The sequence below is a fragment of the Rhizobium ecuadorense genome (assembly GCF_001187535.1).
GTDB lineage: Bacteria > Pseudomonadota > Alphaproteobacteria > Rhizobiales > Rhizobiaceae > Rhizobium > Rhizobium ecuadorense.
Genome location: NZ_LFIO01001304.1, coordinates 55,729 through 169,643, shown reverse-complemented (window position 1 = coordinate 169,643; position 113,915 = coordinate 55,729). Strand labels below are relative to the sequence as shown.

Below are 113,915 nucleotides of genomic sequence, written 5' to 3'. Positions count from 1 at the left end.
GTGACGACCTCCTGTCCCACAAGTTTCGGGCCGTCCGAACTCAGCCAGTCGGTGATGGAATCCTTGGCGGCCGCACGCAGCGACGAGCCGAGGACGGATTCGCCGCTGTCGTCGAAGAAGGGGGCGCGGGAATAGGCCGGGCCGATCACCATCTTCTCGATATTCTTTGCGACGTGCTCGCGCTCTTCCTCCTGGCCGCACCACCAGGTGGCGATCGAAGGCAGTTGCAAATCCTGCCCCAGCAGGCGGCGACAGATGGTCGGCATGAAGGCCAGAAGCGCCCGTGTCTCGAGAACGCCGGTGCCGAGCGCATTGACGATGGTGACGCTTTCGGCGCGCAGCGCTTCGACGAGGCCGGGCGTGCCGATATGCGAATTCTGGTTCAGCTCCAGCGGGTCGGCGAAGGCCGAATCAAGCCGGCGCCAGAGCACGCCGATCGGCTTCAGGCCGGCGACGGTGCGCACCATGACGCGGCCCTTGACGACGGTGAGATCCTCGCCCTCAAGCAGCATCAAGCCGAGATAGCGGGCGATGTAGGCGTGCTCGTAATAGGTTTCGTTGGCAGGGCCTGGCGTCAGCACGGCGATGCGGTCGTCGCCTGAATGTTTCATGCCCTGCAGCGCGTCGCGGAAGGCGCCGAAGAAGGAGGCGAGGCGGTGGACGGGGGTTTCGGCGTAAATATCCGAGAAGGCCCGGGTCGTCGCCACGCGGCTTTCCAGCGCGAAACCGGCGCCCGACGGCGCCTGTGTCCTATCAGCCAGCACCCACCAGTTGCCATCCGGTCCGCGGCCGATCTCGAAGGCGCAGAAATGCAGATAATGGCCGGAGGCCGGCCGGATGCCGGCGAGCGGGCGCTGGAATTCGGGATTGGCGGCCATCAGCGCCGGCGGCAGGACACCTTCTTCCACCAGCCGGTTGTCGCCGTAGATATCGGCGACGATCGCCTCCAGCAGGTCGGCGCGCTGGACGAGGCCGGCCGACAGCGTCTGCCATTCGCGTTCGTCGATCAGCACCGGGATATGCGAGATCGGCCAGGCGCGTTCGCCGGTGCCCTTGCTGCCATAGGCACGGTAGAAAACGCCGGCATCCCGGAGATAGCGGTCGGCGCGGGCGAAACGCTCGGCAAGATCCTTTTCCGGCATGGCGCTCAGATGCGAGAGGAAATGCTGCCAGACCGGGCGGACCCTGCCCTTGTTGTCAACCATCTCGTCGGCGGTGCCGGGAAGCGGCGCATAGTCGAAGGCCGCACGTTTGCCGGTGCGGTCCACGGTCTCTTCCCTGCGCTCTACTGCCGGCCTCTTACCCATCAAAACCCAAGCTACCCCTCATGCCCGGCCTCAAACTCCAGCAGGCCGCCTCAAATCCAGCGTCAGCGGGAATTCAAGAGAACCCGTCTCGGTGCGGGGGATATAGCCGCCCGCCGTATGTCCCCACGGCTCGAAGCGGGCGAGCCGCCTTGCTTCCGCCTCGTTGCCGTTGACCGGGAAGGTGTCATAGGTCCGGCCGCCCGGATGGGCAACATGATAGATGCAGCCGCCGATCGAACGCTTCGACCATGTATCATAAATGTCAAAAGTCAAAGGTGTGTTGATCGGCAGCACAGGATGCAGGCCGGACGCCGGTTGCCAGGCCTTGTAACGGACGCCGGCCACCGACACGCCCGCCGTGCCGGTCGGCGTCAGCGGCAGGGTGCGGCCGTTGCAGGTGACGGTGTAGCGCGCCGTATTGCTGGTTTCGAGCCGCACCTGAAGGCGCTCGACGGAACTGTCGACGTAGCGCACGGTGCCGCCCGGCGCACCTTCTTCGCCCATGACGTGCCAAGGCTCCAGCGCCTGGCGCAGTTCCAGCTTCGAGCCCTCGTATTCGACTTCGCCGCAGAAGGGGAAGCGGAATTCGAGCTGAGCCTTGAACCATTCCGGACTGACGTCGAAGCCGTTTTCGCGAAGGTCGGCAAGCACGTCGAGGAAATCGGCCCAGACGAAATGCGGCAGCATGAAGCGGTCGTGCAGCGTCGTGCCCCAGCGGACGAACTTGCCGTCGACCGGATTGACCCAGAAGCGGGCGATCAGCGCGCGCACCAGCAATTGCTGGGCGAGCGACATGCGCGCGTTCGGTGGCATCTCGAAGCCGCGGAACTCGATGAGGCCGAGCCTGCCGGTCGGGCCGTCGGGCGAAAAAAGCTTGTCGATGCAGATCTCGGCGCGGTGGGTGTTGCCGGTGACGTCAGTCAAAAGGTGGCGGAACAGCCGGTCGACGAGCCAGGGTAACGGCTGTTGGCCGCGGCCGGGGGCAGCGATCTGCGCCATGGCGATTTCCAGCTCGTAGAGGCTATCGTGACGAGCCTCGTCGATGCGCGGCGCCTGGCTGGTCGGGCCGATGAACATGCCGGAGAAGAGGTAGGAGAGCGAGGGGTGGCGCTGCCAGTGGAGGACGACGCTCTTCAAGAGATCGGGACGGCGCAGGAAGGGGCTGTTGTTCGGATTGGCGCTGCCGACGACGACATGGTTGCCGCCGCCGGTGCCCGTATGACGGCCGTCGATCATGAACTTGTCGGCGCCGAGCCGGGTGGCCCGCGCCTCTTCGTAGACCGCCGTGGTGATGTCGACGCATTCCTTCCAGTTCGAGGCCGGATGAATGTTGACCTCGATGACACCCGGATCCGGGGCGACGCGGATGACGTTGATGCGCTCGTCCTGCGGCGGCGGGTAGCCTTCGATATGGACGGGAAGCTTGAGCTCGGCGGCGGCGTTTTCGGCCGCGGCGATCAGCTCGAGATAATCCTCGATGCGCTCGACCGGCGGCATGAAGACGCAGAGCCTGCCGTCGCGCGGCTCGACCGACATGGCGGTGCGCACGGCGCCGCCGATCTCACCGAGCGTCTGTTCGATCCGGCTGCGATTGCTCTCGCCGGCGTGGAAGGAGGCTTCCGGCATGGCGCGGCCGGCCGGCACGAAGACATCGGGCAGCGGTTCGCGCGGGATCGTCGGATCGGCGGGGTGGATGTAGGGATAACGCGCCGGGGAGACATAGGGAAGGGTGCCGAGCGGCAGGCGGTAGCCGATCGGGCTGTCGCCCGGGACAAGGAAGATCCGGCCACGGCGGGTGCGCCATTTCTCGCTGACCCAGACCCGGCTTTCGGCCGCCTTGGCGTTCCATGCCTGCACCGGAAGTATGTAGCCTGTGGGGACGGTGAGGCCACGATCGAAGACCCGGGCGATGCGGTTGCGCTCCTCGGGATCCTTCAGCTTCGAATTCGCCGGATCGACATTGTCGGGAAGATTGCCTTCCTTGATGATCCAGTCGGCCGGATCCTCATAGGCCGGCTGCACCATGCCGGGCTTGATCGCCAGTTCTTTTGCGATCGCCGTCAAGAGCTTTTCGGCATCCTCTGAGGTGACACCGGTATCCTTGCCCTCGGCGGCGACCAGATCGAGGTTCTGCCAGACCGGCTTGCCGTCGCGGCGCCAGTAGAGCGAGAAGGTCCAGCGCGGCAGGCTTTCGCCCGGATACCATTTGCCCTGGCCGTAGTGCAGGAAGCCGCCGGGGGCGAAGCGTTCCTGCAGCCGGCGGATCAGGCTGTCGGCTTTTTCACGCTTGGTCGGGCCGACGGCGGCGGTGTTCCACTCCTCGGACTGGAAATCGTCGATCGACACGAAGGTCGGCTCGCCGCCCATCGTCAAATGCACGTCTTCGGCCTCCAGGACACGGTCGACCTTCTCGCCAAGTTCGTTGAGTTCCTCCCAGCTTTCGTCGGAGAAGGGCTTGGTGATGCGCGGATGTTCGGCGACGCGCGAGACCTTCATGTCGAAGGCAAATTCGGTTTCGGCCTCGCCGAAATAACCGCCCGAGATCGGGGCGGCGTTGCGGTAATGCGGCGTGGCGGCAAGCGGGATATGGCTTTCGCCGGTCAAGAGGCCGGAGGTCGGATCGAGGCCGACCCAGCCGGCGCCGGGCAGATAGACCTCGGCCCAGGCATGCAGGTCGGTGAAATCGACTTCGGTGCCGGAGGGGCCGTCGAGCGCCTTCAGATCAGGCGTCAGCTGGATGAGGTAGCCCGAGACGAATCGGGCGGCAAGGCCGAGATGGCGAAGGATCTGGACGAGCAGCCAGCTGGTGTCGCGGCAGGAGCCCTTGGCGCTTTCGAGCGTCTCCTCCGGCGTCTGCACGCCGGTTTCCATGCGGATGACGTAGCCGATCTGCCGCTGCAGGCGGGCATTCAACCCGACGATCATATCGACCGTCGCCTGGCCGGGCGACCAGTCGAGCGTCGGCAGCAGCGCCTTCAGCCGCGGACCGGCCGGTTCCGGCGTCATATAGATCGACAGATCCTCCTGGATCGTTTCCGGATAGCCGAAGGGCCACTTGGTCGCCTCCTCCTCGACGAAGAAGTCGAAGGGATTATAGACTGTCATGTCGGCAACGAGATCGACCTCGATCTTGAATTCGGTCACCGGATCCGGGAAGACGTAGCGGGCGAGGTAATTGCCGTAAGGGTCCTGCTGCAGGTTGACGAAGTGGTTTGAAGGCGTGACCTTCAGCGAGTGGCTGAGCACCCTTGTCTTCGAATGCGAGGCAGGTTTCAGCCGGATGATCTGGGGGCCGAGGTGGACCGGCTTGTCATAAGTGTAATGCGTCAGATGATAGATGCTGGCTTTGATCGACATATTGCTCTTTTTATCCGGCGCGCATCGTCGTGCGGCTTGCTGTTCCCGACATCAGTGTGTGCAATGCAGCGAAAGAAAGCAAGGAGGGCCAATGGCTTTTACGCCGCCTTGGCGAAAGTGACGGCCGCCTTCAGGCCCTTGCCGTCCCGTCCTGGCTCCAGTGTCAGGTCGGCGTTGAAAAGATTGGCGATTTCTTCGACGATCGGCAGGCCGAGGCCGGTGCCTTGCGCACCTGTCTGATTGCCGCGCGAAAAACGCCCGCGCACTGCCTCCAGTTTGTTGCGGGGAATGCCGGGGCCGTTGTCCTCGACTTCGAGGCGGATCGTCTCCGCTGACGCGATGACGCGGACGGTGACCTCCGCCCCTTTCCCGGCATAGGCGATGGCATTTCCGGCAAGGTTGCGCAGCATTTCACCGATCAGCAACGGCTCGGCGCGGATCATCGCCGGGCTCTCGCCCTCGAAGCCGAGATCGATGCCGGCGCTGGCCGCCGTCGGGATCTGTTCGCCGGTGATGTCCTGGGCGATGGCGGCAAGATCGATGGCGGAGGCGGTCAGCGCCTCCTTGGCGGTGGCGGCGTCGATTTTTGCCATCAGCAGAAGCTGGGCAAGGATGCGCTCGGCATGCGCCACGGCCTGATCGCCCTTCAAAGCTGCCGCCTGCGCTTCTTCAAGCGAGCCGGCGCGGGCGGAAAGCGCAAGCTGGGTGCGGATGATCGCCAGCGGCGTGCGCAGCTGGTGGCTGGCATTGCCGGTGAAATGGCGCAGCGCATCGAGCGCCGACTGCAGGCGGACCATGAAGCTGTTCACCGTATCGACCAGCGGCTCGACTTCGCTCGGCACCGTCTGCTCGATCGGATGCAGGTCATCGGGGCTGCGTTCGCCGATGGCATCGCCGAGCTTGTAGAGCGGGCGCAGCGCCACCGTGACCGAGATCCAGACGATGACGGCGGCACCCGCGATCATGAAGGCGAGGCGCAGTGCCGAGCGCACGAGGATCGCTTGCGCCAGCCGCCTGCGGGCGATCGTGGTTTCGGCGACCGTCACCACGAAGGGCACGGAGCGGATGCCTGTCGAGGCGGAGCGTTCGAGTGTGGCGACGCGGATCGGCTCGCCGCGGAAGGTGTCGTCGGCGAAGGCGGCAGCATTGGCGGGCGTCTTCTGCAGGACCGGCAGCGACTGGTAGCCGGTGATGAATTTGCCCGGCGGACCGTCGACGCGGTAGAAGACTCGGTCCTGCGCGGCCGAGGTCAGCATTTCAAGCGCGACATAGGGGATGTCGACCTGCAGCGTGCCGTCCTCGGCGACGACGACGCGTTCGGCGATCGCCAGTGCCGAGCCGGCGAGCACGCGGTCGGAGACGATGTTCGAGGTCTGCACAGCCTCGCGATAGGTATCGGCGAGCGCCAGCGTGCCGATGACGGCTGTGGAGACGAGCAGCCAGAAGAGCAGCCGGCGCCTGAGGGAATAGGCGGCTTTCATGAGGCCTCGGGGAGCTTGTCGAGATAATAGCCGATGCCGCGGGCGGTCTTGACCGTCAGGCCGTGCGGCGAGAGGCGTTTCCTCAGGCGGCTGACATATTGCTCGATGGCATTTGAAGAAATGTCGTCGTCGAAGGCCGTCAGCGACTGGATGATTGCCTCCTTGGCGACGACCTTGCCGGCCCGCATGAAAAGAATTTCGAGCAGCCCAAGTTCGCGGGCGGGAATATCGAGCGGCGTGGCGCCTGATGAAAAGGCGCGGGAATTGAGATCGAAGGAGATGCTGCCAAAACTGACGGTCGCCGAGCGCAGGCCGGCCTGGCGGCGCAGCAGCACGCGCACGCGGGCTTCGAATTCTGATATGTCGAAGGGTTTGATCAGATAATCGTCGGCGCCTAGGTCCAGGCCCTTCACCCGTTCTTCCGGCGTGCCGCGCGCGGTCAGGATGAGGACGGCTGCCTGGTTCTGCCGGGCGCGCATGGCGCGCAGCACGTCGAGCCCGTCCATCTCGGGCAGGTTGAGGTCGAGGATCACCAGATCGAAATTTTCCGCGGCGATGACCGCATTGGCGGATGCGCCGTCATGCACGACATCGACGGCATGGCCCGTGCCGCGCAAGATCGCCGACAGGCCGTCAGCCAGCGCGATATTGTCTTCGGTGAGCAGGATGCGCACGGATCTCCCCCTATTTCTCAGAGGAGATTATAGAGGTGGGGGAGTGATGTCACAGCGATTTTGGAGCTTACAGCGCCGCGCCTCCTTCAGACGCGCAAAGGACGCTGTAACATTTTCAATCCTCGCATCGTGCTTTCCGAAAATCGATTCCGAATTTGGCGGGAAAGCCGGCGTCAGCTCCCGGTCCTTTCGACCCGTTCGCGCTGCATCATCGCGGCGTCCAGCAGCCTTCGGAAGCGGGGATCGTCGCGGATGTTGTCGAGATCGGAATCATTGTTGAACCATTTGATATGGTAGACGGAGCTGTGCGGCAGTAACTTCTCAAGGAGATCGATAGCCTGGTCGACGTCGCCGAGGACGGAATAGACGCAGGCCAGATTATACTGCGCGACGATGTCATCAGGATCGATGGCGATCGCCCGCGCCGCCCAGTCGCGTGCCCTCATGGCGTCGCCCATATGAGCAAGCGCCAGCGCGCCGCGATGGGCCGGGCCAGAATTTTCCGGATTGAGGTTCAGCGCGCGTTCGGCGCGCAACAGGCCGAGGCGCGCCCAGTTTTCCGTATCCGACACACGGCCGAGCGAGCGGTAGGCAGACATCAGATGGATCGGCGAGACGTAGTCATCAGGGCGGATCGAAGCGGCGCGGGTGAAATATTGAACCGATTCGGCGAAGTTGCCGCGCATGAAGAAGAACCGGGCATAATGGAAATTCGCCTCGAAGAGGTTTGGGTCGAGCGCCAATGCTCGTTCGAAGGCCGCGGCCGCCCTCTCGTCAAAGCCGCTCTGATGCAGGGCCAGACCGTGAGAGGCGTGGGCCTCGGGAAGGTCGGGATCAAGCGCAAGCGCGCGGGCGCTCATCTCAAGGATGCGCCGCAGCGGCACGTCATCAGCTGCCCAATCGCGGATCGCCGCGTCGCAATCGGCGATGCCTGCATAGGCGCGGGCATAATCCGGGTCGAGTTCGACCGCCTTGCAGAACATCCGCCTTGCAAGCTGGAGATAGGATTTGGTCCAGGTGTGGGAGAGCTGGCGACCCCTGAGATAATAGGTATAGGCCTCGACATTGGCGGTCGGCTCGTTGGCGATCGCCTTCTTCTCCTCCGGCAGCAGACGCACCTTCAACTGGCCGACGATCGCGTGGGTGATCTCGTCCTGGATGGCGAAGATGTCGGTCAGATCGCGGTCATAACGTTCGGCCCAGAGATGATCGCCATTGGCGGTGTCGATCAACTGGCCGGAAATGCGCACACGATTGCCGAAGATGCGCACACTGCCCTCGAGCACGTAGCGCACGCCGAGTTCCTGGGCGAGCCGCTTCACCTTCACCGATATGCCCTTGTAGGTGAAAATGGTATTGCGCGGCACCACGTGCAGGCTGGAGATCTTGGAGAGATCGGTGATGATGTCTTCGGTGATGCCGTCAGAGAAATAGTCCTGGTCGGCATCGCCGCTCATATTGGTGAAGGGCAGCACGGCGATGAAGCAGGTATTGCGGTTCTGCGCGACCAATTTCGCCGAGGAGGGCGGCGCCAGGGTGACGGTATAGACCTGAACCGGCTGCCGGATATTCTTCAGCACATGCTCGCCGATGAATTCGAAGCCGAGATTGAGGCGCGAGCCGACCTGGTCGCGCACCGAGGCCGACACGGCGATGCCGCCCGGCGCCGCGATGCCCTCAAGCCTGGCGGCAAGATTGACGCCGTCTCCGAAGATATCGCCGTTCTCGACCACGACGTCGCCGAGATTGATACCGATACGGAATTCGACGCGCTCGTCCTTCGGCACTTTCTCGTTGCGGGCGGCCATGCTGCGCTGGATTTCGGCGGCGCAGGCAACGGCGTTCACCACGCTCTGGAATTCGGCAAGGATGCCGTCGCCGGTGAGTTTGACGATCCGGCCCTTGTAGTCTGAAATCCGGATATCGACCAGTTCGCAGCGGTGGCGGTTCAGCGCCTGCAGCGTGCCGGCCTCATCAATGCCCATCAGTCGGCTATAGCCAACGACATCCGCAGCGAGAATAGCGCTCAGTCGTCGTTCCATGACCCCTCCCATGGATCTTCCCAGTTTAGTCCAGCTTTTTATAGAGTTTTTGTCGTGGAGAGTCGCCTCCTGAATAGAAATTCGGGCGGATTCGACGTTTTGACACGGCAGCGCGACCATATAGCGTCGCCGATCTTCATCAATACTCTGAATGGGTGAAGGATGGTGTTCAGCGATAATCCTTTGTGATGAAATCCGTTTCTAATCGGAGAAGCAGGAAATGATGTGCTTCCGTCGATGCTTCGCGATCGGCGATATAAAAAAGTAGTCGCCGATCGGTTTGGGGCGGAATATTGCCAGCGGTATCCAACACCGTAGGGAATGTGATTCGGGTTGCTGCGAGACCGATGCCGGTTATTGTGGCGGCGTTTCGTGCGCGACGGAGATTTTGGATGACAGGTTCGGCCCGGGATTTTCTGGCGTTTCATGATATTCCGGAGGCCGGACTTCGGTCGATTATCGCTCGCGCCCGGGAGCTTGCCATAGCTTGGGATGAGCGCTCCATGCCGCAGAGCCTGACGGGCAAACGAGTCGCGCTGATTGCCGACGACGGTGGCTGGCGCAATACGACTGCCTTCGATCTCGGCGTCCAGGCGATGGGCGGTATCTGCGTGCATGTGCCGATCGGCTTCAATGCGCGGGAGGAGTCCGGCGATCTTGCGGGTTATCTCGGCAACTGGTTCGACATGCTGGTGATCCGCACGAAGGAGCTCAATACGCTGAAGGCGGTGGCGGCAGCCGCGCCGGTGCCTGTCATCAATGCACGCACACGCTCCAACCATCCTTGCGAGACGCTCGGCGATCTTGCCTATATCGAGAGCCGGCGCGGCTCGATCGACGGGTTGAAGGTCGTTGGCGTGGCGGCGGACGCAAATATCCTCCGCTCCTGGGTCGAGGCGTCGATCGTGTTGCCGATCGAGGTGGTGCAGGTCTATCCCGAACGCTGGCATATAAATGACGCCGCACTGCTCAACGAGCGCTTTCGCGCGAGCACCGATATGGGCGAGCTATCGGATGCCGACGTCGTCATCACCGATTCATTGCCGGGTGACGTCGCCTCGGAGGCGCTTGCCGGCTACAGGATCGGGACCGAAATTCTCGATCGTTTGCCAGAAGATGCGATCTTCCTGCCCTGCCCGCCGGTGACGCGCGGCCAGGAGGTGACGGCCAAGGCGATGGCGCATTCGCTTTGCCAAAGCCGCGCCGCCAAGGCCTTTCTGTTGCACGCGCAAAATGCGCTGATGGAGTGGGTCATCGCCTAGATTCGGCGCACTTGCTCCCCCCGGCGCGCTCAGGCATTGTTGCTGCATGAGGAGAGTTTTCATCTTGCTGCTGGCGTTCTGGCCCGGCTTTGCGCTGGCCGATCAGGCCTTCTATGCGGCGAAATCGGGCAATTCGGATGCGCCGGTGCTGACGGTCTATTCCTCGCTCGACGAGCCGTTGGCGCAGCCGATGATCCGGGGTTTCCAGGAAGCCAATCCCGACGTTGCGGTCAAATACGAGGATATGCTGACCGGCGATATCTACGACCGGATCGTCAGGGAGACGGATGCCGGCAAGAAGACCGCGGATTTCGCCTTTTCCTCGGCGATGGACCTGCAGGTCAAACTCTCCAACGACGGATATGCGCAGGTCAGCAACCTGCCGATGAGTGCGGCATGGCCGAAATGGGCGAACTGGCGCAACACCGCCTATGCGCTGACCTTCGAGCCGGCGGTGTTCGTCTATCACAAGCCGAGCTTTGTGCATGAGCCGGTGCCGAGCTCGCGGGCGGAATTCGTCGATTACCTGACCCGCAAGGGCAACGGGGTCTATGGGCGGATCGGCACCTACGATATCGAACGCTCCGGCGTCGGTTTTCTGTTCATGGCGCGCGACCAGGAGCAGTTCGGCGATATCTGGTCGGTGATCGGAGCGATGGGGGCTGCCGGCGTCAAGCTCTATTCGACGAGTTCGGCGATCCTGGAGCGTGTTGCCGACGGGCGCTTCGTGCTCGGTTACAATATTCTCGGCTCCTATGCGGCCGACTGGGCGTCGCGATATCCGGATGTCGGCATCGTGCTGCCGAAAGACTATACCGTGGTGATGTCGCGGATCGGGCTGGTGCCGCAGGCGGCCGCCGAGCCGGAGCTCGGCCGGCGTTATCTGACCTTCTTCATGTCGAGGGAAGGGCAGACGATCATGGCGCGCGAGCTGCAGATCCCGGCGGTCAGCCCCGAGGTGGCGGGAGAAAATACCGCCAATACGCTGCAGGAACTGCTCGGCGCCCAGCTTCGACCGGTGCCGGTCAGCCCCGGGTTGATGGTCTATCTCGACCAGGTGAAACGGGCGCGGCTGATCGCGCACTGGAACGAGGTTCTGCGGGCGCAGTGAAGCGTTTCGTGGTTCGGCCGGTCCACACATAGGACTTCGGTTTAGACCGGCGCCTGGCAATTGCGGCAAAAAAGTGGCCTCCTCTCCTGGATATCTCGCCGATGTCAGCTAAATGACAGCTTGTTGTGGTGGCTTTGGCTACTTCTTCTCCGTGGAGGCGGAGAGCTGAAGCCTTGGGAGGTATTCTGCTCGTCATCAGGACAATCGTGTCCGCTGTCGGTCGTTCCTCCCGATTCCCAGAGAATAACAGGCGGTTCGCTCAGCCGCCCACGGAGGACACATCGTGAAGCATAGTTTCATCGCAACTCTTCTTGCAGCGACCATCGCGCTGCCGGCCTATGCGGCCGACTACACCATCATCGCGCCGGCCGCTCCCGGCGGCGGCTGGGACCAGACGGCCCGTTCGCTGCAGACCGCGCTGCAGCAGGAGAAGATCTCCGGCAACGTGCAGGTCCAGAACGTGCCTGGCGCCGGCGGCACCATCGGCCTGGCGCAGTTCAGCAGCCAGGCTGCCGGCAATCCGAACTCGCTGATCGTCGGCGGCTATGTCATGGTCGGCGCGATCCTGACCAACAAGTCGCCGGTAACACTCAAGGACGTCACGCCGATCGCCCGTCTGACCGGTGAATATGAAGCCGTCGTCGTTCCGGCCTCTTCCGAGATCAAGACCATGGCCGATCTGGTTGCGGCGCTGAAGAAGGATCCGGGCGCAGTTTCCTGGGGCGGCGGTTCGGCCGGCGGTACCGACCACATCACGGTCGGCCTGATCGCCAAGGCCTCCGGCGTCGACCCGACGAAGATCAACTATGTCGCCTTCTCCGGCGGCGGTGAAGCGCTCGCCGCCATTCTCGGCGGCCAGGTCACGGCCGGCGTCTCGAGCTACAGCGAGTTCGAATCGCAGGTGAAATCCGGCACACTCCGTCTTCTCGCCGTCTCCAGCGACAAGCGCATCGACGGCGTCGATGCCCCGACGCTGAAGGAAGCCGGCACCGACGTCACCATCCAGAACTGGCGCATGGTTGCCGCAGCCCCGGGCCTGTCGCCAGAACAGGTGGCAGGCGTCACCGCCGATTTCGAGAAGCTGCACAGCTCCGCCACCTGGCAGGAAACGCTGAAGACCAAGGGCTGGGCCGACACCTATCTGTCCGGCGACGCCTTCAAGGCGCAGCTCGAGAAGGATGTCTCCGCTACCGAAGGCATTCTCAAAGATATCGGACTTGTTCAATGAGCGAGGATAACACCTCCTCGGCAACGACACGCCGCCCTGATTGGGCGGCGTTCATCATTGCCGTTTTCCTCTTCGTCATCGCCGGCGTGATGGCCTGGGATGCCTCGCATCTGAAAACGATCGCGCAATACGACCGCATCGGCCCGGCGACAGTGCCTCAAGTGGTGGCGTTCGGCCTCTTCTGTCTCGGGATCTGGACAGTCGCCGAAGCCTGGCGCGGCGAGTTTCCGGAGCGCGATCAGCAGGAAGTGGCGCCGGTCATCTGGATCGTTGCCGGTCTTGCCGGCCAAATGCTGCTGCTGCGCGTTGCCGGCTTCTCGATCGCCACCGGCATCCTCTTCGCGCTGACGGCACGCGGCTTCGGCAAACGCAAGCTCTGGTTCTCGCTGCCGCTCGGCATCGTTCTCAGCTTCGTCGTCTGGTCGATCTTCTCGCAGCTGCTGCAGTTGACGCTGCCGGCCGGCCCGCTCGAACGTCTGTTCTTCTGACCGCGCGGACGCGCTGTCAGCTCTTTTGATTTTACGCGGCGCCTGACCTCGAAATCGCATGGTCGGGAACGCTGCTTGGGACACCAAGATGAGCACATTCGAATTCCTATGGCAGGGTATCCTGGTTGCGATGCAGCCGATGAACCTGGTTTATGCGCTGGTCGGCGTGACGCTCGGCACCGCCGTCGGCGTGCTGCCCGGCATCGGCCCGGCGCTCACCGTGGCGCTGCTGTTGCCCGTCACCTACAAGCTCGATCCCGGCGGCTCGCTGATCATGTTCGCCGGCATCTATTACGGCGGCATGTATGGCGGTTCGACGACCTCGATCCTGCTCAACACGCCGGGTGAAAGCGCCTCGATCGTCACCGCGCTCGAGGGCAACAAGATGGCGCGCGCCGGGCGCGGCGGACCGGCGCTGGCGACCGCGGCGATCGGCTCCTTCGCCGCCGGCCTGATCGCCACCCTCGGGCTTGCCTTCATCGCGCCCTATATCGTCAAGCTGGCGCTGGTCTTCGGGCCGCGCGAATATTTCGCGCTGATGGTGCTGGCCTTCGTCACCGTCTCCTCGGCCTTCGGCGATTCAGCCCTCAGGGGCCTGACCTCGCTGTTCATCGGCTTCGCACTCGCCATGGTCGGCATCGACCAGCAAACGGGGCAGGCGCGGCTTTCCTTCGGCATTCCCGACCTGCTCGACGGTGTCGAAGTGACGACGCTTGCGGTGGCGATGTTTGCGATCGGCGAGACGCTTTACATCGCCGCGCAGGGCAACCGGATCGCCGAGAAGGTCGAGGCGGTCAAGGGTTCGCTGTGGATGACGGCGCAGGACTGGTCGCGTTCGTGGAAGCCCTGGCTGCGCGGCACGCTGATCGGCTTTCCGATCGGCGCCATGCCGGCGGGCGGCGCCGAAATCGGCACTTTCCTCTCCTACGCCACCGAAAAGCGGCTGGCGAAGAACCCCGAGGAGTTCGGCCATGGCGCGATCGAAGGCGTGGCCGGTCCGGAGGCTGCCAATAACGCCTCGGCCGCCGGCACGCTGGTGCCGCTTCTGACGCTCGGCCTGCCGACGACGGCGACGGCGGCAATCATGCTTGCCGGCTTCCAGCAATACGGCTTGCAGCCGGGGCCGCTGCTGTTTGCCACCAACCCGCAGCTCGTCTGGGGGCTGATCGCCAGCCTGCTCATCGCCAATGCGATGCTGCTGGTCTTGAACTTGCCGATGATCGGGCTCTGGGTAAAGCTGCTGACGATCCCGAAGCCGTGGCTCTATGCGGGCATTCTGCTGTTTGCGACGCTCGGGACGATCGGCGCCAACCCGTCGGTGTTCGAGCTCGGCATGTTGCTCGCCTTCGGCCTGCTCGGTTACGTGATGCGGCTCTTCGGCTATCCGATTGCGCCGACCGTCGTCGGCCTGATCCTCGGGCCGCTTGCCGAGCAGCAGCTCCGCCGTGCGCTGGCGATCAGCCAGGGCGACGTCACGACGCTGGTGATGTCGCCGATTGCGGCAGGCCTGCTGATCGTTGCCGCAGCGGCCTTTCTCATCCCGCTGATCCTGCGGATTCGCGGCCGCGGCCAGGTGCTGTCGCAGCTCGCGGCAAACGAAGACTAAAAAGACGACATTACCCCTGCCTCAAGGCCGGCCATGGAAACATGCGTCGGCCTTCTGTTTTTGCATGGCTGCGGTGATTTTCTGAGCATTGTGGTGGTGCCTGCGCGATACCATCTACAAGCGGTCAATCAAAACAAGAGGAAATGGACAATGTCCGCCATCCGCAGTTCAGTTCGCACGGGTTTCTTTGGTCGCGCATTTGCCGTGCTTGGCGCCGCAAATGCCGTCAGCGCCGCCGTTGAAGCCGGTCGCCGACCGCGTGCCCGCGATCTGAGGGAACTTGGCATCGACCCGGCCGCCTTCGGTCAGGCTTCCCGCTAACAGCTTCAAGCCATGCATGAATGAATTAGCCCGCAACCCCCGTGAACTGCCCCGAAGGTTGTCGTCCAACTTTCGGGGGCAGTTCACTAGTGGTCGCGGGCTTTGTTTTGTCCGAAAGAGAGTGCCGCGACGCCAAGCGCTGCGGCCTTAGTCTTTGTTTATGCATGTCGCCCGGAACCGCGGCGCAGTTCCGGGCGACATGCATTGTCATCGTCAGGCGTGAAGCTCTTCCTGCCGGGCGGCGTGATCTTCCATCCGCTCGCGCTTGTTGTGGCGGATCGACGACCAGAGCGACAGGCCGATCAGGGTCGCGCCGCCGAGACCGGTGATCACTTCGGGGATGTGCACCAGGGTCTGCGCATACATGATCACCGAGAGGATCAGGATGGCGTAGAAGGCGCCGTGCTCGAGATAGCGGTATTCGGCAAGCGTTCCCTTTTCCACCAGCATGATCGTCATCGAGCGCACATACATGGCGCCGATGCCGAGGCCGATCGCGATGACGAAGAGGTTCTGCGTCAAGGCGAAGGCGCCGATGACGCCGTCGAAGGAGAAGCTGGCATCCAGCACCTCGAGATAGATGAAGGCGCCGAGGCCGCCCTTGGCGGCAGCGCTCATTGTCTGCTGCGAGGCATCGAGCAGTTCACCCACCACCTCGACCGCGAGGAAGGTGAGCAGCCCGTATATGGCGCAATGAACGAAGATGCTGGCTTCCTCGCCGCCGATCAGCCAGGAGAAAACAAGCATCAGCGCCAGCACGAAAGCGATCTCGATGCCCCTGATGGTGGCCGAGCGCGCCATCACCTTTTCCAGGCCGCGGAACCAATGGACTTTCTTCTCGTGGTCGAAGAAATAGCTGAGGCCGACCATCATCAGGAAGGTGCCGCCGAAGGCTGCGATCGGCAGATGCGCGTCATTCATGATGCGGGCATATTCTTCCGGCTCACGGGCGGCAAGCACAAGCGCATCCCAGGGGCCGATCCGCGCCGCGATCGCAACGATCGCCAGCGGAAAGACGATGCGCATGCCGAAGACGGCGATGATGATGCCCCAGGTGAGGAAGCGCTTCTGCCAGACCGGCGTCATCTCCTTCAGCTTGTTGGCGTTGACGATGGCATTGTCGAAGGAGAGCGAGATCTCCAGCACCGCAAGCACTGTGCAGATGAAGAAGACGGTCGCCATGCCGCCGATCGTGCCTGTCGTTTGCCAGCCGAGCACGGCGCCAAGAACGAGGCCGAGGGCCGTGACGATGAAGGCCCAGCGGAAATAGCTGAGCGAGGAGTGGTGGGTCGCGGGCTGGCTCATGGCCGCACCTCGCGGCCGCAAATCATGGTGGAGAGGGGGAAATGCGGCATGCCACGACGGGCATGCGGATAAGGCATGTTGAGCTTGTTCATCGATGAAAAATCCGCCGGCTATGCTGCAGGCGGTACCGACATCACGAGAGCGCCGTAAAACTCTCGCCAGAGGGGCCCGGCACCAAATTACCCGTAGCCGATGTCTGGAAGGCTGCGGGACAGGCCTTAGGTAATCAACTTCCCCGGTCAGTCAAGTCCGGCGGCGGCACGGAAATGAAGTGTTTTTTTGGAACCATCCCGGCACCTGCTCGTTAGACCCTGGTTGAGCTTAAAAAGGAGGCCGATGATGCACACTTCGACCCATGTTCCCGACAAACGCACGGAGGCGTCCGACCGCATGAAGCGGGCGAAGCCGAACCGCATGCAGAAGGCGCAGGTGCTGCCGCCGCATCATGTCGACCTGACGCTGACGCCGGGTGTCTATCACGACATTCACGTGCCGGCCCATGTTACCGGTGCCGACCTTTCCAAGGGTGGTCCCGACATCAAGGACCCCGACCTGAAAGGCAAGGCAGAGACCAAGAAATAACCGGCATTCCGCAAGCCTTTTTGGCGCCCCGACAGCAATTCGAACAAGTGAGAAACATATGACGATCAACTTTGTGCCCCGCGAGATCCTTATCCGGCACGAAAATGAATGGCAGGCTGCACGCGAGGCGGCGGATGAGCGCATCGATATCGGCAAAAGCCAAGAGCCGCTTGCCCCGTCCATCGGCGCCCCGTCCTTCGGCGCAAAGGCATCGGTTGGAAAAAACAATCCTTCGGCCGCACGCTCGGAATGAGCAGACCGGCCATCACGCTGATACGGACGTCCGGCATATGCCGGGCGTCCGTTTTTTATTGGTCGTCATCCCGATCGGCACGCCGTGCGGAATTGTAGCCGAACCGTTGTTCGAGCTTGCCGAAGGCGAAGAGCACGCAGATGGCGGCCAGTGTCGTGAAGAAGGCTATCGGCCAGTAACCGAAGCCCATGGCAAGGCCGATCGCGCCGGAGAGCCACATGCCGGCGCCCGTCGTCAGCCCGTGCACCCGACCTCTGGCAAAGACGATCATGCCGGCGGCAAGAAAAGCGACGCCGGCGGTCACCGCTTCGATGACGCGCAGCGGATCGATCCGCACCTGCGCGTCATCGGCAAAACCCGGCATGTGCACAGCCTCGATCGAAATGATGGCGAAGAGGGCCGCGGCAAGACTGATCAGAATATGGGTGCGGAAGCCTGCCGGGCGGTCGCGTGCCTCACGCTCGAAGCCGATCAGCCCGCCGAAGACGATGGCGCCGAGCAGGCGGGCGAAGATGACGGGATAGTGGATACGCGACGCCGGTATCATGTCGGCGATGATCAGATCCATGGATTCTTCCTACAGCATATGAAATTTTCGCTGGCTAACGTGTGAGCGCTAGATTTGTTCGGCTTTTTTCACTCGTGCGTCTGGATTCCCCACGGGCATTCTCCCATGCCGGCCGCTGCCGGCATGCCGTTCGAGGCACAGATCGGTGAACCCTGCATCATCCTGTCGCCGCGCCAACCTTTCAGAAAGGATTGGGCGGCGATAATTGCGGCCTCACGGGAATCGGACAGATGGCCAAGACAGCGACACGCGGCCGCCGCAAGGCGCCGGCGAGAGGAAAGAGCAAAGCGCGCAGCAGCGGTGGCGGATTGCTGCCCTGGGCGGTGATCGGCATTGCCGCGATCGGCGGTATCGTCGCCCACGACCATTGGAAGAGCATTGAGCCGATGCTTGCGCGGCAATCGGCGCCGGTCGCGCGGGAAGCGGCGGAGCAGCGACCTGTCGCCAGCAAGGACGTGCCGCCGAAGCAGGTGGCGCTTGCCACACCCACGCCAAAAGCCGCGCCGCCGGTGAAGCAATCGCAGTTGCTGCCGCCGGCGACGATCCCGACGCCGGCGATCCAGCCGGTCAAGGCGGTGCCGTCCCCGCTTACCCCTGCCAATCCGGAAACAGGCACGGTCGCCTTCGGCTATTGCGGCCAGGGCGCCCATATCAACTGTGTCGGCGATGGCGGCGTCTTCTGGTACAAGGGCGAGAAGATCGTGATCGCCGACATGGCAAGCCCCGTCGTCGATCAGGCGCGCTGTGACGGCGAACGCAGGGTGGCCTTTGCCGCCAAGTCGCGGCTGCTGGGGCTGCTGAACGCCGGTCCCTTCACCATGAACGCCGCGGGCAAGACGGAGGCCTCAGGCGCGCCGCGCGTCGTCTCGCGCGACGGGCGCTCTTTCGGCGCGCAGCTGATCAATGAGGGGCTGGCGCGCAAGCCAGGGGCTGCCGGCGGCGCGTGGTGCGCCTGACGGCATCCGGCTTTTTCAGCGAAGCATAGCCGCAAAGCTCTCGCGCAGTTTGCCGGAGCTGTTTTTGTTATTTGCCCTTTTTCACCAGCTTGCCGCCGGTGCGGAAGCTGCCGGCGAAGGAGGAATCCTTGCTTTCGGCCGTGCATTCGATCGCAATCGGCTTGCCGGCATAGGGATTGCCGAAAGTGCAGAAGCCGGCGACCTTGACCTGGCCCGTCATCTTGTTGCCGACACCCGTGGTGACGAGGCTGAGCGGCAGGCGGGCATTGCCGTTGGAGGCGGGCTTGATGCCGCTGCCGTCGCCCTGAAAGCCGAGCGCCTTGCCGTCCGAGGTGAAGATGAAGGTCACCACGCCATTGACCAGCGTGACGCTGGCAAGCTCGTTCTTGCAGCCCTTGGTGGCGTCGAACTTGGCAACAACAAGCTTGGCACATTTGCCGGAAAGGGTGATGACACCGGGCGCGCCTGGAAAGGTCTCGGGGGGAGACGCCGGCGCGGCAAAGGCCGGCAAGGCGAAGGCGGTGGAAAAAATTGCGGCGGCAATAGGCGCGGAAAGTCTCATTCTCTGTCTCAACCCCATCTGTCTGCAGCGGCGAATCGCCCGTGCGTCAATAGCCATACGTTGGATAGCTAGGCATTGGCACTGTTCTGTGACTTATTTTGGTCTTTACCGGCCGGCGCCCGGCGTCGAACAATGTCAAAGCATGTTGCCCGGAAGTGTGCAGCGGCTTCGAGATAACGACATGCATAAAAGCGCGCCGCATGAATCGTGATAGGGCGCGCCTTAGGGATTTTTGAAATCATCCCAGAGGATCGCTGCACCAGCCGCGAATAGGGTGATCGGATCAGCCACAGCTTGATGCTGATGGGTTCGACGACATGAAGCTGCATATAACCGAAACCGACGAGGCCGACCCAATCAGGGTAAGGCCGAGGACTATGGATATCGCCTTGCGTGTCCTCTGCGTCGTCCGTCCCCCATTTCTCCATCTGCGGGGCTCCCGCAGCGTATTGAAAATCCGCGTGCCGATGACCGGAGCCGGAAAATCCCCAAGACGGGGATCTATCAACGATGTCAGGGAGATCGGATGGTGGGCGTGACAGGGATTGAACCTGTGACCCCTACGATGTCAACGTAGTGCTCTCCCGCTGAGCTACACGCCCATCCGATGGCGGCGCATAGATCACAAAACCTTCGGAGCCGTCAATAGGCTTTTTTCAGTTTTGTGACGCGCCGCCCGGCAAGCCTTATGCGGCAAGCATTTTGTTGACCTCGTCGACGAGATCGCGCAGGTGGAAAGGCTTGGAAAGCACCTTGGCATCCTTCGGCGCCTTCGAATCAGGGTTCAGCGCCACGGCCGCAAAACCGGTGATGAACATCACCTTCAGGTCGGGGTCGAGCTCGGTGGCGCGGCGCGCCAGCTCGATGCCATCCATCTCGGGCATGACGATATCGGTCAGCAGCAGGGAAAACGGCTCCTCGCGCAGCCGGTCATAGGCGCTGGCGCCATTGTCATAGGAAAGGACCTTGTAACCGGCCTTTTCGAGCGCTTTCACCAGGAAGCGGCGCATGTCGTTGTCGTCTTCTGCGAGAAGTATCTTCTGAGTCATCAATCCAGACCGCTGATCAATAAGTTTTTGGTGGGTGCCCGGGGTTTACACTAGTCTTTACCCGGTAAACAACCGGTGAATTGCCTGTGCGCGACCGCATCCCTCCTACATAGTATGGACTTGGGGCCGGGCAACTGGCAACATGGGCAAAGCAGCCAGTTCATGACATGGTAAAGAGGGCCGAAAGTGCCGGAGATACGCGAATACGAGCTTTTTGAGGTTCATGAGCCCGTGTCGCAGACCATTCCCTTCGTCTACAACTCCCCTCATAGCGGCCGTATTTATCCACCGGAATTTATCGCCCAGTCCAGGCTCGAGGGCATCGCCATACGCCGTTCCGAGGATCATTATGTCGACGAGCTGTTCGGTTCGGCCGTGGTACTCGGCGCACCGCTCCTGGCCGCCAACTTTCCGCGCGCCTATCTCGACGTCAATCGCGAGCCCTATGAGCTTGATCCCAGGATGTTCGACGGGCTGCTGCCGCCCTATGCCAATATCAACTCGCTCCGGGTCGCCGGCGGGCTCGGCACTATTCCGCGCATCGTCGCCGAGAACATGGAGATCTATGCGCGGCGGCTGCCGGTGCAGGAGGGGCTCGACCGGGTCGAAGCGGTCTACAAACCCTATCATGCGACGCTCCGGCGGCTGATCGCGCGAACGCATGTACAGTTCGGTTTCGGCGTGCTGATCGACTGCCATTCGATGCCCGGCAATGTGCGCGTCGCCGGCAGCACCGCGCGGCCTGATTTCATCATCGGCGATCGTTACGGCACCAGCGCTTCGGCCGAACTTTCGCGCGCCGCCATCGCCATCCTCGAGGAAATGGGCTTTGCGGCGATCCGCAACAAGCCCTATGCTGGCGGCTTCATCACCGAACATTACGGCCGGCCCTCGCGCGGCCTGCATGCGCTGCAGATCGAAGTGAACCGGGCGATCTATGTCGACGAGGTTACGCTGGAGAAACGCGCCGACTTCGCCGCGGTGGCTGAGGCGGTCACGGGTTTCATGCAGCAGATGGCGGATTATGTCGAGAAATTCGCCGGCGACCGGGCGCTGGCCGCCGAATAGCCTGCGTCGATTTCACCGATATTATCCGGCCATGTCTGCGGGCCAAAAATCTCCCGGCCAAAAAAAACCGCGCTTGTAAGCGCGGCTAAGTCTAGGGAGGAAACACCCAAGGAGGGTATTTACAGTCAGAAGACTGTACCAAGGACGCTACTATTGCATTGCACAAATGTCAAGCAATATATTGCGCTGCGACATCTTTGGGCAGTGGGCGCGCAATGGAAGCGATTGGAGGGTTCACCCACGTCCCGATCGAACTGCCTGCTGTGTTTGCATTCCCGCTGCTTTTCGTTATGAAAGCGTCACGCCCGCCAGCCAAACGGATCCCTCATGCTTCCTGACCGCTCGTTCTTCAACCGTCTGGCGGAGGCCGCCAAGGCCGAGACGCTGCCGCGCTTCCGCTCCGGCCTCGATATCACCAACAAGCTTTCTTCCGGTTTCGATCCGGTGACGGAGGGCGATCGGGCGGCCGAACTCGCCATCCGGGCGCTGATCGAGGAGAATTTCCCCGACCACGGCATTCTCGGCGAGGAGCACGGCAATGTCGGGCTCGATCGCGACTATGTCTGGGTGATCGATCCGATCGATGGCACGCGCGCCTTCATCTCCGGCCTGCCGGTGTGGGGAACGCTGATCGGCCTGCAGAAGGAAGGGCGGGCGATCATGGGCATGATCGAACAGCCCTTTACCGGCGAGCGTTATTTCGCCGACCAGAACGGCTCGCTCTATAGCGGCCCCGAGGGCGAGCGGCGGCTGGCGACGCGCCAATGCGAGGCGCTTTCGAACGCCATCCTGTTCACCACCTCACCGCATCTCTTCGCCGGCGAGGAGATGGAGAAATACCGCGAGATCGAGAGCCAGGTCCGGCTCTTCCGCTACGGCTGCGACTGCTACGCCTATGCGCTGCTTGCCGCCGGCCATATCGATCTCGTCGTCGAAAACAGCCTGAAGCCCTATGACGTCGGCGGCATCATCCCGGTCATCGAGGGGGCGGGCGGCATCATCACCACCTGGGACGGCGGACGGCCTGAGAACGGCGGCTCGATCATCGCCGCCGGCAGCCGGGCGGTCTACGATCAGGCGATCGCCATCCTGCAGCGCTAATCCCGGGTTGGCTTGCCAATCCCTGGGTTGGCTTGCCAGTCCCCCGGGGTTGGCTCTGCTGATCCCCCCGTCGGCTCTGCCGATCCGGCTCACGTGCCGAGGGCGGCGACGTCCTGGTTTTCTTCGGCGTCGCTGCCGGGAATGAAGGCGTGGAAGGCGGCAAGGGCGGCGGCGCGATAGGTATCCCGTTCCTGGAAGATTTCGTGGCGGGCGCCGTTGATCGGCACCAGTTGGCCGGCGCGGAAATAACGCGAGAGCCGCTCCTGCGCCGTGTAGGGAACGACGCCATCTCGCGTCGGGGCGATGACGATGGTCGGGATGGTGATCGAGAAGAGATGGTTGGGCGAGGTGACCCGGTCCATCGTGCGAAAAGCCTCGGTCAGCCAGCGGGCCGTCGGCGGCCCGAGCGTCAGCTCCGGATGGGCTTTCATCATCGCGACATTGCGCTCGAAGCGGGTTTCGTCCGAGGTCAGCGGGTTGTCGCGGAAATCCGGCTCCTTCAGTTTCGAGGTCAGCGGCAGGAAGCCGAGGCCGAGTGCCGTCAGTGTGCCGGCAAGCGTTCGGATGACGCGGGGCGAGGCCGACTGGCCGGTCAGGCCGATAAAGGGTGCCGACAGCACCATGCGATCGATACGGGTGGTAAGATAAGGCGCGGCCGAGAGCGCGATCAGCCCGCCTGTGGAATGGGCGAGCAGGTAGAAGGGCAGGCGGGTATCCGGCAACACCACCTTTTCGAGGAAGGTGTCGAGGTCACGTTCGTAATCGACGAAGCGGCGGATGTGGCCGTGGTTGCGGCGCTTCAGAAGCCGCTCCGAACCGCCCTGGCCGCGCATATCGAAGGTGGCGACCCAGAGACCCTTGGCCGTCAGGTCGCGGATCGTCTCGAAATATTTCTCGATATATTCGTTGCGGCCGTGCAGGATGACCACCGTGCCCCTGGCGACCTGAGCACTGGCGCGGAAGACGGCGTAACGCAGCCGGTGGCCGTCATGGGTTTCGAAGAACCCTTCCGTGCGGTTTTCCGGGGCGGGATTGTCCGGCGTCGAATAGAGAATCTGATCCATGACTTTGCAATGCGCCGCTGCTGACTGCTTCGCATCAGGGATAGCGCATGGCATCCGGCTTGGAAAGCGGCGACCCCGTAGGGCGGGAAAGCGCGAAAAGGGCCGGCAGGAGCATGAGGGTGCTCACAGCCGGCCGAGTTTGAGGCTGAAGAAGAAGGGACGATGCACTTCAGCCATCGGGACCAGATTCACCCGACGCTGCGATTTCTAGGCGGATGCGTGTGAACGCGCTCCGAACCGGCCGTTCATGCGGGGTTCACGGCGCCGGTCGGGCGATTTCGGGAGGGTCTTGAACTCGCCAAATCCCATCACCATCTCCTTCCTGCGGGTGCCGAAGAGGGCCCGCGCAACCGTCCCGAGGCCGCCAAAGATGGGGTTTCAGGGGCATTTTATCGCAACACGTCGCTTCCACAGGAGGACATCATGCGTCACGTAGACTTCTCTCCCCTTTATCGCTCGACCGTCGGTTTCGACCGGCTCTTCACCATGCTCGACAGCCTCGCCCAGCCGGAGCAGGCCCAGACCTATCCGCCCTATAATATCGAGCGCACCGGTGAAAACACCTATCGGATCACCATGGCGGTCGCCGGTTTCGACGAGACCGAACTTTCGATCGAAGCCCATGCACATGTCCTGTCCGTCAAGGGCGAAAAGGCCGATGAACCTGCCGAAAGCGGCGAATTCCTCTACCGTGGCATTGCCAAGCGCGCCTTCGAGCGCCGCTTCCAGCTTGCCGACCATGTCGAGGTGACCGCCGCTTCGCTGAAGAACGGCCTGCTGCACATCGACCTTCTGCGCAACATTCCGGAGGCCATGAAGCCCCGCAAGATTGCGATTGCCGCAGAGCCGGTCGAGGCTCCGAAGGCCATCGAGGCGCAGGTCATCAACGGCTAATCACATCCCTTAAGAAAAAAACGGCGCTCCGATCGGGGCGCCGTTTTTTATTGCGGCAATAGGTTCAGGCCGGGCTGGCGGCTTCGTCTATTTCCTTTTCGGTTGCGCGGCGGGCCGCGGCGGCGGCGTATTTCTGGGCGATGACGGCGCAGACCATCAGCTGGATCTGGTGGAACAGCATCAGTGGCAGCACGATTGCGCCGATCGACTGGCCTGAGAAAATGACGTTTGCCATCGGCACGCCGCTTGCGAGGCTCTTCTTCGAGCCGCAGAAAGTGATGGTGATCTCGTCGGCCTTGCCGAAGCCGAGCCAGCGGCTGCCGAACATCGTCAGCACCAGCACTAGCCCCAGAAGAACCATATCGGCGACGATGACGACGGCGATATCGGCGATCGAGAAGGTGTGCCACAGGCCCTCGACGACGGCCGTCGAGAAGGCGAGGTAGACCACCATCAGAATCGAGCCGCGATCGACAGGCATCAGGATCTTCTTCTTGGCGCGGATCCAGTCGCCGATCCAGGGCTGCAGGATCTGGCCGACGATGAAGGGGGCAAGCAGTTGCAGCAGGATCTGCCGAAGCGCGTCGAAGGAGAAGCCGCCATGGCCGCCGACAGAAAACAGCAGGCCGACCAGCAGCGGCGTCAGGAACATCCCGAAGATATTGGAGGCCGAGGCCGAGCAGATGGCGGCAGGCACGTTGCCGCCGGCCATCGAGGTGAAGGCGATTGACGACTGCACCGTCGACGGCAGCACGCAGAGGAAGAGAATGCCGAGATACAGCGGCTGCGGCAGGATCGTGTCGGGGATCCATCCGAGCGCCAGGCCGAGCAGCGGGAAGATGCCGAAGGTCGTCAGCAGGATGGCGAGATGCAGGCGCCAGTGCAGCAGGCCCGCGATAACGACGTCGCGCGAAAGGCGGGCGCCATGCAGGAAGAACAGCAGCGCGATGGCAAGATCGGTGGCGATGCCGAAATAAGCTGCGAATGTGCCGCTCGCCGGCAGCAGCGAGGCGAGAATGACGGTGCAGACCAGCAGGATCGTGAAAGTATCGGGCAGAAAGCGGCGCATGGCGGTCTCGCGACTTTGATAGGTAGTCATTGTTTTGTCGACCATTGTGATCCACGATGCAAGGAATAACAGTTATCAAGGAACTGGATCATGCTGGACCTTTCGCAACTGCGCAGTTTTGTCGCCGTCGAGCAGATGGGCAGTTTTACGCTCGCCGCAGAAAGGCTCGGCCTTGGTCAGTCGACTGTCAGCCAGCATATCCAGCGGCTGGAGGCGGCCCTAGGGCGCAAACTCCTGGCGCGGGACACGCATAAGGTCATACTGACCGGCGATGGCGAGGCGCTGCTGTCGCATGCGCGCAGCATGCTTTCGATCGAGGGACAGGTGCAGTCGCTGTTTCGCAGCAACAGCCTGCGCGGCAGCCTGCGTCTCGGCGTATCGGAAGATTTCGTCACCAGCCAGTTGCCGGCGGTGCTGGAGGATTTCGTTCGGTCTCATCCCTCTGTCGACCTCGAACTGACGGTGGCACTCTCGGGCGTCCTCTACGAGATGCAGGACAATGGCGAAATCGATCTGGTGCTCGCCAAGCGCCGGCTCGGCGATGCCCGCGGAAAGCTGGTCTATCGCGAACCGCTCGTCTGGCTGGCGCGCGATCCGGAGCGTGTGCTGGCCGCCGGCCCTTTGCCGCTGATCGCCTTTCCGCCGCCGAGCGTCACACGGGTGATCGCGCTGGAGGCGCTGGCGCGAAACGGCGTGGCGTGGCGGATTGTCTGCACCTGCGGCAGCCTCAGCGGATTGACGGCGGCCGCACGGGCCGGCATGGGCGTGCTGGTGCAGCCGCGCAGTATGGCGCCCTCAGGGCTGAAGGAGGTCGCCGCGGGAAACCTTCCGCTGCTGGAGGATGTGGAATTCGTGCTGGTGCCACGCAAGGGGGCGGACCAGGCGCTGGTCGCCGCACTGTCGGACGATATCCTGCAGAAGGTGAGGCGGCTGAAGTCGGCGTGAGTGATTGCCGCGGTCAGGCGGCCAGGCACTTCAGGAAACCATCCACATCCGCTTCCGTCGTCGCGAAGCTGGTGACGAGGCGGATCAGGGTTTCATTCTCGGAAACCAGTTCAGGCGTTGTCGCCGGCACCGGCCATTCGTAGAATTTTGCGCCCTTTTCCTCGGCGTTTTTTGCCGCATGTTTGCCAACCACGGCAAAGACTTCGTTGGAAGCGGTCGGCCAGGCGAGGCGGGCGGCGCTGCTGGCGCCGATACCGGCGCGCAGGCGGCCGGCCATGCCGTTCGAATGGCGGGCAAGATCGAGCCAGAGGCCGTTTTCGAAATAGGCATCGAACTGGGCGGCAATGAAACGCGACTTGGAGAAAAGCTGGGCGGCGCGCTTGCGGATGAAGGGCATTTCGCGCGCCCGATCCGGATCGAAGAAGACGATCGCTTCCGCACACCAGCAGCCGTTCTTGGTGCCGCCGAAGGACAGCATATCGACGCCGCGTTTCCAGGTCATTTCGGCCGGGGTGGCGCCGAGTGCAATCAGCGCATTGGCGAAGCGGGCGCCGTCCATGTGAAGCGGCAGGTTGCGCTTTCTTGCGATGGTGGCGATCTCGCCGATCTCGGGCAGGGAATAGACCGTGCCGATCTCGGTTGCCTGGGTGATGGTCACTGCGCTGGCGCGTCCGTGGCGGAGGGCGTCTTCCGGAAAACCTGCAATTTTTGCGGAAAGCTTGGCCGGATCGATCTTGCCGGCTTCGCCGTCGACGGCGACGAGGCGGGCGGAGCCGGAGAAAAACTCCGGAGCGCCGCATTCATCCTCGATCACATGCGCCTCTGAATGGCAGAAGGTGATGCCGCCGGGGCGCTGGACGCTTGCCAGCGACAGGGAGTTGGCGGCCGTGCCGGTGGCGACGAAGAAAACCGAAACCTCACACTCGAAGATTTCGCAAAAGCGAGCCTCGACCTTCTTGTCGAGATCGCCGGCACCATAGGCGGCGGCAAAACCGGCCGATTCCGCCAGCAGACGTTCGGCAATGGATCTATGGGCGCCGGCCCAGTTATCGGAAGCAAAGAACATGTGGGGAACCGTTGGAAGGGAGAGTTTGGCAGGGCCGAGGCGGAGATTACGCCAAAGCTTCACAGGATCAAGGCTGCTGCCCATGACACATCACAAAAATTGAACTACGCAATCAACAAACAAAATAGCAGAATATTTCGTAATTTTATTTCGCATCGGCGACCGATTCGGTAATCTTCCGTCGCAAATTGATGTTTTTTCGGGATGCGCTCTTGCGGACCCGAATGCTTTCTGGCATAGAACAGATGAATTAGGACAGTGTTGCTGTCCTATTTTGGCCCGAGTGGCCGAAGAAGCGCCGAAAACCCTGGAACGGACGGGCTTTCACGCTATAGTTCTTCCGAGCGTCAAGCCTTAAGGGCGGTGCGCGGAGGGCGAATGGCAGGCGCGGAACGCGACGGTTTGCTTTCCTCATAAGCAGATGTCTGCGGCCGATCTTCACCATGCAACAGCGCTGTCATGCGCCGAACCTATTTTGGTTGCGGCCCAGGACGAAAAGCCGCCCGCGGCCCCGCGGGCTTCGACAGGAGGAAAGATGATGACGAAGACGCCATCCATGGAATTTGACCGGTTCGCTGCTGCAGAGGTGCGCGCGACGGCCAATATGTCCAAATCCGCCTCCGGCCTGCCGAAGAAACAAGGCCTCTACGACCCGCGCAACGAACATGATGCCTGCGGCGTCGGCTTCGTCGCGCATATGAAGGGCCAGAAGTCGCACCAGATCGTCAAGGACGGCCTCTTCATTCTCGAGAACCTGACGCATCGCGGCGCCGTCGGCGCCGATCCGCTGATGGGCGACGGCGCCGGCATCCTGGTGCAGATCCCCGACCGGTTCTTCCGCGAGGAGATGGCCGCGCAGGGCATCACCCTGCCGCCGGCCGGCGAATATGGCGTCGGCCATATCTTCATGCCGCGCGATGAAAAGCAGATCGAGCACTTCAAGAAGGTGATCAAGGATGTCGTCACCGAGGAAGGTCAGGTCCTCATCGGCTTTCGCGACGTGCCTGTCGATAATTCCTCGCTCTCCAAGGCGCCGGCGATTGCCGCAACAGAGCCGCATCATGTGCAGGTCTTCATCGGCGCCGGTGAGGATGCCGAAAACAATGACGAGTTCGAGCGTCGGCTGTTCACGCTGCGCAAGGTGATCTCCAACCGCATCTATGACGAGTTCGACGGCGAGGAGAGCAATTTCTATCCCGTGTCGCTGTCGTCGGCGACGGTGGTCTACAAGGGCATGTTCCTGGCCTATCAGGTCGGCGTCTATTACAAGGACCTGACCGACCCGCGTTTCGAAAGCGCGGTCGCCCTGGTGCACCAGCGCTTCTCGACCAACACCTTCCCGTCGTGGAAGCTCGCGCATCCCTACCGCATGGTCGCCCATAACGGCGAAATCAACACGCTGCGCGGCAACGTCAACTGGATGGCGGCGCGCCAGGCCTCGGTTTCCTCGCCGCTGTTCGGCGAGGACATCTCCAAGCTCTGGCCGATTTCCTACGAGGGGCAGTCGGACACGGCCTGTTTCGACAATGCGCTCGAATTCCTGGTGCGCGGCGGCTATTCGATGGCGCATGCCGTGATGATGCTGATCCCGGAAGCCTGGGCCGGCAATCAGTCGATGGCTCCAGAACGCAAGGCCTTCTACGAATATCACGCCGCCCTGATGGAGCCCTGGGACGGACCGGCTGCCGTGGCCTTCACCGACGGCAAGCAGATCGGCGCGACGCTCGACCGCAACGGCCTGCGGCCGGCGCGCTACCTCGTCACCGATGATGACCGTGTCATCATGGCGTCCGAAGCCGGCGTGCTGCCGGTTCCGGAGGAGAAGATCATCCAGAAGTGGCGCCTGCAGCCGGGCAAGATGCTGCTGATCGATATGGAAGAAGGCCGGATCATCTCCGACGACGAGGTGAAGTCGAAGCTGGCGACGGCGCATCCCTATCGCAACTGGCTCGGCCGCACCCAGCTGATTCTCGAAGAACTGAAGCCGGTGGAGCCGCGGGCGCTGCGCCGCGACGTGTCGCTGCTCGACCGCCAGCAGGCCTTCGGCTATACGATTGAGGATACCCGCATCCTGATGTCGCCGATGGCGACGACGGGCCAGGAGGCGATCGGCTCGATGGGGACGGATACGCCGATCTCGGCGATGTCGGAAAAGCCGAAGCTGCTCTACACCTATTTCAAGCAGAATTTCGCACAGGTGACCAACCCGCCGATCGATCCGATCCGCGAAGAGCTGGTCATGAGCCTCGTCTCCTTCATCGGCCCACGCCCGAACATTCTCGACCACGAAGGCATGGCGAATGCCAAGCGGCTCGAAGTGCGTCAGCCGATCCTGACCAACGGCGATCTCGAAAAGATCCGCTCGATCGGTCATACGGAGGACCGTTTCGACACCAAGACGCTCGATTTCACCTATGATATCGAGCGGGGTGCTGCCGGCATGCCCGAAATGCTCGACCGGCTCTGCGAGCGTGCGGAAGCGGCCGTCAAGGGCGGCTACAACATCATCGTGCTCTCCGACCGCCAGATCGGGCCTGATCGAATCGCCATTCCGGCCCTGCTGGCAACGGCTGCCGTACACCATCACCTGATCCGCAAGGGGCTTCGCACCTCTGTCGGTCTCGTCGTCGAGACCGGCGAACCGCGCGAGGTCCATCATTTCTGCCTGCTCGCCGGCTACGGCGCCGAGGCGATCAACCCTTACCTTGCCTTCGACACGCTGCTCGACATGCATGCCAAGGGCGACTTCCCCAAGGAAGTCGATGCGTCCGAAATCGTCTACCGCTACATCAAGGCGGTCGGCAAAGGCATCCTCAAGGTGATGTCGAAGATGGGCATCTCGACCTACCAGTCCTATTGCGGCGCGCAGATCTTCGATGCGATCGGCCTGTCGTCGGAACTGGTCGACAAGTATTTCTTCGGCACCGCGACGATGATCGAAGGCATCGGCCTCGAGGCGATCGCCGCCGAGACCGTCGACCGCCATAACGCGGCCTTCGGCGCGGATCCGCTGCTGGCGACGACGCTCGATATCGGCGGCGAATATGCCTATCGCATGCGCGGCGAAAGCCATGCCTGGACGCCGGATGCGGTTGCAGCCCTTCAGCATGCCGTGCGCGGCAATGCCGAGGATCGCTACCGCGAATTTTCCGAGATGGTGAACAATTCGGCGCTGCGGATGAACACGATCCGCGGGCTGTTCAACATCAAGAGCGCCGAGGCGCTCGGCCGCAAGCCGGTGTCGATCGACGAGGTCGAGCCGGCCGCCGATATCGTCAGGCGTTTCTCGACCGGGGCGATGTCGTTCGGCTCGATCTCCAGAGAGGCGCATACGACGCTGGCGATCGCCATGAACCGGATCGGCGGCAAGTCGAACACCGGCGAGGGCGGTGAGGAATCCGACCGCTACATGCCGCTCTCGGATGGTTCTATGAACCCGGAACGGTCGGCGATCAAGCAGATCGCCTCGGGCCGCTTTGGCGTCACGACCGAATATCTGGTCAATGCCGACGTACTGCAGATCAAGGTGGCGCAGGGCGCCAAGCCCGGCGAAGGCGGCCAGCTGCCGGGTCACAAGGTCGATGCGACCGTTGCCAAGACCCGCCACTCGACACCGGGTGTCGGCCTGATCTCGCCGCCGCCGCACCACGACATCTATTCGATCGAGGATCTGGCGCAGCTGATCTACGATCTGAAGAACGTCAACCCGACCTCGGATGTCTCGGTCAAGCTCGTCTCCGAAGTCGGCGTCGGCACGGTTGCCGCCGGCGTCGCCAAGGCGCGCGCCGACCATATCACCGTCGCCGGCTTCGACGGCGGCACCGGTGCGTCGCCGCTGACCTCGCTGAAACATGCCGGCAGCCCCTGGGAGATCGGTCTTGCCGAGACCCAGCAGACGCTGGTGCTGAACGGCTTGCGCTCGCGCGTCGCGCTGCAGGTGGACGGCGGTCTGAAGACCGGCCGCGACGTCATCATCGGGGCGCTGCTCGGCGCCGATGAGTTCGGCTTCGCCACCGCGCCGCTGATTGCGGCCGGCTGCATCATGATGCGCAAGTGCCATCTCAACACCTGTCCGGTGGGGGTGGCGACCCAGGATCCGGTGCTGCGCAAGCGCTTCAAGGGCACGCCTGAGCATGTCATCAACTACTTCTTCTTCGTTGCCAACGAAGTGCGCGAAATCCTCGCCTCGCTCGGCTTCACCCGGCTCGACGAGATTATCGGCGCCTCGGAACTGCTGGAGAAGGACGAGATGCTGGCGCATTGGAAGGCCAAGGGTCTCGACTTCAGCCGTATCTTCCACAAGGTCGATGCCGCCAAGGAAGAGACTTTCTGGACGAGCCGGCAGCAGCACCCGATCGACGATATTCTCGACCGCGCGCTGATCGCGCAGGCTCAGCCGGCGCTGACCGACAAGACGCCCGTCGCCTTCGAGGTCGGCATCAAGAACGTCGACCGTTCGGCGGGCGCGATGCTGTCCGGCGAGGTCGCCAAGCGTTATCGCCACCGCGGGCTGAAGGAAGACACGATCAATGTGACGCTGCGCGGCACGGCAGGTCAGAGCTTCGGCGCCTTCCTGGCGCGCGGCGTCACCTTCAACCTGATCGGCGACGGCAACGACTATGTCGGCAAGGGCCTTTCAGGCGGCAAGATCATCATCCGGCCGCCGGAAAATTCCAGGATCGTCGCCGAGAACTCGATCATCGTCGGCAACACCGTGCTTTACGGCGCGACCGAGGGCGAATGCTACTTCCGCGGCGTGGCGGGCGAACGTTTCGCCGTCCGCAACTCGGGTGCGATCGCTATCGTCGAAGGCGTCGGCGACCATGGCTGCGAATACATGACCGGCGGCGTCGTCGTCGTGCTCGGCGCCACGGGCCGCAACTTCGCGGCCGGCATGTCCGGCGGCGTTGCCTACGTGCTCGATGAAACCGGCGATTTCGCCAGCCGCTGCAACATGGCGATGGTCGAGCTCGAGCCGGTGCCCGAGGAGGACGACATGCTGGAGAAGCTGCATCATCACGGCGGCGATCTCATGCACAAGGGACGCGTCGACGTCTCCGGCGACATGACGCGCCATGACGAGGAGCGCCTTTACCAGCTGATCTCCAACCATCTGCATTATACGGGCTCCACCCGCGCCAAGCAGATCCTCGACAGCTGGGCCGATTACCGTCCGAAGTTCCGCAAGGTCATGCCTGTGGAATACCGTCGTGCGCTCGAGGAAATGGAGCGCAGCCGGATGGGCATTGCCGCGGAATGATGTGCAATGGGACAATCGTCATCCGCTGACCCGATGCGGCGGATGACGGAGACATCCCGATGACCCCGTGACGATCATGCCGGCGGCGGAAAGCCGTCCAGATCGCGCGGATGTTTCAGAGGACATGCTCCAATGACGGTCAAGAGAAGCAACTTGCCCCGGGTACCGGGACTGACGATAGACAGATTGGCTGCGGTGAGGCGGTCATGAGGGTAAGGGACGAAGATATGGGTAAGGTAACAGGGTTTCTGGAAATCGACCGGCAGGTGGCGAAGTACCAGCCGGCGTCGGATCGTATCCGTCATTTCCGTGAGTTCACGATCCCGATGTCGGACCCGGAAGTGCAGAAACAGGCCGCGCGCTGCATGGACTGTGGCATTCCCTATTGTCATGGCCCCACGGGCTGCCCTGTGCACAACCAGATCCCCGACTGGAACGACCTCGTCTACAACAACAATTGGGAAGCAGCGATCCAGAACCTGCATTCGACCAACAACTTCCCGGAGTTCACCGGCCGCGTCTGCCCCGCGCCTTGCGAGGAAGCCTGTACGTTGAATCTCGAAGATGCGCCGGTCGCCATCAAGACGGTCGAGCAGGCGATTGCCGACAAGGCGTATGAACTCGGCTTCATCCGGCCGCAGCCGGCCACCGTCCATACCGGCAAGAAGGTCGCCGTCATCGGTTCGGGTCCCGCCGGCATGGCGGCCGCTCAGCAGCTCGGCCGCGCCGGCCACGAGGTGCATGTCTATGAGCGCGAGACCAAGCCGGGCGGCCTGCTGCGCTACGGCATTCCCGACTTCAAGATGGAGAAGAACTTCATCGACCGCCGCGTCGAGCAGATGAAGGGCGAGGGCGTCACCTTCCATTGCGGCGTCAATGTCGGCGTCGATGTCAAGGTCGAGCAACTGCTCGCCGATCATGATGCCGTCCTCTATTGCGGCGGCTCCGAGACGCCGCGTGAGGCGGGCATTCCCGGCACGGACCTTGCCGGCGTGCATGACGCCATGCCCTATCTGGTGCAGCAGAACCGCCGCGTCGGGCGCGAGAATATCGACAGCGTCGGCTGGCCGTCGGACCCGATCCTTGCCGGGGCCAAACATATCGTCGTCGTCGGCGGCGGCGACACGGCTTCGGACTGCGTCGGCACGGCGTTCCGCCAGGGAGCCGTCAAGGTCACCCAGCTCGACATCCGGCCGCAGCCGCCGGAGAAGGAAGACAAGCTTGCCGTCTGGCCCTTCTGGGCGACGAAGATGCGCACTTCCTCCTCGCAGGCGGAAGGCGCCGTGCGCGAGTTCCAGGTGGCGACGCTCGAATTCGTCGGTGAAGACGGCGTGCTGACCGGGGTCAAGTGCTGCGAGGTCGACGAGCGCCGGCGGCCTGTTCCGGGCACGGAATTCGTCATCCGCGCCGATCTCGCCTTCATCGCCATCGGTTTCCGCGGCCCGTTCACGACGAGCGTCCTGAAGGAACTCGAGGGCAAGCTGACGCTCAATACCGACAAGCGCGGCTCGACCAATGTCGTCGCCAACGACCGCGACTACAAGACGTCGGTCGACAAGTTCTGGACGGCGGGCGATGTGCGCCGCGGCCAATCGCTGGTGGTCTGGGCAATCCGCGAAGGCCGCCAGGCGGCGCGCGCCATCGACGAGGCATTGATGGGGTCGAGCGTTCTGCCGAACTGACCGCAGCCCGCATAGAACTCCCGAGACAAAACTCCGCCTTTCCGGCGGAGTTTTTTGTTGGGGGCATGCGCTGGTGCGACCGCTGCTGGTGCGACCGCTTGACGCGGAGGCATCCGCCGCAAGCCTCAAGCAATGCCGGGACGCGAGATTGTCCAGCGGACGCCGAGCTCAGGAGGAGCCGGCCGCGACCGAAGCCGCACAGGCATTTCACCAGGATTTTTCACATGGTTTCCGCAGTTGACAGCACAAGGCTGGTTTCGGCCCAATATGCGCTGAAAAACCTTCGCAGCTCCGACGACGACAGTTCGCAGGATACGCAGAATTCGTCGGCCGCCAGTATCCTGAGCAGCTACGGGCTCGATTCGAGCTCCGCCTCGCTGCTTTCCAATCAGGCTTTGTCCGGGCTGCTCGACACGCTTTCATCCCAAAGCGATACTTCAGATGAGGCCGACGCGACGGATGACGGCGCCGACGTGACCAGCGCCTCCTTCATGTCGATGCTGAAGCAGCAGCTGCAGGATGCGGCTGCGGCCGAAGGCGAGAGCGGCAAGGCCCATGACATGCTGGCCGCGCTGGAAGCCGGCACGCTGACCATCACCGATCCGACGCAGGGCGTATCGATTGCCGCCTGGGACGTCGACGATCCCGACGAGGCTGATACCGAAAGCAAGGCCGGCAAGCAGGTCGATGTCAGCGGCTGGAGCGATTTCCTCGACGCGCATCTGGAGCGCGGCGCCGATGGCGCTTTCGTCAAGGAAAACGGCAGCTATGTCGATCAGACGAACGACAGCAACGCCTTCTTCGGCCTGATCGGCGCGGATTATTATTATCTGAGCTGGCCGCAGGCGGGGGCGGTGTAAACGGAACGAAAAGGAAGGCTGCCGCGCGGAGTTTTCATTTGACCGAGACTTCGGCCGGCGTCTTTGCCGCAGGCAGGCGGTAATCATCGACGCGGCCGGGCGGCGCGGGCGTCATTTCGCCCTGCTCGACCAGGAGGTCGCGGGGCGATCGTGTCAAAGCCATTGGCGGGGGCCTGGCGCCGAGAAGTTCGGCGCCGCCGTCGAGATTGGGATCGGAGAGGCTGATCGGCACGGTATGTTCGACCGGATTGGCGGGAAGGCCGAGCCCGGGCAGATTGCTTTCGTCCAGGCGGATCAGATCCGGGCTTGCCTGGGTGCCGAGAATGCGGCGGGCGGGCTTTTCCACATAGAAGGCGAGCTTGCGCCGGCCGGCCTGTGTCAGGTTGATGCCATCGGAGGTGCGCAGGCGCACCTGCTGGCCGTTCACATCAGAGCCGGTGACGATGAAGTTGCTGTTTTCATCGACGAAACCATCCCAGATGTCGACGAATTCGCCGCCGATGCTTTCGACCTGGTTGCGGTAAAGCTGGTTCATCTGGACGGCATCGGCCGTCATCTGATCGGATTCGAAGGCGGGAAGGCCGACCCAGAGCAGCGGGATCTTGCGGTCGGTAACCTCTTTGCCGAAGGAGAGGACGCGGCGGCGGTATTCTGTAAACCAGCCGTCGGTGCGGAATTTCTCCTTGGCGGTATCGGTCACCATCTGCTGGCGGTCGTTGGCGCCGAGCATGACGACGACCATTGCCGGCTTCAGCTCGTCGATCATCTTCGGCAGCTGTTCCGGCCAGTCGTAATAGTCGTCGCGGACGAGGCCCGATGAGACATTGCCGCGGGCTTCGACGACCACCCCGGGCGAAGTCTCGAAGGCGGCGGTGAGGCCATCGCCGAGGCCGCTGGCCAGGAAATCGCCGACGATCAGGATCTTCTTGGCATCGCCGAGTTTCTGCACCGCCGGCTCCTCTTGCACAGGTGCGCGGAGCGGCGGCGCGGTGCGGGTGTTGACGACGGCTTTCTGCGACGGTGGACGCTTGCGCTGCTGCTGGCGCTTCGGCTGCGGGACGTCGGGCGCCTGCGGCCCGTCGTCGAGATAGCGCCGGCCGAGAAAGAAATCGAGGATCGAACGGCGCTGGTAGCGCTGCTCCTGGGCTTCCGCCACATGCATCGGCGCAAGTGCGCCGAGGCATAGCGAAACCGCCGCCAGGGCGAGCACGAGCCAACGGATGGGGGGGCGGTCAATTTTCTTCGTCATGGGCAGTTCCGCATCTGCCGGCATCTTGCACGCAGGGCAGGCCAGCGTCCACTCCCGCTATTATCTAGGTCACGATTCCGCCGCTTCTAGCGACGCAGTGCGTTCAGAAGCGGCAATGAAGGTTCGCCATCCGGCTGCATGCCGATGCGCTCCTGCACGGCCGATATCGCCGCTTTCGAACCCGAGCCGAAATTGCCGTCGACTTCGCCGTTGTAATAGCCGAGCGTCTTCAGACGGGTCTGCAGCTCGAATTTCTCGGTGATGTCGAGGGCGCCGTCCGGCCGCGGCCAGCGCTGCTGCATGCCGCCGTAGCCGGCGATCTGGTCGGCGAGCAGGCCGACGGCAAGCGCGTAGCTGTCCGAGGCATTGTAATTCTTGATGGTGAAGAAGTTGGCGGTCATCAGGAAACCTGGGCCACTGGACCCGGCCGGCATTTTCAACATGGCTTTGGTGGCGCTCTCGCGGAAGGCCTTGCCGTTCGGGCGGGTCAGGCCGAGGGCCGCCCATTGGGCGAGCGTATGGGTCTTGCCGGCCTGTTTGGCGGCTGCGGCGGGAACGACAACCTCGTAGCCCCAGGTCTTGCCGGTATCCCAGCCGTTCTTCATCAGCAGATTGGCCGAGGTCGCCAGCGCATCGGGCACGGAGTTCCAGATATCACGATGGCCGTTGCCATCGGCATCGACGGCATAAAGCAGGTAGCTTGTCGGAATGAACTGGGTATGGCCCATGGCACCAGCCCAGGAGCCGGTCATCTCGCGGGCCGGCACGTCGCCGTTCTGCAGGATCTTCAGCGCGGCGACCAGTTGCTTCTTGGCGAACTTGGCACGGCTCGGATCGGCATAGGCAAGCGTTGCCAGCGCGCGCGGCACGTAATGCAGCCGGTCGTCCTTGTCGAGGATCGCGCCATAATTCGATTCCATCGACCAGATGGCGAGCAGAATGGTTTTGTCGACGCCGAATCGCTGTTCGATCGCAGCCAGCGTTCTTGCGTGCTTGGCGGCCATCTCGCGGCCGATCTTGACCGTATAGGGATTGACGCGGGAGTCGACGTAGTCCCAAATCTTCGAAGTGAATTCAGGCTGGTAGGCCGCCTTTTCCAGCACGGTCGGGTCGGGCTCGCTCACCCCGGAAAAGGCCTTTTGATAAGTTGCCTTACTGATGCCACTCTGAGCGGCTGTTTGGTAAAAATCCGCGATCCATTTCTGGAACCGGGAATCGGCTTTCGCGTTGTCGGGGACCAGTCCCACATGGGCGGCGACAATGAGGGCGAGAGCAAGACCACGAAGGGAGTATTTGTGATTCTGGGTCATCGACAGTGTTATCCGTCATCTTCAGTTTCTGGCGCAGCGGGGCATCATGTCCGCCCAGACCCGAGACTACAGGAACGGAGTCAACAAATTCTTTACCATGGCGATCCGCTGCGGTCACCATTTGCAAAACAGTAGCAATTCTATACTAGTTAAAGCTAAAAAGCTCCATTTCCAAAGCGATATGAATCGAAGCAGGAGGCCGGGTGTGGCTCAACACAACAAAGTTCGTAAAGCAGTATTTCCGGTTGCCGGGTTGGGAACGCGATTCCTCCCCGCAACCAAGGCTGTTCCGAAGGAAATGTTGACCGTCGTCGACAAGCCGATCATTCAATATGTCGTCGACGAGGCGATCGAGGCCGGGATCGAACATCTGGTCTTCGTCACCGGACGCAACAAGCACGTCATCGAAGATTATTTCGACATCCATTTCGAGCTGGAGCAGACGCTCAAGGAACGCGCCAAGAAGGCTGAGATCACCCTTCTCGCCCAGCAATTGCCGAAGGCCGGTACGGTGAGCTTCACCCGCCAGCAGGAGCCGCTCGGCCTCGGCCACGCGGTCTGGTGCGCCCGCGAGATCGTCGGTGACGAGCCCTTCGCCCTGCTGCTGCCCGATATGATCATGAAGGGCGACAAGGGCTGCATGAAGGGCATGATCGACCTTTACGGCCAGAGCGGCGGCAATATCATCGCCGTCGAGGAATGTGCGCCTGATCAGGCGCATAAATACGGCATCGTCGGTGTCGGCGAGGCGATCGGCGAGGGCTTCCGCATCACCGGCATGGTGGAAAAGCCCGCCAAGGGAACCGCGCCTTCCAACTTCTTCATCAACGGCCGCTACATCCTGCAGCCGGAAATCTTCAAGATCCTCGAAACCCAGGAGCGCGGCGCCGGCAACGAGATCCAGCTCACCGACGGCATGCTGAAGCTCTTGAAGGAACAGGATTTTGCCGGTTACCACTTCCGCGGCACGACCTATGACTGCGGCGCCAAGGACGGCTTCATCCTGGCGAACGTCGCCTACGCCCTCGAACGTGCTGACATCCGTCCGTCCGTCGAAGGCGGCTTCAAGGAATTGCTTGCGAGCCTGAGATAGGGCTTCGCCCAGCGTATCAAGTAAAAGAGCCGCGCGCATCCAGACCGGATGCGCGCGGCTTTAGAATTCGGTCAGTTCGGCCGACTGATCTCGTCCAGATACCAGTTGATATAGCGCAGTTCGTTCTGCTCCATCGGCGCGATCGGTCCCGGCACAAAATAGTGCGAGAGAACGCCGCGCGACGTGTGCTCTATGATGGCCTTGTCCTCGTCGGTCGTCACCGTCCAGAGCCACACGAGCTTGGCGAGATCATAGTCTCTGCCCTCCTCGGCTTCACTGTTGACGAGCCAGATCAGTTCCATCTCGCAAGCTGTCGGGCCCTTCGGAATGAAGCGATAGATCATGCCGTGGTCGGGATAGCAGACGAGAAATGAGGTGCCGCCGAGATGGACTGAGGTGACGCCGCCATCAAATTCGGTAAATCGGCCCATCAGCATGCTGAGCGGCGAGCCGTCCTGGCTGCCGGTCTTAACACCGTCATAAAGCGCATAGCGGAACGCGTGGATGGCTTCTCTGTTCGCCGCGGATGTCTGCCAGTGATCGCCGGAACCGACCGCGATGCCGAGGGCGCATGTGCGTTCCTCCATCGCGGCGTTCAGCGTCTCGATCATGTGCAGCGGCTGTTCCAGCGCATGAGTCTGCGAATATTCGGGGTGCGCCGGGCCGCAATGGTAGCATTCCACATAGTTTTCCACCGCCAGCTTCCAGTTGGCGTCGACAGGAAAGGTCTGCCGATGCGCCACCTTAGCCTGCCGCCAGCCATATTGGCCGCAGGTCGCATAGAGCAGATTTTCGACCTCGGAGAAATCGAGCGGGTCGTCTGCGAAGGAAATGAAGATCAAGCCTTCGACCACACGGACATGCAGCGTCTTCAGTCCGTAATCCTCCCGCTTGAAATCTTTTGGCATCAGCCTTGCTGCCTTCAGGCTTCCATCATTGCCATAGGTCCAGGCATGGTAGGGACAGACGAAGACACGGGCATTGCCCTTATCCCGGGTGCAGACCTCGGCGCCGCGATGGCGGCACACATTGAGCAGCGCATGAATTGTTCCATCGGCATGTCGCGTGACGATCACCTGCTCCGAGGCCATGCGAAACACTTCGAAGTCATTCGGATTTGGAACAACGCTCTCATGCGCGAGGCAATGCCAATGGCGGCGGAACACGCGCTCCAGATCACGCTCATAAATGTCCGGATCTATGTAGAATGGCCGGGCAAGACCGTGGCCCGGCTTATGAGCCGCAATGAGCTGATCGATGCGGTCGACCGATGGCGCAGCCGGTGTTTTGGTTTCAGGTGCTAGCATGGGAATGTCTCCGGAAATACCGATAGGTCCGTCATCACATCCGGACCCTCGCGGCATTCGGATCATACATCGGCGCAAGTGATGGCTCGGCTCTCACCCTCGTTCCCGCAATCTCGATCTCGTAAAATGAGCCAAGCACTTTCGCCACGCTCTCACCCTCACAGGGCACGTAACCCAACCCAATTGCACCGCCGAGGAAATGGCCGTAATTACCGGAGGTTATCGTGCCGACGATCTCTCCGTCGCGGATGATTGCCTCGTTGTGAAAGAGCAACGGTTCAGGATCTGTGAGCTTGAATTGCACCAGCCGGCGATCAAGGCCCGTTTCCTGCTTGCGCAAGACGGCATCGCGGCCGATGAACTCGCCTTTGCCCGTCTTGACGGCGAAGCCGAGGCCTGCTTCCAGCACATGATCCTCATCGGTAATGTCATGGCCAAAATGGCGGAACGCCTTTTCGATGCGGCAGCTATCGAGCGTGTGGATGCCGCAAAGCTTCAGACCGAGGTCCAGGCCTGCCAGTTCCAGCGCCTCAAAAACGTGGGCGGCTTGATCGGTGGAGACATACAGCTCCCAGCCGAGCTCGCCGACATAGGTGACGCGGTGAGCGCGAGCCAGTCCCATGCCGATCTCGATTTCCCGCGCGGTGCCAAAGGGATGGGCATCGTTGGAGAAATCGTCAGGGCTGATCCTCTGCACCAGCTGACGCGACTTCGGACCCATCACGCAGAGCACGCTTTCGGCCGCCGTCATATCGGTAAGCACGACATTTTCATCGGCCACGTGCCTGCGCAGCCAGGCAAGATCACGCTGCAGTGTCGCACCTGGAACAATGAGCAGGAAGGCGGTTTCGGTCAGCCGGGTTGCGGTGAGGTCACTTTCGATGCCGCCACGACGGTTCAGCATCTGCGTGTAGACGATACGGCCGGCGGGCACGTCTATCTGGTTCGCGCAGAGCCGTTGCAGGAAGCGACAGGCGTCTCGCCCTTCGACCCGGATTTTGCCAAAGGAGGTCATGTCGAAGAGACCGACGCCGGTCCTGATTGCCAGATGTTCCTCGCGCTGGTTTTCAAACCAGTTCTGCCGCCGCCAGCTATACTCGTATTTCCGCTCTTGCCCTTCCCTGGCGAACCAGTTGGCACGCTCCCAGCCGGCCACTTCGCCGAACACGGCGCCACGCGCCGCAAGGTGCTCATGGATCGGCGAGCGACGTATGCCGCGCGCGGTCGCCATCTGCCGATAGGGGAAATGGTCCGCGTAAAGCAGGCCGAGCGTCTCCGTGACGCGCTCCTTCAGGTAGAACCGGTTCTTCTGGAAGGGCTGGGCGCGCCGGATGTCTACATCCCAGAGATCGAAGGGCGGTTCGCCGTCGTTCATCCATTGGGCAAGCGCCATGCCGGCGCCACCGGAAGATACGATGCCGATCGAATTGTATCCGGCCGCCACCCAATAGCCTTTCACTTCCGGCGCCTCGCCCAGATAATAGCGATCGTCGGGTGTAAAGCTCTCCGGTCCATTGAAGAAGGTGTGAATGCCGGCAGTTTCCAGCATCGGCATCCGGTTGATCGCCATTTCGAGGATCGGCTGGAAGTGGTCGAAATCCTCCGGCAATTGGTCAAAGCAGAAGTCCTCGCGGATCGCCTCGCCCGCCGGCGGCCAAGGCTTGGCGACCGGCTCAAAGGCGCCGATGAGCATCTTGCCGGCATCTTCTTTGTAATAGGTACACTCGTCCGGGACACGCAGCACAGGCAGAGACTTCAGCCCTTCAACCGGCTCGGTGACGATATAGAAATGCTCGCAGGCATGCAGCGGCAGGGTGACGCCGGATTGCCGAGCGAGATCTCTGCCCCACATGCCGGCGGCGTTGACGACATTTTCCGTCTCGATCGTGAAACGCTCGCCGGCCTGCTCGCAGACGACACCGACGACTCGACCATCTCTGGCAAGCACCTCGATGACTTTTACGCCTTCGATGATGGTTGCACCGTGCTGCCGCGCTCCCTTGGCGAGCGCCATGGCGATGTTTGCCGGGTCGCATTGTCCGTCGAGCGGCAGGTGAACCGCTGCCTTGACGTCGCCGATGTTGAGATGGGGGTAAAGCGCCTTCGCCTCTTCCGGCGAAATCTCGCGAACGTCGATTTTGAACGCCCGGGCCAACGAGGCCTGACGGTAGATCTCTTCCTTACGCTCTTCGGTCAGGGCAACCGTGATCGAGCCATTTTGGCGCATGCCGGTGGCGATGCCGGTTTCGGCCTCCAGCCTGACGTAGAGATCGGCGGAATATTTGGCAAGGCGCGTCATGTTTTGCGAGGCCCGGAGCTGACCGATGAGGCCGGCCGCGTGCCATGTGGTGCCTGAGGTGAGCTGTTTGCGTTCGAGCAGCACGACATCGGTCCAGCCAAGCTTGGCCAGGTGGTAGGCGATGGAACAGCCTGAGACGCCGCCGCCGATGATCACGGCGCGTGCCTTTTGGGGGATGGGTTTCGTCACGCTCGCAGCCTCTCGTTCTCGGGATCCCATAACGGCCGGTCGGGCTGGACGACGGCCTTGAACCGGTCGCCGAAGATTTCAACCTCCAGCTCCGTGCCCGGCACCGCCAGATCCGACCGCAGCATGCCGAGCGCCACGGACCTGCCGACGCGGTAGCCCCAGTTGCCCGACGTTGTCTCTCCGACCAACTGACCGTCGCACCAGAGCGTCGACATATAGGGGGCGTCACATTCGCCGGCATCGACGACCAGTGTGACGAAGCGCTTCGTCACACCTTGCTGCTTCTCGCGCCCGAGCGCCGCCTTGCCCTTGAAATCGGGTTTTGCCCAGTCGACGAAACGCTCCAGCCCGCCCTGCAGTATGGTGTAATCGGTCGAAAGGTCGCCCTTCCAGGCGCGGTAGCCCTTCTCGATACGCAGGCTGTCGAGTGCTTCCATGCCGAAGGGCTTCAGACCATGCTTCCCGCCCGCGGCCCAGACCGCGTCGAAGACCGTGGCCGTGTCGTCCACCTTCGTGTGAAGCTCCCAGCCAAGCTCGCCGACGAAGGAGACGCGCACCAACTGCAGCCGGCGGCCTGCTATCTGGCAGGACTGGTGCGTCAGCCACGGCTTGGAAAGATCGGCGTCCGTGATGTCTGCAAGGATGGCACGCGATTGCGGCCCTGACAGTATCTGGCAGGTCAAATCGTCCGTCACATCGTCGAGCGTGAATCGCGCGTCTTTCGGCAGATGCTTCTGCAACCATGCGAAATCGTGCCACTGCGCTGTCGCTGCGGTGGTCAAGAAGAAAAGGTTCTCTTCCAGCGCCATCACCGACATCTCGGTGACGATACGGCCTTTGTCGTCGGCAAAATAGGCAAGTCCGATGCGGCCGGGTTTCGGCACCTTGCCGGTGATCAAGCCGAGCAGCCAGTCGCGTGCACCCTCACCCTGCAGGCAGTAGCGGGAAAAGCCCGGCAGATCGAGAATGCCCGCAGCATCACGCACTGCCAGGCATTCCTCCTCGATCCGTTTCTGCCACGGCCCCGCCCGATTCCAGGTCTGCGTTGTTTGTACCGACGTGTCATCGCCTGATTTGGCGTACCAGTTGGCGCGCTCCCAGCCATTATAGGGCTTGAATTGCGCACCAAGTGCCGCGATCCGATCATGGATCGGCGAGAGTTTCCTGTTTCGACCAGCAGGCCAGGCGTGTTTCGGGAAATGCATCGCATATTCGTGGCCGTACACTTCCATGCCCTTGGCGAGGCAGTAGTCCTGGTCGGAAGCAAAGCGCGTGTAGCGACGCGGGTCGCAGGACCACATGTCCCATTCGGTCTGCCCTTCGGTCAGCCATTCGGCCAGCACCTTGCCGGCACCGCCCGCCTGGCAGATACCGAAAGTGAAGACGCAGGCCTCAAACGCATTCGGCACGCCCGGCATCGGCCCGATCAGCGGATTTCCATCCGGTGTATAGGGGATAGGCCCGTTGATCATGCGCGACAGGCCGGCCGTGCCGAGGATCGGCACGCGCTCGACTGCGTCATTGAGATACCATTCCAGCCGCTCGAGATCGTCAGGGAAAAGCTGGAAGGAGAAATCCTCCGGCATAGGATCGTCGGGCGTCAGCCAATGCGCCTTGCAATTGCGCTCATAGGGACCGAGGTTCATTCCGGTCTTTTCCTGCCGCAGATAATAGGAGCTATCGACGTCTCGCAGCAGCGGCAGCTTGTGGCCGACCTCCTTCGACCAGGCGGCAAGCTCAGGAATTTCTTCGAACAGCATGTACTGATGGCTCATCACCATCATCGGCACCTCGCGGCCGAACCATTTGCCGACTTCGCGGGCGTAATAGCCGGCGGCATTGACGACATATTCGCAGCGGATATCACCCTCCGGGGTGGAAACGATCCATTCGTCGTTTTCCCGGCGCGCACCGGTTGCGACACAGAAGCGGAAGATCCTCGCCCCCAGGTCGCGCGCGCCCTTCGCCAAGGCCTGGGTCAGCTGCGCCGGGTCGATGTCGCCGTCATAGGGATCGTGGAGCGCGCCGATGAGGTCATGGGTCTCGACAAAAGGATATTTCGACTTGATCTGCTCGGGCGACAGGATGTCGAGGTCCATGCCCTGGTAGCGTCCCATGCCGACCACGCGCTTGAATTCCTGCAGCCGCTCGTTCGAGTGGCCGAGCCGGATCGAGCCGGTCACGTGGTAATTCATCGGATAGTCGACCTGAGCGCCCAGCTCGCGATAGAGCGAGGCCGAATAGCGCTGCATGTTCATGATCGACCAGGAGGAGGAAAACGTCGGCACATTGCCGGCCGCATGCCAAGTCGATCCGGCCGTCAATTCGTTTTTTTCCAGAAGCACCGCGTCGGTCCAGCCCGCCATGGCCAGATGATAGAGTGCGGAAACGCCGACAGCACCTCCCCCGATGATCACAACGCGCGCGTGAGATGGCAAATTCGACATGGCTGCTCCTCGTTCAAAGGCAAGTCTGGCAACGAACGGGAACGGCATCAAGCGGAGGGAACTTGCTTTATTGATCGAAGAATTCGATTAGATAACGCGAAGATTGCCCTCGCCCCAGTGAGCCCGGAAAGAACATGCAGATTGATCTCATCGAGACTTTTCTCGACCTGATGGAAACCCGCAGCTTCAACCGCACGGCGGAGCGGTTGAACATCACGCAATCAACCGTTTCCCATCGCGTCAAGGCGCTGGAGGCGCAGTTCAACCGAAAGCTCTTCACGCGCAACAAGGGTGGCACCGCACCGACGGCGTCGGGCCTGCGGTTCCTCGATCATGCGAAAGCCCTGCAATACCAGTGGCATGAAGCAACTCGGGCGGTCGAGAATGCGGGCGCCTATGAGCGATCCATGCGGCTTGGCATCCAACACGACCTTGCCGAAATCTTTGCCGGGCGCTGGCTTTCTGCGGTCCGCGCTGAGCTGCCTGGGACATCGATCTACCTGGAAGCGGACTACTCGATCCAGATGAACCGAGACCTCGCAGCTGGAGATCTCGATCTGGCCGTTCTCTATACGCCGCACTATCTGCCCGACCTTCACTATGAAAGAATCGGGGAAATGACATATAATCTGGTCAGCACAGTCGCGTGCACCGTCGGCGCACTTCGACCGGAAACCTATATCCAGGCCATCTATTCACCGGCCTTCGACCGTGCCCACAGACTGGCTTTGCCGCATCTGTCGGCGGCACCGCTGGCGTCGGGGCAGAACACCGCCATCACGGGTTTGCTCACGACGCTGGGGGGCGCTGCCTACGTCATGAAAAGCAGCGCCGCGCGACTTGCCAAGGAGGGTGTCGCTTTCCCGATAGAGGACGCTCCACCCATTCAACAGACGGTCTATGCCGCAACCAGCATCCGCACACGCCACGCCCATCAGCACCGTCGCATCATCGGCATCCTGCAGGATCTGATAGCATCAGCCTGAGCCGGTGGCAGATCACTTCGGAGCAATTTCGGAAGACGCTTTTGCGTGTGGTCTGGGGCAGGTAGCGCTGCGCTAGAACCAGGATGATTTAAGGCCGGGTCGGCCTTAAATCTGAATCCTGTTCTAAATTAAAGAGTTAGAGCATGATGTCGCCCGAAAACCGCTCACACTTTTCGGCATCATGCTCTAGCGTTTGAGCTTCAGGCCGACGCCGGCGCGGAATTGCTGCGAGTCGTCGCCGTCCTTGCGCGTGGTCAGCTCGTAGCCGAGCGTGCTGGTCAGATCGAGATAGCGGTTGATGTTCCAGGTCAGCCCAGTCGCCGCGGTGTAGACGAGCTCGTCGTTGATGGTGCTGTCAGTGGGATAATCGCGCCATATGACGCCGCCGATCATCGTGCCCACCAGATTGTCGCGCAGCTGGTGGGTGACCGTCGTGGTCAAGGCGTGCGAGACGTAGCCACTCTCGCCCGCCGTGGTCGAGGGCTGGATGCTCGTCTGCAGGTCGAAATTGACATCGGTGCCGCGGATCGGCGACCAGAGCAGGCTCGCATCGAGTGTCGCGGTATCAATCGACGACAGACGGCTGTCTTCGAAATCCGCCATCTCATAGCCGACACCGACTTCACCCTTCAGCTTTTCGCCGAGATCGACCTCGACGCCTGCCTTGGCGCCATAGCTATGGCCGGAACGCTCGTAGCCGGCGGAATCGCGCGTCTCGTCATAGAGGGTTCGGCCGACCGTCGCCTCGATGAAGGGGATGAGCGCGGGAGACAGCTCGTAGCCGACGCGGCCGCGCAGCGTGCCGGTCGTCTGATCGCGGTCGCTCAGCGCAACGGTTGTGCCGTTCGAAAGCGTGGCGTCGGAATAGATCGAGCGGGTCAGCGCCAGCGCCGTCGTGCCGCGCAGGATGCCGAAATCGCGTTGGACGGAGGCGCCGGCTGTGAATTCCTGCACGTCGGACTGTTGCGCGGCATTGGCAATGGCGTCGGGGTCGTCTGTATCTTCCCGATAGAAATTATAACCGGCGGTGAGGTGGGCGACCGTATCGTCGGGAAGATCCAGCCTGAGGTCGCTGTTGATCTTGAAGGAAGGCTGCTCCTCGCCGTCGCCGCTGACATTCTTTTGCCAGGCGCCTTCCGAGGTTACTGTCAGCTGGTGTAGGCCCCAGTCGGAGGTCAGCGTCGCGGCCGCATCGGTTTCTAGGAAGGAGCGCTGCTCTCTGGTATTGCCGTCCTTGGTGGTCTCGGTGTTGATGCTCTGGGTGACGCTCGGGCGCAGCACGAAGGTGCCGATCGGAATGCCCGGCGTTTCCGCCGTCGAGGCACTTTCGGCAGCCCGGCGTCGCGGCAGCGTTTCGTCGATCGGTGCTTCGCGGGTGTTCAGCCGGCGGATGTCGTCGTCGAGGATGGAGCCGGTAATGTCGTCGCCGGATTGCGCGTCCGGTATGGCGGGCCTCTGGGCATCGTCTGCGTTTGTGGCCACACTGTTTGCCGCCGGCGCGGCCGAACCGTCGCTCTCGTCATCGAAACCGGCTTCTGATGCCGCACCGGTCGTAGCGCGATTGTTCTCGGAGGATACTGCGCGGCTGGTCGCCGACTGCAACGAAGCGGACTGCGCCAGGGCAGCCGTCTGGCTGAGAAGCAGGCCACCGAACGCAGCAAAAGAGACGGCACGGCTCATGGCGCGGAGCGGCGTCACACTGCTCGTCTGTTTTGGTTGGCCCATGCAATTCGCGCCTGACATGCTTTCGGTTCTTACCCAAAGGTAAAGCCTCGTGGTTAATCATTCGTTGCCGATGGCGGGCGCCGTTCACATTTCGGAAAGCGTGCGGGGTGGACTTGGAAAGTGAAAAGGTCTAACGCAGCTTCATGAACAGAAGAGCGATAAACCTCGTTGAAAACAGCGTGCTCGAATCGGCAAAACGCACGATAGAGACTGAAAGACGCGGCCTTGAAGCGCTCGAACAGGCCTTCGACGATGGATTGGCCGCTCCCTTCACCCGCGCGGTCGAAGCCATCAGCGACATCTCCGGCCGTGTCATCGTCACCGGCGTCGGCAAAAGCGGGCATATTGGCGCCAAGCTTGCGGCGACGTTCGCGTCAACCGGGACACCTGCTTTTTTTGTACATGCGGCGGAGGCCAATCACGGCGACCTCGGCATGATCGCGCCCGATGACGTGGTGTTGGCGATTTCCAAAGGCGGCGAGAGCGCCGAGCTCAAAAGCATCATTTCCTTTACGCGGCGTTTCTCCATTCCGCTGATCGCGATCACCTGCAGCGACCGTTCCTCGCTTGCAACCGCCGCCGATATCGTCCTTCTCGTGCCGAACGAGCAGGAGGCCTGCCCGAATGGGCTGGCGCCGACAACCTCGACGCTGATGCAGCTTGCGATCGGCGATGCTTTGGCGGTGGCGCTGCTGGAGGCGCGCGGCTTTACCGCCACGGATTTCCATGTCTTCCACCCCGGCGGCAAGCTGGGCGCGAGCCTGATGCATGTCGCCGATATCATGCATACCGGCGAGCGGCTGCCGCTCGTGGCCAGGGGCACGGCGATGCCGGAGGCGATCACGGTGCTGTCGCGCAAGCATTTCGGCTGCGTCGGCGTGCTTGACGAGGATGGGCGGCTCTGCGGCATCGTCACCGAAGGCGACATGGCGCGCAATCTGACCCGCAATCTTGCCGAGCTTGCCGTCGACGACATCATGACGCGGACGCCGAAGACGGTGAAGCCGACGATGCTGGCGACCGCCGCGCTGGCGCTGCTCAACCAGCATCACATCGGCGCGCTGATCGTCATCGACGACGACCGCCGGCCGGTCGGGCTGGTGCATTTCCACGACCTGCTACGGATCGGCGTCGCCTGATCAGAGTGGTTTGATCAGAGCTGTTACATCAGACGGGCTCGACTGTCAGGTCGCGGCCGTTGCTCGACACCACCTTCACCTGCGTTCCCGCCGGCAGGTCGGGTCCCATTACCTGCCATAGCGTATCATCGAGGCGGATGCGGCCGCGGCCCTCGCGGATCGGTTCGTGCAGCGTCGCCGTGCGGCCGACCAGGCTCGCGCCGCGCTGATTGAGGAAGGGCTCGTCGGTCGTCGAATTGCGCAATGTCAGCCGGCGGCCGGCGAAGGTCGTGGCGACGGCAAGCACGGCAAAAAGGATTGCCTGCAGCTCCCAGACCCAGAAGGCGCTCTCCCAGAAGATGAGCGACAGCGCGCCGACGATCAGGGCGGCAAGGCCGATCCAGACCAGGAAGAAGCCGGGCACGATCATTTCGGCGGCGAGCAGCACGAGGCCCGCGACCCACCAGCTCCAGGGACCAAGTTCGGCGATGATCTTCGCCAGCATGGTTTAGCGCTCCTGATCGGGATTGAACGGATTGGGGGTCGACGGGCTGATCGGCGGCGTCGAGCGCGCCGGCGCCGGGCGGGGACGCGGCAGGGGCGGCGGCGATGCCGGGTTGTTGCCGGCATCGCCGAACACTTCGCGGGCAATGGCGCCGATGCCGCCGAGCGAGCTCAGGATGGAAGAGGCTTCGATCGGCATCAGCACGATCTTGGAATTGGATGCCGAACCGATCGCGGTGAGCGCCTCTGTGTATTTCTGCGCGACGAAATAGTTGATCGCCTGGATGTCGCCGGCGGCAATCGCTTCGGAAACCATCTTCGTTGCCTTGGCTTCGGCCTCGGCTAGGCGCTCGCGGGCTTCGGCATTGCGGAAGGCGGCTTCGCGCTGGCCTTCGGCCTGGAGAATGGCGGATTGCTTGGCGCCTTCGGCCCTCAGAATCTGCGCGTTGCGCGAGCCCTCGGCTTCCAGCACCTGGGCGCGCTTCTCACGCTCGGCCTTCATCTGCCGGGCCATCGCATCGACGAGATCGCGCGGCGGCTGGATGTCCTTGATTTCGACGCGGGTGACCTTGATGCCCCAGGGCTGCACGGCCTCGTCGACGACGCGCAGCAACCGGTCATTGATCGCATCGCGGTTGGAGAGCAGTTCGTCGAGATCCATCGAGCCCATGACCGAGCGGATATTGGTCATGGTCAGATTGAGGATGGCGTTTTCGAGGTTGGCAACCTGATAGGCGGATTGGGCGGCGTTCAGCACCTGATAGAAGGCGACGGCATCGGCCGAGACCGAGGCATTGTCCTTGGTGATCACCTCCTGGGTCGGCACGTTCAGCACCTGCTCCATCACGTTCATCCGGGCGCCGACACGCTCGATGAAGGGCGTGATCAGGTTGAGGCCGGGCTCCAGCGTGCGGGTGTAGCGGCCGAAGCGCTCGATCGTATAGCGGTAGCCCTGCGGCACGGTCTTGATCCCGGCAAAGAGCACCAGGATGACGAAGATGACCAGCACGATCACGACGATGTCGAAGCCGCCGAACAGCATGAATTCCTCCTATCGGCGCATGCATGCGCGCCTCACAACTGATGTGGTGAGGTAGCATGTTCTTTGCGAGGAAGAAATGACCCACGAAGGCCCCGCCTCCAAGGAAAAGAAGGATGGGTCAGGGCGGATTTTTCAGCGTGGGATCTCTCAGATCCAGCCCTGCAATTCGCGGCGGACGACCTTTTCCAGCACCTTCATGCCGTCCTCGCCGTCGTTGAGGCAGGGAATATGTGCGAACTTCTCGCCGCCATTCTCGTGGAAGGAATGGGCGGCCTGTTCGGCGATCTCTTCCAGCGTTTCCAGACAGTCGGAAACGAAGCCCGGATTGATGACGGCGATGCGCTTGACGCCGTCTTGGGCGAGCTTCTCCACCGTCTTGTCGGTATAGGGCTGCAGCCATTCCTCCGGCCCGAAGCGGGACTGGAAAGTGACCATGAAGTTTTCCTTGGTCAGCCCCAGCCGCTCGCGCAGCAGCCGGCCGGTCTTCTGGCATTGACAGTAATAGGGATCGCCCTGCTTGAAATAGGACATCGGAATGCCGTGGAAGGAGGCGAGCAGCATTTCCGGCTTCCAGTCGAGCGTCGCTAGATGCTTCTCGACGGACTTTGCGAGGGCGTCGATATAGGTCTCGTCGTCGTGATAGTCGGGCACGGTGCGCAATGCCGGCTGCCAGCGCATCGAAAGCAGCTTCTGGAACGCCTTGTCGTTGACGGTGGCGGTAGTCGCTGCCGCATATTGCGGATAAAGCGGGAAGAGCACGATACGGTCGCAGCCTTCTTGCTTCAGCGCGTCGATGCGCGAGGCGATCGACGGGGTGCCGTAACGCATCGCCCAGTCGACCTTGACGTTTTCGAGATCCTTCAGGCGCCCGGCCATCAGCTCGGACTGATTGCGCGTATAGGTGCGGAGGTAACTTTCGTTCTTCTCCTTGTTCCAGATCAGCTCATAGGCCTTGCCGACCTTCTGCGGGCGGGTGTTGAGCACGATGCCGAACAGGATCGGATACCATTTCCAGCGCGACCACTCGATGACGCGGCGATCGGTGAGGAACTCCCGGAGATAGCGCCGCATCGACGTGTAGTCGGTGCCGTCGGGCGTGCCGAGATTGACCAGCAGGACGCCGATCTTGCCTGACTTGACGGCCGGATGGTCTGCCGGGCGGAGTGAAATATCTGCTGTCATTCTGGCCCCAACGCTCTTTTGTCTCGTCGGCTCATACGCAGCCTCAAGATCATGGTTCACCCTATAGAAAGAAAAGCCGGCCCGGGAAAGCCCGGGCCGGCCATGGAAATCGGGACAAATCGTCTTACTTGGCAGGAACCTCGATCTCTTTGCCGACCGTCAGGTGACGCGGGTTCGGACTGCCGTTGGCCTCCGAAAGCTTCCGCCACAGCGTGCCGTCGCCATAGAAGGTCACCGCAAGATCCCAGAAGGTATCACCGGCGGCGATGACGTGGGTGGACGGCGTCGCTGCGGCAGGTGCGGAGGCTGCCGGCGCTGGTTCCGCGGCGGGGGCGGGTGCTGCTGGCGCTGGTGCAGGCGCCGCCGGTGCCGCAGGAGCGGGCGCGGGTTCGGCGGTTGGTGCAGGGGCTGGCGGCGTTGCCGGTGCGGGAGCGGCCGGTTCGGCCGCCTGCGCCACAGCCGCGCCGTTTTCGGTGACGCGGCCGTCGGTATAGGGCTTATAGGGTGAGTGGGCGGCCAGATATTCGGCGGTCACGTCGGCAAGATCCGGACCGAAATCATAGGCGTTCTTGCCTTCCTTGAAGATCGAATAGCCGTCGCCGCCTGAGCGCATGAAGTTGTTGGTGGCGACTTTGTAAGTCTTGGCCTGGTCGATCGGAGCGAAGGTGTCGCCCTCCTTCACCTGGATATCGCTGACGCGGCTGCCGACAGGCTTCGACTGGTCGAAAGCGAATTTCAGGCCGGCGACTTGCGGGAAGCGGCCGGCGCCCTGATCGATCTGGCTGACGCCGTTTTCGAGCGCCTTGACGACATCTGCGCCGGTCGTCTCGAAAGTGGCGAGCGTATTCTGGAAGGGCAGGACGGTGATGACTTCGCCCTGGGTGACCTCACCGCCGTCGATCGAGGCGCGCAGGCCGCCGCCATTCTGGAAGGCGATGGTGACGCCCTGGTTCCTGGTGCGGTCAAGCATGGCATCGGCCACCAGATTGCCCATCGAGCATTCCTTGACGCGGCAGACCTTGCGGTCGCCGTCGATCGGGGCTTCGGAGGAGCCGATGACCTTCTTGCGCAGTTCCTCGATCGGTTTGGCCAGTTCCGCGATGCGGGCAACCACAGCCGGATCGGGCGTAAAGCTGGAATCGATCAGGATAGGATCGCCCTTGGCATCCTTGACGACGCCGTTATCGTCGAAATTGACGACGAGATCGCCGAGATACTTGCTGTAGGAGGCGGCCTGGACGACCGGCACCTTGTAGCCACCGGGATTGTCAACCATCGTCGGATAGGGGCCTTCGGCCTTCGGGTCGGTATTGGAGAGCAGGCTATGGGAGTGGCCGCCGACCACGACATCGACATCCGGGATCTTGGCAATCAAAGCGAGGTCGCGGGGATAACCGACATGGGTCAGAGCGATGATCTTGTTGACGCCCTGGCCCTTCAGATCCTGAACGGCTGCCGTAATGGCCTGGACGTCATCTGATATCGTGACATTCGGGCCGGGGGAGGAAAGTTCTGCCGTATCATTGGTGACGGCGCCGACGATGCCGATCTTCTGGCCGGCGACATCGAGCACCAGCGACGGCTTGATGCGGTCGCCGAGCTTGGAGGCGGCTGTCGCCTTGACGTTTGCGGTAACGACAGGGAACTGTACCTTTTCGAGGAAGGTCGCAAGCCCGTCCTCGCTGTCGTCGAATTCATGGTTGCCGACGGTCATGGCGTCGAATTTCATCAGGTTGAGGAATTCGGCTTCGGCCGCGCCCTTATAGGTGGTGTAGAAGAGCGATCCCTGAAAATTGTCGCCGGCATTCAGCAGGAGGACATTCTTGCCGGGAAGCGCCTGACGGCGCTGGTCGATCGCGGTCTTCAGGCGGGCAGCGCCGCCGAAGCATTCCTTCTTGCCTTCTTCCTCGGCCGAGCAGGTGGAGTCGAACTTGTTGATCGATTCGATGCGCGAATGGAAATCGTTGATATGAAGAATATTGAGTTCGTAATCCGCAAAAGCGGCGCCCGCGCTCAGCGCCAGCATGGACGCGGTCAAAAGACCGAAGCTGAAAGACTTCGTCATCCCTGTTCTCCTGATTGAGGCGAAAGATCCCCCTCGCCGATCCCTTCCATAGTCCGCCGGGGCGGTACCCGGTATGCCGATGTTCCATGACACGACATATGACTGCAAGGGAAAGCTGGGCCAGACGGCATTCTTTCCAAGAGGGGCGGGACAAAAAAGCGCTGCTATCCCCGGCATTCGTCAGCGGCGGCATTTCGATGGAGTTCGTGCACTGCCTCGACAATATTCGGAACCGCGGAGAGTGCCATGATCAGGCAGAGAAGGGAAATGAGGCGATGAAAGCGCCGCCCGGCTCGATAGACAAGGAACGTGCCGACGCCATAGATCAGCACGACCGGCAGGGCGAAGATCAACACCTGCAGCGGTCCGTCGCAATCGGGAGCGTCGATGCCCTGGGCACGATAGACGTTGGCCGGCAAAACGACGGCCAACGCGGCAAGCGGCATTGCGAGCAGCAGGATGAGGTAAGCGGCGACGGCCCGCATAGTGTGCTTTCGGCCTATCGCCTCACCCTTCAGCCGCGGCGGGAAAGGGTGAACTGGGACCCTGTTGCGGTGGTGCAATTAAGCTGGCTTGGTCCAATGAGGGCGCAATTGACGAGAGAGCTTGTTTTTTTCACATTCGAATAAAGGTTAATCTGGATAATTTGATCAGATCCGACCGTATAAGTTCCCGATGCCATCTGCGTGTTTGTTCCGTCGCTTGTGCGCGTTACAAACTGCCCGCCTGTGAAGGTGGAGGTTAAGCCATTGGCATCCGTCCATTCGCCTTCAACAGAATTCGTAACGGGTGGGGCGACTGCAATCGCCCTCTGTCGCGGCTCCGATGAAACGCAGGCGGCAAGCGCGGCGGCGGCACCGACAAGAACGAGACCAGTTCTGATTTTCATAAGGCTTCTCCCGGCGATTCGGCGTGGCGGTCACCCGCCAAGTTCGGGCAAAACATGGCGTGCGCCCGCCATGATGGCAAGGCTTGGCGCGGCGGGGAGGCCATTTATACAGCCAGCGTTACAAAAATGCCCGCCTTGCGGCGGGCATTATCGAGCTTATGCGAGCACTCTCAGCGAACGAGAATGTTGCGGAACTGCCAAGGATCTTTGGTGTCGATGTCCTCTGGGAAGAGGCCAGGACGGCCGTCGAGCGGAGTCCAATCGGTGTAATGGCCTTCGACCGGGCCGAGATAGGGCATCTGCACTTCGAGGCAGCGCTTGTAATCGATCTCGTCGGCTTCGACGATGCCGGCAGTCGGGTTTTCCAGCGCCCAGACCATGCCGGCGAGAACGGCTGAAGTGACCTGCAGGCCGGTGGCGTTCTGATAGGGCGCGATGCGGCGCGTTTCTTCGAGCGACAGGCGCGAGCCGTACCAGTAGGCGTTCTTCTCATGGCCGTAGAGCAGGACGCCGAGTTCGTCGATGCCGTCCTCCAGTTCGTCCTCGTCGAGAACGTGGTGGACCGGCTGCGGCGTGCCGCCATTGCCGAACATTTCATGCAGCGAAAGCACGGCGTCGTTGGCCGGATGGTAGGCATAGTGGCAGGTCGGGCGGAAGGTCACTTCGCCGTCCTTGTCGCGAACCGTGAAGTAGTCGGCGATCGAGATCGACTCGTTGTGGGTGACGAGGAAGCCGTATTGCGGGCCGGGCGTCGGGCACCAGGTGCGCACGCGGGTATTGGCGCCCGGCTGCTCCAGATAGATGGCCGCCTTGTTCCCCTTCTTGTGCTTCTTGGCGTTCTTCGGCATCCACTCTTCATGCGTGCCCCAGCCGAGTTCGGCCGGCTGCATGCCCTCGGAGATGAAGCCTTCGACCGACCAGGTGTTCCAGAAGACGTTGAGCGGCTTCGGGTGCTTGGTGCGCTGGGTGTCGCGCTCGGCGATGTGGACGCCCTTGACGCCGAGCTTCTTCATCAGCTTGGCCCAGCCTTCGCGATCGTGCTGGTCCGGTTCGTCGAACTTCAAGCCGGTGTCGTTGGCCAGGTTGACGAGCGCCTGCTTGACGAACCAGGAGACCATGCCCGGATTGGCGCCGCAGGTGGAGACGGCGGTGGCGCCGCCCGGGTTCTTCGCCTTTTCCTTGCGCACGGTTTCGCGCAGCGCATAGTTGGTGCGGTCGGCATTGCTCATGCCCTTGTCGAAATAGAAGCCGAGCCAGGGTTCGACGACGGTGTCGACATAGAGCACGTCATGCTTGCGGCAGAGCTTGATCAGGTCGAGCGAGGAGGTGTCGACCGAGAGGTTGACGCAGAAACCCTGGCCTTTGCCTTCCGTCAAGAGCGGCTTCAGCAGCTCCTTGTAATTGTCCTTGGTGACATATTCCTTGATGTGGCGGACGCCGTGCTTCTTCAGGATCTCCATGTCCGAGGGCTCTTCGCGCGGGTCGATGACGACCATCCGGCTCTTGTCGAATTTGAAGTGGCGCTCGATCAGGGGCAGGGTGCCGCGACCGATGGAGCCAAAGCCGATCATCACGATCGGACCGGTAATTTCGGCATATACCGGATAGTTCTGTTCCGTCATTCTTTTCTCCTGTGGAAGGGGACGAAGGCGTTCAGCCCGAAGAATTCTTTTGAAATTGCCGCAGAAATTGCGAAGTGACCGGCTCTAACCATAAAACCGCGTCACAATAAAGAGTGTTGAGCGGGAAAGCTCAAATATCGGACGGGCGAGAGGTCAACGAGATCGTCTGGTCGACTCCTGCCAAATCAGCGTTTCAGGATTTCCAGTCCTTCGACCGTCGTCGTCACGGCAAGTTCGATGATGTCGTATGCGGCGACGCCGTGGAGGGTGAAAGGATCGGCGGCGACATAGGCTTCGATCGCGGCGCGGTCGCCGATTGCGAGGATCGCGCCGCCGGTGCGCGGCACCTTGCGGCCGGAGGCGAGGAACCAGCCCTTGGCATAACCTTCCTTCACCCAGGCCAAATGCGGCTCCATATGCCTGTCGGCTTCGTCATTGGATTTGAGATAGGTCAGCGAAAGAATGAACATGATCAGTTCCTCAGAAGGTGGGCGCGGATCAGGCCGCGCAGCGAGTTGCCGATATAAAGCGTGCCGGCGTCGAGATCGGCAAGGCCGAGGCGGCCGACGCGGGCCTTGCGCGCGCAGATGAGTTCGGTGCGCAGCACGCCGGCGAGCAGGCCGCAAGAAATGGGCGGGGTGCGCAGCATGCCGGTGCCATCATCGAAGAAGATCGAGGTGATGGTGCCCTCGCAGATTTCGCCGCGCTCGTTGAAGAGGATGACTTCATCGGCCTCGGCAGGGGTGTATTCGGCGCGCGCGGCCTCGTAGGCGGCACGGCGCGTGGTCTTGTAGCGCACTAGCCTGTCGGCGGAGTTCAGACGGGTCTCGGCGAGACGGACGGTCCAGATGGTGTCGGGCGGCAGCGGAACGAAGGCGGCGCTCGTCACCTCGATGCGGCCTTGGGCGTCGAAGGTCAGGCGGACGCGCAGCGGACCGGTGGCGTCTGCAACGGCTTCGTCAAGCCTTGCCACGGCATCGATCGGCTGCGGGAAGCCAAGGCGGCGGGCGGAGCGGGAAAGCCGGGCGAGATGCAGCCGCAGGCGGATAAAGCCGTCGCCGGGCTGCCAGCGCAGCGTCTCGATCAGCGAAAAATCGTTCATCGCGCGATCCATTGATCGCCGACGGCGAAGCGGGCCTTGAGCAGGCATTCCTCATATTCGGCCTCGGCGGTGGAATCGAAGACGATTCCGCCGCCGACATTGAAGACGGCCCGGCCGCCGTCAAAAAGCGTGATGGTGCGGATGGCGACGGAAAACCGCATGGCGCCGCTCGGCGAAATCATGCCGATCGCGCCGCAATAGGCGTCGCGCGGTCCATCTTCCAGCGCGTGGAGGATTTCCATCGCGCGGATTTTCGGCGCGCCAGTGATCGAGCCGCAGGGAAAGAGGGCGGAAAAGATGTCGCGGATCGAAAGACCAGGGATGAGCCTGGCCTGCACATGGCTGACCATCTGGTGGACGGTCGGATAGGTCTCGATGTCGAAGAGCTTCGGCACGTCGAGCGTGCCGACCTCCGTAATGCGGGAGATATCGTTGCGCAGCAGATCGACGATCATGCGGTTTTCGGCCTGCGTCTTGATATCGCGGCGCATGGCCTCGACGATTTTGGCATCCTCAGTGGCGGTGGCGCCGCGTTTCGCCGTGCCCTTCATCGGATGGGTCTCGATCCAGCCCTCTTCGTCGGTGCGGAAGAACAGTTCGGGTGAACGCGACAGGATGAGCGGACCGCCGAGATCGATCAGAGCGCCGTATTTGACCGGCTGGCGCTCGATCAGCGACCAGAAGGCGGCAAGGGGATCGCCATTCCAGCGGGCCTCGACCGGCATGGTAAGGTTCGCCTGATAGGCATCGCCGAGCCGCAGGTGCTCGTGGAGACGGTCGAAACGCTCTTTATATAAGGGGAAATCCCAGGCCGCCTTGGGGACGGTGAGAAATTCTTCGTTTTCGAGGCGCTGTTTCGGTTGGGCGAGCGGGTGTGTATCTGCCTGTGGCGCGTGGAAGACGCCGAAGCAGAGCAGCGGGGTTTCGCGGTCCTCAGGGGTGAAGGAGGCGAGTTTCTCCTCGAAGAGATATCCGGCCTCGTAGGCGATATAGCCCGCAAGCCATTTGCCCTCGGCCTTGGCCTCTTCCATCCTGACAAGGCCGGCAAAGAACTCGGCGCGCGTTCGCGCGACGATGATCTCGGCCGGTTCGGCGAAAAGCATCACCTGGCCTGATGTGTCGTCGTGGAAGAGAATATAGGGTTGATCGGCCACGCAACGCTTTCGGTTTGTTCTGCTCCTCATTGCTCAGATGCGATTGGGAGCGTCAGATATTTTCCATCTTCTCCCCTCGGGGAGAAGATGCCCGAAGGGCAGGGGTTGGAGCGAAGCGACGTCCTGAACGTATGCGAAGGAGAGGTTCTGCCGTGTGGCTCCCTCATCCGCCTACCGGCACCTTCTCCCCGAGGGGAGAAGGGACTCGCCTCTCTCAGACCTTATCCAAATCCTCCAATTCGTCGATCAGCCCTTCGATCATCGACAGGCCCTGGCTCCAGAACGACGGATCGGTGGCGTCGAGGCCGAAAGGCTTCAGCAGCTCCGAGTGATGCTTGGTGCCGCCGGCCTTCAGCAGTTCGAAATACTTCTCCTGAAAACCCTTCTCGGCCTTCTGGTAGACGGCGTAGAGCGAATTCACCAGGCAATCGCCGAAGGCATAGGCGTAGACATAAAAGGGCGAGTGGATGAAATGGGGGATATAGGCCCAATAGGTCTCGTAGCCTTCAGAAATGCTGATCGCCGGCCCCAGGCTTTCGGATTGGACGGAGAGCCAGAGTTCGCCGATGTCGTCGGCGGTGAGTTCACCAGCCTTGCGGGCGGTGTGCAGCTTGCGCTCGAATTCGTAGAAGGCGATCTGGCGCACGACCGTGTTGATCATGTCCTCGACCTTCTGAGCGAGCATCGCCTTGCGCTCGCGCTTGTCGCCGGTCTTTTCCAGAAGCGCGCGGAAGGTCAGCATTTCGCCGAAGACCGACGCGGTCTCGGCAAGTGTCAGCGGCGTCTGGCACATCAGCGCCCCTTGCGCGCCGGCGAGAACCTGGTGCACGCCGTGGCCGAGTTCATGGGCAAGCGTCATCACGTCGCGCGGCTTGCCCATGTAATTGACGAGCACATAGGGGTGGGCCGAGGGAACCGTCGGATGGGCGAAGGCGCCGGGCGCCTTGCCGGGGCGGACCGGGGCGTCGATCCACTGCTCGTCGAAGAAGCGCCTGGCGATATCAGCCATCTCGGGGGCGAAATTGCCGTAGGCCGAAAGCACCGTATCCTTCGCCTCGGGCCAGGGAATAACGGCGCTGGAGGTTTCCGGAAGGGGCGCGTTGCGGTCCCAGAAATTCATCTGCTCCATGTCGAGCCACTTCGCCTTCATCTTGTAATAGCGGTGCGAAAGGCGGGGATAGGCTTCACGCACGGCCGCAGCCAGCGCATCGACGACCTCGCGCTCGACGCGGTTTGCGAGATGCCTGGAGTCGGCGATATCCTCGAAGCCGCGCCAGCGGTCGGAGATATCCTTGTCCTTGGCAAGCGTATTGGTGATCAGCGTGAAGATGCGGATATTCGCCTTGAAGGTTGCCGCTAGCGCCATGGCCGCCTTGCGGCGCACTTCGGGATCCTTCTCCTGCAGCATGTTCAGTGCCACCTCGAGCGGCACTTTTTCGCCGTCGATTTCATAGCGCAGTTCCGCCATGGTTTCGTCGAAGAGGCGGTTGAAGGCGGCCGCCGATGTCATCGACTTTTCGAGGAAGAGCTGTTCCAGCCGGTCGTCGAGCTGGTAGGGCTTGTCTTTCCGCAGATCGACCAGCCAGGGACGGTAGTGGCCGGCGACGGGGTCTTTGGCCATGCTGGCATCGATCACCGCGTCGTCGATGCGGTTGAGTTCGAGCGCGAAGAACAAGAGGTGGCCGGAAAATTCGGTGATCTTGGTCTGCACGTCGCCGTAGAGCTTGCCGTTGGCCGGATCGGTGGTGTCGGAGAAATAGGTGAGGCCGGCAAAGGAGCCGAGGCGGCCCATGATATCGTCCAGCGCCTCATATTCCTTCAGCGCGGCGCCGATGCCTTCGTCGCCGGTTTTCGTCGCCGCCTCGGCGAGTTTGCCCTTCCATTTTTCTTCAAAGGCGATCGCCGCCTTGCCGGCCTTTTCCATGTCGGCGACGAAGGCGGTCGAAGTGGCGGAGGGATAAAGATCCTGCAGCTTCCAGACCGGCAGATCGCCGAGCGCCGGATCGGAGGGCCCGGCTGGCGCTGCTGCCGACAAAAGAAGGCGGGCGTGCGGGAGCTCGATTTTCATGGGGCAATTCCTCTCCACTTTCATAACAGGTCTGCTTGAATAAGCGCGAGAAGGCCCGGCATCAAGGGCCTTTCGGCGCAAGAAAGGCGTCGGTTCGGCACGAAAATGACCCGTTCCAATCGTTAAAATGCAATTGTTTCTCAAAACTGGATGTTCAAGCCTTGCTGTCAGAGTGCGCTTCATGGTTTCGCATGAAGTGAGGCGACAATGACCGGTTACAATGAGCTCAAGGGAGTAGGGCAAATCCTCGTGGTCGAGGACGACCCGGTGCAGCGCCGCCTGCTCAAGAACGCAATCGAGCGTCACGGCCATGTCGTGCACCAGGCGGAAAACGGCCGTATCGGTCTGGAAATGGTCAAGCGCGACAGCGGCCTTTTCAACGTCATCGTGCTCGACCTGATGATGCCGGAGATGACCGGCCTCGAATTCCTCGACGCGCTTCACGAATTCGGCACCCAGATCCCCGTCATCGTGCAGACGGGCCAAGGCGGCATCGAGACCGTGGTGCAGGCAATGCGCGCCGGCGCCTTCGATTTCGTCGTCAAGCCGGTCTCGCCCGAACGCATCGCCACCTCGATCTCGAACGCGATGAAGCTCGATCAGCGCGAGGTGAAGGCGCGGGCCGGACGCCGGTCGCGCTCGGGCTCGGTCGGCTTCGACGACATCGTATCGGCAAGCCCGGCGATGCTCCGCGTCATCGATCTCGCCCAGCGGGCGGCGCAATCCAACATTCCGGTCGTGCTCGAAGGTGAATCCGGCGTCGGCAAGGAGCTGGTGGCGCGTGCCATCCAGTCCGGCGGCGACCGCTCGAACAAACCCTTCGTCACGGTCAATTGCGGGGCGATCCCGCACAATCTCGTCGAGAGCATCCTCTTCGGCCACGAGAAGGGCGCGTTTACCGGCGCGACCGAGCGCCATATCGGCAAATTCATGGAAGCCGACGGCGGCACCATCTTCCTCGATGAGATCGGCGACCTGCCGCTCGAGGTGCAGGTGAAGCTGTTGCGCGCCGTGCAGCAGGGCGAGATCGAGACCGTCGGCGCGCGCACTGCGCATAAGGTCAATGTCCGGCTGATCTCGGCGACCAACAAGGATCTGATCGAGGAGGTCAAGAACGGCCATTTCCGCGAGGATCTCTATTATCGCCTCAACGTCTTCCCAATCACCATTCCGGCGTTGCGCAAGCGCAAGGAGGACATTCCGCATCTGGTGCGGGTCTTTGCAGACCGCTTCTCCAGCGAGCAGAAGAACGGCCGCCGCATGACGGTGAATTCAGGCGCGCTGGCGCTGCTGACTGCCTATGACTGGCCGGGTAATATCCGCCAGCTCGAAAACGCGATCTTCCGCGCGGTCGTTCTGGCCGAAGGGCCGGAGCTGACCGAGGGGGATTTCCCGCAGATCGCCGCCCAGCTTCCGGAATACGAAGTCGTGGATCACCTGGCGCTGGTTGCCGACAATACCGGCCTCGATCCCGACGACAGCTATGGTGAGGAGTTCAGGGCGTCGATCTCGGGAGAGGTGCACCACCGTCTGTCCGAAACTTCCGAAAACGCGATCGCCAGCGTCAATCCCGCCGGCGACGTGCGCAAGCTTGCCGATGTCGAGGAGGAACTCATCCGATTCGCGCTCAAATTCTATCGCGGGCAAATGAGTCAAGTGGCGCGCAAACTTGGCATCGGCCGATCCACACTTTATCGCAAGCTCAAAGATTACGGCATAGACCCCGATAATCCCCAGAAAGATGCGGCTTAAGGGCTTTTTGTTAAGACTAAGGCAACCACGATTTGTTACTGATCATAAACCACTTGTTAGTGGCTCGTTCACTATGTAAAGAAAAGGTTGATCATGTGTGGCATTTTTGCCATCGTGTGACCGCATTTGACAGTCATCTGAGACAGTACGGGACATTGTCTGTCTGACGGGGATCGAGTTGCCGAATCTGAATGGGAATTACAAGCCTTGGCGCTTGAGCTGGCGTTTGTGCGCCGACATCTGCGGAAAGGCAGCAAGGACGGCAGCGGCCGCCCTTCTTGCGCTCGCGGTTTCCTCACCGGTATTCGTCAGTACCCCTTCTGAAGCAGCGGGCGACACCCGCAGCCTCAAGCTCTATTTCATCCATACCGGCGAAAAGGCCGTCATCACCTACAAGCGCAACGGCAAGTTCGACCCCAAGGGTTTGGAGCAACTGAACCGCTTCCTGCGCGACTGGCGCAAGAACCAGCCGACGAAGATGGATCCGCGGCTGTTCGACCTGATCTGGGAAGTCTATCGTCAGAGCGGTTCGAGGGATTATATCAACGTCGTCTGCGGTTTCCGTTCGCCGGGTACCAACGAGATGCTGCGGGGCCGTTCGCGCAATTCGGGCGTCGCCGAAAAGAGCCAGCATATGCTCGGCAAGGCAATGGACTTCTTCATTCCGGACGTCAAGCTCGCGACATTGCGTGGGATCGGCATGAAGATGCAGGTCGGCGGCGTCGGCTTCTATCCGAAATCGGGTTCGCCCTTCGTGCATATGGATGTCGGCGGCGTTCGCGCCTGGCCGCGCATGAGCCGCGACGAGCTGGTCCGGCTTTTCCCGAACGGCAACACCATTCATATTCCGGCTGACGGCAAGCCGCTGCCGGGCTATCAGCAGGCGATGGCCGACTATAAGCGCCGCGTCAGCGGCACGCAGATCGAGATCGCCAGCGCTTCCGAATCGGCGCCGAAACACAAGACGCTGTTTGCTGCGCTGTTTGGCGGCGGAGCGGACGAGCAGGAAGACGATTCGGACGATTCGACGCCCGTTGCCGTCGCCAAGGCGACGCCGCCGAAGGCCGAGCCGGCGCCTGCCGAGCCGCAGCAGACCGAAGTCGCCGATCTGAACGCGCCGGTGCCCCAGGTTCGCCCGGCATTCAGCAACCAGCCTGCCGGCAGCGACGTGGCGAGTGCGCTCATCGCGCCGCCTTCGGGTAACGCCGCGCAGCAGGCTCTTGCAGCGGCCCTTCCGGCCGACCAGGCCCAGCCGCAGCAGTTTGCCGATCTCAGCGCCTACAGCATTCCGGTTCCCTCGCTTCTCGGCCCGCGCCGCGCGCCTGGCGACGCCGAGGTTGCGTCGCTGACGGGCGATAACGGTCTGCCGGTTCCGACGCCGATCGAACGCCCTGCCGTTGCCGAGAACCTTCTTGCCGCGGCCGATGCCGATCCGGAAGCCGAGGCCGACGAAGCCGATCAGGATGCCCTGTCTCCCGCCGTCGCCGATGCGCTCGAGCAGCAGCGGAACGAGGGGGAAAGTCAGATCGCGTCGAAGGCGCCTGAGATGACGGTGGAGCAGGCGATCAATGCTGCGATGACGCAAAAGCCACCTGCCGCAAAGCCGCCGCTCGAACTCGCAGCCTTGGCGCCGATGACCAAATCAGCAAGCTTTGGCGACGGCTTCGACGAACCGGCCGCCGAAAGCGCCGTGACCCAGGCACTTCCTGCCAAGGGCCGTCGCCCGACTCAGAAGGAAGCCGCCGCAGCCGATGCCGGCCGCACCACGGTTCGTACCGAGCCGAAGCTGACGGAAAAGATGATCTCGCAATGGGCACTGACCAATGCCCGCCTCGAAATGGCCTCCAAGCAGGTCAAGGCGCCGCGTTTCGTCAGCCAGACTATGCGCGCCCAGCCGACCGCCGTCTATGCCGAGGGCTTCAACGTCAAGACCGCTTCGGTCGATCCTGCCCGCTTCAGCGGCACGGCTGTGAACTTCATGGAAGTGCGCAAGTTCAACACGAACTGAGCCTGCGGAACATCGAAGTATCGGAAGCTGCCGATGCGATCTGCAGCCAGCCAATTGTGGATTCCATCGACGCAACGCGCCCGGCCCACTCGGGGAGGCACATTGCGGCCATTGTCCTTGCCGAAACTATCCTCCTGAAGCATTCTGCACGCTCTATCCGCTCGAGGATCGAAGGGAGAGAGTGTCGTGACAGAGCGTGCTTTGCCAGCCGCGTCGGTGATTAGACGTGCGCACCGATCTGACGCTGAAGCCTTGTCCAACTTCGCGGTACGACTATTCCGCGATACCTACAGCGACGACACAGCAGCATCCGATCTCGAATCCTATATCGACGAGCATTTCAGCACGGAACGCCAGGCGGTCGAGATCGACGATCCTTCAGCCGCCGTTTTTGTCGCGATGGCCGATGATCTGATCATTGGATATGCGTATGTCGTCGTGCGCTCAGCCGATGGACGCTCTGCTCTTCTCAATCGAATTTACGTCGATGCCAGGTGGAGGGGACGCGGATTGGCTGGCGATCTTATCGACGCCGTTGTCGGCGAGGCCGGGCAGCGTGGCGTTACACACTTGAAACTGACGGTGTTCGAACGGAATAGTCGAGCCTTGGCATTCTACAAGCGGGTCGGATTTGCTGCGATAGGCAGCACGACATTCATGGTTGGCGAGGACCCGCAGACTGATATCGTGATGCAATTGGACCTGATCGGACGGCTTAACGGCGGATCAGCCTGAGAAAGAAAAGCCGCCGTAAGGTCCGACGGCTTTATCGATATCGGCGATGTGGCGGATCAGCCTTCCGGCGGCGATTCGATCATGCCGAGCGCGTGCAGGTAGGTGTCTAGGATGGCTTCCTCTTCCATGCGCTCCTGCTCGTCCTTCTTGCGCAGCGCCACGACCTTCTTCAGGATCTTGGTATCGAAGCCCATTCCCTTGGCTTCGCCATAGACGTCCTTGATGTCGTCGGCGATGGTCTTCTTTTCTTCTTCCAGCCGTTCAATGCGCTCGATGAAAGCGCGAAGCTGGTCGCGGGCGACGCCATGAGCATCAGACATCGTGTTCTCCTGGTTGGGGATGATCAATTTTGAAGGCACGTGACTGCCGCGAAGCGGCGTCACGGTCAAGCCCGTTGTCGGCTGCCTAAGCTATTTGTGTGGGTTGTTCAGGTCAAAAGCAGCCTTTTGCACAGGCGAGGCCTCGTTCTGGTGAAGATTCTTCCACTCTTCATAGGGCATGCCGTAGACCATCTGGCGCGATTCGTCCCTGGTCATCGGGACACCTTCGGCCTCGGCGGCTTCGCGATACCAGTTCGACAGGCAGTTGCGGCAAAAGCCGGCCAGGTTCATCAGGTCGATATTCTGAACGTCGCTGCGGTCCCGAAGATGTGCGAGGAGGCGGCGGAAGGCGGCGGCCTCGAATTCGGTCTGCTGTTTCTTGCTGAGCGTGCTCATCTCGCTCTCCTTTCCATCAATAGAGGCCAATCCTTCAATAAGGACCCGTGCGCGAGAGATGGACGTCGTATTCGTGCAAGGTCGGATCGGCATTCATCGCCGCAAAGATCGGCGCCAGGCGTTCGGCCCATGCTGAGATGCCGCCCTCGTCTGCGATCAGATCCTGGCGCACCTCGAGCAGCGCATGCGGAATGCCTGTCATCATGCAGTGGCGGTACATGGTATCGCCCTTCAGCGCGCCGTCATAGGGTTCGTTGTCGCCGACGATGAGATCGGGATCGGCGCGCAGCAGGTCGAGCAGCGGGCCGACGGCGCGGTGATCGCTGTCCCAGAGCACGGCGGCGTGCCAGGGGCGGGGAACGCCCTTCCAGGCCGGCGTGAAGGAATGCAGCGACAGCACCAGCGGCGCCCGGCCGGTGGCGTTCGCCACCCTGTCGATCGTTGCGGCCACGGCATGGTGATAGGGGCGGTGGAAGGTTGCGATCCGGTCGTCCCATTCCTGCGGCGTGATCGGGTGATTGCCTGATATGACGGCGCCGTCCGATATTTTCATGATCAGCGTCGGATCGTCCTCGCCGCGGTTCGGGTCGATCAGCAGGCGCGAGAAGCCGCCGAGCACCGCGGGTACGCCGAGGCTCGCCGAAAGCTGCCGCGTCAGACCCTCGATGCCGATGTCATAGGCGATGTGACGGGCGAAGGCCGCCTCCGGCAGGCCGAGCCGGCCATAGCGCGCGGGAAGGCGGTTCATCGCGTGATCTGCGAGGATCACCATGCCTTTGTCATGTTTGCCGGATAGAATTTCGAAGGATTGGAAGTCGTCCATCAGGAATTACCGATCGTCATTGCACAGCCGGGCGCAGTGATCGCATGCGTCTGCGCCACGTTCAAGCGCCGCAGTCGGACAGAGGCTGAGCCGGACCCCCGACGGGCGGTTTGGGAAAGGAAATATAATCGATTAGCATTGCGTTGACTTTCGCTTGACGGCGGCGCAAGAAGACACGGATACGAATAACCGTGGAGCTATTTGGGAGCCGTGTTGATCCAAGCCGCGCCAAGTTTCCTCACGCGGTCCGGACCGCTGGTCCGTCTCGCTCTGTTCGCTCTTGCAGCTGTCATGCCGTTTTTTATCGCAGATGCCGCACGCGCCGATTTTCGCGTCTGCAACGGAACGCAAAATCTCGTCGGCGTCGCGATCGGCTATCGGGCCAAGGATGGCTGGATGACGGAAGGCTGGTGGCAGGTGCCGGCAACGACCTGCGCCACCTTGATCGAGGGAGAATTGCAATCGCGTTATTATTACCTCTACGCAGAGGACGCCGCCCGGGGAGGACGTTGGACGGGTGACGTGCAGATGTGCGTGGCGGAAAACGAGTTCAAGATCACGGGCGTGCAGGATTGTTATGCCCGCGGTTACCAGAAGATGGGATTCAAGGAATATGACACGGGCCGCCAGGGCAGCTGGATGGTCCAACTCTCCGACACCCCAGGGACGCAAGAAAGCCAGAATTGATGAAGCGTAATCGCAAAATTAAAATCCTCGCCACCCTCGGGCCAGCCTCCGCCGAGGAATCGATGATCGAGAAGCTGCACCAGGCCGGTGCCGATGTCTTCCGCATCAATATGAGCCATGCGAGCCACGACGTGATGCGCACGCTGATCCAGCGTATCCGCTCGGTCGAAGCCCGCTCCGGCCGGCCGATCGGCATTCTCGCCGATCTGCAGGGACCGAAACTGCGTGTCGGCAAATTCGTCGACAGCAAGGTCGACCTGAGGCCCGGCCAGACCTTCACGCTCGACAACAACGAAGCGCTCGGCGATCAGAACCGCGTCTATCTGCCACATCCCGAGATCCTGGAATCGGTGCAGCCCGGCCACCGCCTGCTGATCGACGACGGCAAGCTGGCGCTGCGCGCAGAAAAATGCGACGGCAAGAGCATCGTTTGCACCGTTATTTCGGGCACCCGCATCTCCGACCGCAAGGGCGTCAGCCTTCCCGACACGCTGCTCGGCGTCGGCGCGCTGACCGACAAGGACCGCGCCGATCTCGACGCCGTGCTTGCCACCGACGATGTTGACTGGGTGGCGCTGTCCTTCGTCCAGCGTCCCGACGACCTTGCCGAAGTGCGCAAGATCGCCCGCGGCCGTGTCGGCCTGATGTCGAAGATCGAAAAGCCGCAGGCGCTCGAGCGTATCGAGGAAATCATCGAGCTTTCCGATGCATTGATGGTCGCCCGCGGCGATCTCGGCGTCGAAATGCCACTTGAATCGGTTCCCGGCATCCAGAAGCAGCTGATCCGCGCCTGCCGCCGTTCGGGCAAGCCGGTGGTCGTCGCCACGCAGATGCTGGAATCGATGATCTCGGCGCCGGTGCCGACGCGCGCCGAAGTCTCCGACGTCGCAACCGCCGTCTTCGAAGGTGCGGATGCCGTCATGCTCTCGGCCGAATCGGCCTCGGGCGACTATCCCGTCGAAGCCGTCTCGACCATGGCGTCGATTGCCACCGCCATCGAGCGCGAGCCGCATTATCCCGGCATCATCTATGCCCAGCGCGCCCAGCCGGAAGCGACCGGTGCCGATGCGATCTCGCTGGCCGCCCGCCAGATTGCCGAAACGCTGAAGCTGTCGGCGATCGTCTGTTACACGTCGTCGGGCACGACAGGCCTTCGCGCCTCGCGTGAGCGTCCGCAGGTGCCGATCCTGGCGCTGTCGCCGATCATCAAGACGGCACGCCGCCTTGCCGTCGTCTGGGGCCTGCACTGCGTCGTCACCCATGACGCGACCGATCTCGACGACATGGTCAACCGCGCCTGCCGCATCGTCGCGGACGAGGGCTTCGGCAAGCCGGGCGACCGCATCATCATCTCGGCGGGCGTGCCGCTCGGCACGCCCGGTGCCACCAACATGATCCGCATCGCCTATATCGGCTCTGACGGCCAGAGCGGCATCTGATCCGATCGTATCCGTTCGAAGCCCGCCGCCTCAGTGAACTGAACCCCCGAAGGTTGATATCCAACTTTCCGGGTTCAGTTCACAGGAGGTGGCGGGCTTTTTCTTTGACGGGGCGGCATTGCCAAGGGCTGCGGTGCATGCAAGTTTCGATCCCTGGGTTCGGAGGATCATCATGGATATCGTCACGCTTCTGGCTTTCGCAGCCGTTTCCTTCGTCGGCATCGCCACACCGGGGCCTACGGTGCTGCTGGCGCTGACCAACGGTTCGCGGCATGGCCTGCGCCGGGCAATTGCCGGCATGATCGGCGCGGTGCTTTCCGATTTCGTGCTGATCGGCGCCGTCGCGATCGGGCTCGGCGCCTTGCTGGCGGCATCGGAATTCTGGTTCTCGATGCTGAAATGGGCAGGTGCCGCCTATCTCGCCTTTCTCGGCATCATGCTGCTGCGCTCGAAGGGCACGATCGATGCGGCGCTGAAGCCTGGGGCGCCTGCGGGGGCGGCGTCGCCCGTCTCGATCGGACTGAAGAGCTTCATGGTCGCGGCGACCAATCCGAAGGGCTATCTGTTCTTCTCGGCCTTTCTGCCGCAGTTCATCGATCCGGCCCTGCCGCAGGCAACGCAATATGCGTTGCTGGCGCTCACCTTTGCCGCGCTCGATTTCCTCATCATGTTCGGCTACGCCTTCTTCGGCTCGCAGGCGGTGCGTTTCCTGAAAACCTCGGGCGCCCTCTGGCTGGAGCGCGCCTGCGGCGGTGCGCTGCTGGCGCTGGCCGGCTCGCTCGCCCTCTACCGCCGGGCCACCGTTTGAGTTCAGGTTCGAGCCAGGGATAGGTGACCGACGCGATAGGCCAGCATGTGCTTGCCGCTCTCGGGGAGCTCTCGCCATAGCCTGAAGCGTACCTGTGTCCATGTCGTGGGCTCAAAACCGCAGAGGGAGGCAAGGGCGCGGCCTGTCGCAACCTCGGCTTCAGCCTCAGCGCTTTCGGCGCTGCGAATATCGGCAAGCGGTGCGTAAGGCTCGATTTGCAGGATCTCGCGGGTGGCAAACCTGGCTGCGGCGATATCGGGCGAGATTTCCGCCCGCCAGACGATCCAGGTTTTTACCTGCGGCCAGCCGAAGGCGCCGGCGAGCGTTTGGAAAGCGGGGGCGCAGAGGAAGTCGCTCGCCCCTTCCGGCTTTTGCCAGAGATAGAAGGGTGCGTAGAGGTTTTCACGGCTGGCGAATTCGCCTCTGCGGGCGCTGAGATAGGCCTTGAAGCTGAGATTGGGAAAGCCGTCGAGCAGCGGACCTTTGTCGCGGATTCGGTGGTCGATGATCGACATGTCGTAATCGGCGGGCAGGGTGAAGCCGTATTGCATGGCGATCATGGTCGTGCCTCCACCGGCTGCAGCCATTCGACGATGCTGCCGTTTTCCGTCGCCTGAATGCTGAGATAGCCGAAGGGGCTGTCGTCTGCGGCACCGTGCCAATGGCGCTCGCCGGGCGCAAACCAGACGGCATCGCCGGCGCGCAGTCCCTCGACGGGACCACCCTCGCTCTGCGCCAGTCCATGCCCCGAAAGCACGTAGAGCAACTGGCCTCGAGGGTGCGTATGCCAGCGGGTGATGGTGCCGGGTTCGAGTGTGGCGCGCATGGCAGTGTTTTCGCCGTCGGCGCCGCCTTCGAGCAGCATCTCGACCCAGAAAGGCGCGGTTGCGACACCCTCCGGCGAGCGGACCGCCTTTCCGGGGCGCCTGACGGTCATCGCCTTCGGGTTTGAAACGCTCATCTTTGACCTCCGGCCGCCCGCAACCGCCAATCAGGATTGGTCATTTGGGCGATGCCGTTGCCGAAGGACCAATCATCAGGGGCACTGGTGCTGATGACGATCATCACATCCTCGGGCCGCAGGCCCGGTGACTGCGCCAGCAGATCGGCGAGCCGCCGATAGAGCGCTGCCTTCATCTCGGCCGTGCGGGGCCGGCCGATGGTGATCGAGATATAGACGAAATCGTTGGAGCGCGGACCGGCGAGATAGCTGCGGTCGAAGATCAGCTCGTTTTCGTCATGCTGATGGATGGCCTGGAAGCGGTCGTTTTCGGGCACGTCGAAGGTCTCGACCAAGGCGCGCTGGATGGTGTCGGCGAGGGCAGCGAGATAGTCCGGCGATTTGCCTTTGCGAAGGGAAATGCGAACGAAGGGCATCAGGATCTCCATGGTTCAGGCCGTCATCAGCCTTGACAGCGGTACCATCGCGCGGCACGATGATGCTGAAAATCAGAATATTATGAACAAATGATCCTGAAAATTGGTACTGTACGATGCGGCGAACGATCTTCGATCTCGATGTGCTCCGAACCTTTTCGACCGGCATGGAGCTCGGCAATTTCGCCAAGGCGGCCGAAAAGCTCGGACGCTCCACCTCGGCGGTCAGCGCGCAGCTTAAGAAGCTGGAGGAGCAGGCGGGTACGCCGGTCTTCCGCAAAGCGGGACGCGGGCTGGCGCTCACCGATGCCGGCGAGACGATGCTCGGTTATGCCAGGCGGCTGCTGGAGTTGAACGACGAGGCGGCTGCGGCCGTGCATAGCATCGAGCTGGAAGGCTGGGTGCGGCTTGGCCTGCAGGAGGATTTCGGCGAGACCCTGCTGCCGGAGGTGCTCGGCCGCTTCGCGCGGGCGCATCCGAAGGTCCGGATCGAGGCGCGGGTCGTGCGCAATGTCGAACTGCTCGAGCGCGTCACCTCAGGCAAGCTCGATCTGGCGCTTGCCTGGAGCGACGGTGCGCTGACGGCGCATTGCGAGCGGATCGGCGAGGTGCCGATGCGCTGGATCGGACCTGCCGAGGGATCGCCTGGCTGGCATGCGGCAAGCGGCGAGCCGATGCCGCTCGCCTCGCTGGAGGCGCCGTGTCTGATGCGCAGCGCGGCGACCCGGGCGCTTGACGCGGCCGGCATTTCCTGGCGGCTCGCCTTCGTCAGCCCCAGCCTCGGCGGCCTCTGGGCAGCGGCAGCCGCGGGTTTCGGCATCACCATCCGCACACCAATCGGCCTGCCGGCAAAGGTCCGGCCGCTGGCGCCGGAGACGATCGGCCTGCCTGATTTGCCAAAGCTCGGTCTGGTCCTGCATCGGGCCGAAGCCGAACCGCAGCCTGCTGCGGCCCGGCTTGCCGAGCTCGTGCTGCAGTCGGTGCATGGCGCGCTCAGCGGGACGGCCTGACATCGTCGCATTGACCCTGCGGTCGCGGGGCTATAGCTTTGGCTTGTTATGAAAATGATCATTCTCAATATCGCCACGGCCTTCTTCTTGAGCCTTTAAAGCTCTGCCTTCGGGCATCGGAAGATGCGGTCGCTTACCAGCCTTCGCGGCTGGCGCGTTGCCGTTGGTGTAACCATCCTGCATCTGGCCAAGGAAAGAGCCTGCAGGTTTGGCGATAGAGAGATATTTCATGACATCAAATGTTTACCCGCCGGCGCTGAGCGCTGCGCAGATCGAGCAATTCATCGAGGACGGCTTTATCCGGATCGACGAGGCTTTTCCCCGCGAATTGGCGGAGGAAGCTCGTGCCATCATGTGGCGCGATATACCCTTCGATGCGGATGAGCCAAGAACGTGGACGCAGCCCGTCGTGCGGCTTGCCGGCTATGGCGGAGGACCGTTCGAGAAAGCCGTCAACACACCGGTATTGCATTCGGCGTTCGACCAGCTTGTCGGCAAAGGGCGCTGGGAGCCACGCAGCGGGCTTGGAAGTTTCCCGGTGCGATTTCCCCATCCGGACGATCCCGGCGATGCCGGCTGGCATGTCGATCTGAGCTTTCCCGGTGTGGCATCCGATCCGAACGAGCAACGCGACTTTTCCGCCTGGCGGGTGAATATCACCTCGCGCGGGCGGGCGCTGCTGATGCTTTTCCTGTTTTCGGATGTCAGAGAGGAGGATGCGCCGACCCGCATCCGTATCGGCTCGCACAAGGATATCGCGCGCCTTTTGGCACCGGCGGGTGAGGCGGGTATGGCGCATCTCAGGTTCGAGCATGTCGGCGAAGACCGGCCGCTGGCCTTGGCGACTGGGCAGGCGGGCACGGTCTATCTGTGCCACCCGTTCCTTATCCATGCAGCGCAAATGCATCGCGGCAAAGAACCGCGCTTCATGGCGCAGCCCGGCCTGGCACCTTCCGAACCTCTTCGGCTCGAACGGGAGGACGGCGCCTATTCGCCGGTCGAGATGGCAATCCGCCGGGCGCTTCACTCCATCTGACGGCTGAATGCGGCATTCGGCTCGAGAGAGCCGGATGCCTCACGACTTGCATTTGTTATCGGGCGTCCCCCGGGCGGCGGGCTGCCTTGGCTGCCTGACGATGTCATCAGCCGAAGCGTTCGAGTGCCATGGCGAAGATATCGGCATCGACGTTGCCGCCCGATGTGACGGCGACGATCGTGTCGCTTTCCAGCGCCTCGCCGTGGAAGAGGGCGGCGGCGAGTGCCACCGCGCCGCCGGGCTCGACGACGATCTTCAGCCTGACGAAAGCGAGCGCCATGGCGCGCAGCGCCTCCTCGTCGGTAACGACGATGCCGGCGCCGGCGAGGCGCCTGAGGATCGGGAAGGTAATATTGCCGGGCTGTGGCGTCAGGATCGCATCGCAGAGCGAGCCTGATATCGACGCGTTGCGTTCGATCCTGCCGGAGGCGAGCGAGCGGGCGGTGTCGTCGAAATCCTTGGGCTCGCAGGGGCGGACGCGAAAGCCGGGAGCGCTGGCTTCGAGCGCAAGTGCGATGCCGGAGGTCAATCCGCCGCCGCCGCAGGGCACGAGGACTTCGGCTGATGTCACGCCTTCCTCTTCCGCCTGCTCGGAGATTTCGAGGCCGGTCGTGCCCTGGCCGGCGATGACAAGCGGTTCGTCGAAGGGCTTGATCAGCGTCAGGCCGCGCTCGGCCGACAGCTTGGCGCCGATCGCGTCGCGATCCTCGTTGACACGGTCGTAGAGGACGACGTCGGCGCCGAAGGCGCGGGTGTTGGCGATCTTCAGCTTCGGTGCGTCGCTCGGCATGATGATGACGCAGGGGACATTGTGCAGCTTGGCGGCAAGCGCGACACCCTGGGCATGGTTGCCGGAGGAGAAGGCGATGACACCCTTCGAGCGTACCGCCGGATCGAGGCCGGAGACGGCTGACCAGCCGCCGCGAAACTTGAACGAGCCGGAATGCTGCAGGCATTCGGCCTTCACGAAAAGGCGCCTGCCGGCGATCTCGTTGAGGAAGGGAGAGGAGAGAAGCGGCGTGCGCCTGACGTGACCGCGCAGACGGGCGCGGGCGGCGACAATCATTTCGATGCTGACCATTCGGGAATCGTCCTGCTTGCGGGTTCGCTCATGCTTAGGGTGCGGCAAGCCGATTGTGAACGGCGACTTTGTCACCGTGACATGAATGGAGGCTGCGATTGCCGCCCACGCTCCGCCGGCCGTCAGTAGCCGCTTGCCGAGCCTTCCGCTGCGCGGCTGTCCATGGCGCCATTATACCGGGCACCGCCGCCCTTTTCGATGGCGGCGAGACTTTTGCCGCCGACGAGGATGCCGGCGGCTTGGCCCCAGAGCGGCGCGTCATTGCCGCCATCGAAGCTGTAGCCCATGGCGGCGAGGGTCTTTTCCGTATCGGGCGAAATTGCATAGGGTTCGAGATAGATCTTGTCGGGTTGCCATTGATGATGGATCCGCGGCGCGTTCACCGCCTGGCTGATATCCATGCCGAAATCGACGACGTTGAGGATCGCTTCCAGCGTGATGGTGATGATGCGCGAGCCGCCGGGGCTGCCGATCACCATGAAGGGCTTGCCGTCCTTGGTGACGATCGTCGGGCTCATCGAGGAGAGCGGCGTCTTCTTCGGTGCGATGGCATTGGCTTCGCCCTGCACGAGGCCATAGAGGTTCGGCACGCCGGGTTTGGAGGTGAAGTCGTCCATCTCGTTATTGAGCAGCACGCCGGTGCCAGGGGCCACGACGGCAGCGCCGAAGGAGCCGTTCAGCGTATAGGTGACGGCAACGGCATTGCCCTCGTCGTCGATGATCGAATAATGCGTCGTCTCGGTGCTTTCCTTGCCGCCGAGCGGCTTCAGGTTCACCGAAATGCCGGCCTTGTAGGGATCGATCTTGGCGACGATCTCCTTGGCATAGGCCTTGTCGGTGAGCTTTGCGACCGGGTTCTCGACGAAATCGGGATCGCCGAGCGCAGTATTGCGGTCGACATAGGCGTAGCGCATGGCCTCGACCATCACATGCACGGTGTCGGCTGACCCGTAACCCAGGTAGGAAAGCGGATAGGCTTCGAGAACGTTGAGGATCTCGCAGATGATCACGCCGCCGGAGGAGGGCGGGGGCGAGGAGATGATGTCGTAGCCGCGATAATTGCACTCGACCGGCTTCAACTCGCGCACGGCGTATTGCTCGAAATCTTGCTTGGCGAGGATGCCGCCCTTGGCCTGGCTTGCCTTGACGATCTCCTCGGCGGGCGCAGCCTTGTAGAAGGCATCAGGACCTTTTTCCGATATGGCTGCCAGGACCGCGGCAAGATCGGGCTGCTGAAGCTTTTCGCCCGATGCATAAGGTTTGCCATCGGGTTTCAGAAAGATCTTCGCCGCCGCCTCGTCTTTGGCAAGGCGCTTGGCACTGCCGGCGAAGCTTGCGGCATCACCCTGTTCCAGCGTGTAGCCTTCCCTGGCGAAGCGGAGCGCCGGCGCGATCAGATCCTGGCGCGGCTTTGTCCCATATTTCTCGCGTGCGGTTTCGAAGCCCATAACCGAGCCGGGTACGCCGACGGCAAGATAACCGTCCAGACTGGCGCGCGGCACGATATCGCCCTTGGCATCGAGATACATGGTTTTCGTCGCGGCAAGCGGGGCGCGTTCGCGGAAATCGAGAAAGGTCTTGGTGCCGTCCTTCAGGCGAATGGTCATGAAGCCGCCGCCGCCGAGATTGCCGGCCGAGGGATAGACGACCGCCAGCGCATAACCCACGGCAACGGCTGCATCGACAGCATTGCCGCCGCTCTTCAGCACCTCGACGCCGACATCGGTCGCCAGATGCTGGGCGGTGACGACCATGCCGTGCTCTGCCTCGACAGGCGCGGGCGAGGCCGCAAAGGCCGACGTCAGGCTCAGCGACAGTGCCGCTATGACGGAGATTGTCCCGATATGCAGGCGGCCCATGATTTCCCCTCCTATGGACAATGATGGAAAGCATATGGGGCTGCGGCAGCCTCAGGCAATGCAAGGGATTGGTTTTATGTGACGAGTTCCAAAGCCGGAGGAGTCATGCGCCGTGCAGGGCGCCTGACCCCAACGACGCCGCCGTCGCCACCGTCCGATCGGGGGAGGCGGCGGCGAGTCTCTCCTCGGCCCGGCGGGCGATTGCTTGCAGGTCCCGCGGCTTGCCGGCGATCTTCTCAATGGCGGCGATGGCGACATCGGTTGCGAGATAATCCGGCTTGTGGCCGACGCCGCGAACGGTGATGAGCTCAGAGCCTGTTATATCGCGGGCCAGGCCGCGTGAATGCAGGTGCTCCCAGACGATCGCGTCGCTGTCGCCCGTTATGATGACAGTCGGCGCAGTGATCTGCGCATAGAGCGGCGACTGTTGCTTCACATAGGCAAGCAGTTTTTTGAAATCGGCCGCGTTGTTGTGGAACGCGTCGGGTCGCAGCACCAGCGACGGACCGGTCTTTTCAATGTAATCGGCCGGGCGCGGATTGGGGCGGAAGACGTTCAGCGTGCCGCGCTCCAGCCGGCTCAGCCCAAGCGGCACGACGATCGCGTGGTTGAAGAGCCAGCCGAGGACCGGCACGGTTGCCACGTGGTAATACCAGTCGATGCCGCCCGGCCAGGGGTGGGTGGCGGGTGCCAGGAAGAGCAGGCCCGCCGTCTTATCGGGATGGCGCAGGCCGAAGGCGGCGGTGACCGCGCCGCCGAAGGAATGGCCGACGATAACCGCCTTTTCGATGCCGCGTTTTTCCATCAGCTTGGCGATTGCATCGGCCTGACCGGAGGGCACAGCGTTATCGGGACCGCCGCGTTCGGAATAACCGTGACCGGGACGATCGACGAAGAGCATTTCCGCCCGGCCTTCGAGTGCGGCGCGAAAGGCGACGACCTGGTCGAGAAGATTGCCGCTGGCGCCGTGAATGAAGACGAGCGCCGGCAGATCGGCGTTTTCGGGACGCTCGATATGGACGGCATTCATGCGATAACCGCCGACATCCGTCATTTCGCCGATATTCGGATAGGTCTGTTCGAATTGCCGCGCCTTGTAGGAGGAGTAACCGATGGCGGCGGCGAGCGGGGCGAGAAGAGCGGAAACTTCTGCAAGCATGATTTTAACGGGCGATAGTTGCGGCTGTTTTGCCGAGAGAGGACGCGCCGCGTCTTTTCCCGTCTACGGTTCTAAATTGCGCGGCTTGGCCGGAGATCAAGATCACGCCTCGAGGATCACGTGCGATTGCCGGCGAGTTTTTCCGCAAGCGTGTTGGCCTGTTCCTGCGCGGTGCGTTCAGCGGGATAGATATCAAGAAAACGCTCCCAGGCCTTCAAGGTCAGCTGGTCGTTGCCGGAATTGCTGAGGATCGCCGCCAGGCCGGAGAGCGCGCCGAAATGGCGCGGCTCGAGATCGAGCACACGTTCGATGTCGGACATCGACTTGCGATAATTGCCCATGACGAAATTCAGCGTCGCGCGGCGATTCCAGCTTTCGGCATAATCGGGTTTCAGCGCTATCGCCTCGTCAAGGAAATCGAGGGCGGCGGGATTGCGCTTTTCCTCGATCGCCTTGTCGGCCCATTGCATCAGCAGATTGATGGTGGCGCTGCCGGAATCGTTCCATTCCATGCGGATCTCATTGGCGATACCGCTGGCTTTGTCGGGGTCGCGCTCGCGTTTCAGCTGACTGAAGAGCTGGTCGAGGTGCAGTTTCGGCGAAGAATTGACATCCGCCTGCTCGACGATAACGTCCTTTTCCGCCGCAATGGCCGGAAAGGTGGACGTGAGGAGGGTGAGGGCGAGCGGCAGCGCCGCTGACGTCAAAGCAAAAAAGCGCATGGCGGACATATTAGCCCGCCAACGCCGAAGATCAAACAAATTTGACGTGATCACCGCAGTGACCGACCGGATATCCGCCGGAGCAAGCTCACGCGGGCAAGCGATCCGGACGCGCGAAATCAGCCCTGACGAGCCTTAAAGCGCGGGTTCAGCTTGTTGATGATGTAGATGCGGCCCTTGCGGCGAACCAGACGGTTGTCACGGTGGCGAGCCTTGAGCGACTTGAGCGAATTCTTGATCTTCATTTTTCTGATCCGCGATCTCTGTGGGGGAATTCACATTCGCCCGTATCTTTAACAATCAAAAGCGCGCCATCGGGCGCGCTCTTTAGGTGGGGGAGCAGATACCGCGTCACCTTTTCCGTGTCAACCGCATGACGGTGTTTTTCCCAAGGCGCAAAGGTGTTTTCTCAGGCCGAAACCGGTGATTTCGGCGTCAAGGTGGTGACATGGCCCATCTTGCGGCCGGGGCGCCATTCGGTCTTGCCGTAGAGATGAACCAGCGTATCGGGGCGCTGCAGCCAGCCGGGAACGGCCAGGATATCGTCGCCGATCAGGTTCTGCATGACACAGTCGGAATGCCGTCCGGCGTCTCCCAAAGGCAGACCGGCAACGGCGCGGATATGCTGCTCGAACTGGCTGACGACGCAGGCGGCCTCCGTCCAGTGGCCGGAATTGTGGACGCGCGGCGCCATCTCGTTGGCAATCAGGCCGCCATCGGCAAGCACGAAGAATTCGATGCCGATAACGCCGACATAATTCAATGCTGCGAGGATCGTTTCGGCCGACCGGCGCGCGGCGTCCGCCGTCGCCGGCGAGATCGTAGCCGGAACCGTCGAGGTGTGGAGGATGCCGTTGCGATGGACATTTTCGGCGGGATCGAAGCAGACGACCTTACCATCGGTGGCGCGGGCGGCGATGATCGAGATCTCGCGCTCGAAAGCGACGAAACTTTCGAGGATCAGCGGCACGGCGCCGAGCGCGGCATAGGCGCCATCAGCGCTGTCGGCCACCGAGCGGAAAACCTTCTGGCCCTTGCCGTCATAGCCGAGACGGCGGGTCTTCAGCACGCCCTGGCCGCCGAAATCGTCAAGCGCCATTTCGAGATCGGCCTGGCTGTCGATCGCGTGGAAGCGGGCGGTTGTTATGCCGCAGCCATTGAGAAAACGCTTTTCGACGAGGCGGTCCTGGGCGGCTTCCAGCGCCTTCGGTGGCGGATAGACGGATAGGCTTGCCGAGAGCGTCTCAGCGGCTGCGACCGGCACGTTCTCGAATTCATAGGTGACGACATCGCAGAGATCCGCGAGTTCGGCCAATGCCGCCGGATCGTCATAGGCGGCGGTAATCTGCCGGTTGGCGAGCTGGGCGGCCGGGCAGTCCGCCTGCGGCTCGAGAATGACCGTGCGAAAATTCAGCCTGGCGGCAGCGATAGCCAGCATGCGGCCGAGCTGGCCGCCGCCGATAATACCGATCGTTCCTACAGTCATTGGTCGTCCATCGGGTATTCGGCGATGGCGGCACTCTGACGTTCGCGCCATTCATCGAGCCGGTCGGCGATCTCTTCGTCGGAAAGGGCAAGCACGGCGGCGGCGAGCAGTGCGGCGTTGACCGCGCCGGCCTTGCCGATGGCGAGCGTCCCGACAGGAATGCCGGCCGGCATCTGCACGATCGACAGAAGACTGTCCTGGCCGGACATGGTTTTCGACTGGACCGGCACGCCGAAGACCGGCAGCGGCGTCATCGATGCCGTCATGCCCGGCAGGTGGGCGGCGCCGCCGGCGCCGGCGATGATGACCTTGAAGCCCTCGGCGCGCGCGCCCTTGGCGAAATTCGCCATGCGGTCGGGCGTGCGGTGCGCCGAAATGATGCGCGCGTCATAAGGGATTTCCAGCGCCTCCAGCGTGTCGGCGGCGTTCTTCATGGTCTCCCAGTCGGACTGGCTGCCCATGATGATGGCGACGGAGGGTCTGTCTGTCGTCATTGTTATCCCCCTCAGGCGATGATGTCAGGGATGATCTGATCTTCCAGCTTCGAAAGCCTGTCCTTGATGACGAGCTTCTTCTTCTTCATGCGCTGGATCCGCAGAGCATCGCATCCGATCTGGATCATGGCGTTGATCGCGGCGTCGAAATCCTCGTGCTCCTGGCGCAGCCGCGCCACGGTGAGCCTGATTTCCGCCTGTTCCTGATCGGCCATATGCATTCCCCGTTATCGTCCTCGGACCTTGTCCGACCTGCCGATGATTTCCGCAAGCTCCTATCACCAAATACAGGTAACGGCTAGTTAGTCTTGATCATGAAATTGCCATCCGGTCTTCATCTTTTGGCCTTCGACAAGCCTTCAAAAATATGTCACAGTCCGCCGCGTTGACACCTTGATCCCCGACGATGTTGGCCGGGGAGGGTAAGAGGAAGGAAGGGTCAAATGACAGTTCAAGCTCATCTTGAATCACTCCAGAAAAAGCATGTCGCTCTCGAGGAGGAGCTGCACGCGCTCAGAACAGCTCCCTCCATCTCCGATACGGAAATTGCCGAATGCAAGCGCCGCAAGCTGCGCATCAAGGACGAGATTATGCGTCTCAAGTCATCCGTCCACTGATCTTCCCAAGGGTCGCCGGTCGATCATCTTGCGAAAGAAAAGGTAAATCCATCCATTCCGCCTAAAATCAGCAAGAACCGGTGATTTTACACCAGAATTGCGCCAGCCCGATGCCAGCGGCATTGCGGCTGGCGCTTTTGCGAGCGCCACGGCACAACGCATATATCAAAGTGCTTATGCCGTTGATCTGCCTGCCATTTCGGTCAACGCTTGATCATCGAAGACAGGGCAAATGCCGTCAGCGTGTCGCGCACCCCTTGCAGCGCCGAAACCTCCTGCCAGATTTCGCGGATACGGTCTGCCGCGCTTGCTTCAACCCGCACGACCAGGTCGAATTCACCGCTCATAACGTCGCAGGAAATGACCTCCGGTATCCCTTTGAGCGTCTGGATGACGTCGCCGCCGCGCATGCGGTCGTGGCGATACACGAAGATCATCGCTGTGATGGCTGCGGCCCGCGTTTTTCCCTCACCCACGACAATCGTATAGCCCTGAATCAGGCCGTCGCGTTCCAATCGCTCGATGCGTTGGCGAACGGCGTTGCGCGACAGGTGGACCTTTTCGGCCAATTCCGCGTGGGGAATCCGGCCATTGCGGGTTAGCTCGGTTAGAATGCGTTCGTCGGATCGGTCGAGGATACGCTTCATGGCCGTATTTCCTCAATGCAGTCCTTGGCGGAGAGGAAGACCCGCTGTGTGGCGGATTCGAGATCGGTTAGCCTGCCATCCTGCGCAAACACGGTGGCGGCCGCTGCCATGACGAAAGCCGGCACGGCCCGCCACTCCGCTTCGCTGAGGAACCTGATGTCTTCGTAGCCAGCGAGCAATGCGCTGACCAGCGTCCTCTCAAGAGTGCCGCTTGCGGTCACAGCCCAATGCAATATGACGGCAGCGAGTTCGGCGATCAGAACATCATCATGGCGCAAGCGGAAATTGATGACGCCGCTCACCATCTCGTCGACGAAGAAGACGTTGTCGCGATTGAGTGCGCCGTGCACGGGACCTTTCGGCAGCCCAAGTGACGCTCGTTTCGCCGGCCGCCCCAGCGTCTGGTGGATTCGCGCGACACAGGTCCCAAGCGCACGGCATTTGGCGGGAGTGACTTCGCTCAGTCGAGAGCCTGGCATAAAACCGACAACCGCGACAAGCTTGTCCGACACGGTAATCGTCGCCGCACCGGCATCAGTGCGGAAGGTTGCCGGACAGGGAATGCCGGCGCCAGAGAGCGTTTCCATCGTGCGGAAGGCAAGTTCGAGGTCGAAGGGGTCGGCCCCGTTTTCGAACAGGGTGACGATGAACTCACCCCGCCCGGAGCGGAAAAGGTAAGTCGTTTCGGCGTCGCCATCGGCAATGCCGATAACCGATGTAAGATTGCCCAGGCGATAGGTCGTCGCGATCCGGCCGCAATCTGCCTCCGACAGATCCGTGAAAACAGCCATTTTTGCTTTCCTTCAGTGTTGTACCGACTCGTAGGCCTCGATGTTTTTGATGCCGAAGATCGTCTCGATCTGAGCTGCAGGCAAACCGCTGTCGCGCTCGACCGCCTCTCGCAACGGAATTCCTTCGGCAAGCGCAGTACGGGCAAGCGCGGCCGCCCGGGCGTATCCAACGAAGGGATTGAGGGCTGCGGCAAGAAAGAGAGCGCCATCATGAAGCGCGCGGCAGCGCTGGGAATCTGCCTCGATCCCGTCGATACACCGAGTGCGAAGCGCATCCATTCCCCTCACCAACAGCCGCATGGATTGCAGGATGTTGAGCACGATAATCGGTTCCATGGCATTCAGCTGGAGTTGCCCCGCGCTGGCAGCGAGTGTGACCGTCAAGTCGTTGCCAATGACCTGGAAGCTGATCTGGTTCACCAATTCGGGGATCACCGGGTTGACCTTGCCCGGCATGATTGACGAGCCCGCCTGCATGGCCGGAAGACGGATCTCGCCAAAGCCGGCGCGCGGACCACTCGACAGCAGGCGGAGGTCATTGCAGATCTTCGAGAGTTTCACCGCCATACGCTTGAGCATGCTCGATACCGAAACAAAGGCGCCAGTATCGGACGTAGCCTCGACGAGATTTCGCGCCGGGCGAACGGCGATGCCGGAGATCGTGGATAGCTGCGCACAGACTGCAGCCGAGAAGCCCGCAGGCGCGTTTACGCCGGTGCCTATTGCCGTTCCGCCGAGATTGACCTCACGCATCAACTCGGCGGCGCCGAGAAATTGCGTGATGTCTTCTTCCAGCGTCTCGGCAAAGGCTTCGAACTCCTGACCAAGGAACATTGGTACGGCGTCCTGAAGCTGCGTTCTCCCGACCTTAACAATACCGCCGAAGGCTTCCCCTTTGCGCCGGAAGGCGGCCGCCAGAGCAGATAGCGCCGAACAAAGGTTTTCGCCTTCCCGCAACACAGTCAGCCGGATTGCAGTGGGATAGACGTCGTTGGTCGATTGGCAAAGGTTTACGTGATCATTTGGATTGACCGCGTCGTAGCTGCCAGCCTGCCGGCCGATCTCCTGAAGCGCCAGATTGGCGATGACTTCGTTGACGTTCATGTTGGTCGAGGTGCCCGCGCCGCCTTGCATCATATCGATCGGAAAGTGTGGCGCCAGGATTTCACCGGCGATCAGCCTGTCGCAGGCCCGATCAATCGCGCCCGCGATCGCGGGGTCGAGCAACCGCAGCTCCAGATTGGTGGCGGCCGCAGCTTTCTTGACCATCGCGAAAGATTGGAGAAACCCGGGAAAATCCTGCAGTTTGATGCCGGAAATGTCGAAATTATCCACTGCCCGAAGCGTATGAATGCCGATCAGAGCATTGGCCGGCAACTCCCGACTACCCAAAAGATCTGTCTCGATGCGCGTTGTCGCCATGGTCCCGCTCCTCCTTTCTCTCCGCTCAGTCTGAAATAGCCTGATCAAGATCGACGAGCAGATCGTCGGTCGCTTCCAGCCCGACCGACAGGCGGAACACGCCATCGCCGGCAAACCGGCGGTAATCCTCAAGCTGCTTGCCGGTCAGCTGATAGGTGGATTTCATCATCTCCTGTGTGTCGAGCAACACGACGATCGAGCGCTGATGACCGAGCGAGAAGGTGTAGTGGGCAACCTTGAGGCGCTCGGCGAGTTGTCGCGCCACCTGGCCGGGATTCTTCACCCGGAAGGTCACGATCCCCCCGAACACATCCATCTGGTGCTTCGCCAGATCATGCTGAGGATGGGAAGCAAGTCCGGGATAAGTCACGGCCTCCACAGCGGAATGGCCCTGAAGGAAGGCCGCGATCTTCGCGGCCGACTCCGAGATCATGCGGATGCGGGGAAACAGCGTATCGATGCCGCGCATGATCAGCCAAGCGTTCATGGCCGGCATCGACGCACCGAGATAGACGCCGGCGCGCGAGCGGATTTTCTCCACCAATTCCTTACGTCCGCAGACGACCCCGCCCAATGCGTCGCCATGGCCGTTAATGAACTTCGTGAGCGAATGGATGACGAGATCCACGCCTAGCAAGAGCGGCTGCGTGGCCACAGGGGTGGCGAGCGTCGAATCGACCGACATCAAAGCCCCGTGTTTTCGCGCAAGCTCGGCAATGGCCGCAAGGTCGGTCAGACGCAGGATCGGATTGCACGGACTTTCGCAATGGACGAGCCGCGTGTTGGACCGGAAGGCGGCCGCCACGTCTTCAGGGCGAGACATGTTGACCGGCGTAACCTCAATGCCGTAGTCCGGCAATATACGCCGGGCGAGCTCGTTGGCGCCGGCATAGCAAACATCGCTCAGGATCAGATGGTCGCCCTTCTTGAGGAAGGTGAAGAACGTGGCTCCGATCGCCGCGACGCCCGTCGCCGTGGCCATGGCGTCGTCGGCTCCCTCGAGCGCCGCGAGTCGCTGTTCCAGTTGGCGCACGGTCGGGTTGGTCCATCGCGCATAGAGAAAGGGCAGCGCCGTCAGGTCGTCGACGCCATCGGCGGAAAATGGGCCGCCACCAGGTATGAACACATTGTTGACCGACATGGAAATGTTCGGGGCGATCGCTTTCGTCGCCGGGTCGATAACGAGCCCGCCGTTCAGGGCCAGGGTTTCTCGACTGGGCCCCGTGTTTGCGGCAGGCACTACCCTGCGCTGGTCGATGCCGCACGCGGGCAGATCTGACGGTCTTGTTACGGTCATTGCATTCTCCGATAAATTTCAAACGAGAGCGTCAGCGCCTCGCCGGCACCTGGCTTTCGACAATGCGAAAGGCGCGCGTGATGACGATGGTGAGGCAGAGATAGAAGATGGTGACGACGATCAGAGGCTCGTAGACGAGCAGCGTGTCCTGCCTGATCTTGTAGGCGACGGCATAGAGATCCATCACTGTGACGGTGAAGGCGAGCGGCGTTGCCTTCAGTTGCAGCACCACCTCGCCGGTGATCGTCGGCAGGGCGATGCGGATCGCCCGCGGCAACCATATGCGTCGCAGAAGCGTCAGGTGGGTCATGCCAAAGGCGCGACCGGCTTCCAGTTCGCCTTTCGGCACCGCAAGCAGCGCACCGCGCAATACCTCGGCCTCGTAGGCTGCGTAGTTGAGCGTGAAGCTGACGGCAGCGAAGAAGAAGCCCTCGCGCACGATCGGCCAAACGAAACTTGAGCGCAGACCCGGGATCATCGGCAGCAAGGATCCGACACCGTAGTAGAGCAACCACAATTGAATGAGCAAGGGTGTGCCGCGCAAACAGGTGCAGTAACTTTTGGCGCACCATCGCAGCCAGTAGGGTCCGCCGATCTGCGCGAGCGCAAGACCAATCGCCAGGACGAACCCGAGAGCGACCGAGATGACAAGCAGCAATACGGTCTGTGTCGCGCCCGCAACCAGAAGCGGCCAATAGTTGGAAACCCATGAGAAATCCACTGTCTATCCCCTCAGGCTGATTTCGGCTGTCCACGCCGGAAACGGGTTTCAAGACCTCCGAAGACGATATTGGAGATGAGGGTGATCACCAGGTAGAGCACGGCTGCGGCCAGGAAAAACAGGAAGTAATGCTTGGTGTTGCCGGCGGCGAGCCGCGTGGCCAAGGCCAACTCCTGGTATCCGACGACAGCAATCAGCGCGCTGTCCTTGGTTACCGACATCCACAAATTGGCCATGCCGGGCAGGGCGTTCGGCATCAGCGCCGGCAGCACGATACGCCGGAAGCGCAACCAGGGCCGCATGCCGAAGGCGCTAGCGGCCTCTATCTGGCCAATGGGAATGACAAGGATCGCGCCGCGCAACACCTCAATCATGTAGGCGCCCTGGACGATGCCCAGCACGACGACCGCGGCAAGGAAGCCGTTGATCTCGATCGATGGAAGGCCGAGCGTGGACAACACCCCGTTGATGCCGTCCGTCCCGGCGTAATAGAGGCCGATGATCAGGATCAGCTCCGGAATGGCGCGCACTGCCGTCGTGTAAAAATCCAGCAAGGTGACGACGGCGCGGCTTCCCTTGAGTTTACCTGTTGCACCCGCCAGCCCGATCAGTATGCCGAACACGTACGCACCGAGCGAAATCAGGATGGTTGAGGCTGCGCCCGAAAGCAGCACCCCACCCCACCCCGGCGGATATGGGGAAAGCAGTTCCATAATGGATGAGCTTGTCGCCATGAAAACAGCTCCTCGGCGTTCGAGCGAGGTCCCTGCGGCTCGAACGCTTTTTCTCTCTGAGAAGGTTTGGGTTGATAGACGCAGTGAGGCGCCTTAGCCGCGCCAAAGCACTCCGTTCATTCGCCGTAGGGATCGAAGTCGAAATATTTTTTGGAGATTTCAGCGTATTTTCCGCTGGCCCGAACGGCGGCGATGGCGGTGTTCAGCCTTGCCAGAAGCTCAGTGTCCTCCTGACGCAGGCCGCCGCCGATACCTTGTCCCAAAACCTGCGGGTCATCCTTGACGTTGCCCTTGTCCTCGCAACAGCCCTTGCCAAAATCGGTCTGGAGAAAGCTCATCAGCGGGATGGAATCACCGAAGACGTAATCGATGCGGCCGACGGCCAGGTCCTGAAACGCCTCGTCAAGCGTGGCATAGGTCTTTTCCGAGGAAACGCTCGCATAGTATTTCTTGTAGTAATCCGCCTGGATCGTGGAAACCTGGATGCCGATCGTCTTGCCGGCGAGATCCTCGGCCGCGGTGCCGGTCTTGCCGTCCTGTGCGCCGATCAGCTTGCTCGGCGTGTTGTAGTACTTGTTGGTGAAAGCGACCGTCTTCTTGCGCTCGTCGGTGATCGACATGGAAGACCAGATAACGTCGAACTTCTTCGATTGGAGGCCGGGAATTAGGCCATCCCACGACATGTCGACGACCGAGCAGGTTTCCTTCATTTCGGAGCAGACGGCATTCATCAGGTCGATTTCCCAGCCGACCCAATTCCCGCTCGCGTCCTTCGTAAAGAACGGTGGGTAGGCTTCGTTCATGATGCCAAAGCGCACCTCAGCGTCCGCACCGGCGGCTGAGGCGAGAAGAGTGGCTCCGGCAATGAGGCAGATTGCAGTTTTCATGTCAGTTCCCTTTCTTTTTGATCGGCGAGCAACGGCGCTCAATGGCGTGAAGAGCTTGTGAATTCGCGACATCGGATGCTGCTGGGGGCGCCGAAGATCTGCTCCGGCCTGCCCTCTTCCTCAACGCGCCCCTGGTGGAGAAACATCACATGGCTGGAAACATCGCGCGCGAACTTCATCTCGTGCGTGACGAGCAGCATCGTCCTGCCCTCGTCCGCGAGATCACGAATGACTTTGAGCACTTCCCCCACCAGTTCGGGATCAAGTGCCGAGGTCGGCTCGTCGAACAGCATCACGGAGGGATCGACGCACAGCGCCCGCGCAATCGAGGCGCGCTGCTGCTGGCCGCCCGACATGAAGGCCGGATAGACGTTGCGCTTCTCATAAAGGCCGACATTTTGCAGCAGCGCCTCCGCCTTTTCCGTCGCCTCTTTGCGGCCCATGCCCAGGACATGGATCGGCGCTTCGACGACATTCTCCAAGACGGTCATATGGGCCCAGAGGTTGAAGCTTTGGAACACCATGCCGAGGCCGCTGCGAATGCGCTCCACCTGCCGCCAATTCGCAGGGTGGGCGCGGCCATCCGATCCCGCCTTCAAGACCACTTCCTCGCCATTGACGACGAAGCGCCCTCGATCGGGAATCTCCAAAAAGTTGATGCAACGCAGAAAGGTGCTTTTCCCGGAGCCGGAGGAGCCGATCAGCGATATGACGTCCCCCTTTCTCGCGGTAAGGGAAACCCCTTTCAGCACCTGATGAGCGCCGTAGCTTTTGTGCACGTCATCGACCCGCAAAGCGCAGGAAATATCCTTCGTCATCCACTTCGTTCCCCACTTTTGCGTGGCTTATTGTCAAGGAGTTTAGCCCCGTTTGATGGGGTTCGGCCGCGCAGTTTGCTGTTCTTGCGGCGTTCCTCCGCGTATATTTGGGAACACCGCAGTTTTCCGGCTCATGCGCGATTGATGCAGACTACTTTCGGCTGCGTCATATCCTCATAGGCAAAGCGTACGCCCTCCCGCCCCATGCTCCCATGCTTGAAGCCGCCGAAGGGCATGGCGTCAAAACGATAGTCCGAGGAATCGTTGATCATCACCCCGCCGGCTTCGATGCCGGCCGCAGCCTCCAGCGCGTCGGCGAGGTTGGGGGTGAATATCCCGGCATGCAGGCTGTAATCCGGCTCGTTCGCCATGCAAATCGCGTCGGCAAGCGTTTCGAAGTGCTCAAGCATAACCACCGGCGCGAATATCTCTTCCCGCCAGAGTCTGCTTCGGCGAGGAACGCCCTCAAGCACCGTCGGGGTGTAGAGCGCGCCGTCGCGCTGGTGCCCACACAACAGCCGGGCTCCGGCTCCGATCGCCTGTTCGACGGCGGTTTGCGCGCGCTCGGCCGCGACCGGCGAGATCATCGGGCCAACATCCGTCTCCTCTCGACTCGGGTCGCCGGCGCTAAGCCTGGCGGTGCCGGCTACGAACGCCTGGCGGAAGCGCTCGTAGCAGTCGGCCTGGACAAGAATGCGCTGCACGCCGATGCAGTTTTGACCGGCCGCCCAATAGGCACCCGAAATGCACCCCGCCGCCGCCTTGTCGATATCGCAATCCGCCATGACGATAACAGGCGCGTTGCCGCCGAGATCCATGGCCAGCTTCTTCAGCCCGGCAGACCGGGCAATGGCCTCGCCGGTCGCAAATCCGCCGGTAAACGACACCATTCGAATATCCCGAGCAGAAACGATGGCGTGTCCGAGATCCGCGCCGCCGATGGCGACGGTGACGACCGTTTCCGGAAGACCCGCCGCAACCAGCGTCTCGACGAGCTTCAGAGCCGAAAGCGGCGTTAACTCCGAAGGCTTCAACAGGACCGAATTGCCGCCGGCAATCGCCGGGCCGAGCTTATGCGCGACGAGGTTCAGAGGATCGTTGTAGGGTGTGATGGCGGCGATCACGCCAAGCGGTTCGCGTGTGAACCAGCCCTGACGGGCCTCAGAGCCCGCATAGGCGTCGAACGGCACGATCTCGCCGGCATTGCGCTTGGCCTCTTCCGCAGACAGCTTCAGCGTGTTGATACAGCGTAAGGTCTCCTTGCGGGCTTGGACAATTGTCTTGCCCGCCTCGCTGACGATAGTCCGCGCGAAAGCTTCGCACTGTTCTTCGACAAGCCGTGCCGTCTTTTCCAGAATCTCTGCCCGACGATGCCGGGGTAATGCTCGCGACAACGCGGCTCCATGTCTGGTGCGGGCAAGAAGTGCGTCAATGTCGTTCGGGCCGCTGGCCGAAACGATATCGACGAGGGAACCATCGTAAGGGCTTAAAACGGCGATCTCTGGGGTGGTCGAGGCGATCTGGCGCTGTACAGCAGTCATTCTGCAGCTTCCTTGTTTAAGCGGGCCGGTGCGGTGCGGTGGATGGCGACAATGTCGGAGAGAAGCGCATAGGCCGTCTCGACCCGCCCGGCTCCCGGGCCGGTGACGGTCACGGCGCCGAGCAAGCCGGTATTGAAGGAAACCGCATTGATGGCACCGCTCACCCCTGCAAGTGGATGGTCGAGAGCCAGGCGCCGGGGTGCCACGGAGGCCTCGATCCGACCGTCCTCCCCACGGATTGCCGAGCCTATCAACTTCCAGCGGCATCGATCCTTGGCCGCCGACTCGAGGTCGGCGACAGTCAACGACGAGATACCGCGGCAGGAAACGTCAGCCGGCGCCAGCGTGGCGCCCAGCAATTCGTTCGCGAGAATGACCACCTTGAGCCGCACGTCATAGCCCTCGATATCCGCCGTCGGATCCGCCTCGGCATAACCAAGCGCCTGCGCCTCACCGACGGCTTCCGAGAAGCCAAGCCCGCTTTCCATGCGCCCCAAAACGAAATTCGAGGTGCCGTTCAGAATGCCTTCGAAACCGTTGAGCCCAGAACCGGCGAGTGTTGCTTTCGCCATGCGGATGACGGGGGTGCCGCTCATCACCGTCCCTTCGTACTCGAAGGAAACATGATTGCGGCGGGCGAGCGCCTTGAGATCGGCAGCGGCAAGGGCGACCGGGCCCTTGTTGGTGGTGATCACGTGCCTGCCGCTTTCAAGCGCCCAGCGGCAATGGGAAACAGCTGGTTCGCCGTCATCAGGATTGGTGAAGGTGGCTTCCGCGACGATGTCGGCGGGCGCTTGCCTGATGACCTGCTCGTTATTCGCTTCCGCTGATCCGCCGGAAAGCTTTGCGAACCCGCCCTTCTCAAATCTTGTCTCGATGAGCATGCCTGCGTCGATGCCGTTTGCTGATACGACGGAGCCGAGATTGAGGTCGGTAACGGCGACGATGTTGAGCTGAAAACCGAGCTCGGTTCGCCAGCGATCGTTCTGCTCAGCCACGAGTTCGGCAAGGGCGCGGTTGACCCCGCCAAATCCGATAAGCGCGATATTGTATTGTACCATCTCGGTTCCTCATCATGGGCGATGAGCAAAGGATGACGGTGCAGAAGGTCATCGGGAAGCTTGCAGAACGACCAAATTGATGGCCACTTTGCCACGCATCGGTCACGACGCGCAGATTTCCCGCGATGAATCGTGCTCGATGAAGGCGATAGCTGCAAATGGGCGGAAATATGCAGTTTCACCGCGCAGATTCGACATAATATGCGCAAAGACAACCGACGGCGATGATCATGGAACCGATTGACCAGCTAGACCGCAAGATCCTGGACATTATCCAGATCGATTGTCAGATGAAGGCCGAGATCATAGGCGACCTCGTCGGCCTCTCCGCTTCTGCCGTGCAGCGGCGTCTGAAACGGATGCGCGATTCCGGAATCATCACGGCTGAGATTGCCCTGGTCGACCGCAAGGCGGCCGGCACCCCAATGATGTTCATCGCGGGGATGGAAATCGAGCGGGAGAACTATGACGCTCTTTCCAAGTTCCGGGTCTGGTTGGCGAAGCAGGCGCACATTCAGCAGGTCTACTACGTCACCGGTTCAGTCGATCTGGTCGCGATCATCACCGCGCGCGATGTCGGACAATATGATGAAATCACGGCTAACCTGATGTCCGAGAATCCGCAGATCAAAAGCATTCACACGAATGTCGTGTTGAAGGATATCAAAGTCGGAATGTTTGTTCCCATCGCGGATTAGGACCCAGTTCTATTCCCTCGTTCCGGTCCCGCGGCATCCGGAAGCATGCATCAAGCCCAGAACTGATCCAGCCATAAATTGAGCTTATCGAAACCGCGGTTGTTGACCGTGTAGATGCGTTTCGTGCCTTCGGATGTCACCGAGACGAGGTTGCTGTCGAGCAGCGCCTTCAGGTGCTGCGACACGGCCGGCCGGCTGATCGGCAGCCCCTCGGCAAGCTCGTTGACCGTCCGTGGAGCGCGACGCAATTCCTCCAGCAGAAACCGCCGGTTCGGATCGGCAATCGCAGAGAAAGGATCGGTGTTCGACATGACGGGAAAGCTACGTCAAACCGGCCGTTCCAGCAAGGAAATTGTGCATTGCAGCGTACTACAGCGCCGCGCGTCTTTTCAGGCGCGCTAAGGACGCGGTTACACTTAAGAATTGCTCGTTACCAGCCAAGACCCTCTCGCACGATGAGGAAGGCGGCGATCAAGGCCATCGCATACATGAAGGGATAGAAGACCGCCGGCTTCATGCGGCGCACGCACCAGGCGCCGGCAAGAGTGGCGAGCGGGGCGAAAGGCAGGAGCGTCGCGGAGGTTGCAAGGTTCTGGGTGTCGAGCTGGCCGAGTGCGAAATAGGGGATCAGCTTGATGGCGTTGAGGATCGCGAAGAAGCGCACGCTGGTGCCGGTATATTCGCGCGGCTGCAGCTTGAGCGGCAGGGCGTAGATCTGGAAGGGTGCGCCGCCGGCGTGGGCGACGAAGCTGCCGTAGCCGGAAAACGTGCCCCAAAGGTTGGCGGCGACCGGCCGCTGGCCGCGCGGCGGGACTATCCTGTCGGCGCCCGGGCCGTAATTGTTCCAGAAATAGCGCAGGCAGAAGAGGATGGTCACCGCACCGATGACGATGCGGAGCACATTGCCCGGAACGAGCGCCGAGGTTGCCCAGCCCAGCGCGATGCCGAAGACTGCGCCCGGCAGCATGATCTTCAGCGTCGCCCAGTCGCCGTGCTTGCGCCAGATGACGAGCGAAATCATGTCCATGAAGACCAGGATCGGCAGCAGGATCGCCGCTGCCTCGACCGGCGAGACGACGAGGGCGAGGAAGGGCAGGCCGATCAGCGACAAAGCGTCGCCCATGCCGCCCTTTGCGAGGCCCACCAGCAGAACGGCAGGCACGGCGGCGTAGTAGAATGACAAATCTTGCGGCATGCTTTCGACGTCCTCCTCTTGCAAGCCTCGTCTAACGGAACTACTCACACAAAACGAGTGCGGATCCCTCGTCTCAAAGGGAAATTCGCAGGAAACGGAAAGACCTGATGACCGAACCGGAAAACCGCTGCCGCCTTGTGCTGATCGCACCCGATATTGCCGATGCCGATGAACAGGCAAGGATCGTCGCCGATGCGCTGAAGGGCGGCGACGTCGCCTCGGTGATCGTGCCGCAATACGGGCTCGACGACGGCACCTTCCAGAAACATGCCGAGAAGCTGGTGCCGCTGATCCAGGATGCCGGGGCGGCCGCGTTGATTGCCGGCGACAGCCGCGTGGCGGGGCGGTCAAAGGCCGATGGCCTGCACCTCTCCGGCAATGCCGAGGCACTTTCGGAAGCGATCGAAAAACATGCGCCGAAGCTGATCGTCGGCGGCGGCAACGCAGCCGACCGGCACAAGGCGCTTGAGATCGGCGAAGTCAGGCCCGACTATATCTTCTTCGGCAAGCTCGACGGCGATATCAAGCCGGAGGCGCATCCGAAGCACCTTGCGCTCGGCGAATGGTGGGCGTCGATGATCGAGATTCCCTGCATCGTCATGGGCGGCACCGATCCGGCCTCGGCGCTCGCCGTCGCCGAAACCGGAGCGGAATTCGTGGCGCTGCGGCTGGCGGTCTTCGGCGAGCCCAGCCGGGCGCCGTCTATCGTCGCTGAAGTCAACGCCTTGCTTGACGAAAAAGCGCCACGGTTTGAGGATTGAAATCGCGCTCATGCCGATCCAGACCGCCCGCCTGTTGAAATTTATCCTTGCCAGCATGGCCGCCTTCGTTGCGGCCGGGCCGGATGTCGTCGTGGCGCAAGCCAGTGACAGCGTCATCAGCCAGCCGGGCTCGGCGCCGGCTTCGACCTTCCGCACCGACCGACCCTCTGGCTCGGTCATACGGCCCTCCGATGGTGTCGGCGTGTTCGACCGCATGGGTGCGAAACTGCCGGACCTGCCGCCGGAGAAGGATTACAAGGGACCCGTCGACGAGGCTTACGGCGCCTTCCAGCGCGGTTATTACCTGACGGCAATGGACAAGGCGCTGCCACGCGCCCAGCTCGGCGATGCAGCGGCGCAGACGCTGATTGGCGAAATCCTCTCGCAAGGGCTTGGGGTAAAGAAGGACGTGAAGAATGCCGCCTTCTGGTACGGCAAGGCGGCCGAAGGCGGCGATGCGGCGGCAATGTTCAAATATGCGCTGATCCTGATGGAAGGCGAGGGCGTGCCGCGTGACAAAGTCAAGGCCGACGACTACATGCGCAAGGCGGCCGAGGCTGGCAATCCTTCGGCGGAATTCAACTGGGCGCAGCTTCTCATCGCCGACAATCCCGGCGAAAAGGGGCTGAAGCTCGCGCTGCCGTTCTACGAGAAATCGGCCGAGCAGGGCATTGCCGATTCGCAATATGCCGTGGCGCAGATCTATGCGACGCTGAAGGACCTGCCTGAGGAAAAGAAGCAGCTTGCCCGCGAATGGATGGTACGTGCGGCGCGCGCCGGTTTCGACACGGCCCAGCTTGATCTCGGCATCTGGCTCGTCAATGGAGTCGGCGGGCCGAAGGATTACGTCAAGGGCTTCGAATGGCTGAAACTTGCCGCCAATGGCGGCAACGTCGCGGCACAGAACAAGCTCGCCCATCTTTATATCAACGCCATCGGCACGGCGCCCGATCCGGTCGAGGCGGCGAAGTGGTACGTCCTGTCGCGCCGCGCCGGGCTCGCCGATCCGTCGCTCGAGGATTTCTATCTCGGCATCGAGGACGATCAGCAGAAAGCGGCGATCGAGGCCGCCAACAAGTTCCGGCGGCGCTGAATTAAGCGCCGCGCGTCCCGGCCGGGAACGGCTTTAAAACAGCGCGTCGGCGAAAAGATCCTCGTCGCTTTCGACTTTGGCAGGTTCGGCTAGAGCAGGGGCAGGAGCGCTGTCCTCGCTCGCCGGGATGATGTCGCGATGAATGCTGCGCTCCTGAACCATCGTATAGTGCTTGAAGATCTTGCGGTCGAGCGGCGCTATCGTCTCGGTGAGATCGGAGATATCGGCGACCTCGGTGCCGGCCGCCTCATCCAGCACATCGGCGCAGCGGGCAAAGACTTCGCCGAGATCGCGCTGGAAATCGAGCTTGCCGATCAGCAGGCCGATCTTGGCGGCGACCTCGCGGCCGTTCTCGGCAAGCACCTTCAATTCGTTTTCCATGACGTCGGCTGCGGAGTGGATGTTGCCGACGGCTGACGTCAGGCTCTCTCCCAGGCCGCCGGCCTCGGCATCAATGGCGGGGGCGATGCGTCCGGCAGCGGCTTCGAGCACCGGCAGGCCGGTGACGATGGCATCGGCGGATTCGTCGAGCTTGCCGGCGAAAATGCGCAGCTCGGCCGTGACGACGTTGATCGACCTGCCTTCCTCGCCGAGACGGCTGCAGCGCAGGTTGGTGTTCAAAGCCATATAATGGATGTCGGTCTTGACGGCACGGATATTGGCGATCGCTTCGGAGAGCTTGGCGGCCGTGCCGATCGTCGACTGGCTGACCTGGTCGGCCTGCCGGCTTGCCGTGTCGACCTGCTGGACGATTTCGTGGGCGGCCGAAACGCTGGATTCCAGCGCGCGCATGAAATTGCCGCCGGATTCGCCGCTGGCGCCGCTCATCTGGTCGCGCAGTTTGAGGATCTCCCGCATGTCGTGATCGAAACTGGCGATCGTCGTGACGACGTTTTCCGATTCCCGCTGGAAATTGGCGCACATGTCGCTCATCTGTGCCGCGGTCAGGTGGTGAATGACATTCTGAAGACGCTTGCGCGCGCCGGCATCGAGCTTCGCGCCCTCTTCGCCGGCAAAGAATTCCTCAAGCAGCGAAAGGGTGGCCTGCACATGCTCGATGCGCTGACGGGTGATATCGCCGATCTGCAGGGCAGAGAGCGTCGAAGCGACCTTGCTCTGGACGCCGCGGGCAATCGCGCCGACCTCGCGGGCGACGACGCCGAGATGCTTGCGGTGTTCAGCGATCTTGGCGGCATCGTCGCGCAGGGCGGCGGCGACGGCCGGAACGGTATCGGCATAACCCTTGGAGACGCTGGCGCCGAAGGAGGCGGCGAGTTTGACCTCCTTGTCGAGACTGTCGAGATGAGTGGCGAAACGGTTGACCTCATCGGTGCCGGAATAGATTCGCTCCAGGATCTCCTGTGCGAAGCCGGCGAATTCGGCAATGCCGGCGCCGGTGATCTTCACGGTCACGGCGAAAGTTCTGAGATAACGCATCGTCTCCTGCATGTCGGAGACGTATTTGCGTAGTTCCCTGCCGGTCTGCGCCAGCGAGAGGAGTGCCTGCTGACGATTTTCTTCGGTGACCGGCAGCGCCGTCAGGCTCTGAACCGTGGCACGGAGATCGGCGCCGGTATCGCTCGATTCCCCATTGTCGAGCGCCGCGGTGACACTCTCCAGAGAATTCAACAGCCGGTTGAGAACATCCATCACCGAGAGCAGCACGGTGCCGCCTTCCAGAAAACGTTCCTCGACCCGGCTGCGAGCGGATTCCAGGGTGCGGCCGATGTCCCGGCCGGATGTGTGGGCTGCAGCGATCGGCGATACCAGAGCGTGTGCCAACATTTATACCTTTTCTTAAAACACAGGCTTATTTGACTCTATTTCTACGGGCAGGATGGAAACGTCCGGTAAACGCGCCAGACTCGTCAGCGTTGTGATTAACGAAAGATGTGGATGGGCGCCGGCCCGGATCTCATCGATGGTTAATATTGCTTAACCTATTGCTTTTACTTTATTTGTTTCTAAATTTTGAGAAGAAAATACAACTTTTTCCGGATGAGAAATTGGGAGTCCCAGGACTCGTTATACGACAGTTTCATACAACCGCTGTTTACCCGGCATTAACGCTGCCGTGAGAGTCCTTTAAAGGTCGTCAAGTATTTCTCCGGCCGAGGGGGCTGCATTGGATACTCCTAAACAATATTGCGAATCTATAAATTTGCCTGACTCGCTCAGTATTCGCTCGGCATCCGAACTATATTCAAAGTTTACTGATGCATTTCGCGTCCACGATACAATCACAGTTAGCATTCCCGAAAGTGCCGAAGCGGATCTGAGTTTCGTTCAGCTCATCGAGTCCTCGCGCCGCCAAGCAAAAGCTGAGGGGAAGACATTCAAACTTTCTAGGCCTGCAAGCGGTTCGCTCCTGAAGGTACTTGAACGCGCAGGTTTCATCGAATCCTTCGATCAAGAAGATTCCAAGTTTTGGTTGCATAAAGAGGTATAAAGTTATGAGTGCAAACATCCTGACTGTTGACGATTCCGCCAGCATCCGCCTGACCACCAAGGTCACACTCACCAATGCCGGGTACAGCGTGACCGAGGCCGCCGACGGGGCCGAGGGCCTGGCGACGGCCAAGGGCAGCAGCTTCGATCTCATCGTGACCGATCTCAACATGCCTGTCATGGACGGGCTGACGATGATCGAGGAACTGCGCAAGCTGCCTGGGCAGGCCGGCGTTCCGATCATCTTCCTGACGACGGAGTCGGACGCCGATCTCAAGGCGCGCGCCAAGGCCGCGGGCGCGACGGGTTGGCTGACCAAGCCGTTCGATCCGGAAAATCTCGTAAAGATCGTGAAGAAGGTTCTCGGACGATGAGTACGCTCGATCCCGTTGCCGTGTTCCGCATGGAGGCTGCCGAATGCCTTGAAGCGATCGAGGCGGGTCTTCTCGACCTGACCCACCAGCTCGACAACAAGGATCTCGTCGATGCCGTGTTCCGCGGGCTCCATACGCTCAAGGGCTCCGGCGCGATGTTCGGTTTCGAGGCGCTCGCCGCCTTCACCCATCATTGTGAAACCGCCTTCGACCGCGTCCGCAAGGGAGAGGTCGCCGCGACGAGCGAACTCGTCGCTGCCGTTCTTGCAGCACGGGACCATATGCGCGCCCTCGTCGATCAGCCTGATGCCGATCACGGAGATACCGGCAGCAAGCTTCTGACGCAGCTGCAGGCTGCCGTCGGCGGCAAGCAGGCGGCGCCTCCTGTTGCACCGGCCGCTGTTCCCGCATCGGCGGCCGCGCTTGCGATATCGGCGAAGAAGAAAAACAGCTGGCGTATCCGCTTCAGCCTGCCCGCCAATTCCATGGCCAACGGCACCAACCCGCTCGGCCTGCTGGACGAGTTGCGTGATCTCGGCGAATGCACCGTGCGCGCCAACACCTTGGCCATTCCGCCGCTCGGCGAACTCACGCCGACAGAACTGCACATTTCCTGGGACGTGATGCTGACCAGCGAGCAGGACCGCTCGGCGATCGACGACGTCTTCATCTTCGTGCTCGACGATATGGAACTCAGCGTCGAGGAGATCGACACTGCTGCGACAACCGTCGCTCCGATCGAGGAAAAGACCGCAGCTGCACCCGTTACTACGGTAGCGGCCGCCGTTCCGGAGTTTCGTCCGGTCGAGGCGGTCCCAGTCAGGCGCGAGGCGCCTGCGGCTGCCAGCCAAGCGAAGACGGCCGAGAATGTCCGCGTTCCGGCCGAACGTCTCGACGAACTGATGGACCGCGTCGGCGAGCTCGTCATCGCGCAATCTCGCCTCAGCCAGCTGGCCAGCGCCAGCGCCGATATCGGGCTGCGCTCCGTGTCGGAAGAAATCGAACGCCTCTCCGGTGAATTGCGCGACACGATGATGGTGCTGCGCATGGTGCCGGTCACCACTCTCTTCTCCCGTTTCCGCCGCCTCGTCCACGATCTCGCCCGCGAGACCGGCAAGGTGATCGAGCTGGTGATGGAGGGCGAGACGACCGAAGTCGATAAAACAGTCATCGAGCGGCTGGCAGATCCGCTGGTGCACCTGGTGCGCAATTCTATCGATCATGGCCTGGAGATGCCGGCCGATCGTCTCGCCGCCGGCAAGACCGAAGCCGGCACGGTGGTCCTTTCGGCTCGCCAGGCCGGCGGCGAGGTGATTATTTCGATCAAGGACGACGGTCGGGGGATCAATCGCGAACGGGTTCGCGCCAAGGCGGAATCCTCCGGGCTTATCCATCCCGGCCAGTCTCTTTCCGACTCCGAGCTGCTGCAACTGATCTTCGCACCCGGCTTCTCGACGGCCGCGGCAATCACCAATCTGTCCGGCCGCGGCGTCGGTATGGACGTGGTCAAGAAGACGGTCGAAGCGCTTCGCGGCGCGATCGACATCGTCAGCGTGCCGGGACAGGGTTCGGAAGTGTCGCTGCGCATCCCGCTGACGCTTGCCATCATCGACGGGCTGTTGGTGCGTGTCGGTTCCGGCCGCTACGTCATCCCGCTTTCGGCAGTCGAGGAATGCCTCGAACTGTCGCTCGAGGAGGATCTGCGCTCGCGCGGCCGCAGCTTCATCTCGCTGCGCGACAGCCTGGTGCCGTTCCTGCGCCTGCGCGATCTCTTCCGCACCGGCACGAAGCCCGACGTCCACCAGAAGGTCGTCGTCATCTCGACCGGCACGGAACGTGTCGGCCTCGTCGTCGACCAGATCATCGGCGACCACCAGACGGTGATCAAGTCGATGTCGAAACTGCATAACGACGTCGCGACCTTTTCCGGCGCGACCATTCTCGGCGACGGCAGCGTCGCCCTCATTCTCGACGTCGGGCACCTGGTTGCCGCGGGTCAGCAGCAGGAGGCGCAATTGCGGGTAGCGGGATGAGTGCAGCAGCAACAGCCGAACGTTTCGACAACCACTGGAGCTATGCCGAGGAAGTCGAGGTGCTAACCTTCGATCTCAACGGCGAGACCTTCGCGCTTGAGGCGGTCATCGTCCAGGAAATCCTGGACCTGCTTCCGGAGACCGCGGTGCCGGGAAGCCAGCCCTTCGTCGCCAGCGTCATCAACTTCCGCGGCAAGGTCATTCCGCTCGCCGATCTGCGCCTGGCCTTCGGGATGGAGGCGGCGGAGGCGACGATCGACAGCCGCATCATCGTCATCGAGATCGATCTGCAGGGCGAACAGACGCTCGTCGGCCTCAGAACCGACAAGGTGAACGAGGTGACGACACTGGCAAAATCCGCGAGCGAGGCGCCCCCGAGCATCGGCATGCGCTGGCGCGCCGACTATATCAACTGCCTGGTGAAGAGGGGCGGAGAGTTCATCATTCTCCCCAATCTTCAGGCAATTTTTTCGTCGAGACACAAGGCGGCGGGAGCCGCCAATTGACGCTGGATGAATTCAAACTTGGGGGTTTGACGATGCGATTGACAATAAAGACCAAACTGGTGACCGCGTTCACCTTCATCATTCTGATGCTGGTCGGCACCGCCGGCTACGGTGTCGTCAGCCTTGGATCGCTGAACGACACGATCGGTAATCTGCTTGCCGGTCCGGCAGCCCGTCTCGACCTCGCGCAGCAAATCAACATTGCCCAGCTCGAGGCCATCCGTCAGCAAAAGAACCTGCTGACTGCCCGCACCCCCGACGAGACGGCCGGTGCAATCGCCAAGGGCAATCAGGCCCGCAAAGACTTCGCCGATGCCTTCGGCCACGTGCTGACGCTGGCAACGGAAGAAGGCAAGGTGCGCTGGGCGCGTATCGCCGAACTTTCCAAGACCTTCAATGCAGCCGACGACCAGATCCGCGACTTTGTGAAGGCCGGCAATGCCGAAGGCGCAAATACCGTCTCCGTCACATCAGCCCGGGCCGCTGCCAACGATATCGACGCGACGCTCGGCGAAATCCTGGCTCTCGAGAAGCAGCGCATGAAGGCTGCGGACGAAAGCGCCGACGCGCAGTATGCGACCACACGGACAACGATGATGGCAGTGGCTACCATTGCCCTGTTGGTTGCGGCGATTACCGCCTTCTGGATCGCCAGCACGATCAGCAAGGGCCTCAGCCGCGCCAATACCGTGGTACGCGAAGTGTCGGAAGGCGATCTTACGAAGATGGCCGATATCACCAGCCGCGACGAAATCGGCGAGCTTCTCGGCAACGTCAACATCATGATCGAACGCCTGCGCGGCGTCGTCGCCGATGCTTTGTCGGCTGCCGACAACGTCTCCTCCGGCAGCCAGGAGCTTTCGGCAAGCTCCGAGCAGGTGTCGCAGGGCGCCAGCGAACAGGCTGCTTCGGCCGAAGAGGCTTCCGCCTCGATGGAGCAGATGGCCGCCAACATCAAGCAGAACGCCGACAACGCGGCGCAGACCGAAAAGATCGCCCGCCAGTCGGCCAAGGATGCGGAGATGAGCGGTGAAGCGGTGACGCGCGCTGTCGACGCCATGCGCACGATCGCCCAGAAGATCGGCATCGTCCAGGAAATTGCCCGCCAGACGGACCTGCTGGCGCTCAACGCCGCCGTCGAAGCAGCGCGCGCCGGTGAGCACGGCAAGGGCTTTGCAGTCGTCGCCTCCGAGGTGCGCAAGCTTGCCGAACGCAGCCAGTCGGCGGCCGCCGAAATCAGCGCCATGTCGGGTGATACCGTCAAGGCTGCAGCCGATGCCGGCGACATGCTCGGCCGCCTGGTGCCGGATATCCGCAAGACGGCCGAGCTGGTTTCGGAAATCAGTGCGGCCTGCCGCGAACAGGATATCGGCGCCTCGCAGATCAACGAAGCGATCCAGCAGCTCGACAAGGTGACGCAGCAGAATGCCGGTGCCTCCGAGCAGATGTCTGCGACTTCGGAAGAACTCGCGGCGCAGGCCGAAGAACTGCAGGCCTCGATCGCCTTCTTCAAGGTCGATACCGCAGGCAGCGCGCGGTCCGGTGTCGGCAAGGCACAGCCGAAAACTCCGGCCAAGGGTCTGCATCCCTCGGCCGCCGTCCGCAAACCCGCCCCGCAGGCCTACGGCCAGGGCCGTGGCCAGACGATTTCGGCCCAGCAGCAGCGTCTCAAGGGCTTTGCTCTGGACATGTCGATGGGCGGTCCGGATGCCGGCGACGACGACTTCAGGGAGAGCGCGTAAGCGCTCCCCGGGGGAAAGCGCGTAAGCGCCTTCGCCCATGTGATCCCTCGGGTTGCTCCGGCGACCCGAGGAGGGAATATCCCCAACGCGTGTAGGCGTTGGCGCTGCGATCGATAGATGTCGGCCACCGGGAAGCGAATGAGTCGTTTTCCCCTTTCAGACACATCCTTCCAAGCTCGACGTCCCGCCAAGGGGACATGTCTCTCTCCATTCGTTTTGACCGCAAATCGGGGGTATCGCATGCGTTTCACCATCAAACTCAAACTGGGTCTTGCCTTCGGCATCTTGACGCTGCTGCTGATCGGCATCGCGGCGTATGGAAGCGTCAGTCTCGGCACCTTGAACGAGGCGAGCGGCGCCATGATCGATGGCTCCGTACGCCGCCTGGAACTGGCGCTGAACGCCAATATTGCCGAAGTCGACGCCATCCGCGCTCAGAAGAATGCGCTGCTTTCCACGGATCCCGAGGCGGCCGCCGGCTTCTACAAGGAGGCCGACCAGAAATTGCAGGCGATGTTCGATGCCGTCGATGCCGGTCTTGCGATCGCTTTGCCGGAAGGCAAGCCGCATTGGGAAAAGCTGCGGACGATCGGCGGGAAATTCCGTGAGAAATCCGCCGAGCTGCAGCAACTCGATGCCAGAGGCGACAAATCCGGTGCGCTGGCGCTTTCACTCGGCGACCTCAGGACGATGACCGACGACATGGGGGGCGCTATCGCTGCCCTCACCGAGATCCAGCGCAAGGGGATGCAGGCGACCGACCACGCCAATACCGAGCTTTACAACTCGACCAAGTTGATCCTCACTATCGCTTCCGGCATCGCCGTGCTCGTCGCGCTCGGCGCCGCATTGTGGATAACGCTCGGAATCAACAACGGCCTCAGGAAGATCACGACCGTCGCAAACGCCGTCGCACTCGGCGATCTCAACCAGACGGTCGATGTCAGAACCAATGACGAGATCAAGGATTTGATCAATACGGTCAATACCATGACCGCCAATCTGCGCGCCACGGCGGCCCTTGCCGACCAGATCGCCACGGGCGATCTCAGCACCGATGCCAAGCCGCTCTCGGACAAGGATACGCTCGGCATCGCGATGCAGAGCATGATCTTCAACCTCCGAACCACCGCCGGCGTCGCCGACCAGATCGCCAACGGCGACCTGACGGTGTCTCCGAAGCCGCTTTCCGACAAGGATGCGCTGGGTATCGCCCTGGAGCAGATGGTCGAGCGGCTGCGCGGCGTCGTCGCCGATGCGATCTCGGCTGCGGAAAATGTTTCGGCCGGTAGCCAGGAACTGTCGGCAAGCTCCGAGCAGGTATCGCAGGGCGCCACCGAACAGGCGGCTTCGGCAGAAGAGGCCTCCGCTTCGATGGAAGAGATGGCCTCCAATATCAAGCAAAACGCCGACAACGCCGCTCAGACCGAAAAGATCGCTCGCCAGTCGGCCAAGGATGCGGAAGCCAGTGGCGATGCGGTGACCCGTGCTGTCGACGCCATGCGGACGATCGCCCAGAAAATCGGCATCGTTCAGGAAATCGCGCGTCAGACCGATCTGCTGGCTCTGAACGCCGCCGTCGAAGCGGCCCGTGCCGGCGAGCACGGCAAAGGGTTTGCAGTCGTCGCCTCCGAGGTACGCAAGCTGGCCGAACGCAGCCAGTCGGCTGCTGCCGAAATCAGTGCCATGTCGGGTGATACGGTGACGGCTGCCCAGGAAGCGGGCGAAATGCTCGGCCGACTGGTGCCCGACATCCGTAAGACGGCCGAGTTGGTTTCCGAGATCAGCGCGGCCTGCCGCGAGCAGGATATCGGCGCTGCCCAGATCAATGAAGCGATCCAGCAGCTCGACAAGGTGACGCAGCAGAATGCCGGCGCCTCCGAGCAGATGTCTGCGACTTCGGAAGAACTCGCCGCGCAGGCCGAAGAACTGCAGACGTCGATCGCCTTCTTCAAGGTCGATATGGCGGGCGGACGCCGTGAGCGCCCGCCGGCGGCAAAAGCCACCGCCCGCAGCCGGCCTCAGGCCGCGCCGCGCAAGCCGGCCACCAAGTCACCGGCCAATACGGTTGCTGGCCAGCAGGCCCGCGTGAAGGGGTTTGCCCTCGACATGTCGATGGGCGGTCCCGACACCGTGGATGACGAGTTTCGGGAGAGCGCGTGAGCGCTTCCTGGGGGACGCTTAGGCGTTCCCCTTCGCAACTGTTGTGGGCCGGCTGGCACGGCCCGCGACGCAGGCTTTCGGCGCTTGGGGAAGCGATATCGAAGCCTATTCATTTCTGCCATCGGCTTTCGCCAGATGGAATTTATTTGCTGCATGATGCCGCGACACTTGGACCATATTTATTGCTTCGCTCTCTGAGAGGAATATTGAGATGCGTATTACGATCAAACTCAAACTTGCGGCTGCATTCGGCTTTGTTATTTTGTTGCTGGTGGGCAGCGCGGTTTATGGGATCATCAGCCTCAGCTCGCTGAACGACGCTGTCAGTGACCTTATCTCCGGTCCTGCAAAGAGGCTGGAACTGGCTCTGGAAGCGCAAACTGCCGAGCTCGACGCCGTCCGCTGGCAGAAGAACGCCCTTCTGGAAATGGATCCCGAAATCGCCAGGAAGGACTATCAGAACTCGGCGAAAAGCGTGGATGAGATGCTTACCCTCGTAACGAGCGGTCTACAGCTCGCAACCGCCGAGGGCAGGCCCAATTGGGACAGGCTGGTCGACCTTGCCAAACGCTTCGACGAAGGCTCCAGCAAAGTCGCCTCCGCACAGGCGAGCGGCGACAGGGCAGGTGCCGTGGCGCTTTCCTCGGGGGAGGTTCGCGCCCTCGTCGTGGAAATGGAGGACGTTTTTGGAAGACTCGTCGCGCTTCAGCAGAAGTCGATGGCGCAAGCCGATAACGACACCGATGTTCTTTATAGTTCGACGAAGAACATGTTAATCGGCATCGCAATCGGGGCTTCCGTCATTGCTTTTGCGGCTGCGCTGTGGATCGCACTCGGCGTCAACAACGGCCTGCGCAAGATCATGAATGTCGCCAGCGCTGTCGCGATCGGCGACCTGAACCAGAAGGTTGAGATCAGGACCAACGACGAGATCAAGGACCTGGTCAACATGATCAACACCATGACGGATAACCTTCGCGTCACCGCCGACATCGCCGCCCGGATCGCCGACGGCGACCTGACGGTGTCCCCGAAGCCGCTTTCCGAGAAGGATACGCTCGGCATTGCGCTCGAGCAGATGGTCGAACGGTTGCGCGGCGTTGTTGCCGATGCGATCGTGGCCGCGGAAAATGTTTCAGCCGGCAGCCAGGAACTGTCTTCGAGCTCCGAGCAGGTATCGCAGGGCGCCAGCGAACAGGCGGCTTCGGCCGAAGAGGCTTCCGCCTCGATGGAGCAGATGGCCGCCAACATCAAGCAGAATGCCGACAATGCCGCCCAGACGGAAAAGATCGCCCGCCAGTCGGCCAAGGATGCCGAGATGAGCGGCGAAGCAGTCTCGCGTGCCGTACAGGCGATGCGGACCATCGCCGAGAAGATCAGCATCGTCCAGGAAATCGCCCGCCAGACCGACCTGCTGGCGCTCAACGCCGCCGTCGAAGCCGCGCGCGCCGGCGAGCATGGCAAGGGGTTTGCGGTCGTCGCTTCGGAAGTGCGCAAGCTTGCCGAACGCAGCCAGTCGGCCGCCTCGGAAATCAGCTCGATGTCGGGCGATACGGTCAAGGCCGCCCAGGACGCCGGCGAGATGCTCGGCCGCCTGGTGCCTGATATCCGTAAGACGGCCGAGCTGGTTTCGGAGATCAGCGCCGCCTGCCGCGAACAGGATATCGGTGCCGGCCAGATCAACGAAGCGATCCAGCAGCTCGATCGGGTGACGCAGCAGAATGCCGGCGCCTCCGAGCAGATGTCTGCGACCTCGGAAGAGCTCGCGAGCCAGGCGGAAGAGCTGCAAACGTCGATCGCCTTCTTCAAAGTCGATACGGCGGGCGATCGCCAATCCCGCATGCCGGCCGCCAGGATGACTGTCCGCAATCAGACGCCCGTCGCCGGCCGTAGCCCCGGCGGCAGGAAGCTCGCCGCCAACAGTGTCGCTGGTCAGCAGGCGCGGGCAAAGGGTTTCGCACTCGATCTCTCCATGGGCGGTCCCGATGATGGCGACGCCGAATTCAAGGAAAGCGCATGATCATGGCCACGACATCTCTGGAAGCGCAATTCGTGACCTTCAGCCTCGGCGAGGAGATTTTCGCCGTGCCGGTCGAGGTGGTACGGGAAATCCTCGACTATGCCGAAGCTTTCAAGATTCCGAATGGTCCCGACTATCTGCTCGGCCTGCGCGATGTGCGCGGGCAGGGCGTGCCGACGATCGATCTTCGATTGAAGCTCGGCATGACGAAGACCGAGCCGACGCCGCATACCCGGGTGCTCGTCCTCGACGTGCCGATGGAAAGCCGGCTCCTGACCCTTGGCCTCGTCGCCGACCGCGTCTTCGAGGTCACGCCCTTCCGGCGTGACCAGATCGAGGCGGCGCCCGACATCGGCGTGCGCTGGCGCTCGGACTATATCGCCGGCGTCGTTCGCCGTGAAAACGGCTTCGTCGTCATCATCGATCTCGCGCGGCTGCTGTCGCGCGAGGACGCCTCTGCATTGCAATCGGCGGCCTGACCGCGCGTCAACCCGGAGTACTGCGTCTCATGAGTATGGCAGCAGCGGTGGAAACCCAATTGCCGGGCGACCGGATCAGCAAGCGCAATTTCGAGCGGCTTGCCCGGTTCATCTACGACTATAGCGGCATCAAGATGCCGCCGACCAAGCTGACGATGCTCGAGGGGCGGCTGAGGCGCCGCCTTCGGGCAACCAATCATGCGACCTTCGACGATTATTGCGACTTCCTGTTCAATCAAGACGGTCTTGCCCAGGAAACTATCTACCTGATCGACGTGGTGACGACGAACAAGACCGACTTCTTCCGCGAAGCCAAGCATTTCGACTATATGCAGAGCGTGGCATTGCCGGCGATCGCCGGCAGCGGCGTTCGCACCATTCGTACATGGAGTTCGGCCTGCTCCACCGGAGCCGAACCCTATACGATGGCAATGGTGCTGGCGGAATTCACCGAAGCCCGCAACGACGTTTCCTACAGCGTGCTGGCGACCGATCTTTCCACCGACGTGCTCCAGACGGCGCGGCGGGGCATCTATCCGGAAGATCTCATCGCACCGGTGCCGCGCGACCTGCAGCGAAAATATGTGCTGACGGCCAAGCAGCCGGATCGGCGGGAGGTGCGCATTACGCCGAAACTGCGCAGCAGGATCGGCTTTGCCCGTATGAACCTGATGGACGAGAAATACCCGATCGGCGAGCCGATGCATGTCATCTTCTGCCGCAATGTGCTGATCTACTTCGACAAGCAGACTCAGGCCGGCGTGCTCAACCGTCTCTGCGGCTGCCTGGCGAAGGGCGGCTACATGTTCATCGGCCATTCCGAATCGATCTCCGGCTTCGATCTGCCTTTGAAGCAGGTCTCGAACACGGTGTTTCAGCGCATTTAGAGGCTTCATGGCTAAGAAAATACGCGTTCTCATCATCGACGATTCCGCCAGCATCCGTCAGACGCTGACGCATGTGCTGGAGCAGGATCCCGATATCGAGATCATGGCGGTGGCATCCGACCCCTTCGTGGCGGCGCGCAAGCTGCTGGAGGAAATCCCCGACGTCATCACGCTCGACGTCGAGATGCCGCGCATGGACGGCATCACGTTCCTGCGCAAGCTGATGGCGCAGCGGCCGATCCCCGTCGTGATGTGCTCGTCGCTGACGGAAGCGGGCTCGGAAACACTGCTCCAAGCGCTGGAGGCCGGTGCCGTTGACGTCATTCTGAAATCGAAGATCGGGGCCGCCGACGGCCTCGCCGAAGATGCCATGCGTATTCGCGAAGTCGTCAAGAGCGCCTCGCATGCGCGGCTTTCCAACGTGCGTCGCGCCGCCGGCACCGTCCGCTCGGCTTCGGCAGAGGGGCCGGCCAAGAAGCTGACGGCGGATGTCATGCTGCCGCCGCCGACCGGGCAGGCCATGGCGAAGACGACGGAAATGGTCGTCTGCGTCGGCGCCTCTACCGGCGGCACCGAAGCGTTGCGCGAGTTCCTTGAGGAATTGCCAGCCAATGCGCCCGGCATGGTGATCGTCCAGCATATGCCGGAGAAATTCACCGCCGCCTTCGCCAAGCGGCTGAACGGTCTCTGCGAGGTCGAGGTCAAGGAGGCGGTCGACGGCGACCCCGTGCTGCGCGGCCATGTGCTGATCGCGCCAGGCGACAAGCACATGCTGCTCGAACGCCAGGGTGCGCGTTATCATGTGAGCGTCAAGACCGGGCCGCTGGTGTCGCGACACCGGCCTTCCGTCGATGTGCTCTTTCGCTCGGCGGCGCGCTCGGCCGGCTCGAACGCCATGGGGATCATCATGACCGGCATGGGCGACGATGGTGCCCGCGGCATGCTGGAAATGCATCAGGCCGGTGCCTACACGGTGGCGCAGGACGAGGCGAGTTCCGTCGTTTTCGGCATGCCGAAGGAGGCGATCGCCAAGGGCGGCGTCGACCGTATCCTGCCGCTCGATCAGATCGCCCGCGAAGTGCTGATGACCCAGCAGAAGTTCTGAGACTGTTTGAGTGACGGTCCGGTATTAGTACCGGTTTCCGGCAGAGGATGGCAGCCATGCGCGCCGGCCCTTGAAATTTCCCTGATTTTGTGGTCTTGAGGCCGCCAATCTTTGCAGCGCTGCCTGTCATGCAAGTTCAGGGACACTTCCCGCCCCTGGCAGCGCGCACCCCGTGTCAGTCCCAAGGAAATGCGCCGATGGCCCGTTCAGCTCTTCTCAATGTCATGGTTCAGGCTGCCCTCAAGGCAGGAAAATCGCTGGGACGTGATTTCGGCGAAGTGCAGAACCTGCAGGTTTCTGTCAAGGGACCGGGCGACTTCGTTTCCACCGCCGACCGCAAGGCCGAAAAGATCGTCAGGGAAGAGCTTCTCAAGGCGCGCCCGACCTATGGCTTCCTCGACGAGGAAAGCGAGGAGATCAAAGGCACGGACGGCGCGCATCGCTGGATCGTCGACCCGCTCGACGGCACGACGAATTTCCTGCACGGCATCCCGGCCTTCGCCGTCTCGATCGCGCTCGAGCGTAACGGCGAGATCGTTGCCGCGGTCGTCTTCAATCCGGCAACCGACGAACTCTATACCGCCGAGCGTGGCGGCGGCGCCTTCCTCAACGACCGGCGCCTGCGCGTCGCCGCGCGCCGTGCGCTATCGGATTGCGTCATCGGCTGCGGTGTACCGGCGCTCGGCAAGCGCAATCACGGCAAGTTTCTGGTCGAGCTTCGCCACGTGATGGGCGAAGTGGCGGGCATCCGCCGTCTGGGGTCGCCGACGCTCGATCTCGCCTATGTCGCCGCCGGGCGTTTCGATGGTTTCTGGGAAGCCGAGCTTGCGCCGTGGGACATGGCAGCCGGCATCCTGCTCATCCGCGAAGCCGGCGGGTTCGCCACCGATTGGGACGGCGGGACGGCGATTCTGGAGAGCGGCGCGATCGTCGCCGGCAACGAAGCCATCCACAAGGCGCTGATCGAAGTCGTCAAGCGGCCGATCCCTGCCAAGTAAGCGAAGGAAAAACCGGCTGTTGTAAAGTCACGGTTTTCGCCTCGGCATACTTCAATTCGGCACAATGTTGCTCTAGTCTCCGCCAGCAATGACTCCGGAGGCAGCGGACCCTATGGAAAATGTGAATGTGGCGGAGATCGGCTCCACCGAAAAGACGGCCGGCGGTTATGCCTACAGGCTTTCGAGCCCCATGCCCTTCCTCTGGACGATGCTGCTTTTCCTCGTCATCGTCGGTTTTATCGCCGCCATCCTCTTCCGGCAGACGCAGACCGCCTTCATGCACAATCCGGGCCTCAACGGCCTGATCGTCGGCGTTCTCGCAGTCGGAATCATTCTTGTTTTCAACCATGTGCTGGCGCTTCGCCCCGAAGTGCGCTGGTTCAACTCGTTCCGCGCCGCCGGCAGCGCCGACAAGGTCAACCGCAATCCGCGGCTGCTCGCGCCGATGCGGGCGCTCATCGGCAGCCGCAAGTCCTCGGTGGCGCTGTCGACGACGGCGCTGCGCTCGATTCTCGATTCGATCGCCACCCGTCTCGACGAATCGCGGGATGTCTCGCGCTACCTGATCGGCCTCCTGGTTTTCCTCGGCCTGCTCGGGACCTTCTGGGGTCTGATCGGCACGATCGGTTCGATCAGCCTCGTCATCCAGTCGCTCGATGCCGGCTCGAACGGCACGGGGGACGTGCTCTCGGCGCTGAAGGAAGGGCTTTCGACGCCGCTTTCGGGCATGGGCCAGGCCTTCTCCTCCTCGCTGCTCGGCCTTTCCGGTTCGCTCATTCTCGGCTTCCTCGACCTTCAGGCGGGCCGCGCGCAGAACCGTTTTTACATGGAGCTGGAAAACTGGCTGTCTTCGGTCACCGATGTCGGTTCCGACCTGGCGCCGGCCCTCGACGCTGTTTCAGGCGCTTCCTCGGACGATATGCGCGCGCTCTCCGATTATCTGCGCAAGGTCTCCGAGGAGGGAGGCGCCGGCAGCCAGCGCTCCGTCGCCGCCATGGCGAGCCTTGCCGAAGGCATTCAAGGCCTGGTCAAGAACATGCGTAACGAGCAGCAGATGCTGCGCGACTGGATCGAGGCGCAGCAGGACGAGGCCAAGGCGATGCGCCGCACGCTCGACCGGCTGGCCGAACGCATCGGCTCACAGGAGCGTGGCAGCGACCGGAGCGAGCGCGTGCGCGACCGCGCCAGCCAGACCGAAAAGAGCGAGGGCAAGTAAGCCATGGCTCTTGCCCGCAACCGGCGCCGCGAACGCAGCGTGGATTATTGGCCGGGCTTCGTCGATGCGCTGTCGACGCTGCTCATCTCGATCATGTTCGTGCTGACGGTGTTCGTCGTCGGGCAATTCATCCTCAGCCGCGAGATCACCGGACGCGACGAGGTGCTCAGTCGCCTCAACAGCCAGATCAACGAGTTGACGCAGCTTCTTGCCCTCGAAAAGGGCAGCAATCAGGATCTCCAGGATTCGGTCGCCAATCTGCAGGCCTCGCTTGCCAGCGCCGAGGGCGATCGGTCGCGGCTGCAGGCGCTGCTGAATGCGGGATCGGGCGGCCAGGACGCGGCGCAGAAGCGGATCGGCGCGATGACGCAGGAGCTTGACGAGCAGAAACAGGTCAGCGAGCGGGCGCTGAGCCAGGTCGAGCTGCTGAACCAGCAGATCGCAGCGCTTCGCAGCCAGATCGCCGCCGTCGAAGCAGCTCTTCAGGCTTCGGAGGAGAAAGACCGGGTCTCGCAGACCAAGATCGCAGATCTCGGGAGCCGCCTCAACGTTGCGCTCGCCGCGCGCGTGCAGGAGCTGAACCGCTATCGTTCCGACTTCTTCGGCCGCTTGCGCGAAATCCTTTCGGACCGCGAGAATATCCGCATCGTTGGCGACCGCTTCGTCTTCCAATCGGAAGTGCTGTTTCCCTCGGGCGGCGCCGATCTCAACCCGGAGGGACAGACCGAGATGGGCAAGCTCGCTACCGCCCTTCTCGATCTCGCCAAGGAAATCCCGCCGGAGATCAACTGGGTGCTGCGTGTCGACGGCCATACCGACAATGTGCCGCTTGCCGGGACCGGCCGCTATCGCGACAATTGGGAGCTCTCCTCGGCGCGCGCGATTTCGGTCGTCAAGTTCCTGATCGCCCAGGGCGTGCCGGCCGACCGGCTGGTTGCCGCCGGCTTCGGCGAGTTCCAGCCGATCGCGCCCGGCGAAACGCCGGATGCGCGCGCCACCAACCGCCGCATCGAGCTGAAGCTGACCGAGAAATAATCAGCCTGGCGGGGGCTGTCGCGCCTCTTTCAGCCGGTCGGCGAGAAAATCGCGCACGGCAGGGCTGTCGCTGAGGCCGATCGCCGTGATGTAGGCGTCGACTGCGGCGGCATCGTCGCCGGCTCGTGCCAGAAGAAAGGCGCGCACGGCCCAATAGGGCTGATAGGCCGCAACCTCGCGCGGATCGAGCCTGTCGAGCCGCTCCAGGCCGGCGGCGGCGCTCAAGGCCCTGCCGATAACCGCAGCCTGGGCGACGTGTGCGCCGAGCGTGGGTTTCATCGTCACCAGCGCCGCGTAGAGTGTCGTCAGTGCCTGCCAGTCGGTGGCTCCAGACGGCCGGCGCGCCGCATGCACGGACTGGATCGCCGCCTGGCATTGAAAGGGGCCGAAGCGATCGAAGCCTCCGGCCTTGCGCAACAGCGCATCCGCCTCGGCGATCATCATCGCGTTCCAGGCCGCCATATCCTGTTCGTCCAGCGGCATATAGCGGCCATTGCGATCGCGCCGGGCGTTGCGGCGGGCCTCGCAGTGAAGCATCAGCGACAGCAGGCCGATCGCTTCCGGTTCGTCCGGCAGCACGGCCAGCAGCGCGCGGCCGAGCCAGATCGCTTCACCTGCAAGCGAATGGCGTTCTTCCTCGCCGTCGAGACCGTCCCATCCGAGGCCATAGGCGGCGTAGATCGCCGAAAGCACGGCGGCGAGCCGCCCTGACAGAGCGGGGCGAGGCGGAACAGCGAAGGGAATGCCGGCATCGCGGATCTTCACCTTGGCCCGCACCAGCCGCTGGCTCATCGCTTCAGGCGAAACGACGAAGGCCCGTGCAATGGTTCTCGCCTCGATGCCGAGAACGGTCTGCAGCATCAGCGGCGTATGCACGGAGCTGTCGATGGCGGGATGGGTGCAGGCAAACAGCAGCTTCAGCCGCTCATCGGGAAAGACGGCGTTGCCGGCCGCGTTCATGCGTTCCTCCGCTTCCTCGAAGGCCACCGTTATCGTCGTCTGCGCATGAGTCTCGACGGTGCGGCGGCGGGCAGCCTGCATGAGGTTGCGGCGTGCGGCCACCAGCAGCCAGGCTTCCGGATTGCCGGGAACGCCGCGCTCCGGCCAGACGCGAAGGGCCGAAGCCAGCGCTTCCGACAATGCGTCTTCTGCCGCCGGCACGTCGCGCGAGCGGGCGGCGAGGAAGGCGATCAGCTTGCCGTAGGACTGACGCGCCACCTTCTCGGCGGCGCGTCCGGCGTCGGGCGGCATTGCCGCCTCACATCTGCAGGCGCGGGCGCACCTCGACCGAGCCCCTGTCGGAGATCGGCACGCGGGTCGCCCATTCCAGCGCGGTGTCGATGTCGGGAACGTCGATCAGATAGAAGCCGCCGAGTTGTTCCTTGCCTTCCGGATAGGGGCCGTCCTGAACGTCGTGCTCCTCGCCTTTGCGGCGCACGACCGTGCCGGTCTCGGGCGCCGTCAGCCCGGCGCCGCCGGTCATGATCCCAGCCTGGGCAAGTGCCTTGCTGTAGGCGACCCAGCCGTCGCGATAAGCGGGATCGCTGCGGTTGGCGAAATCCTCGGCGGCTTCACGAATGATAAGAGCATATTGCATGGAAAACTCCTGATCTCGTTGTGGCGTTGATCCGGGCATCCGATTTCGGGGGCGGATATCCCGAAAGCTGTGAGGCCCGGCAGAACGGCTCCGCCGTTCCGATACAATGAGGCGCGGCAACGGGTCGTTTCGACATGGCTTTCAAAAAATATGCGAGAAAGAAAATGTCGCCGAAAATGACAAGCAACCAGGCCGGGTGGGCTCAAGGGTAGCGGCGCTGCCAGGGCGCACGGAAGGGCAGGGGCGGCATTCAAGCCGCCGCTGCCTATCTGATCAGGATTCGGCCTTCGTCTGATCGACGACGTCGGCACCGGGCGTGTTCTTCTTGATGGATTCGATGGCACTCATGGCGGACGCCTTCGCCTTGTAGCCCTCGGACGAGAACATGGCTTCCCCGTTCGATGCCTTGAAGCGGAAGCGGAACTCGCCTGATTTATCCTTATAAACTTCGAATTTATACATGGATGTCTCCCGAAACGCTGAATTGCAACCATCAGCATCAGGGAGGCTAGATCAAAATGGCGAGCTTTTCCACTACCTTAATTAGAATTGGCTGATCGGCGTCCAATTGTCACTGTTTCCATCGGAAGGCAAGCGAAGGCGCCTGCGCCACCGGCATTACTCCATCTGGATGTTCGCGCCCTTGACCACCGGTCCCCATTTGGCGAGCTCGGCCTTCACATGGGCGGTGAGTTCATCCGGCGTCGAGCCGACAATGGTGGCGCTGAATTCCTTCATCCGTTCGGCAACGGCGGGGTCTTTAAGCGCCTTGTTGGCCGAGGCGTTGAGACGCATGACGACCTCGTTCGGCGTCTTGGCCGGGGCGAAAAGCGCATTCCAAGTATAGGTCTCGTAGCCCGGTATGCCTGACTCGGCGACCGTCGGCACGTCGGGGAAGGAGGGCGCGCGCGCGGCCGCGGTCACCGCCAACGCCCGCAAAGTGCCGGCCTTGATGTGGCTCGATGACGAGGGCAGGTTATCGAACATGATCGGCACCTGATTGCCGATGACGTCGTTCAAGGCCGGGCCGGCGCCCTTATAGGGAATATGCTGCATGCTGACACCGGCCATGGACTTGAACAGTTCGCCGGACAGGTGCAGCGGCGTGCCGTTGCCCGACGAGGCATAGCTGTATTTGTCGGGCTCGGCCTTCAGCAGCGCGATCAGCTCCTGCACGGTCTTTGCCGGCAATTCCGGATTGACGACCAGCACGTTCGGCACGACGACGAGCAGGGAGACCGGCGCGAAGTCCTTCTCGGGATCATAGGGGGTCGATTTGAGGATCAGCGGATTGAGCGCATGGGTCGCGACGGTGCCCATCAGAA

Annotated in this window: 105 protein-coding genes, 1 tRNA gene and 1 pseudogene (2 of these 107 only partly in view); 43 read left to right on the top strand and 64 right to left on the bottom strand. The window is 62.1% G+C overall.

All coding sequences use genetic code 11. From position 1 onward, the window contains the following. From AF337_RS28105 to AF337_RS28085, 5 genes are all read right to left on the bottom strand, one after another. Window positions 1-1,307: the 5' portion of a circularly permuted type 2 ATP-grasp protein gene (locus tag AF337_RS28105; protein ID WP_049734725.1), read on the bottom strand. The gene continues 1,111 nt to the left of window position 1, outside the view; 1,307 of the gene's 2,418 nt are visible here — the first part of the coding sequence; it begins with the start codon at window positions 1,305-1,307; its stop codon lies beyond the left edge, outside the window. Window positions 1,308-1,337: 30 nt separating this feature from the next. Beyond that, a complete protein-coding gene (locus AF337_RS28100) occupies window positions 1,338-4,664 on the bottom strand; it encodes a transglutaminase family protein (protein ID WP_049734724.1) in 3,327 nt (1,108 codons plus the stop codon). A gap of 98 nt (window positions 4,665-4,762) precedes the next feature. After that, window positions 4,763-6,145: a sensor histidine kinase gene (locus AF337_RS28095; protein ID WP_049734723.1), complete on the bottom strand. Its 1,383-nt coding sequence runs from the start codon at window positions 6,143-6,145 to the stop codon at window positions 4,763-4,765. Then, entirely contained in the window at window positions 6,142-6,819 is a 678-nt protein-coding gene (locus AF337_RS28090; RefSeq protein WP_049734722.1) for a response regulator, read from the bottom strand. Before AF337_RS28090 ends, AF337_RS28095 begins: the two co-directional genes overlap by 4 nt. Before the next feature lie 173 nt (window positions 6,820-6,992). Further along, the gene (locus tag AF337_RS28085; protein WP_049734721.1) at window positions 6,993-8,861 is read right to left on the bottom strand and encodes an adenylate/guanylate cyclase domain-containing protein; all 1,869 of its coding nucleotides are present in this window, start codon (window positions 8,859-8,861) and stop codon (window positions 6,993-6,995) included. 392 nt (window positions 8,862-9,253) lie between these two features. On the opposite strand from AF337_RS28085, the gene AF337_RS28080 reads away from it, so the two are divergent. The 5 genes from AF337_RS28080 to AF337_RS28060 all read left to right on the top strand — a co-directional run bounded on the left by AF337_RS28080 (window position 9,254) and on the right by AF337_RS28060 (window position 14,556). After that, a complete protein-coding gene (locus AF337_RS28080; RefSeq protein ID WP_049734720.1) occupies window positions 9,254-10,123 on the top strand; it encodes a Rossmann-fold NAD(P)-binding domain-containing protein in 870 nt (289 codons plus the stop codon). Between the two features lie 64 nt (window positions 10,124-10,187). Next, the gene (locus tag AF337_RS28075; protein WP_049734719.1) at window positions 10,188-11,234 is read left to right on the top strand and encodes an ABC transporter substrate-binding protein; all 1,047 of its coding nucleotides are present in this window, start codon (window positions 10,188-10,190) and stop codon (window positions 11,232-11,234) included. Window positions 11,235-11,517: 283 nt separating this feature from the next. After that, window positions 11,518-12,462, top strand: a complete 945-nt coding sequence (locus tag AF337_RS28070) for a Bug family tripartite tricarboxylate transporter substrate binding protein (RefSeq protein WP_049734718.1) — start codon at window positions 11,518-11,520, stop codon at window positions 12,460-12,462. Further along, the gene (locus AF337_RS28065; protein WP_049734717.1) at window positions 12,459-12,950 is read left to right on the top strand and encodes a tripartite tricarboxylate transporter TctB family protein; all 492 of its coding nucleotides are present in this window, start codon (window positions 12,459-12,461) and stop codon (window positions 12,948-12,950) included. The genes AF337_RS28070 and AF337_RS28065 overlap by 4 nt, the downstream gene beginning before the upstream one ends. An 88-nt stretch (window positions 12,951-13,038) precedes the next feature. Then, the gene (locus AF337_RS28060) at window positions 13,039-14,556 is read left to right on the top strand and encodes a tripartite tricarboxylate transporter permease (RefSeq protein ID WP_049734856.1); all 1,518 of its coding nucleotides are present in this window, start codon (window positions 13,039-13,041) and stop codon (window positions 14,554-14,556) included. Window positions 14,557-14,724: 168 nt separating this feature from the next. On the opposite strand, the gene AF337_RS44630 is transcribed toward AF337_RS28060, so the two are convergent. Beyond that, window positions 14,725-14,895, bottom strand: a complete 171-nt coding sequence (locus tag AF337_RS44630; protein ID WP_210168083.1) for a hypothetical protein — start codon at window positions 14,893-14,895, stop codon at window positions 14,725-14,727. 195 nt (window positions 14,896-15,090) lie between these two features. Further along, window positions 15,091-16,182 (bottom strand): DUF475 domain-containing protein, encoded by a 1,092-nt coding sequence (locus tag AF337_RS28055; protein WP_049734716.1) that lies wholly within the window; start codon window positions 16,180-16,182, stop codon window positions 15,091-15,093. 336 nt (window positions 16,183-16,518) lie between these two features. Between AF337_RS28055 and AF337_RS28050 the strand changes: the two genes are divergently transcribed. Next, window positions 16,519-16,764 (top strand): hypothetical protein, encoded by a 246-nt coding sequence (locus tag AF337_RS28050; protein WP_049734715.1) that lies wholly within the window; start codon window positions 16,519-16,521, stop codon window positions 16,762-16,764. A gap of 58 nt (window positions 16,765-16,822) precedes the next feature. After that, on the top strand, window positions 16,823-17,017 hold the full coding sequence (locus AF337_RS28045; protein ID WP_049734714.1) for a hypothetical protein: 195 nt from the start codon (window positions 16,823-16,825) through the stop codon (window positions 17,015-17,017). A gap of 55 nt (window positions 17,018-17,072) precedes the next feature. Here AF337_RS28045 and AF337_RS28040 read toward each other — a convergent pair whose 3' ends face one another. Beyond that, entirely contained in the window at window positions 17,073-17,585 is a 513-nt protein-coding gene (locus tag AF337_RS28040; protein WP_049734713.1) for an MgtC/SapB family protein, read from the bottom strand. A 230-nt stretch (window positions 17,586-17,815) separates the two neighbouring features. On the opposite strand from AF337_RS28040, the gene AF337_RS28035 reads away from it, so the two are divergent. Continuing rightward, entirely contained in the window at window positions 17,816-18,541 is a 726-nt protein-coding gene (locus tag AF337_RS28035) for a hypothetical protein (protein WP_049734855.1), read from the top strand. 67 nt (window positions 18,542-18,608) lie between these two features. Here the strand turns inward: AF337_RS28035 and AF337_RS28030 are convergent, their stop codons facing one another. The 4 genes and pseudogenes from AF337_RS28030 to cpdR1 all read right to left on the bottom strand — a co-directional run bounded on the left by AF337_RS28030 (window position 18,609) and on the right by cpdR1 (window position 20,152). Beyond that, window positions 18,609-19,103: a hypothetical protein gene (locus tag AF337_RS28030; RefSeq protein ID WP_116429671.1), complete on the bottom strand. Its 495-nt coding sequence runs from the start codon at window positions 19,101-19,103 to the stop codon at window positions 18,609-18,611. 222 nt (window positions 19,104-19,325) lie between these two features. After that, a pseudogene (locus AF337_RS46330) lies at window positions 19,326-19,548 on the bottom strand (hypothetical protein). Between the two features lie 82 nt (window positions 19,549-19,630). Next, window positions 19,631-19,705 (bottom strand) — tRNA-Val (locus tag AF337_RS28020). An 84-nt stretch (window positions 19,706-19,789) separates the two neighbouring features. Continuing rightward, window positions 19,790-20,152, bottom strand: coding sequence for a response regulator CpdR1 (cpdR1, locus tag AF337_RS28015; RefSeq protein WP_003542883.1), 363 nt, complete (start codon window positions 20,150-20,152; stop codon window positions 19,790-19,792). A gap of 186 nt (window positions 20,153-20,338) precedes the next feature. Here cpdR1 and AF337_RS28010 point away from each other — a divergent pair, with 186 nt between their 5' ends. Both AF337_RS28010 and hisN read left to right on the top strand, forming a co-directional pair. Then, a complete protein-coding gene (locus AF337_RS28010) occupies window positions 20,339-21,220 on the top strand; it encodes an N-formylglutamate amidohydrolase (RefSeq protein ID WP_049734711.1) in 882 nt (293 codons plus the stop codon). A gap of 327 nt (window positions 21,221-21,547) precedes the next feature. Then, window positions 21,548-22,321: a histidinol-phosphatase gene (gene hisN / locus AF337_RS28005; protein ID WP_049734710.1), complete on the top strand. Its 774-nt coding sequence runs from the start codon at window positions 21,548-21,550 to the stop codon at window positions 22,319-22,321. A gap of 89 nt (window positions 22,322-22,410) precedes the next feature. Here hisN and AF337_RS28000 read toward each other — a convergent pair whose 3' ends face one another. Next, the gene (locus tag AF337_RS28000) at window positions 22,411-23,385 is read right to left on the bottom strand and encodes an alpha/beta fold hydrolase (protein WP_049734709.1); all 975 of its coding nucleotides are present in this window, start codon (window positions 23,383-23,385) and stop codon (window positions 22,411-22,413) included. Window positions 23,386-23,808: 423 nt separating this feature from the next. Here AF337_RS28000 and AF337_RS27995 point away from each other — a divergent pair, with 423 nt between their 5' ends. Beyond that, window positions 23,809-24,279: an Hsp20 family protein gene (locus AF337_RS27995; RefSeq protein ID WP_049734708.1), complete on the top strand. Its 471-nt coding sequence runs from the start codon at window positions 23,809-23,811 to the stop codon at window positions 24,277-24,279. Between the two features lie 64 nt (window positions 24,280-24,343). Here AF337_RS27995 and AF337_RS27990 read toward each other — a convergent pair whose 3' ends face one another. Continuing rightward, window positions 24,344-25,393 carry a bile acid:sodium symporter family protein gene (locus AF337_RS27990; protein WP_049734707.1) on the bottom strand — a complete coding sequence of 350 codons (1,050 nt, stop codon included), beginning with the start codon at window positions 25,391-25,393 and terminating at the stop codon, window positions 24,344-24,346. 45 nt (window positions 25,394-25,438) lie between these two features. Between AF337_RS27990 and AF337_RS27985 the strand changes: the two genes are divergently transcribed. Next, window positions 25,439-26,293, top strand: a complete 855-nt coding sequence (locus AF337_RS27985) for a LysR substrate-binding domain-containing protein (protein ID WP_049734706.1) — start codon at window positions 25,439-25,441, stop codon at window positions 26,291-26,293. Window positions 26,294-26,306: 13 nt separating this feature from the next. Here the strand turns inward: AF337_RS27985 and AF337_RS27980 are convergent, their stop codons facing one another. After that, entirely contained in the window at window positions 26,307-27,359 is a 1,053-nt protein-coding gene (locus AF337_RS27980; protein WP_049734705.1) for a threonine aldolase family protein, read from the bottom strand. A gap of 535 nt (window positions 27,360-27,894) precedes the next feature. Here AF337_RS27980 and gltB point away from each other — a divergent pair. The 3 genes from gltB (at window position 27,895) to AF337_RS27965 (ending at window position 35,161) form a co-directional block, all read left to right on the top strand. Continuing rightward, entirely contained in the window at window positions 27,895-32,619 is a 4,725-nt protein-coding gene (gene gltB / locus AF337_RS27975; protein ID WP_193393665.1) for a glutamate synthase large subunit, read from the top strand. Window positions 32,620-32,846: 227 nt separating this feature from the next. Beyond that, window positions 32,847-34,301, top strand: a complete 1,455-nt coding sequence (locus AF337_RS27970; protein WP_049734704.1) for a glutamate synthase subunit beta — start codon at window positions 32,847-32,849, stop codon at window positions 34,299-34,301. 224 nt (window positions 34,302-34,525) lie between these two features. After that, a complete protein-coding gene (locus AF337_RS27965; RefSeq protein WP_049734703.1) occupies window positions 34,526-35,161 on the top strand; it encodes a hypothetical protein in 636 nt (211 codons plus the stop codon). A gap of 34 nt (window positions 35,162-35,195) precedes the next feature. Here the strand turns inward: AF337_RS27965 and AF337_RS27960 are convergent, their stop codons facing one another. Both AF337_RS27960 and AF337_RS27955 read right to left on the bottom strand, forming a co-directional pair. Continuing rightward, entirely contained in the window at window positions 35,196-36,434 is a 1,239-nt protein-coding gene (locus AF337_RS27960) for a DUF459 domain-containing protein (RefSeq protein WP_193393664.1), read from the bottom strand. Window positions 36,435-36,496: 62 nt separating this feature from the next. Further along, on the bottom strand, window positions 36,497-37,720 hold the full coding sequence (locus tag AF337_RS27955) for a lytic murein transglycosylase (RefSeq protein WP_049734701.1): 1,224 nt from the start codon (window positions 37,718-37,720) through the stop codon (window positions 36,497-36,499). A gap of 205 nt (window positions 37,721-37,925) precedes the next feature. On the opposite strand from AF337_RS27955, the gene galU reads away from it, so the two are divergent. Continuing rightward, window positions 37,926-38,813, top strand: a complete 888-nt coding sequence (gene galU / locus AF337_RS27950) for a UTP--glucose-1-phosphate uridylyltransferase GalU (RefSeq protein ID WP_049734700.1) — start codon at window positions 37,926-37,928, stop codon at window positions 38,811-38,813. A 71-nt stretch (window positions 38,814-38,884) separates the two neighbouring features. Here the strand turns inward: galU and AF337_RS27945 are convergent, their stop codons facing one another. From AF337_RS27945 to AF337_RS27935, 3 genes are read right to left on the bottom strand one after another with little or no spacing between them, the layout of a single operon-like run. Next, window positions 38,885-40,120: an aromatic ring-hydroxylating oxygenase subunit alpha gene (locus AF337_RS27945; RefSeq protein WP_049734699.1), complete on the bottom strand. Its 1,236-nt coding sequence runs from the start codon at window positions 40,118-40,120 to the stop codon at window positions 38,885-38,887. A gap of 34 nt (window positions 40,121-40,154) precedes the next feature. Next, window positions 40,155-42,608, bottom strand: a complete 2,454-nt coding sequence (locus AF337_RS27940; protein ID WP_049734698.1) for a GcvT family protein — start codon at window positions 42,606-42,608, stop codon at window positions 40,155-40,157. Next, a complete protein-coding gene (locus tag AF337_RS27935; RefSeq protein WP_049734697.1) occupies window positions 42,605-45,055 on the bottom strand; it encodes a GcvT family protein in 2,451 nt (816 codons plus the stop codon). Before AF337_RS27935 ends, AF337_RS27940 begins: the two co-directional genes overlap by 4 nt. Before the next feature lie 134 nt (window positions 45,056-45,189). Between AF337_RS27935 and AF337_RS27930 the strand changes: the two genes are divergently transcribed. Further along, window positions 45,190-46,041: a LysR family transcriptional regulator gene (locus tag AF337_RS27930; protein ID WP_049734696.1), complete on the top strand. Its 852-nt coding sequence runs from the start codon at window positions 45,190-45,192 to the stop codon at window positions 46,039-46,041. A gap of 186 nt (window positions 46,042-46,227) precedes the next feature. Here the strand turns inward: AF337_RS27930 and AF337_RS27925 are convergent, their stop codons facing one another. Continuing rightward, window positions 46,228-47,766 (bottom strand): outer membrane beta-barrel protein, encoded by a 1,539-nt coding sequence (locus AF337_RS27925; RefSeq protein WP_049734695.1) that lies wholly within the window; start codon window positions 47,764-47,766, stop codon window positions 46,228-46,230. A 143-nt stretch (window positions 47,767-47,909) separates the two neighbouring features. On the opposite strand from AF337_RS27925, the gene AF337_RS27920 reads away from it, so the two are divergent. Then, window positions 47,910-48,905, top strand: a complete 996-nt coding sequence (locus AF337_RS27920; RefSeq protein WP_049734694.1) for a KpsF/GutQ family sugar-phosphate isomerase — start codon at window positions 47,910-47,912, stop codon at window positions 48,903-48,905. A 28-nt stretch (window positions 48,906-48,933) separates the two neighbouring features. On the opposite strand, the gene AF337_RS27915 is transcribed toward AF337_RS27920, so the two are convergent. The 11 genes from AF337_RS27915 to AF337_RS27870 all read right to left on the bottom strand — a co-directional run bounded on the left by AF337_RS27915 (window position 48,934) and on the right by AF337_RS27870 (window position 60,512). Continuing rightward, entirely contained in the window at window positions 48,934-49,389 is a 456-nt protein-coding gene (locus tag AF337_RS27915) for an NfeD family protein (protein WP_049734693.1), read from the bottom strand. 3 nt (window positions 49,390-49,392) lie between these two features. Continuing rightward, window positions 49,393-50,430, bottom strand: a complete 1,038-nt coding sequence (locus AF337_RS27910) for an SPFH domain-containing protein (protein ID WP_049734692.1) — start codon at window positions 50,428-50,430, stop codon at window positions 49,393-49,395. Between the two features lie 147 nt (window positions 50,431-50,577). Continuing rightward, the gene (gene hemH, locus AF337_RS27905) at window positions 50,578-51,612 is read right to left on the bottom strand and encodes a ferrochelatase (protein ID WP_049734691.1); all 1,035 of its coding nucleotides are present in this window, start codon (window positions 51,610-51,612) and stop codon (window positions 50,578-50,580) included. A 124-nt stretch (window positions 51,613-51,736) separates the two neighbouring features. Continuing rightward, on the bottom strand, window positions 51,737-53,677 hold the full coding sequence (locus AF337_RS27900) for a bifunctional metallophosphatase/5'-nucleotidase (protein ID WP_049734690.1): 1,941 nt from the start codon (window positions 53,675-53,677) through the stop codon (window positions 51,737-51,739). 164 nt (window positions 53,678-53,841) lie between these two features. Beyond that, window positions 53,842-54,162, bottom strand: coding sequence for a hypothetical protein (locus tag AF337_RS27895; RefSeq protein ID WP_049734689.1), 321 nt, complete (start codon window positions 54,160-54,162; stop codon window positions 53,842-53,844). Window positions 54,163-54,191: 29 nt separating this feature from the next. Next, on the bottom strand, window positions 54,192-54,566 hold the full coding sequence (omp10, locus tag AF337_RS40950) for an outer membrane lipoprotein Omp10 (RefSeq protein WP_082336877.1): 375 nt from the start codon (window positions 54,564-54,566) through the stop codon (window positions 54,192-54,194). Window positions 54,567-54,736: 170 nt separating this feature from the next. After that, window positions 54,737-56,188 carry a homospermidine synthase gene (locus AF337_RS27890; protein WP_049734688.1) on the bottom strand — a complete coding sequence of 484 codons (1,452 nt, stop codon included), beginning with the start codon at window positions 56,186-56,188 and terminating at the stop codon, window positions 54,737-54,739. Window positions 56,189-56,373: 185 nt separating this feature from the next. Next, complete coding sequence (locus tag AF337_RS27885) at window positions 56,374-56,658, bottom strand: YciI family protein (RefSeq protein ID WP_049734687.1); 285 nt, start codon at window positions 56,656-56,658, stop codon at window positions 56,374-56,376. 2 nt (window positions 56,659-56,660) lie between these two features. Continuing rightward, the gene (locus AF337_RS27880) at window positions 56,661-57,290 is read right to left on the bottom strand and encodes an aminotransferase class IV family protein (protein ID WP_049734853.1); all 630 of its coding nucleotides are present in this window, start codon (window positions 57,288-57,290) and stop codon (window positions 56,661-56,663) included. Then, a complete protein-coding gene (locus AF337_RS27875) occupies window positions 57,287-58,474 on the bottom strand; it encodes an aminodeoxychorismate synthase component I (RefSeq protein WP_049734686.1) in 1,188 nt (395 codons plus the stop codon). The genes AF337_RS27880 and AF337_RS27875 overlap by 4 nt, the downstream gene beginning before the upstream one ends. A 184-nt stretch (window positions 58,475-58,658) precedes the next feature. After that, a complete protein-coding gene (locus AF337_RS27870) occupies window positions 58,659-60,512 on the bottom strand; it encodes a M3 family oligoendopeptidase (RefSeq protein ID WP_049734685.1) in 1,854 nt (617 codons plus the stop codon). 207 nt (window positions 60,513-60,719) lie between these two features. Between AF337_RS27870 and AF337_RS27865 the strand changes: the two genes are divergently transcribed. The 3 genes from AF337_RS27865 to AF337_RS27855 all read left to right on the top strand — a co-directional run bounded on the left by AF337_RS27865 (window position 60,720) and on the right by AF337_RS27855 (window position 65,007). Beyond that, complete coding sequence (locus AF337_RS27865) at window positions 60,720-62,264, top strand: sigma-54-dependent transcriptional regulator (RefSeq protein WP_049734684.1); 1,545 nt, start codon at window positions 60,720-60,722, stop codon at window positions 62,262-62,264. Window positions 62,265-62,442: 178 nt separating this feature from the next. Further along, window positions 62,443-64,272 (top strand): peptidoglycan L,D-endopeptidase MepK, encoded by a 1,830-nt coding sequence (locus tag AF337_RS27860; RefSeq protein ID WP_049734683.1) that lies wholly within the window; start codon window positions 62,443-62,445, stop codon window positions 64,270-64,272. 186 nt (window positions 64,273-64,458) lie between these two features. Continuing rightward, a complete protein-coding gene (locus AF337_RS27855; RefSeq protein WP_244471328.1) occupies window positions 64,459-65,007 on the top strand; it encodes a GNAT family N-acetyltransferase in 549 nt (182 codons plus the stop codon). A 56-nt stretch (window positions 65,008-65,063) separates the two neighbouring features. Here the strand turns inward: AF337_RS27855 and AF337_RS27850 are convergent, their stop codons facing one another. The 3 genes from AF337_RS27850 to AF337_RS27840 all read right to left on the bottom strand — a co-directional run bounded on the left by AF337_RS27850 (window position 65,064) and on the right by AF337_RS27840 (window position 66,546). Further along, window positions 65,064-65,327 carry a DUF2312 domain-containing protein gene (locus tag AF337_RS27850; protein ID WP_003585771.1) on the bottom strand — a complete coding sequence of 88 codons (264 nt, stop codon included), beginning with the start codon at window positions 65,325-65,327 and terminating at the stop codon, window positions 65,064-65,066. 90 nt (window positions 65,328-65,417) lie between these two features. Continuing rightward, on the bottom strand, window positions 65,418-65,723 hold the full coding sequence (locus tag AF337_RS27845; RefSeq protein ID WP_049734682.1) for a DUF1244 domain-containing protein: 306 nt from the start codon (window positions 65,721-65,723) through the stop codon (window positions 65,418-65,420). A 34-nt stretch (window positions 65,724-65,757) separates the two neighbouring features. Further along, window positions 65,758-66,546, bottom strand: a complete 789-nt coding sequence (locus tag AF337_RS27840) for an N-formylglutamate amidohydrolase (RefSeq protein WP_049734681.1) — start codon at window positions 66,544-66,546, stop codon at window positions 65,758-65,760. 201 nt (window positions 66,547-66,747) lie between these two features. On the opposite strand from AF337_RS27840, the gene AF337_RS27835 reads away from it, so the two are divergent. The 3 genes from AF337_RS27835 (at window position 66,748) to AF337_RS27825 (ending at window position 69,480) form a co-directional block, all read left to right on the top strand. Then, window positions 66,748-67,233, top strand: a complete 486-nt coding sequence (locus AF337_RS27835) for a DUF1036 domain-containing protein (RefSeq protein ID WP_088937611.1) — start codon at window positions 66,748-66,750, stop codon at window positions 67,231-67,233. Next, window positions 67,233-68,672 (top strand): pyruvate kinase, encoded by a 1,440-nt coding sequence (pyk, locus tag AF337_RS27830; RefSeq protein ID WP_049734679.1) that lies wholly within the window; start codon window positions 67,233-67,235, stop codon window positions 68,670-68,672. The genes AF337_RS27835 and pyk overlap by 1 nt, the downstream gene beginning before the upstream one ends. Window positions 68,673-68,844: 172 nt before the next feature. Continuing rightward, on the top strand, window positions 68,845-69,480 hold the full coding sequence (locus AF337_RS27825) for a LysE family translocator (protein ID WP_049734678.1): 636 nt from the start codon (window positions 68,845-68,847) through the stop codon (window positions 69,478-69,480). A gap of 2 nt (window positions 69,481-69,482) precedes the next feature. Here the strand turns inward: AF337_RS27825 and AF337_RS27820 are convergent, their stop codons facing one another. From AF337_RS27820 to AF337_RS27810, 3 genes are read right to left on the bottom strand one after another with little or no spacing between them, the layout of a single operon-like run. After that, entirely contained in the window at window positions 69,483-70,040 is a 558-nt protein-coding gene (locus tag AF337_RS27820) for a DUF4865 family protein (protein ID WP_049734677.1), read from the bottom strand. Further along, on the bottom strand, window positions 70,037-70,441 hold the full coding sequence (locus tag AF337_RS27815; protein WP_049734676.1) for a cupin domain-containing protein: 405 nt from the start codon (window positions 70,439-70,441) through the stop codon (window positions 70,037-70,039). Before AF337_RS27815 ends, AF337_RS27820 begins: the two co-directional genes overlap by 4 nt. After that, entirely contained in the window at window positions 70,438-70,857 is a 420-nt protein-coding gene (locus tag AF337_RS27810) for a tautomerase family protein (protein WP_049734851.1), read from the bottom strand. The genes AF337_RS27815 and AF337_RS27810 overlap by 4 nt, the downstream gene beginning before the upstream one ends. 116 nt (window positions 70,858-70,973) lie before the next feature. On the opposite strand from AF337_RS27810, the gene AF337_RS27805 reads away from it, so the two are divergent. Next, the gene (locus AF337_RS27805) at window positions 70,974-71,867 is read left to right on the top strand and encodes a LysR substrate-binding domain-containing protein (RefSeq protein ID WP_049734675.1); all 894 of its coding nucleotides are present in this window, start codon (window positions 70,974-70,976) and stop codon (window positions 71,865-71,867) included. A gap of 30 nt (window positions 71,868-71,897) precedes the next feature. Here the strand turns inward: AF337_RS27805 and AF337_RS42660 are convergent, their stop codons facing one another. Then, window positions 71,898-72,098: a hypothetical protein gene (locus tag AF337_RS42660; protein WP_152971215.1), complete on the bottom strand. Its 201-nt coding sequence runs from the start codon at window positions 72,096-72,098 to the stop codon at window positions 71,898-71,900. Here AF337_RS42660 and AF337_RS27800 point away from each other — a divergent pair. Next, on the top strand, window positions 72,097-72,903 hold the full coding sequence (locus tag AF337_RS27800; protein ID WP_049734674.1) for a phytanoyl-CoA dioxygenase family protein: 807 nt from the start codon (window positions 72,097-72,099) through the stop codon (window positions 72,901-72,903). The two genes, AF337_RS42660 and AF337_RS27800, sit on opposite strands and share 2 nt — an antisense overlap. A gap of 106 nt (window positions 72,904-73,009) precedes the next feature. On the opposite strand, the gene AF337_RS27795 is transcribed toward AF337_RS27800, so the two are convergent. The 8 genes from AF337_RS27795 to AF337_RS27760 all read right to left on the bottom strand — a co-directional run bounded on the left by AF337_RS27795 (window position 73,010) and on the right by AF337_RS27760 (window position 79,919). Next, complete coding sequence (locus tag AF337_RS27795) at window positions 73,010-73,984, bottom strand: threonine ammonia-lyase (protein WP_049734673.1); 975 nt, start codon at window positions 73,982-73,984, stop codon at window positions 73,010-73,012. Between the two features lie 122 nt (window positions 73,985-74,106). Then, entirely contained in the window at window positions 74,107-75,843 is a 1,737-nt protein-coding gene (gene ggt, locus AF337_RS27790; RefSeq protein WP_049734672.1) for a gamma-glutamyltransferase, read from the bottom strand. A 103-nt stretch (window positions 75,844-75,946) separates the two neighbouring features. Further along, on the bottom strand, window positions 75,947-77,002 hold the full coding sequence (locus AF337_RS27785; protein WP_049734671.1) for an alpha/beta fold hydrolase: 1,056 nt from the start codon (window positions 77,000-77,002) through the stop codon (window positions 75,947-75,949). A gap of 116 nt (window positions 77,003-77,118) precedes the next feature. Next, the gene (locus tag AF337_RS27780) at window positions 77,119-77,733 is read right to left on the bottom strand and encodes a tetratricopeptide repeat protein (RefSeq protein ID WP_049734670.1); all 615 of its coding nucleotides are present in this window, start codon (window positions 77,731-77,733) and stop codon (window positions 77,119-77,121) included. A gap of 110 nt (window positions 77,734-77,843) precedes the next feature. Then, complete coding sequence (gene ykgO / locus AF337_RS27775; RefSeq protein ID WP_003566454.1) at window positions 77,844-77,969, bottom strand: type B 50S ribosomal protein L36; 126 nt, start codon at window positions 77,967-77,969, stop codon at window positions 77,844-77,846. 164 nt (window positions 77,970-78,133) lie between these two features. Further along, window positions 78,134-79,210, bottom strand: coding sequence for a 5-(carboxyamino)imidazole ribonucleotide synthase (locus AF337_RS27770; protein WP_049734669.1), 1,077 nt, complete (start codon window positions 79,208-79,210; stop codon window positions 78,134-78,136). Further along, a complete protein-coding gene (gene purE, locus AF337_RS27765) occupies window positions 79,207-79,704 on the bottom strand; it encodes a 5-(carboxyamino)imidazole ribonucleotide mutase (RefSeq protein ID WP_049734668.1) in 498 nt (165 codons plus the stop codon). The genes AF337_RS27770 and purE overlap by 4 nt, the downstream gene beginning before the upstream one ends. 11 nt (window positions 79,705-79,715) lie before the next feature. Next, complete coding sequence (locus AF337_RS27760; RefSeq protein ID WP_003566445.1) at window positions 79,716-79,919, bottom strand: YdcH family protein; 204 nt, start codon at window positions 79,917-79,919, stop codon at window positions 79,716-79,718. Between the two features lie 228 nt (window positions 79,920-80,147). On the opposite strand from AF337_RS27760, the gene AF337_RS40945 reads away from it, so the two are divergent. Further along, window positions 80,148-80,321 (top strand): YdcH family protein, encoded by a 174-nt coding sequence (locus tag AF337_RS40945; RefSeq protein ID WP_003566443.1) that lies wholly within the window; start codon window positions 80,148-80,150, stop codon window positions 80,319-80,321. A 203-nt stretch (window positions 80,322-80,524) separates the two neighbouring features. On the opposite strand, the gene AF337_RS27755 is transcribed toward AF337_RS40945, so the two are convergent. From AF337_RS27755 to AF337_RS27710, 10 genes are all read right to left on the bottom strand, one after another. Beyond that, entirely contained in the window at window positions 80,525-80,968 is a 444-nt protein-coding gene (locus AF337_RS27755; RefSeq protein ID WP_049734667.1) for an Lrp/AsnC family transcriptional regulator, read from the bottom strand. After that, the gene (locus AF337_RS27750) at window positions 80,965-81,759 is read right to left on the bottom strand and encodes a phosphotransferase (RefSeq protein WP_049734666.1); all 795 of its coding nucleotides are present in this window, start codon (window positions 81,757-81,759) and stop codon (window positions 80,965-80,967) included. The genes AF337_RS27755 and AF337_RS27750 overlap by 4 nt, the downstream gene beginning before the upstream one ends. Window positions 81,760-81,771: 12 nt before the next feature. Further along, the gene (locus AF337_RS27745) at window positions 81,772-83,181 is read right to left on the bottom strand and encodes an aspartate ammonia-lyase (protein ID WP_049734665.1); all 1,410 of its coding nucleotides are present in this window, start codon (window positions 83,179-83,181) and stop codon (window positions 81,772-81,774) included. A gap of 25 nt (window positions 83,182-83,206) precedes the next feature. Beyond that, window positions 83,207-84,478 (bottom strand): trans-sulfuration enzyme family protein, encoded by a 1,272-nt coding sequence (locus AF337_RS27740; protein ID WP_049734664.1) that lies wholly within the window; start codon window positions 84,476-84,478, stop codon window positions 83,207-83,209. Between the two features lie 31 nt (window positions 84,479-84,509). After that, on the bottom strand, window positions 84,510-85,199 hold the full coding sequence (locus tag AF337_RS27735) for an ABC transporter permease (RefSeq protein WP_049734663.1): 690 nt from the start codon (window positions 85,197-85,199) through the stop codon (window positions 84,510-84,512). A gap of 11 nt (window positions 85,200-85,210) precedes the next feature. Beyond that, window positions 85,211-85,933: an ABC transporter permease gene (locus AF337_RS27730; protein ID WP_049734662.1), complete on the bottom strand. Its 723-nt coding sequence runs from the start codon at window positions 85,931-85,933 to the stop codon at window positions 85,211-85,213. Between the two features lie 116 nt (window positions 85,934-86,049). Further along, window positions 86,050-86,820, bottom strand: a complete 771-nt coding sequence (locus AF337_RS27725; protein WP_049734661.1) for a transporter substrate-binding domain-containing protein — start codon at window positions 86,818-86,820, stop codon at window positions 86,050-86,052. A gap of 38 nt (window positions 86,821-86,858) precedes the next feature. Next, the gene (locus tag AF337_RS27720; protein WP_049734660.1) at window positions 86,859-87,638 is read right to left on the bottom strand and encodes an ABC transporter ATP-binding protein; all 780 of its coding nucleotides are present in this window, start codon (window positions 87,636-87,638) and stop codon (window positions 86,859-86,861) included. A gap of 131 nt (window positions 87,639-87,769) precedes the next feature. Beyond that, window positions 87,770-89,179 (bottom strand): aldehyde dehydrogenase family protein, encoded by a 1,410-nt coding sequence (locus AF337_RS27715; RefSeq protein WP_049734659.1) that lies wholly within the window; start codon window positions 89,177-89,179, stop codon window positions 87,770-87,772. Beyond that, window positions 89,176-90,240 carry a homoserine dehydrogenase gene (locus tag AF337_RS27710; protein ID WP_049734658.1) on the bottom strand — a complete coding sequence of 355 codons (1,065 nt, stop codon included), beginning with the start codon at window positions 90,238-90,240 and terminating at the stop codon, window positions 89,176-89,178. Before AF337_RS27710 ends, AF337_RS27715 begins: the two co-directional genes overlap by 4 nt. Window positions 90,241-90,470: 230 nt before the next feature. Between AF337_RS27710 and AF337_RS27705 the strand changes: the two genes are divergently transcribed. After that, window positions 90,471-90,938: an Lrp/AsnC family transcriptional regulator gene (locus AF337_RS27705; protein ID WP_049734850.1), complete on the top strand. Its 468-nt coding sequence runs from the start codon at window positions 90,471-90,473 to the stop codon at window positions 90,936-90,938. A gap of 50 nt (window positions 90,939-90,988) precedes the next feature. Here the strand turns inward: AF337_RS27705 and AF337_RS27700 are convergent, their stop codons facing one another. Then, the gene (locus AF337_RS27700; RefSeq protein ID WP_003542830.1) at window positions 90,989-91,249 is read right to left on the bottom strand and encodes an ArsR/SmtB family transcription factor; all 261 of its coding nucleotides are present in this window, start codon (window positions 91,247-91,249) and stop codon (window positions 90,989-90,991) included. A 119-nt stretch (window positions 91,250-91,368) separates the two neighbouring features. Beyond that, window positions 91,369-92,133, bottom strand: coding sequence for a sulfite exporter TauE/SafE family protein (locus AF337_RS27695; protein ID WP_049734657.1), 765 nt, complete (start codon window positions 92,131-92,133; stop codon window positions 91,369-91,371). A 107-nt stretch (window positions 92,134-92,240) separates the two neighbouring features. On the opposite strand from AF337_RS27695, the gene AF337_RS27690 reads away from it, so the two are divergent. Next, on the top strand, window positions 92,241-92,894 hold the full coding sequence (locus tag AF337_RS27690; protein ID WP_049734656.1) for a thiamine phosphate synthase: 654 nt from the start codon (window positions 92,241-92,243) through the stop codon (window positions 92,892-92,894). Between the two features lie 10 nt (window positions 92,895-92,904). Beyond that, a complete protein-coding gene (locus AF337_RS27685; protein WP_049734655.1) occupies window positions 92,905-93,987 on the top strand; it encodes a tetratricopeptide repeat protein in 1,083 nt (360 codons plus the stop codon). A gap of 33 nt (window positions 93,988-94,020) precedes the next feature. Here AF337_RS27685 and AF337_RS27680 read toward each other — a convergent pair whose 3' ends face one another. Beyond that, window positions 94,021-95,769 carry a chemotaxis protein gene (locus tag AF337_RS27680; protein WP_184343375.1) on the bottom strand — a complete coding sequence of 583 codons (1,749 nt, stop codon included), beginning with the start codon at window positions 95,767-95,769 and terminating at the stop codon, window positions 94,021-94,023. Between the two features lie 343 nt (window positions 95,770-96,112). On the opposite strand from AF337_RS27680, the gene AF337_RS40940 reads away from it, so the two are divergent. The 13 genes from AF337_RS40940 (at window position 96,113) to AF337_RS27615 (ending at window position 110,993) form a co-directional block, all read left to right on the top strand. Next, window positions 96,113-96,436: an STAS domain-containing protein gene (locus tag AF337_RS40940; protein WP_082336876.1), complete on the top strand. Its 324-nt coding sequence runs from the start codon at window positions 96,113-96,115 to the stop codon at window positions 96,434-96,436. A gap of 4 nt (window positions 96,437-96,440) precedes the next feature. Further along, window positions 96,441-96,809, top strand: coding sequence for a response regulator (locus tag AF337_RS27670; protein WP_049734652.1), 369 nt, complete (start codon window positions 96,441-96,443; stop codon window positions 96,807-96,809). After that, window positions 96,806-98,842, top strand: coding sequence for a chemotaxis protein CheA (locus AF337_RS27665; protein ID WP_049734651.1), 2,037 nt, complete (start codon window positions 96,806-96,808; stop codon window positions 98,840-98,842). Before AF337_RS27670 ends, AF337_RS27665 begins: the two co-directional genes overlap by 4 nt. After that, complete coding sequence (locus tag AF337_RS27660; protein ID WP_049734650.1) at window positions 98,839-99,348, top strand: chemotaxis protein CheW; 510 nt, start codon at window positions 98,839-98,841, stop codon at window positions 99,346-99,348. Before AF337_RS27665 ends, AF337_RS27660 begins: the two co-directional genes overlap by 4 nt. A 32-nt stretch (window positions 99,349-99,380) precedes the next feature. Next, window positions 99,381-101,090 (top strand): methyl-accepting chemotaxis protein, encoded by a 1,710-nt coding sequence (locus AF337_RS27655; protein WP_049734849.1) that lies wholly within the window; start codon window positions 99,381-99,383, stop codon window positions 101,088-101,090. Window positions 101,091-101,330: 240 nt separating this feature from the next. After that, window positions 101,331-103,253, top strand: coding sequence for a HAMP domain-containing methyl-accepting chemotaxis protein (locus AF337_RS27650; protein ID WP_049734649.1), 1,923 nt, complete (start codon window positions 101,331-101,333; stop codon window positions 103,251-103,253). 211 nt (window positions 103,254-103,464) lie between these two features. Further along, the gene (locus AF337_RS27645; protein WP_049734648.1) at window positions 103,465-105,273 is read left to right on the top strand and encodes a methyl-accepting chemotaxis protein; all 1,809 of its coding nucleotides are present in this window, start codon (window positions 103,465-103,467) and stop codon (window positions 105,271-105,273) included. Beyond that, window positions 105,270-105,752 (top strand): chemotaxis protein CheW, encoded by a 483-nt coding sequence (locus AF337_RS27640; protein ID WP_172599224.1) that lies wholly within the window; start codon window positions 105,270-105,272, stop codon window positions 105,750-105,752. The genes AF337_RS27645 and AF337_RS27640 overlap by 4 nt, the downstream gene beginning before the upstream one ends. 29 nt (window positions 105,753-105,781) lie before the next feature. Continuing rightward, window positions 105,782-106,639, top strand: coding sequence for a CheR family methyltransferase (locus tag AF337_RS27635; protein ID WP_049734647.1), 858 nt, complete (start codon window positions 105,782-105,784; stop codon window positions 106,637-106,639). Between the two features lie 7 nt (window positions 106,640-106,646). After that, window positions 106,647-107,744 carry a protein-glutamate methylesterase/protein-glutamine glutaminase gene (locus tag AF337_RS27630; RefSeq protein WP_049734646.1) on the top strand — a complete coding sequence of 366 codons (1,098 nt, stop codon included), beginning with the start codon at window positions 106,647-106,649 and terminating at the stop codon, window positions 107,742-107,744. A 197-nt stretch (window positions 107,745-107,941) separates the two neighbouring features. Further along, a complete protein-coding gene (locus AF337_RS27625; protein WP_049734645.1) occupies window positions 107,942-108,742 on the top strand; it encodes an inositol monophosphatase family protein in 801 nt (266 codons plus the stop codon). A 112-nt stretch (window positions 108,743-108,854) separates the two neighbouring features. After that, window positions 108,855-109,958 (top strand): MotA/TolQ/ExbB proton channel family protein, encoded by a 1,104-nt coding sequence (locus tag AF337_RS27620; RefSeq protein ID WP_049734644.1) that lies wholly within the window; start codon window positions 108,855-108,857, stop codon window positions 109,956-109,958. Window positions 109,959-109,961: 3 nt separating this feature from the next. Next, entirely contained in the window at window positions 109,962-110,993 is a 1,032-nt protein-coding gene (locus tag AF337_RS27615; protein WP_049734643.1) for a peptidoglycan -binding protein, read from the top strand. On the opposite strand, the gene AF337_RS27610 is transcribed toward AF337_RS27615, so the two are convergent. From AF337_RS27610 to AF337_RS27595, 4 genes are all read right to left on the bottom strand, one after another. Then, a complete protein-coding gene (locus tag AF337_RS27610) occupies window positions 110,994-112,244 on the bottom strand; it encodes an RNA polymerase sigma factor (protein WP_049734642.1) in 1,251 nt (416 codons plus the stop codon). Between the two features lie 7 nt (window positions 112,245-112,251). Further along, complete coding sequence (locus AF337_RS27605) at window positions 112,252-112,590, bottom strand: YciI family protein (RefSeq protein ID WP_049734641.1); 339 nt, start codon at window positions 112,588-112,590, stop codon at window positions 112,252-112,254. A gap of 273 nt (window positions 112,591-112,863) precedes the next feature. Further along, complete coding sequence (locus AF337_RS27600; protein ID WP_012558873.1) at window positions 112,864-113,052, bottom strand: YegP family protein; 189 nt, start codon at window positions 113,050-113,052, stop codon at window positions 112,864-112,866. Between the two features lie 156 nt (window positions 113,053-113,208). Further along, window positions 113,209-113,915: the 3' portion of a Bug family tripartite tricarboxylate transporter substrate binding protein gene (locus AF337_RS27595; RefSeq protein ID WP_049734640.1), read on the bottom strand. Its footprint extends 286 nt past the window's final position; 707 of the gene's 993 nt are visible here — the last part of the coding sequence; the start codon falls outside the window, past its right edge — the gene reads right to left on this strand; its stop codon occupies window positions 113,209-113,211.

Bases quoted from the DNA above. Each gene is read 5' to 3' on its own strand.
- AF337_RS28100 (WP_049734724.1), bottom strand. From the start codon at position 4,664: ATGTCGATCAAAGCCAGCATCTATCATCTGACGCATTACACTTATGAC.
- AF337_RS28095 (WP_049734723.1), bottom strand. From the start codon at position 6,145: ATGAAAGCCGCCTATTCCCTCAGGCGCCGGCTGCTCTTCTGGCTGCTC.
- AF337_RS28085 (WP_049734721.1), bottom strand. From the start codon at position 8,861: ATGGAACGACGACTGAGCGCTATTCTCGCTGCGGATGTCGTTGGCTAT.
- AF337_RS28080 (WP_049734720.1), top strand. From the start codon at position 9,254: ATGACAGGTTCGGCCCGGGATTTTCTGGCGTTTCATGATATTCCGGAG.
- AF337_RS28065 (WP_049734717.1), top strand. From the start codon at position 12,459: ATGAGCGAGGATAACACCTCCTCGGCAACGACACGCCGCCCTGATTGG.
- AF337_RS28060 (WP_049734856.1), top strand. From the start codon at position 13,039: ATGAGCACATTCGAATTCCTATGGCAGGGTATCCTGGTTGCGATGCAG.
- AF337_RS44630 (WP_210168083.1), bottom strand. From the start codon at position 14,895: ATGCATGGCTTGAAGCTGTTAGCGGGAAGCCTGACCGAAGGCGGCCGG.
- AF337_RS28055 (WP_049734716.1), bottom strand. From the start codon at position 16,182: ATGAGCCAGCCCGCGACCCACCACTCCTCGCTCAGCTATTTCCGCTGG.
- AF337_RS28050 (WP_049734715.1), top strand. From the start codon at position 16,519: ATGATGCACACTTCGACCCATGTTCCCGACAAACGCACGGAGGCGTCC.
- AF337_RS28045 (WP_049734714.1), top strand. From the start codon at position 16,823: ATGACGATCAACTTTGTGCCCCGCGAGATCCTTATCCGGCACGAAAAT.
- AF337_RS28040 (WP_049734713.1), bottom strand. From the start codon at position 17,585: ATGGATCTGATCATCGCCGACATGATACCGGCGTCGCGTATCCACTAT.
- AF337_RS28035 (WP_049734855.1), top strand. From the start codon at position 17,816: ATGGCCAAGACAGCGACACGCGGCCGCCGCAAGGCGCCGGCGAGAGGA.
- AF337_RS28030 (WP_116429671.1), bottom strand. From the start codon at position 19,103: ATGAGACTTTCCGCGCCTATTGCCGCCGCAATTTTTTCCACCGCCTTC.
- cpdR1 (WP_003542883.1), bottom strand. From the start codon at position 20,152: ATGACTCAGAAGATACTTCTCGCAGAAGACGACAACGACATGCGCCGC.
- hisN (WP_049734710.1), top strand. From the start codon at position 21,548: ATGCTTCCTGACCGCTCGTTCTTCAACCGTCTGGCGGAGGCCGCCAAG.
- AF337_RS28000 (WP_049734709.1), bottom strand. From the start codon at position 23,385: ATGGATCAGATTCTCTATTCGACGCCGGACAATCCCGCCCCGGAAAAC.
- AF337_RS27995 (WP_049734708.1), top strand. From the start codon at position 23,809: ATGCGTCACGTAGACTTCTCTCCCCTTTATCGCTCGACCGTCGGTTTC.
- AF337_RS27990 (WP_049734707.1), bottom strand. From the start codon at position 25,393: ATGGTCGACAAAACAATGACTACCTATCAAAGTCGCGAGACCGCCATG.
- AF337_RS27985 (WP_049734706.1), top strand. From the start codon at position 25,439: ATGCTGGACCTTTCGCAACTGCGCAGTTTTGTCGCCGTCGAGCAGATG.
- AF337_RS27980 (WP_049734705.1), bottom strand. From the start codon at position 27,359: ATGTTCTTTGCTTCCGATAACTGGGCCGGCGCCCATAGATCCATTGCC.
- gltB (WP_193393665.1), top strand. From the start codon at position 27,895: ATGATGACGAAGACGCCATCCATGGAATTTGACCGGTTCGCTGCTGCA.
- AF337_RS27970 (WP_049734704.1), top strand. From the start codon at position 32,847: ATGGGTAAGGTAACAGGGTTTCTGGAAATCGACCGGCAGGTGGCGAAG.
- AF337_RS27965 (WP_049734703.1), top strand. From the start codon at position 34,526: ATGGTTTCCGCAGTTGACAGCACAAGGCTGGTTTCGGCCCAATATGCG.
- AF337_RS27960 (WP_193393664.1), bottom strand. From the start codon at position 36,434: ATGCCGGCAGATGCGGAACTGCCCATGACGAAGAAAATTGACCGCCCC.
- AF337_RS27955 (WP_049734701.1), bottom strand. From the start codon at position 37,720: ATGACCCAGAATCACAAATACTCCCTTCGTGGTCTTGCTCTCGCCCTC.
- AF337_RS27945 (WP_049734699.1), bottom strand. From the start codon at position 40,120: ATGCTAGCACCTGAAACCAAAACACCGGCTGCGCCATCGGTCGACCGC.
- AF337_RS27935 (WP_049734697.1), bottom strand. From the start codon at position 45,055: ATGTCGAATTTGCCATCTCACGCGCGCGTTGTGATCATCGGGGGAGGT.
- AF337_RS27930 (WP_049734696.1), top strand. From the start codon at position 45,190: ATGCAGATTGATCTCATCGAGACTTTTCTCGACCTGATGGAAACCCGC.
- AF337_RS27925 (WP_049734695.1), bottom strand. From the start codon at position 47,766: ATGGGCCAACCAAAACAGACGAGCAGTGTGACGCCGCTCCGCGCCATG.
- AF337_RS27920 (WP_049734694.1), top strand. From the start codon at position 47,910: ATGAACAGAAGAGCGATAAACCTCGTTGAAAACAGCGTGCTCGAATCG.
- AF337_RS27915 (WP_049734693.1), bottom strand. From the start codon at position 49,389: ATGCTGGCGAAGATCATCGCCGAACTTGGTCCCTGGAGCTGGTGGGTC.
- AF337_RS27910 (WP_049734692.1), bottom strand. From the start codon at position 50,430: ATGCTGTTCGGCGGCTTCGACATCGTCGTGATCGTGCTGGTCATCTTC.
- hemH (WP_049734691.1), bottom strand. From the start codon at position 51,612: ATGACAGCAGATATTTCACTCCGCCCGGCAGACCATCCGGCCGTCAAG.
- AF337_RS27900 (WP_049734690.1), bottom strand. From the start codon at position 53,677: ATGACGAAGTCTTTCAGCTTCGGTCTTTTGACCGCGTCCATGCTGGCG.
- AF337_RS27895 (WP_049734689.1), bottom strand. From the start codon at position 54,162: ATGCGGGCCGTCGCCGCTTACCTCATCCTGCTGCTCGCAATGCCGCTT.
- omp10 (WP_082336877.1), bottom strand. From the start codon at position 54,566: ATGAAAATCAGAACTGGTCTCGTTCTTGTCGGTGCCGCCGCCGCGCTT.
- AF337_RS27890 (WP_049734688.1), bottom strand. From the start codon at position 56,188: ATGACGGAACAGAACTATCCGGTATATGCCGAAATTACCGGTCCGATC.
- AF337_RS27885 (WP_049734687.1), bottom strand. From the start codon at position 56,658: ATGTTCATTCTTTCGCTGACCTATCTCAAATCCAATGACGAAGCCGAC.
- AF337_RS27880 (WP_049734853.1), bottom strand. From the start codon at position 57,290: ATGAACGATTTTTCGCTGATCGAGACGCTGCGCTGGCAGCCCGGCGAC.
- AF337_RS27875 (WP_049734686.1), bottom strand. From the start codon at position 58,474: ATGAGGAGCAGAACAAACCGAAAGCGTTGCGTGGCCGATCAACCCTAT.
- AF337_RS27870 (WP_049734685.1), bottom strand. From the start codon at position 60,512: ATGAAAATCGAGCTCCCGCACGCCCGCCTTCTTTTGTCGGCAGCAGCG.
- AF337_RS27865 (WP_049734684.1), top strand. From the start codon at position 60,720: ATGACCGGTTACAATGAGCTCAAGGGAGTAGGGCAAATCCTCGTGGTC.
- AF337_RS27850 (WP_003585771.1), bottom strand. From the start codon at position 65,327: ATGTCTGATGCTCATGGCGTCGCCCGCGACCAGCTTCGCGCTTTCATC.
- AF337_RS27845 (WP_049734682.1), bottom strand. From the start codon at position 65,723: ATGAGCACGCTCAGCAAGAAACAGCAGACCGAATTCGAGGCCGCCGCC.
- AF337_RS27840 (WP_049734681.1), bottom strand. From the start codon at position 66,546: ATGGACGACTTCCAATCCTTCGAAATTCTATCCGGCAAACATGACAAA.
- pyk (WP_049734679.1), top strand. From the start codon at position 67,233: ATGAAGCGTAATCGCAAAATTAAAATCCTCGCCACCCTCGGGCCAGCC.
- AF337_RS27825 (WP_049734678.1), top strand. From the start codon at position 68,845: ATGGATATCGTCACGCTTCTGGCTTTCGCAGCCGTTTCCTTCGTCGGC.
- AF337_RS27820 (WP_049734677.1), bottom strand. From the start codon at position 70,040: ATGATCGCCATGCAATACGGCTTCACCCTGCCCGCCGATTACGACATG.
- AF337_RS27815 (WP_049734676.1), bottom strand. From the start codon at position 70,441: ATGAGCGTTTCAAACCCGAAGGCGATGACCGTCAGGCGCCCCGGAAAG.
- AF337_RS27810 (WP_049734851.1), bottom strand. From the start codon at position 70,857: ATGCCCTTCGTTCGCATTTCCCTTCGCAAAGGCAAATCGCCGGACTAT.
- AF337_RS27805 (WP_049734675.1), top strand. From the start codon at position 70,974: ATGCGGCGAACGATCTTCGATCTCGATGTGCTCCGAACCTTTTCGACC.
- AF337_RS27800 (WP_049734674.1), top strand. From the start codon at position 72,097: ATGACATCAAATGTTTACCCGCCGGCGCTGAGCGCTGCGCAGATCGAG.
- AF337_RS42660 (WP_152971215.1), bottom strand. From the start codon at position 72,098: ATGAAATATCTCTCTATCGCCAAACCTGCAGGCTCTTTCCTTGGCCAG.
- AF337_RS27795 (WP_049734673.1), bottom strand. From the start codon at position 73,984: ATGGTCAGCATCGAAATGATTGTCGCCGCCCGCGCCCGTCTGCGCGGT.
- ggt (WP_049734672.1), bottom strand. From the start codon at position 75,843: ATGGGCCGCCTGCATATCGGGACAATCTCCGTCATAGCGGCACTGTCG.
- AF337_RS27785 (WP_049734671.1), bottom strand. From the start codon at position 77,002: ATGCTTGCAGAAGTTTCCGCTCTTCTCGCCCCGCTCGCCGCCGCCATC.
- AF337_RS27780 (WP_049734670.1), bottom strand. From the start codon at position 77,733: ATGTCCGCCATGCGCTTTTTTGCTTTGACGTCAGCGGCGCTGCCGCTC.
- ykgO (WP_003566454.1), bottom strand. From the start codon at position 77,969: ATGAAGATCAAGAATTCGCTCAAGTCGCTCAAGGCTCGCCACCGTGAC.
- AF337_RS27770 (WP_049734669.1), bottom strand. From the start codon at position 79,210: ATGACTGTAGGAACGATCGGTATTATCGGCGGCGGCCAGCTCGGCCGC.
- purE (WP_049734668.1), bottom strand. From the start codon at position 79,704: ATGACGACAGACAGACCCTCCGTCGCCATCATCATGGGCAGCCAGTCC.
- AF337_RS27760 (WP_003566445.1), bottom strand. From the start codon at position 79,919: ATGGCCGATCAGGAACAGGCGGAAATCAGGCTCACCGTGGCGCGGCTG.
- AF337_RS40945 (WP_003566443.1), top strand. From the start codon at position 80,148: ATGACAGTTCAAGCTCATCTTGAATCACTCCAGAAAAAGCATGTCGCT.
- AF337_RS27755 (WP_049734667.1), bottom strand. From the start codon at position 80,968: ATGAAGCGTATCCTCGACCGATCCGACGAACGCATTCTAACCGAGCTA.
- AF337_RS27750 (WP_049734666.1), bottom strand. From the start codon at position 81,759: ATGGCTGTTTTCACGGATCTGTCGGAGGCAGATTGCGGCCGGATCGCG.
- AF337_RS27745 (WP_049734665.1), bottom strand. From the start codon at position 83,181: ATGGCGACAACGCGCATCGAGACAGATCTTTTGGGTAGTCGGGAGTTG.
- AF337_RS27740 (WP_049734664.1), bottom strand. From the start codon at position 84,478: ATGACCGTAACAAGACCGTCAGATCTGCCCGCGTGCGGCATCGACCAG.
- AF337_RS27730 (WP_049734662.1), bottom strand. From the start codon at position 85,933: ATGGCGACAAGCTCATCCATTATGGAACTGCTTTCCCCATATCCGCCG.
- AF337_RS27725 (WP_049734661.1), bottom strand. From the start codon at position 86,820: ATGAAAACTGCAATCTGCCTCATTGCCGGAGCCACTCTTCTCGCCTCA.
- AF337_RS27720 (WP_049734660.1), bottom strand. From the start codon at position 87,638: ATGACGAAGGATATTTCCTGCGCTTTGCGGGTCGATGACGTGCACAAA.
- AF337_RS27715 (WP_049734659.1), bottom strand. From the start codon at position 89,179: ATGACTGCTGTACAGCGCCAGATCGCCTCGACCACCCCAGAGATCGCC.
- AF337_RS27710 (WP_049734658.1), bottom strand. From the start codon at position 90,240: ATGGTACAATACAATATCGCGCTTATCGGATTTGGCGGGGTCAACCGC.
- AF337_RS27705 (WP_049734850.1), top strand. From the start codon at position 90,471: ATGGAACCGATTGACCAGCTAGACCGCAAGATCCTGGACATTATCCAG.
- AF337_RS27700 (WP_003542830.1), bottom strand. From the start codon at position 91,249: ATGTCGAACACCGATCCTTTCTCTGCGATTGCCGATCCGAACCGGCGG.
- AF337_RS27695 (WP_049734657.1), bottom strand. From the start codon at position 92,133: ATGCCGCAAGATTTGTCATTCTACTACGCCGCCGTGCCTGCCGTTCTG.
- AF337_RS27690 (WP_049734656.1), top strand. From the start codon at position 92,241: ATGACCGAACCGGAAAACCGCTGCCGCCTTGTGCTGATCGCACCCGAT.
- AF337_RS27685 (WP_049734655.1), top strand. From the start codon at position 92,905: ATGCCGATCCAGACCGCCCGCCTGTTGAAATTTATCCTTGCCAGCATG.
- AF337_RS27670 (WP_049734652.1), top strand. From the start codon at position 96,441: ATGAGTGCAAACATCCTGACTGTTGACGATTCCGCCAGCATCCGCCTG.
- AF337_RS27665 (WP_049734651.1), top strand. From the start codon at position 96,806: ATGAGTACGCTCGATCCCGTTGCCGTGTTCCGCATGGAGGCTGCCGAA.
- AF337_RS27660 (WP_049734650.1), top strand. From the start codon at position 98,839: ATGAGTGCAGCAGCAACAGCCGAACGTTTCGACAACCACTGGAGCTAT.
- AF337_RS27655 (WP_049734849.1), top strand. From the start codon at position 99,381: ATGCGATTGACAATAAAGACCAAACTGGTGACCGCGTTCACCTTCATC.
- AF337_RS27650 (WP_049734649.1), top strand. From the start codon at position 101,331: ATGCGTTTCACCATCAAACTCAAACTGGGTCTTGCCTTCGGCATCTTG.
- AF337_RS27645 (WP_049734648.1), top strand. From the start codon at position 103,465: ATGCGTATTACGATCAAACTCAAACTTGCGGCTGCATTCGGCTTTGTT.
- AF337_RS27640 (WP_172599224.1), top strand. From the start codon at position 105,270: ATGATCATGGCCACGACATCTCTGGAAGCGCAATTCGTGACCTTCAGC.
- AF337_RS27635 (WP_049734647.1), top strand. From the start codon at position 105,782: ATGAGTATGGCAGCAGCGGTGGAAACCCAATTGCCGGGCGACCGGATC.
- AF337_RS27630 (WP_049734646.1), top strand. From the start codon at position 106,647: ATGGCTAAGAAAATACGCGTTCTCATCATCGACGATTCCGCCAGCATC.
- AF337_RS27625 (WP_049734645.1), top strand. From the start codon at position 107,942: ATGGCCCGTTCAGCTCTTCTCAATGTCATGGTTCAGGCTGCCCTCAAG.
- AF337_RS27620 (WP_049734644.1), top strand. From the start codon at position 108,855: ATGGAAAATGTGAATGTGGCGGAGATCGGCTCCACCGAAAAGACGGCC.
- AF337_RS27615 (WP_049734643.1), top strand. From the start codon at position 109,962: ATGGCTCTTGCCCGCAACCGGCGCCGCGAACGCAGCGTGGATTATTGG.
- AF337_RS27610 (WP_049734642.1), bottom strand. From the start codon at position 112,244: ATGCCGCCCGACGCCGGACGCGCCGCCGAGAAGGTGGCGCGTCAGTCC.
- AF337_RS27605 (WP_049734641.1), bottom strand. From the start codon at position 112,590: ATGCAATATGCTCTTATCATTCGTGAAGCCGCCGAGGATTTCGCCAAC.
- AF337_RS27600 (WP_012558873.1), bottom strand. From the start codon at position 113,052: ATGTATAAATTCGAAGTTTATAAGGATAAATCAGGCGAGTTCCGCTTC.